Source organism: Corynebacterium sp. J010B-136 (assembly GCF_002967075.1).
In the GTDB taxonomy this organism is placed as follows: Bacteria; Actinomycetota; Actinomycetes; order Mycobacteriales; family Mycobacteriaceae; genus Corynebacterium.
Genome location: NZ_PUGE01000001.1, coordinates 1 through 115343, shown reverse-complemented (window position 1 = coordinate 115343; position 115343 = coordinate 1). Strand labels below are relative to the sequence as shown.

Genomic DNA, 115343 nt, shown 5'->3' with positions numbered 1-115343 from the left:
CATGCTGATCCTTAAAAGATCGATTACAAAACTATATAAATCAATGAGGGCTATTTATTATTCCCACAATCCCTGGACAGCACAATTTCTAGGCTCAAGTGTGGGGGACTGATCACCTTTAACCAGAGGCGATGGCCATCACTATTGCTTAGGAAAATTCCATGGTTGTAAGCTATATTGGTTCGTGGAACTTAAATTTATACCTCGAAGTGAAAGTGGGTTTAGCGCTCATGAATTCCCCTTCGGAAGGATCACACGCTGCACAGATGGCTTGTTTAGAAGAAGCCTTCGCAGTCTTTGAGTACTCGGAAGAGCACTTGCTCGACGGGTCGTTTTTATTGGATGTGCATTCAAGCTAGGTAACAGACAGCAGGTCCCGAGTGTAGCTGTGCTGGGGATTGTCCCAGATCTGCTCAATAGGGCCCTGCTCAACGATTTCCCCCTCATGCATCACGGCCACGTGCGTGCACAGCTGACGCACGACGGCTAAATCATGGGAGATAAATAACAAGGTCAGATCTAACTGCTCGACTAAGGAATTTAAAAGGTCGAGGATCTGCGAGCGCACGGAGACATCGAGCGCGGAGACTGCTTCATCGGCGAGCAAAATATCAGGATTGCCAATAATCGCGCGCGCAATGGAGATTCTTTGACGCTGCCCGCCGGAAAATTCATGCGGATAGCGCGCAGCGTGCTCAGGTAGCAGACCCACTGCTGCGAGCACTTTGTCGACTTGGGCGGTGACATCGCGCTTTTCCGGCAAGCCTTCGGCGATAATCGAGCGCACGGTCATACGCGGGTCGAGGGAGCCCTGGGGGTCTTGAAAAACCATCTGCAGCGAACCCGACACGGTGACATTTCCAGACGTTGGCGAAGTCAGCCCCGCGATCATTTTCAGCAGGGTGCTCTTTCCGGAGCCGGAACCACCGACAAGCCCCCAGCGGCTGCCGCGGGGGATTTCTAAACTCACCTGGTGTGCGGCGGTATTTATGCCGTAGATTTTGCTGACCTCATCAAGGCGCACAGCAATCTCCGCAGCAGGTGCCGGATGAGTTGTGGGGCTGCCGGGTTGGGAAGCCGCGATAAGTTCCTGGGTATAAGCATGCTGCGGGTTATTCAGTACATCGGTGGTGGCACCGGATTCGACAATCACACCAGATTGCAGCACGAGAGTTTCGGTGCACATGCGCTCCACGACGCTTAGGTCGTGAGTAATAAATAACAATGACAGGCCGCGGTCGTCCACGAGCTTTTCCACTAGGTTTAAGATTTCTGCTTGTGTGGTGGCATCAAGCGCAGTAGTGGGCTCATCACAAATGAGCAGTTCTGGGTCTTGTGCAAGCGCCATCGCAATCATGACGCGCTGGCGCTGCCCGCCCGAAAGCTGGTGGGGGTAGCGCGGACCAAAGGATGCATCAAGCCCGACTTCTTCTAACAACCGCGTGGTAGCCGAGGCAGAAGCAGGAATTTGCTTGGCGATTTTCATCAGCGGATCCAACGCACTCATGGGCTCTTGGAAGATCATGGCGATCTTCTTCCCGCGCAGCTTCGACATCTCGCGGTCAGATAGCCCGAGCAGCTCGCGGCCGTGGAAAGTAATCGAGCCGGAAGTGCGCAAAGCCTGAGGCAAAAGCCCGATGATGGACAGAGCCGTCAGCGACTTGCCGGAACCGGACTCGCCGATAAGACCAACGCGACCACCGCGGGGAATTTCTAAAGAAATTCCCCCTAAAAGTTTCGCGGAAGCACCGGAAGAATTAGTGCGGACCTGAAGGTTAGAGACCTTGAGAATAGGAGCATCCGTCATGATTAATTCCTCCGGGTGAGTTGACGCGGGTCTAAGATATCGCGAAGGCCATCGCCAAGCAGGTTAAAGCCCAAGACCGTCAATGCGATGGCAAGACCTGGCCACAATGTCAGCGTGGGGTTAACTGCCAGCAGCGATTGGGCATCTTGGAGCATGCGCCCCCAAGATGCGGCGGGTGGGGCGGTGCCCAAACCGAGGTAGCTCAGCGCGGCCTCTGCCAAGATGGCGAGCGCAAAATACACCGAGGATTGGACGATAACGAGGCCCGAAATATTCGGGAAGACGTGGCGGTAGGCAATCTGCAATTCGGAGACTTTAGAGACGCGCGCCGCTGCGATGAAGTCTTGAGACATTACCTGCAATGTGCCCGAGCGTGACACCCGGGCAAAAGAGGGAATGCCAGCGACACCGATGGCAATCATGGCGGTTAGCGTCGATGGCCCCCACACAGCACCCGCGATGATCGCAAGCAACAGCGCCGGGAAAGCCAACAGTAGGTCAGCGCTGCGCATAACTAGGGAGTCAAGGAACTTCCCCTGGCGCATACCGGCGGCGATACCCAGCGGTACGCCAATGACAGCGGAAATCGCCACGGCGATGATGCCAACAAACAGCGTAATCTGCGCGCCCACCAGCAAACGCGAGAGCACATCGCGGCCGAAGCGGTCAGTGCCCAAAAGATGTTCGGCGCTACCTCCCGCTAAACGCTCTGCCGGAATCGCCAGCAAAGGATCATAAGGAGTCCACACTACAGACACCAGGGCAGCAAGCACCGTGGCACCGACAATAATCAGGCCCATCCAGCCCGTGACAGATAGTCGTCGCAAAAGGCTCATGAGCGTGCTCCTTGGCGCAGGCGCGGGTCAATAAGGCGGTAGGCGGCATCAGTAAGCGCGTTAATCGTCAATGTAAAAGCCACGAGCACCATGATGAGGGATTGGACGGTGGTTAAATCGCGAACAGAGACGGCATCGAGAAGCATGGAGCCTAAACCTGGAATGACAAAGACTGCTTCGATGACCACGGCACCGACAATCAGCGTGGTAAATTGCACCCCGGCCACCGTCAGCACCGGCAGCGCAGCATTGCGCAGGCCATGGCGCCACAAGGCCTGAGTCGGGGATTGGCCCAATGCACGCGCGGTGCGGATGTAGTCCTGGTTTAAAACATCCAAAATGGCCGAGCGGACATAGCGGGTTAAAATCGCACCTTGCACCAACGCCAAAGCAATCACCGGCATGACCAGGTGAGAAAGGAAAGCGCCCATGCCCTGTTTCGGCGGGGACCAGCCATTAGCAGGCAACCAACCCAGCTGCACAGCGAAAATCGCCACCAGGATAATACCCACCAGGAAGCTTGGGACAGCGATGCCCAACTGCGTGAGAGCATTGCTTATCGATGCCTTCCGCTGCGCCGTCCACATCCCCAGAGGGACCGCGATCGCCAAAGCGAGTAGCAAGGCCAGCCCGACCAAGATGAGGGAGACCTGCGCGCGGTCAATAACTTGCGCGGTGATATTTTGCTGCGAGGCTAAAGAAACCCCGAAGTCCCCGGTGAGAAGACCACCGAGCCACTCGCCATACTGTGCAAGCAGCGGGCGGTCCAAGCCCATCGCCGTGGTCAATTCCGCCACGGATTCTTCGGTCGCGTTCACGCCCAAGGCCACGCGCGCCGGGTTGCCGGGGACCGCGCGCATGAGCAGGAAGATCAACACGGAAGCAGCAGCCAGGGTCAGCACGTAGCGCCCCAGCACCTTGAAAAGTGTCACTGGGCGTCCTCCTTGAGGTTACGCAAGACCATGGCATCAGTAATGGCATTGACCTGTAGTCCAGAAATACCCGGGTCAGAGATAACAATATTGGGCATATTCATCAGCGTCAGCGCCGCGGCATCATCCATGATGGTGGAAATCGCCTCAGACATAAGCGCGTGGTAGCGCTCCGGTGAATCCGCGGTATCGGCCGCGGCTAAAAGCTCCCGTGTGGCTTCGGAGTCATAGCCCAAGTAATAATCAGGGCTGCCGAAAAGTACTGGGACATCGTGTGGTTCGACGTGCGAAATCAGCGACATCTGATAATCCTGCGCGCCCATGACCTGGCCTAGCCACACCGCGGGAAACTCCGCGGATTCCAAGGTGACATCGAAACCAATTTCTGTTAGCTGCGAATACAGCAGTTCGGATGCAATTTGCGCATAGGGCACCGTGGGGATGGTCAAGGTTAACTTGGTGCCTTCGGCGCCAGCTTCACCCATCAATTCTTGGGCCCGGGCAGGGTCAAAGTCGTAGAAGTTCTTTTCACTAAACCACGGGTCAGTCGGCGGCACGGGTTGCCCGCCGGTATCTTCGGCTAGGCCTTCCCAGATCACTTCATTCAACGCCGCGCGGTCCACCCCGTAGGCAACAGCCTGGCGGATACGGGGGTCATCGAAAGGCGCTGCGTTGTTATTCATCGACAGCAAGATTTCGCCGTTGGTGGTGCCGACCTCCACAGTAAATTCCTCGGGCAGCGTGTTGAGCAGCTCTGGGGTTTGCATCGACCACACCACATCAACTTGGCCGGCCTGCAAAGCGTTCAGCGAGCTCAGCGCATCAGGATAGAAGGAAATTGTCACAGCAGAGGCCGCCGGGGTGCCCCAATAATTCGGGTTGGGCTTAAGCGCAATAAATTCTCCGGTGGAAAATTGCCGCAGCTGATAAGGGCCTGTGCCTACCGGTTCGGTTGCTAGCTTATCGATGCCCCCTGGGCTCATCATCGCGCCAATCGCCGTCGACATATTCCACAGCCAGGACTGCGAAGGCTGATTAAGCGTGACTTTTAAAGTGTTCTCATCCAGGGCTTCAGCGGATTTCACGGGCGCCATTTGCGAGGCGATGCCATTGGACCACTCGTTGAGTACGTAGTCGATGGAGAACTTCGCGGTCTCGGCGCTGAATTTATCGCCGTTGGAAAAATACACGTCATCGCGAAGATGGAAAGTATAGGCGGTGGCATCCTCGCTGACATCCCATGACGAGGCCAAATGGGGGATGATGTCACCGGATTCAGGATCGATGGCCACAAGGGTTTCGTAGACGTTGTCCATCAACGCGGCGGGAATGGCTGCGCCACCGGTGGTGGTGAAATCAAGCGAGGTCGCTGAAGACGTCGTGGCAATGGTGATCGCAGACGTGCTGGAGCTTCCGGAGTCTTCAGGATTGACAACAGCAGTATGCCCCGCGGCGCAGCCGGTCAACACCAGTGCGCTGGCGGTCAGTGTTAGAAACCGAAGGCGATTTCTAGTGGGCGAAGTCATACAGGAAGAGTAACCAATGCCCACTAAAAAGTGGAATTTACCTATTTGGCAAAAATTTCAGAATTGCGCATGGAAAAATTCAGCGGGGAAGGGGTGCCAGCTATGCAGTTATATGACAATGTTAGGCCTTCAAAAAGCTGCTGCATTTCCGTGTATTCAACCGGGGTGCCGCTATGATCCGAGAGCGAAATCTTAGAAATAACAGTGGGCGAACCCGGTTCAATCTCCAATAATTTGGCGTCTTCTTCACTAGCGATTGCGCCGTACATTTCGCGGCGTCCGTGATCGAGGCCGAGCCCGACATCGCGGAGCTTGGCATGCAGGGAACCTTCATCGGGATCCATGTAGAGGACGTGCTTGCCTACTGGCAGGCTAAAGTAGCTGCGTTCAACGGTGATAGGGCGACCATTGGCAAAGCGGACGCGGTGCACAAAGACTACGGGGTCTTCCTCTTTGATGGCGAGCATCTCGGCTACGTGAGCAGGAGCGGGGCAGCGCGCCATCCACAGAGTCTTGGAGCTTGCTTCCCACCCGTTGGATTCAATCCAGTCATGGGTAGAGATGAAAGTCTCAAAAGTTTCGGTCTTTTCGTGCTCAAGGACTACAGAACGGCGACCGCGGCCCGAAGAGATATAACCTTCTGTGCGCAATGTGGCTAGGGCTTGTCTTACTGGGCCGCGAGAGGTATAAAATTCTTCACAAAGCTCGGCTTCGGATGGCAAAAGACTACCCGTTGAGATCTCACCTGACAGGATTTTACCGCGTAGGTGTTCTGCAATCTTTATGTGCTGCTGAGGCGCACGGCGGGCAGACATCGTGAGTAGCTCCTCTTTGGGTACTTCGAGCTCCACAACTTATTTCAGGCAGTGGGGCAGGGTTGAAAATGGGTAGGATAGGCTCCTGAAAAGTCTTTACCTATCAATCAACCACTATTTGGTGCTTCTCCGGAAGTTTAACAAGGTCTTCCCCAGACGGCAGTTAGAGGGGGTGAAGCCAGAGGGGGCATCATCTCTAACTGTCTGAATCTCCGGAAGCGGTTATTTAGTACCCCATGCATCGGCCAGGATCTCTAAGCTTTGCAAGGTCGAGGCGCGTGATGTGCCCTGCAAAGAGATCATGAGCTCATCAGCGGCGGCGAGTTCCTGGAAGTGGGCGAGGTACTCGTGGATGTCGTCTTTGGTGCCGATGGCAGAGTAGCGCAGCATATCGAGTACCTGCTGGCCCTGTGGGGTTGCGACGATTTGTTCTACCTGCTCGTCAGTGAGGTAACGGCCACGGCCGACCATGGTGCGTACGCGGTTGAAACACACCTTTTCAAAAAGCTCATTGGCTTCGTCCTGGGTTTCAGCGGCAGTGACGTTGACACCGGCGATGACGTATGGAGCATCTAGGACCTCAGAAGGCTGGAAATGCTCGCGGTAGTAGCGGGTCGCCTGCTCTAGGTGCGTGGGCGCGAAGTGCGATGCGAAAGCATAAGGCAAGCCGTACTTGGCAGCCAGTGAGGCGCCAAACATGGAAGAGCCCAAGATATATAGCGGCACATTGGTGCCAGCGCCTGGAACAGCCTGCACGCCAGGGATGGGGGACTTATCGGCCAGGTAGGCCTGTAGCTCGCGGACGTCTTCAGGGAAGCGCTCAGCGGCATTGTAATCACGGCGCAGCGCACGACCGAGCGTCTGGGCATCTGTGCCGGGAGCGCGGCCGAGACCCAGATCGATGCGGTCGGGGTACATCTCCTCTAAGGTGCCGAATTGCTCGGCGATGACATAAGGGGAGTGATTCGGCAGCATGATGCCGCCGGCGCCTAAGCGGATGGAGTTGGTCTTAGCGCCGATGTGCGCGATGAGAACCGCGGGGCTAGAAGAGCTAATCGATGGCATGTTGTGGTGCTCTGTGTACCACATGCGCAAGTAACCGAGTTCCTCTGCGCGCTGCGCCAAATCGACGGAGTGCTGGATTGATGCTTGCGGGGTTTCACCTTCATAGATTGTGCAGAAATCCAGCACGGACAGCTGCGCGCGCGAGGTGTTTTTCGGTTCAGTCATTAAAATCTTCTCCAACAAGCCTTTTCGAGTGCATAAAAAATCCTGCCAACCAGGATGCGGGTGGCAGGAGGCTAATTTAGCTTAAAAATTAGCCAGGCGCTTAGGAAATAATTACTTGTTCATTATTTCCTAGGCGGCCTCACGTCGTGCATTCTTGGTGGCGATATCAATAACGACACCAATGATAATGACAATGAAAGTAGGCGTAATCCAGCCTAAGTCCAAATCCTGACCCGGCGATAGGTTCAACACCGGTTCCAAGATATTTGTTCCCCAGCCCTGTGCGGCGATGGTTGTCAGTGCCGACCAGATGACTGAGGTCCACAGCGCCAGGCGGTAAGTCCAGTAGAAACCAACGACCTTGCGTACCAGTGGCTGCACCAAAGTCAGCACGATCAAGGTGATTGCTGGTGGGTACAAGAAGACGATGAATGGAACCGCAACGGCCATAACAGCTTCGAGCCCACGGAAAGCAATGGCGATGGACAGCACAGTGAAGATGATTGCCCACACGTGGTAGCTGAGCTTAGGAACCAGAGTGTTGAAAAATGCTGAGGTTGCAGAAATCAGGCCGACCGCGGTGGTCAGGCACGCGAGGATAACAATCAGCGAGAAGATGGTTTGACCTGGAGTACCCATGGTCAGGTTCGCGGAATCGGCAAGCAAAGCTGCGCCAGATTCATAGGACTGACCATTTGGAACGGTCTGCGCCATGTAGCCCAGGCCCAGGTAGATGCCTGCGAGCAAAACGCCAGCGATGACACCGGTCAAAACGGTGGAGCGAACCAACGTGCCGCCGCTGCCAAAACCCTTGGCGCGAAGCGATCCAATGATCACGATGCCGAAGGCAAGACCCGCGATGGCGTCCATGGTGTTATATCCCTCGAAAAGGCCGGTGACCATAGGGGTAGAGGAGTAGTCCTCGGTTGGGGTGCCGGGCAGGCGCTCGTAATTGAAGATTGCCAGGGTGATCAAAGCAACCAGCAAGATGACCAGCGCTGGGGTCAAGAAGCGGCCCAGTACGTCAATGACGGAGTTCTTCTGCCACGACAAAGCCAACGCGATGGCGAAGAAAATGAAATTGAAGATGCCATTAGCGGCGGTGCCTTCCCAGCCGACCAGCGGGGTGATCGCGGTTTCCATGGCGACAGCACCGGTACGTGGCAGTGCGTAGAAAGCGCCGATGGACAGGTATGCCATCACGGAGAAGATGATGCCAAAGAACACACCGCCACGGGCTGCGAGGTCGCGGACGCTGTAGCCCGAAATTGCTACGGCGACAATTGCAGCTACAGGAAGGAGCACACCGGCGATGAGGAAGCCGATGATTGCTGGCCAGAAGTTGGTACCGGAACTAACGCCCACCATCGGTGGGAAGATGAGGTTGCCGGCACCAAAGAACATCGAAAACAGCGTTAACGACGCGATGACGATGGTAAGCAGCGGCGAAGGAACCTTTGACTTCGCAGGTGCAGACGCGACGGTGTCAGACATTAAAGTGCCGTCCTTTGGAATTGTGGGTGTGCAAAATGGTCGATTAAGCGCGAAAAATCCGCACTTACTTAGTGCGTGGGATATTACATTCCGCACCATGAGATCGCAATAACTTAGCTGTCGGACACCTTGGCAATAGCAGTGGCGATACGGTCGATGGCTTCCTCTAAAATCTCCGGCGAAGTTGCGAAGTTCATGCGTGCTTGGTGCGCGCCGCCCTCGCCAAAAGTTACGCCTTCGTTAAAGGCCACGCGCGCGTGCTGGATCAGCCAAGCGGCGGGATGTTCTTTATCGCCAATCGCGGTATTGCGGAAGTCCAACCACAACAGATAGGTCGAATCCGGCTTAGAAGTAATCAGCCCGGGGATGCGCTTTGGCAACTCTTCGACCAGCCAGTCGCGGGTGGTGCGAAGATATTCAATCTCTTCTTCGAGGTGCGGAATTCCATCGCGGTAGGCAGCTTCAGCAGCGATGATGCCTAAGGTGCCCACGCCGTCGATAGCAACGTGCGGTAGAGATTTCCAGGTCTTCACGTCTTCATCATTGGAGAAGATGATCTGCGCGCACTTAAGTCCTGCGAAATTCCAGGCCTTCGACGTTGCAGTAATGGTCATCGTTACCCGTGCTGCAGCATCGGAGAGACCAGCAACCGAGATGTGTTGGCCGTCGAGAACCAGCGGCGCATGGATCTCATCAGATAAGATGCGCGCGTCGTATTTATCGGCCAACTCCACCAGTTCATGGAGGTGTTCTTCGTCGAAGACGTAGCCCAGTGGGTTATAAGGATTCACCAGCAAGATGGAGCCGGCGCCGTCGGCAAAAGCCCGCTCAATCGATTCCAGGTCGAGGCGAGGCTTTTCGCCTTCTTTCAAATCACCGTTGGCAGGGCTAACACCGACATCGATGCGCTTGCGCCCGGCAGTTTCTGGCAATTCCAAAAAAGGTGGGTAAGCAGGCAGTGGAACCACGACGGGGGAGTCCGGGCGGGTGAAATACTGGATTCCCAGCAGCAGACCACGCACGACATCGCCGATCCAGAAAACCTTCTTCGGGTCTGGACGCCAGCCGTAGCGCTTGGCGTGGAACTCAGAGACCGCTCCGCCGAGATCTACAGTGCCCGGTGCTGGGCTGTAGCCAAAGCATTCGCGCTCGGTGTAATCGAGCAGCACCTCTTTGATAACCGGCGCGGTAGGAAAATCGCTTTCGGCAATAAAAAGTGGCAGGACATCGGGCTCAAACTGAGTCCACTTACGGGTAAAACGGGCGCGTAATTCATCTTGAGTAGGAAAGTTCATGTTTTCTACCCTAGTCCTCTACAACCTCATCTTCGTCTATGGATTCATCCGCAGATTCAGACTCGTGAGAAAACCCGTACTTCTTCAAGCGTGCGCGATCTGCAGCCGATGTCGAAGAGGTCAGTTTCAGCAACTGTGCATAGATACCACCGGTGGTCGATAGCTCAGCTGGCGAACCCATCTCATCCACGACTCCCTTGTCCAAGGTGATGATGGTGTCGACGTTGGCGATCGTCGACAAGCGATGCGCGATGATCAACGTGGTGCGGTCTTTCATCAGCTCTTCCAAACCTGCCTGCACGGCGCGCTCGGACTTGGTATCAAGCGCTGAGGTCGCCTCATCTAAGACCAGGATGGGAGCGTCTTTCAACATGGCGCGGGCAACCGCAACGCGCTGCTTCTGGCCGCCAGAAAGGCGCAAGCCGCGCTCACCGATGATGGTGTTGTAGCCATCAGGGAAAGCCTGGATGAATTCATGGGCATTGGCGCGCTTGGCCACCTCGATGATTTCTTCTTCGCTGGCATCAGGTTTGCCGTAGGCAATATTTTCACTAATCGTGCCGGAGAAGAGGAAAGCTTCCTGAAAGACCACACCGACCGAGGCGCGCAGGCGCGCGGTGGTGAGATCGTCGACGTCGTGGCCGAGCACTTCCAGGTTGCCTTTGGTGGGCTGGTAAAGGCCAAGCAGCAAATTGACCAGGGTAGATTTACCGCCGCCGGACTCACCAACCAGTGCTACCTTCTCACCCTTGCGGGCGCTAAAGCTCACGCCTTGGATAACTGGCTTGTCTTCCTCATACGCGAAGGTGACATCATCGAAGGTGAAAATCGGTTCTGCTGGATCAGCAGGTACCGCGAGTGGCTGCACCTGGGTGATGTCGAGTTCGGGTTCGTGGATGGCGCGGGTGGCATCGATAAGTGTCTTATCCACCGTGGGTTCTACTTCCTGCTCCATGACCTGGAAGTACTCCCGCGAACCGCCAATGGCGCGCTGGGCCGAATCCACCATCCAGCTCATCATGAAAACTGGCTGCTTGGCCATGGTGACCATCTGGATAAGCATGACCATGTCACCAATGGAGAAATGGCCTTCCAGCGTGCGCCAGAAAATGACGGCGTAGATACCAAAGAAGACCACGGCCATCGCCAGGCTGCGGAAAGTATCCATGGTGTGCCACCAGCGTGACTGCGGACGCGTGGTGGAGACATAGCCGCGGTAGTGCTTGGAAAAGACATCGAGCTCGCGGATTTCGGCGACGAAAGACTTTGCTACTTTCATCTGGCCGACAACTTCAGCAAAGCGGCCATTGGCGATATCGATGTGCTCGTTTTTGACCTTCTCAAACTTCAACCAGCGCTTGGACGTTAGCGCGGTCAGCCACATGTAGATGGGGAAAAGAATGGCCAGCAAAATTGCCAGCGGCCAGTAATAAAAGGCAGTGATCGCCAAAATTGCGATGACCTGAATGATCATCGTAAAGAAGTTATTGGAAAAAGACTGCAGGAACTGGGTGATGAACATGATTGAGCGATCCAGTCGCGCAATAATCGTGCCTGTGACCTGGTTGTCGTAATAGCCCTGCGGCAGACTCAGCAGCTTGGCGTAATAGCGGGTGGAGAGAATCTGGCGCAGCCGAGAAATCATCACATCGCCGATATAGCCGCCGATATTATTGACGACGCCGCCCAGTGCGTCCGCGACTAACAAGATAACGGCGAGACCTAAGACCGTGATAAGTGCGGTGCGAATAACTTCGTCGCCGTTTAAAGCGCGCACGATGGTGTCGGTTGCTTCACGGACGATGAAAGGCGAGGCGAGCGCTAGTGCGGCGCCGATAGCCGAAGTTATGATAACGCCAAGGTAAAAGGGCCATAATGCTTGGGCATTTTTAATAATTTTGGCCAGAGAATTCACGAACTAATGCTCCAGAGATTTTATTTAAGTTATGGGGATGTTCAGACCGGAAAGTATGCCACTTTTGCGCAATCGATGCCCTGTTTTGTGAGTGGGTAGACTAAAGTGCAGTTTGAGAAGTTTGTGTCATGCCAGAAGGGAAAAGATCCTCAAGTGCCATCATCCCGCGCCATTGTATCTGCCATCGCCAGCGTAAGTATTGCTGGCGTAGCCCTTGCAGGCTGCTCTTTTTTCAACCCTGAACCAAGCGGATTGGGCTCTGATGAAGACCTCGTGGTCAGCACCTCTGAGGTGCCGTCGTATCAGCCTGAAGAAACCGAAGAGCAACTCATCACCGGTGATATCACCGAGCCAGTCAAGGATGAAGGCTATGGCGTGACCTGGTGGAATCAAGGCGCGTATCAGGATAATATTTCTGGCTCCGTAGTCACCATCAAGGTGCGCAATGACACCGATTTGCCATTGCCTGCCGATGCCATCTCCGACCCCGTATTGGAAGTCGCCGACGGCAACGGTGGCTGGTCGGGCGTGGATCTTTTGCCCTATGACCCAGAGGTGAACACCAACGTGGTTGCGCCTGGTTTGGACAGGCCACTAGGTGCCGGTGCCACAACGAATTTGCAGTACCGCTTTGATGTTGCGCCCGGGAATTTGTGGAATGCGCGTTTGAAAATCGGCAATGTTGTTTGGGAAGGATCACTGACTCTTTAATGCACAATAATCTAAACCCGCAGGCAACTGATGAAGTTGTCATCTTGGCGGATGAGAACGGTAAGCCCGCAGGCACCGAAAATAAGGTCGTCGTGCACACTGCGGATACGCCGTTGCACTTTGCCTTCTCCGCGTGGTTGGTACGCGACGGGAAGCTGCTGCTCACGCGCCGGGCTTTGACGAAGCAGACTTGGCCGGGTGTGTGGACGAATTCCTTCTGCGGCCATCCAGCGCCAGAGGAGAGCAATGCCGAGGCAGTGTATCGCCGCGCGCGCGTGGAATTGGGCATTGATCCTGCAGATCTCTCAGCGCCGGAAGAAGTGCTGCCGGACTTTGCTTACCGCGCGGTAGATTCCTCAGGCATTGTAGAAAATGAGATCTGCCCGGTCTTTATTACGACTCTTGCCGCAGACGCGAGCTTTGAACCCAACCCAGAAGAAGTGGATTCTTTCCAATGGGTTGATATTGACAAGGTCATCGCAGCAATTGACGCGACCCCCGGGGTATTTTCCCCGTGGATGGTAGAAGAGCTCGCGCATGAAAAGCTGCGAGCAGCTCTTCATGCAGTCCTTTAAAAGCCCATCTCTTCTAGGTTCATTGGGTACGCCGGATATAGATAATCCAGCGTGCCCTTTTCTATTGTCTGCTCGCCGGTCTCTAAGTTGTACACCATCACCGTGCGGCGGTCTTCCTCGGATTGCGCGCGATATTGCGGTAGGCCTTCGGGTTTGCCGGTGTGGATGAAAGATTGCACCCAGTTATTGAGAATGCGGGCGGTCTCGGCCTTTTTCTCATCGCGGACATCGACGGTGTGCACGCCGAAGAGATAACGCAGCTCATCACAGTGCAGCGCGGGCTTGGTGGTTTTGGTAAATTCCAGCATCCAGGTATCACCCGGTGCGGCGTCACCTGCCCAGGCGACCCAGCGGCGAATCTGCGTATCACCGATGCTGCGGCCCATGGTGCGGGTCGGATCAATCTTATCGGCGGCAAATTTCCACAGGTCATAGGATTCTTTGCGTAAGCCCATCAAGATGGAGGTCTTCTTTATTATCCAGCGTTTGAAGAAGCTGTCTTTCAAATTATCGGCCCATTTGCCGCCGATATCGTGGTAGAACTCATCGCGCGTAGACGCCAAAAGGACGGGCACATCGGCTAATTCTTCCGGCTGAAAAGGTGCGGGGCCAAGCGCCATGTCCAAAATATAGCGCGTGCGAAACAGTTTAAAGGTACGCTTTAAGCGCTTTGGCGAAGCTTTTTCAAAAGACCGGCGGGTAATGGGCTTGCCAAAGAAAGCACGCAAGGTGCCTTTGCGCTGCGCGAAGGAGTGCCGTGGGTAGCACGGGGAAATCGCGATGACCCGGCGAAATCCGCCACGATAGTGGTCTTTGCGCATCAACCACAACGCGGTGGTAGCACCGGCGGATTGGCCAATGATGGTGACATTGGTTGGGTCGCCACCGAAGGCTTCAATGTTTTTCTGCACCCACTCAAGTCCCACTTGGCAATCATCGATGCCGCGGTAAGCATGTGGTTCATCGCCTGGAAATTGCACAAAACCTTCAAAGCCCACGCGGTAACCCAACTGCACCTGGACCACCCCGTGGCGCGCATTCGCCGTACCTTCCGCGCGCGGGTCTTCATGGGTGCCGGATTCAAAGCGTCCACCGTGGATATAGACAACTACTGGATGATCCGACCCTGGTTTAGCATCGTCCGGCGTAGAAATGCTCAGTGCGATTTCATGGGGGCGCTCAACGGTGGCATCGAAAAGCTGCTCTGGCACGAACTCTGCTGGCTGTGCTGGCGCGAAGCGCGTAGGTAAATCCAAAAAATCAATGGAATGGAAGAAATTTACACCATCGTGGGAAAGACCTTGATAGATTCCCGCAGGTGCTTTCACGAGCACGGTAGACACAGTAGACATGACACACCAGTTTAGCGGTTTCGCCTCAAACTCATCAGCTAGAATCTCTGGATAATGGAGTGGTTTAGAGAATTAAGCGACGGGCTCACGGAGCCTTTCGTCACAGCGCCGGTCTGGCAGCAAATGGGCACCATCATCTTGGTGGGCGTACCAGCGCTCATCGTGCTGGCCTGGGTGCTCATGGGGGTTATTGACCTCATTAGTGGTGCTATTGGCAAAGTGATTTCGTCGGATTCATAGGCCACGGGCTAAGATGGGCACCGTGTCAAGCCCTGAATCTAATCCGCAATCCTCCGATAACTCCGATCGCAAGGATAAAGAACGCGTAAGCAAAGAACGCGTGGGCTTTGATGATATTTTGCCGTTTAACCTCGACCCCAGCTACGACCCACGCGAAGGCCTGTGGGATCCGGAGCGGGCAGAGCGCGAAGAGGACGTCAAAGACGAAGCCGCAGTACCGGAACCAGCGCCGCCGGTTCCGGTAGTCAAGCGCAAACGCGCGCTGCCGAGGAGTTGGGTCAATATCACCTTGCGCGCAATGTTCGTGCTGGTGATCCTCGCCGCGCTGTGGGGCCTTTTCTTCTAGCTGCTAAACCGTGCGTTTGCTGGTCGCGGCAATAGTGCGAAATAGCGGATTGTCCGCCAGCTGCTCAATTAAAACCGGCTGACCTGAGCTATCGCACAGCGGAATGCACCAGTTCGGATACAGATCATTAGTGGTGCCCGGCTGGTTTTGCGCGCGAATATCACCGACCATATCTACCAAATTGGTGCAAGTTAATGCCGCGGGAGTGCCCGCGATAAAAGCGTGTAGCGCGCCCATAAGCTGGGTTGGATTGCCGCGTTCCTGCCGGGACAGATGTGCGAAATCGCGCTCGGGCAAAAGCCCACTGTCAGACATCAAGTGCAGCACCTGCGCCTGGAAGTCGAGATCCTCGGCAATTTCTTCTTCCACAGGGCGGGTAAACAGCCCTAGGTGCTCGCGCAGGGTGATGTGCTCGCCGCCGAGATAAGCCAGGGTCGGCGGAAGATCGTGAGTACCTACCGAGGCAAGAGCCAACGGTCGGTATCGAGCTTGCGGCAGGGGAGCACCCTGCTCATCGCGTTCAAACCACACGATGGACGTACCCAAAAAGCCTTTATCGCGCAGGGTGTCTTGAATCCACGGTTCCATGGTGCCCAGGTCTTCGCCGATAACGACGGCGCCGGTGCGCTCAGCCTCCAGTGCGAGCACTCCCAGCATGGCTTCAAAGTCATAGGCAACATAGGTTCCCGTCGTCGGCGGGGACATACGCGGAATCCAGAACAAGCGGAAAAGGCCCAAGATATGGTCCACGCGCACACCGCCCGCATTGCGCAGCACCGCTTCGAGCATGTCCCGCCACGGCCTATAGCCGGACTCCGCCAGGCGCACCGGGTGCCACGGCGGCTGCGACCAATCCTGACCCTGCTGGTTGTAATCATCGGGCGGTGCGCCCACGGAAGCCTGCGGGGCCAAAAACTCCGCCAAGACTTCCGCATCCGCGCCACCCGGGTGCACGCCCACGGCCAAGTCCGTGACAATGCCAATCTTCATCCCCGCTGCCAGCGCACGCTGCTGGGCTTCGCGGAATTGCTCATCGCATAAAAACTGCAGCCACGAGTAAAAGGCAATCGCGTAGTCTTGCTCTTCCTCGTCATCGATAGCGTGCCTACCGGAGACCGCTTCTTTTTGCGCGCACCACAGCGCAAACTGTGCCAGGCCCTTGCCCTCCCTGCGGGTAAATTCCAAAAATTCGGCGGTGCGCTCCGGGGTATGTTCCAGCGCGAATAACTCACGTAATACCGCCAGCTTGGCCTCAAAGATGGCATTGCGCTCAATCGGGTCAGCGCTGTGGTTGCGTTCGCGAAACTCGGCGGCGAGTTCCGCGACATCGTCTTGCAGGGAGGCATCGAGAAGCGAAAGCTCCGGAATGTCTTCAACGCGTAAATATATGGGATTGATAAACCGGCGGGTGGTGGGAAGATACGGGGAGTCTTCCACCGGTGGCTCCGGCTCGGCCGCGTGCAGCGGGTTGATGAGCAAGAATTCCGCTCCCGCTTCCTGCGCCGCGATTTCCGCCAACTGCGCCAAATCTCCAAAATCACCCATGCCCCAGGACTGTTCCGAGCGCACCGAATACAGCTGCGCCATCACACCATAGGCAGGAGACTCCACGTACTTATCCGCAGTGGTCAGCCGCGGTGGGTAGATAATCAGCGCGCACGTGACCGGGTGGTCAAAGCCATCAGATCGCAGCACCAACTCGTGGTAACCCAGCGGCAAATCACCGGGGATGTGAAAAGTTGCCGCACCCCAGGAAATCCCATCGACTTCCACAGCAGGTTGGTCATTGGGGTCTTGGTAGACCTCGCGCCTGCCGCCGGCTTCCAGCTCAATGTGCACATCGGCGGAAGCACCGGCATGGACATGGACGAGAAAAGACTTTTCAGCACCCGCAGGCGCCACTACAGCCGGGGGCAAAGGCCGGGAAGAGCGCGCCAGGTAGTCCAGGTACAAACGGTCAGTGAGTTCTTGTTCAGTAGGGTCGGCGGAGAGGGGAACGTCAAGGGCACGGAGAGTATATTCCAGCGTGGCATCAGAAATATCGATCCACGAACCACCTTGGGAATGGAAACCTGTGGTCACCCCGTGGTTGGCTGCGAGCTCTTCCAATAGTTGGCGGTATGTCACACCACGCTATTCTGCCACATTGCAAGCATTGATAAGCTGGGAAGAGTTATTTTCGCCTCGAAGCCATATGGAAGGGCTCAGCTGTGACTTTGCAAGAAACCCATACGCCGGCAGAATTTGAAATTTTAGACAATGAGACCTGCTTGACTGCGTTGATGGACACCGCGAAAGCTCGTCCGCATGGCGTGATGTTTACCAGGCCTGCTAATTATGAGTGGGTTAATGTCACGGCCAAGGAGTTTATCCGCGAAGTATTTGACGTGGCTAAGGGCATTATTGCCGCGGGCGTGGAGCAGGGTGACCGCATCATTATTATCTCGGAGACCCGCTATGAATGGTCGCTTTTAGACTTTGCCGTATGGGCGGCGGGTGCGGTTTCGGTGCCGGTTTATCCGTCTTCCTCGCTGTCGCAGGTGCGCTGGGTGGTAGAAGATTCGGGTGCGGTGTTGGCCGTTACCGAAAGCCAGGACCACACAGAGTTGGTGCAGCATTTGCTTGTCGATGACTCCGGTAACCCCTCACTTTCTGGCTCCACCTCGCAGTTGCGCCGCATTTTGGAGATTAATTCCTCGGCGATAGATACGTTGAAATTTGAAGGTCGCTCTTTGCCTGACGATGTCGTCGATGAGCGCATTGCCGCAACCTCTACCAATGATTTGGCGTCTTTGGTTTATACCTCTGGTACCACTGGCAAGCCTAAGGGCTGCATTTTGACGCACAAGAACTGGTTGGCGGAAGTTCGTGGACTGCTGACCAACCCGATTGGTGCGATTGCCGTTCCTGGTTCGCGAGTACTGACCTTTTTGCCCATGGCGCACGTGTTTTCCCGCGCGGTGTCTTTGGCGGTCGCCATTGGTGGTGCGACGCAAAATCACTGGTCGGACTTTTCTTCGCTTTCGGTGGAATTCCAGCGATCCCGCCCGAACCTGATTTTGGGCGTGCCGCGCGTCTTTGAAAAGGTGCGTAACTCGGCGGCACAAAAGGCTGCCGATGGCTCCGCTATCAAGCGCGGGACTTTTGAACAAGCTGAACAAGCTGCCATTGAATATTCCAAGGCTTTGGATACTGAGGAAGGTCCAACGCGGATTCAAAAGGCTAAGCACAAGGTCTTTGACCGCATGGTGTATTCCAAGATCCGCGAAGGCGTGGGCGGTTCGGTGCGCTACTGCATCACCGGCGGCTCGGCTATGGGCCAAGACCTCCTGCATTGGTTCCGCGGCATTGGCGTGCCAGTGTATGAAGGCTATGGTCTCACCGAAGTCGCTGCCGCTGTCACCGTTGACTTTGACGACCAGCAAATCGGTACCGTTGGCCCGCCCATTGGTGGCATGACCGTGCGCACTAATGGCGTCGGCGAGATTTTGGTCAAAGGCCCCACCGTCTTTGCCGGCTACTGGAATAATGAGGAAGCCACCAAGGAAGCCTTACACGGCGAGTGGTACAACACCGGCGACCTGGGCGAAATCCTCGATAACGGCAAGCTCATGATCACCGGCCGTAAGAAAGACCTCATCGTCACTGCGGGAGGTAAGAATGTCTCGCCTGGGCCGATGGAAGATATCTTGCGTGCACACCCGTTAGTTTCGCAGGCCATGGTCGTCGGCGATGGTAAACCTTTTGTCGGCGTGCTGATTACCTTGGACCCGGATATCTTGAAGCGCTGGAAACTGGACCGCAATATTCCGGAAAACCGCTCAACGAAAGAGCTGGCCACAGAACCGCAGCTGCGTGCGGAAATCCAAGACGCCATCAATGAGGTCAATGCCACGGTGTCGCATGCTGAAGCCATTAAGAAGTTTTATATTCTGGAGTCAGATCTGACCGAGGAAGAAAATGAACTCACCCCGACGTTAAAGGTCAAGCGCAATGTTGTGGCGCAGCGCTACAGCGACGCAATTGATCATCTTTACGCCCGCTAAACATCAATGGCTGTGAAATTACGGAGTGTCTAACAGATATTTCTCAAGATCTGCAATAGAGTCAGTCGCGTTAACCATTACTCTCAAGTTTAAGTTGAGGGTCAGGAATTTTGTAGGCACGGACCCACTGGGCTAGAGATTGCGGAAGGAGAGGCTAAGACAATGCGCAAGATTGCCGCCGAGCTTCGGCACCGCGAACTAACCCAGGAAATCTACAACATCGGGGATGAAGTCGCTCAGTACATTGAAAACCTCATCGAGGCCATCGAGGACTGGGACAATGACTTGGCCATGGACTGCCTAGCCGAGCTTGGTGACATCATCGAAGATGCCCGTGTGGATTCCGGCCGCTGCGTAGGCGAGCTTATCGGCCTGCGTCAGGCGCTGGTTTCGGGCTTGCGCTCTGGAACCATCTCGGCGGCCGCTTCCGGCCAGCATGATGTGGAGGCTCCGCATACATTCAATGCGCAGACTCTCGAAGCCGATTTCCCGATCGATGGCCCGCCTGTTGCGGTGCACCAGCTCGCTGCCGCGTTGCAGGACCGCACGGCTGCGACCGCGGACTATCTGCGTGATGTCGTCGAATACGTCCTTGACCAAACCGATGCCGTTGCGCGCAATCTGGACATGGTTTCCTTACCGCAGCTGTACAACCGCACCGGCCAGCAGGTCAACGCTGCGTGCCACGGCTGGTACCGCACCGTGGTGGAATCCCACTTTGCTTATGTTCGCACCATGCGCGGGCACAATCCGCCAGCGTTTTTGGAAGAGCGCGCGCGTATTGACCGCATCGTAGCCAAGGTAGCCGCCAAGCGGGCCGCTGCAAAACGTTCCGCGACGACGGCTTAGGCAGGAATATTTTCCTCACGGGAAAACAAAAGTGATAGGCTAGCGGCTGTGCCTTGCCTGATGGCGGGCTGTGTAAAAATTGAATCACCCTACTGCCGAAAGAGAAGAAATAGATGCGTTCTATTCGCAAGTCCCTGATCGCTGCATCTACCGCTGCCGTAGTTGCACTGTCCGCAACCCCTGCCTTCGCACAGAGCTCCAACGATGAGAACCAGAAGAAGGACACCTCGCTGTCTTCGAACTTCTCCCTGTCTTCCGAGATTGGTGACAAGCTTGAAGCTACTGACTCTCAGCGCGACGTTTGGGGCATTGAGAAGAACTCCAGCGAGGCAACCAAGTTCGACCAGCTCAACTACGCCTACGTCATCGCTTCTGCGGTAGCACTCATTGGTGGCGGCGCTGCTTTTGCTTCCCAGGTTCCTGAGGTGCGCGAGATTGCAGAGCAGTTCAACATTGAATTGCCACGCTTTTTCTAAGCACAATCTTTAAATAGCTAAAGCTTCGACCTTCGGGTCGGAGCTTTTTCTTATGCCCAGGAATTAGATGGATCGGAACTATTTCAGCTTTGATACGACTTATTATCTGTGAAAGATAACGTGTCAGTGAGGTCCGCTGTCCCATCCCGTCGAGGCAGGGGATCCTATGGCATTATCCACCGGCTGCATTCGGTGGCGGGAGTATTTTTCGCGCCGCTATTGGTTATCTCAGCATTGTCGGGTTTCGTGTACGCATTCGCGCCGACCCTGGAGAGTGTGGTTTACCACGATGCGATTACCGCGAGCTCTACGGAAGGCCCGCAACCCCTCGAAGAACAAGTAGAAGCCGCTCGGGCAGTGCACCCAGATTTGCAACTGTCCGCGGTGCAAAGCTTCGAAGACCCCACCCAGACCACGCGCGTGCTTTTCGATGACCCCGCCTTGGAAAACTCCAGCTACCGACAGGCGGTCTTTGTCGACCCTGGCTCTTTGGAAATCACAGGCGAGCTAGTCCAATACGGTTCTTCCCGAGCCCTGCCTCTGCGTACCTGGATCTCTGAAGGCCACCGCCAGCTGTGGCTCGGCGAGTACGGCCGTATCTACTCCGAGATGGCCGCCTCCTGGCTCGGGATTCTGGCGCTTGCCGGTGCGTGGGTGTGGTGGGTGCGCTGGCGCGTCGGTAAGGGTTCAACCACAGGTTCGCGAAAAGGTTCAACAGCGCATGCCAAGCGCAAGAAGGCTCGCAGCATTCACAGCGTCCTGGGCGTCTGGCTTTTGCCCGGCTTTCTGTTTCTCACGGTCACCGGTCTAACGTGGTCGTCCATGGCTGGCGGCAATATCGCCAATCTGCGCGCGCAATTGGATTGGGTGCAGCCCACCCCGGAAACCAGCATCTCTGCCACCACCATGACTGCAACGACTGGTACCCATGATGAACACGCGCACCATCACCAAGGCGGTCACGAGGAATCCTCAACGCTCGCGGGTCAAGACGACCTGGCACAGACTTACATCAGCCAGATCGATACCGTTGCCGACACTTCCCGCGAAGCTGGCATGAGCGGCATCATTGAGATTGCTCTGCCAGCAGAAGAGGGCGATGCCTGGACTGTTACCGAAATGCGCGAGTCGTGGAAGCTCGCCAACGATGCCATCTCCGTCAACGGCGAGACCGGCGAGATCGTTGACCGCGTCGACCACGCCGATTGGCCATTAGCCGCGAAGCTTTCCGCTTGGCTGATTCAGCTGCACATGGGCACGCTATTCGGCTGGATTAACCAGCTAGTGCTCGGTGTCATCGCGCTCGGGCTGCTGGTTATTATCGCGCTGGGCTACCGGATGTGGTGGCTACGCGGTCGCAATGGACGTCCGGGCCGACTGCAGGCAGCGGGGCAGTGGCGCCGCACCCGCCCAGTAGTACTCGCCGGCATCATCGCATTCTTGGTGGCTTACTCGGTCATGGCGCCGATGTTCGGCATCAGCCTCGTTGCTTTCCTTGCCATCGACGCGGTGACTCAAGCCCTCCGGCGCTAGGCGCAAGCCTTTTCTTAAAAAGGGATCGCCGAATTGGCTAACCAGCCTGTTTGACTGGCTAGCTTTCGCCAGCTGTGGGGATCGCCCCTGTTTTAAATCAGGTCCATCGCCCCCATGCTGCTCACGTGGTGGGTGTTGCCCACCAGCTTCCCACCAGGGGTGTGCAGGCGGACCTTGCCGCGGTGGCGTCGCATTCGGCCGCGCTTGGGTTTGCCCGGACTCGGCTTCCCGTTTCCTCGCTTATTTTTTCTTTTCTGTGACCCGGGATTACCCAGGTCACCATCATCATTCAAACCGTTGTGATACTTACAGAGCATCGTCAGGTTCGACGGCTTGGTATGGCCACCATTCTTATGAGCATCGATGTGGTGCACCTGGCATCTATCCGCGGGCACATTGCAGTCCGGCCACGGGCACACCAGGTTTTCTGCCATGGCTAAAGTTCGTAGCTTGTCGGATGCGAAGCGGGCCTCGTAGAGATTCACAGGCCCGGCGGTGGGGTGGAAAAGTCCGACGTAGAGCTTATCGCCGAGTGCACCTTCCATCGCAGCGTTGATGAATTCAGCGCCCGTCATGGTCGTGCCGTCGGATAAAGCAACAATGACGTCCTCGCCTTTGCCGCAGGAAACTTTCGCGAAATCCTCGAGACCAATAGCAATCACGGTGCGGTATTCCGGGCGGATAAGCCCGGTGCCGCCTCCTTCGACAAGGTCCCAAAAAGGATCCAGCAAAGCTTCGGAACGAGGAACGTCGTCAGAAGCTGCGGCGTCGAGGGTCTTTTCTAAGTCGGTAATACGGCGTTGGGTATCGGTGATGCTGATAGTTCGTAGGCCGTCTACAACGCGACCTAGGCGTACACCGCGCTGTTTGGGTGTGTCGCCGCCTTCTTCCGTGACACGTTTTTTGGCGTAGGCTTCGACTTCTTCGAAGGTGCCCTCAAACGCGATAAGTTCAGCACGCAAGCGCCAGGCGGCACCGCGCTTCTTCAACTTCTTGGCGTGCTTTTCCACCATCTCTAAATACTCAAGGCTTAACCCTCGCTCTTCGGCAAGAGCTACCGATTCGCGTTGCAGCCGCGGTGAGTCGGTGGGGCCGAAAAGGACATCGGCCAGCGAGGTAAAATTCTTCGCGGTCTTGCGAGCCATGCCATCGCTAGCCATGTCATACGGCGAGCGTTTAGACATGTCTCTTAAGATGCCTATCGCTTGGCTGGTGAGAGCCATAAATTCTTCGTATTTATCCATGCCTTCGAAACTAAAACGCCTTTGCAAGCTCGCGCTAGTGCAAGGCCAAAAACCTGTGGATAACTACGTTGACACGTCACACAACAGTCCTAGTTATCCACAGGCGGGCCAATCTGGCCGCGATATTAAATGGAAAAAGGGTCTGACTTCGAAAACAATGTCGAAGTCAGACCCTCGAATTACGAGAACGAAGTTTTACTAGTTCTCGTCACCCGGTTGCTGCGGGCGGCGGAAAGCCGCGCGCTCTTCGGGTGGGAGAGTAGGGACCTTGTCCAGCTCTTCGGTAATCTGTGGCCACAGCTGGCCCATGATGTTATTCCACGTCAGAATCCACACCGCCTGGGCGCCAGGTTTGTTGTTGACCTTGCCCACGATGATCATCTGCTCATTGCGCGCACGCATGTGATCCAAAGTGTGCTGCACCGTGGTGGAGCTAGCAACGTTCAGCGCAGGACGCGAGAACTGCAGGGCAGGGGCGTCCGGCTCGGCCATCAAGGTGTCACGCACGTGCACAACCTGGGGCAGGCGCGAATTCTTTGGGTAAATTAAAGCACGCATGATGTCTTTGGACAGGCACAGGGCTTGGAGCTCGGAGACGGTGGCATCGGCAGGCAAAGGCACAATCTCCGAACCGTGCAGGCGCGCAAACTCGCCGACGGTGGAGGTCTCCAGTTCAATCACACCGGTGATCTGAGACGCCGAGGACTCATCCAGGGTGCCGGTCTCACGGGAGTGCTCAACCAAGGTGCGCAGCGTATCCACGTCGTAGCCGGCAGCGCCAGCGCGGTCAACTGGGTTTTCACCAGCTCGGCGGACCATTGCGTTTGCCATGTTGTTGATCCACACCAGCAGTGGGCGGAACAACCAGATGAAGCCGCGGGCTGGAATAGCGATATAATGCAGCGCGGTCTCCGGGTGGGTGATTGCCCAAGACTTCGGAGCCATCTCACCGATGACCAGGTGCAAGAAGGTCACGATGAACAGGGCGACGATGAAGGAAACAACATCGGCGATGCCCAAAGGCAGACCCATGGCCTCCAGCGGGGCGACCAACAAGTGGTGCACCCACGGTTTGGTTACCGCACCCAAAATGAAGGTAGCGGCGGTAATACCCAATTGGGCACCGGCCAACATGATGGTCAACTCATTGAGAGAACGCAGACCAGCGCGGGATGCGCGAGAAGTCTCAGCGGTTTCTTCCAGGCGGTTGCGGCGAGCACTCAGCAAAGAGAACTCAATGATGACAAAGAAGGCGGAGAGAACAATCACCAAGATGGTGACAATCAAGTTAAAAATCCAGCCGTCCATTAGCGCACCTGCCCTTCATCGTTAGATTCAGAGACTGGGGCGTCATCAGCGTCCTTGTCGTCATCATCATTCGCGACTTCCTCAACCAACTCAATGGCCAAGACAGAAGGGACGTGGCGGTCAACTTCTTGCACATGGATATTCAAATGACGCTTCGGGGCATCTTCTTCCACCCAATCTTCCGGCTCAGCTTCCAAGTCAATGGTGTGGGTTTCACCTTCGACCACCAACGACCCGGTGTGCGCGATGAGCAGACCGGCGATGGTTTCGAAGTCACCTTCGGGCAGGTCGTGGCCGATGGCGCGTTCGATTTCATCGAGAGGTGTGTCGCCATCGACAAGCCAATGCGTCTCGTCTTGCTCGGTGATCTCTTCTGTTTCCTCGACGTCGTGTTCGTCGGCGATATCGCCCAAGATTTCCTCAGCGAGGTCCTCCAAAGTCACGATGCCAACGAAACCGCCATACTCATCGATAACACACGCCAGCTTTTCATCCGCCTGGCGCAGCTCTTCCACCAAGTTCGGCAAAGGCATCAGCTCAGGCACGACGACGGAATCTTTCATGACTTCCGTGACCGGCGCATCCGGGGCGCCTTCCCACGTCAACACATCAAAAAGATGCACCACGCCGACCGGGTTGTGGTCGTCATCAATGACCGGGTAGCGCGTGTGGTTCGAAGCCATCAGCTCCCGCACTTCGGCAATGGTGGTTGAAGGTTCGACAACATCGGTGCGCGAGCGCGGCACCATGGCGTGGTCGACGTCTTCATGCGGGAAATGCAGCAAGCGGTCGAGCACCAGGTAGGTGTCATCATCCAAATCACCAGATTCGCGGGAATTATCCATGATGGATTCCAGATCGTCAGAGGTGGCAGAAGAATCCACGTCTTCCAAAGGCTCAATCTTGAAAGCCCGCAAGATGGCGTTCGAAGACCATTCAAAGAAGTTGATCAAAAACCCGAAAATCTTCAGATAGATATTGGTTGGAGTTGCCAACCAGAGAGACGACTTCATAGGTGCGGCAATGGTGTAGTTCTTCGGGAACAATTCCGCGAACAACATGGTGGCAATCGTGGACACTACCAGTGCCAAGACAGTACCAACGCCAACTGAGACTGCGGTTGGAATGCCAACGCCGCCCAGCAAAATGCCCAGACCCTGGCCAACGAGCGGCTCAGCGACATAACCAATGAGCAGGCCTGTCACTGTAATGCCCAGCTGAGCGCCGGAGAGCATAAAGGAAGTTTTGTGAGTAATTTTAAGTGCTCGTTGCGCGCGAGTGTCGCCGCTTGCCGCCAGGGTTCTAAGCTGGGCGCGGTCAACTGACATGTAGGCAAATTCTTGCGCTACGAAGAAGGCGTTTGCAACGATGATCAGGCCAATAACTACGATGCCACCTAAAATCATCAAGATTGCGGTCATCATAGTGCTCCCCACCACCTAGGTATTTGGTAGCGGGGACATCGACTCGGAGGTTCCACCAGCGGGTGCCTTTCTTTGAGTTGGAAAATCAGGTTCATATCATTTTGGAAATGATGTGACAAGATTACACGGATTTCGCGTTAAGCGTTAGTGTAATGGCCATGACAGACTCGTTTGGGCTTTATATCCACGTGCCGTTTTGTGCAACGCGCTGCGGCTACTGCGATTTCAATACTTATACCCCGGGTGAGCTGGGAAGCCCACGGGATCTCACCGGCCCGTATTTGGATGCGTTAGAGCGCGAATTAGAAAAGGCCGCGGAGAAAATTAACCGCCCGGCCGATACCATTTTCGTTGGCGGCGGCACCCCCTCGCTGTTGGGTGGCACGGGCCTTACTCGCGTGCTCAATGCGGCGCGCAATAGTTTCGGGATTTCACCTGGTGCGGAAATCACTACGGAATCGAATCCGGAGTCGACTTCGCCGGAGTTCTTTGAGCAGATCAAAGAGGCAGGCTTTACCCGCGTAAGCCTCGGCATGCAGTCAGCATCCTCGCACGTGTTGCAGATTTTGGAGCGCGCACACACCCCAGGGCGGCCTTTTGCCGCGGCGAAGGAAGCCAAGGCCGCAGGCTTTGAGCATGTCAACTTGGATATGATTTACGCAACGCCGACGGAAACAGATGATGATGTCCGCCGCACGCTCGACCTCGCGCTGGACACGGGCGTGGACCACATCAGTGCCTATTCCCTCATCGTCGAAGATGGCACCCGCATGGCGCGCAAGGTGGCCAAAGGTGAGCTTCCCATGCCGGATGAAGATGTCATGGCCAGGCGCTACGAGATTATCGCGAGCAGGCTAGACGATGCCGGCTTTGGCTGGTACGAGGTCTCCAACTGGGCCAAGGAAGGCGGGGAGTGCCGCCACAACATGATCTACTGGCGTGATAAAGAATGGTGGGGCGCGGGCCCGGGCGCGCATTCGCACATCGGCAAGCAGCGTTTCTACAACGTGAAATTGCCGGCGCGCTATATCAAGATGTTGGGCGAGGGCGAGTTGCCTATCGCAGATTCGGAAACGCTGACGGCGGAAGAAAACCACATGGAGAAAATCATGTTGGGTTTGCGTTTGCGCGAAGGCATCGATCGCAGCTTGCTCTCGGCTGCAGCACAGCCCGCGGTGGAAGGCTTCATCGATCGCGGATTGCTTGTCGATGACGGCCGGTTGCGAGTCACTAACGCTGGCCGCTTGCTTGCCGATGGCATCATCACCGACCTGCTTCTAGCCGAGGAGTCTGAAACTTAACAATGACTTGGTAGTGGGGTAGTATTTAGCAACCGAAGGAGGCGAGTGCTAAATGTCGAGTATCACGGACGCCAGGCGTAAAGAGGTCCTGCGCGCAATTGTGGCAGGCTTTATCTCCTCGCAAGAACCAGTCGGTTCTAAAGCATTATTGGAGCGCTATCAATTAGGGGTATCTTCTGCCACGATCCGCAATGACATGGCGGTGTTGGAAACAGAGGGGTTAATTACCCAACCCCATGCATCGTCGGGGCGCGTGCCCACGGAAAAGGGCTACCGCGTCTTCGTCGATTCGCTACATGATCTCAAGCCCTTGTCGCGGCCGGAGCGCAAAGCGATGCTGACTTTCTTAGATGGTGGCGTGGATTTGCAAGACGTGTTGCATCGAGCAGCGCGTATGCTCGCGCAGATTACTGACTCTGCAGCCGTTGTGCAGATGCCGAACCTACGGGTATCCACAGTTAAGCACTGTGAAGTCGTAGCGTTATCGCCGGTGCGTTTGCTGGTGGTTGTTATTACCGACAATGGCCGGGTGGAACAGCGCAATGTGGAGCTGGATTCTGTCATGGAAGCAGAAGACGTGTTGCGTCTGCGCGATGTTTTGAACAATGCGCTGGCTGGCAAGACCTTGGCGGAAGCCACTGCGCACTTGGATATTTTAGAAGAGCAAGTGGCACTTGATATTCGCCCGCACCTTCGTAAAGCTGCGAACGTCTTAGTAGACACGCTCGTGGAATATCCAGCAGAGCGCTACTTGCTTGCTGGCACGCCGAATCTTACGCGCAATTCCATTACTTCTCGCGGGATTGATCTCTCGGGCATTTTGGAAGCGCTGGAGGAACAAGTGGTGGTGTTAAACTTGCTCACTCGGGTGCCAGAGGTTGGCAATATCTCTGTGGTTATCGGTGAAGAACATGATGATGACCAGCTGCGCCAAGCTTCGGTTGTGACCACTGCGTATGGCACCGATGGTGAAGTTCTTGGTGGTTTAGGCGTGGTTGGTCCCACATTCATGGACTATTCAGGAACAATGTCTCGGGTCTCAGCCGTTGCACACTATGTCAGCGATATTCTCGGACATGAATAAAAATTTTTAAGTTTTAAATAAAGATAGAAACGAAAAGGAACTAAATCTCCCCATGGCTCGTGACTACTACGGCATCTTAGGCGTGGAATCTAACGCAACCGATCAGGAAATTAAAAAGGCTTATCGCAAGCTCGCGCGTAAGTACCACCCAGATGTTAATCCCGGCGATGAAGAAGCAGCGGAGAAGTTCCGCGAAGCTTCCTTAGCGCAAGAGGTTCTGCTGGATCCGCAGAAGCGTCGGGTAGTGGATATGGGCTCTGACCCGATGGAGCAGCAAGCCGGCGGTGGCGGCTTTGGCGGTGGCGGCTTCGGAGGCGGCGGACTGGGCGATATCTTCGCTGAGTTCTTCGGTGGCGGCGGTGGCCAAGGCCGCGGCCCACGCTCGCGCGTACAGCCTGGCAATGACGCGCTGCTGCGCACCTCCATTACTTTGGAAGAAGCTTATGCTGGCATGCGCAAGACCGTCACGGTTGATACCGCGGTGCTCTGTGATCGCTGTTCTGGTTCCGGCTCTGCATCGAAAGCTAAGCCTGTGACCTGTACCGGCTGTGGTGGCGCGGGTGAAATTCAAGAAGTGCAGCGCTCCTTCCTGGGCAACGTGATGACTTCCCGTCCGTGTCCGCAGTGCCAGGGCTTTGGTGAGGTCATCACCGATCCTTGTAACCACTGTGGCGGTGATGGCCGCGTGAAGAAGCGCCGCGACATCACCGTCAATATCCCAGCCGGTATCGGCGATGGTATGCGCATCCGCATGGCTGACCAAGGTGAAGTCGGCCACGGCGGCGGCCCGGCTGGCGACCTGTATGTCGAAGTGCACACCCAAAAGCACCCTATCTTCGAGCGTGACGCCGATGACTTGCATGTCTCTGTGCGCGTGCCGATGGTCGACGCCGCCCTTGGTACCTCTTTCCCCGTCGAACACCTCGACGGTGAATCTTTGGAAATCGACATCGAACCTGGCACCCAGCCCGGCGAAGCGATCGTGCTCGACGGCAAGGGCATGCCACGCCTGCGTACCGATGGTCACGGCAAGCTGTATGCCCACGTCGACGTCCTGGTGCCTACGGACTTGGATAAGAAGACCAAGGAGCTACTCGAGCAAATCCGCGACAAGCGCGAGGAATCCTCGAAGGTGCACTCCGCCGATGACAACGACGGCGAAGGTTTCTTCGACCGTCTCCGCGACCGCTTCCGTCGTTAGGAGTTAACTTGTCTTTGCCGGCTTTTTTGCACCCGAATCTGGTCGGAGTTGCTGAAGGGAATGTTGTATCCCTTTCTGGCGCGGAAGGCCGCCACGCGGTAACCGTTAAGCGCTTGGAACCGGGCGAGAAAGTGCTGCTGGTCCACGCGCCATCTGAGATCGACCGTTCATCAGAGGGTATTTTCGCCGAAGCTACGGTGACAGAAACCCGCGGCAAAGACGAACTCCTTGCCACCGTCGAGAAAATCGGGAAGACTCCGGAGCCAAACCCACGGGTAACCGTGGTGCAAGCCATTCCAAAGTCTGAGCGTTCTGAATTGGCGATTGATCTGGCGACCCAAGCTGGCGCGGATGAGTTTATTGCGTGGCAGGCGGATAGGTGCATCGCTAAGTGGGACGGCAAGAAGGCACCCAAGGCCTTGGCGAAGTGGCAAAGCCAAGCCCACGCCGCGGCCAAGCAGTCCCGGCGCACGCGCGTGCCTTTTGCCCACGGCCCGTTGACCACACCGCAACTGGTACAGCATCTGGCCGGGCGTGACAACGCGCTGGTCTATGTCCTGCACGAAGACGCCACCGAGTCCATCAAAGATGTTCCGCTGACGGTGGATGCTGCGGAGACCACCGAGCTGATCCTGCTCATTGGCCCTGAAGGCGGAATCGGCGACGAGGAACTTCAAACGCTACAAGCCGCCGGCGCGCAAGCGATCAAGCTGGGCCCGGAGGTATTGCGCACGGCATCGGCAGCCATGGTGGCTTTAGCGGCAATCGGGGTACGCACGAGTCGATGGTAAGGACGCTGGTAGATTGATAAACGTGGCTATCATTACAAAAAAGTTTGACGTCGACTCCGCCTATACCAGCGCCGTGCTGGGCACTGCGGATGACAACCTGCGGGTGCTCAATAACCTGCTGGATGTAGACCTTTTTGCGCGCGGCAACGTGGTGACTGTAACGGGTCCCGACTATGAAGTAGCCCGCGCGAAGAAAGCCCTGGATGAGCTTGAAGCTATCGCGCGCCGGGGCCACGCTGTCACCCCGGATACGGTTAAGCACACTGTGGATATGATTTCCGTGGATGCGCCGGAGTCGGTCTCGCAGGCACTGGCTGCAGATATTGTTTCGCGGCGCGGCAAGCGCGTGCGCCCGAAGACTGTTGGTCAAAGTGAGTATGTGCAGGCAATTGATGAAAACACGATTGTCTTTGGCATCGGCCCCGCTGGTACCGGTAAGACCTATTTGGCTGTGGCCAAGGCCGTGCAGGCACTGCAGAATAAGCAAGTCAGCCGCATTATCTTGACCCGTCCTGCTGTGGAGGCAGGGGAGAAGCTGGGCTTTTTGCCGGGCACCTTAAATGACAAGATCGACCCGTACCTGCGTCCGCTCTATGACGCTTTGCGCGACATGATGGATGCGGAGATGATTCCAAAGCTTATGGAAGCAGGAATCATCGAGGTAGCGCCTTTGGCGTATATGCGCGGTCGCACGCTTAACGATGCCTTCGTTATCCTAGATGAAGCCCAAAACACCACTGCTGCGCAGATGAAGATGTTTTTGACACGTTTGGGCTTTGGTTCCAAGATCGTGGTCACCGGTGATATCTCTCAGGTGGACTTGCCTTCGGGGCAGGTCTCGGGCCTGCGGTTGGTGCGCAAAATCTTGAACAATATCGACGATGTGCACTTTTCGGAGCTCAAATCAGCCGACGTAGTGCGCCACCAACTAGTCGGGCGGATTGTCAGCGCTTATGACAAATATGATGAGGATAATAAGTAATGAGCATCGAATTTTTCAATGAGTCCGGCTTCGACGGTGTGAATGAGGAAATGCTCATTGATGTCGCCTCCTTCGCGCTGGGTGCCATGGATGTTAACCCCGATGTGGAGTTGACTATGACATGCGTGGATTTAGAAACCATCGAAGAGCTGCATGTGCGCTGGATGGACTTGGAAGGTCCTACCGATGTGATGAGCTTTCCCATGGATGAGCTCACTCCAGGGGCTATGACCCCGCGTCCTGATGCGCCGGAAATGGGCCCTGCAATGTTGGGCGATATCGTGTTGTGCCCAGCTTTTGCTGAGCGCCAAGCCGATGCCGCCGGCCACTCGCTATCGCATGAGCTAGCACTGTTGACTACCCATGGCTGCTTGCACCTTCTGGGCTATGACCACAGCACCCCTGCTGAAGAACAAGAAATGTTCGCGCTGCAAAATGAGCTTTTGGCCGATTGGTATGACTCTTTGTCCAAGCGCGGATTGAGTTTCCAGCCGAAGCCGTCGGGGGCGAAGGCGTTTCCATCGGCAGCCGATCGCGAAACTTTAGACGAGCAAATCGATACTGACTTTGAGTAGCGAATGTTAACCCGACGCTAGTTTCTATTGGTTCTGGTGGCGGGAGTAACATTGCGGGCATGAATATCCTGTCGATCCAGTCGCACGTAACGTTTGGCCATGTCGGTAACTCTGCAGCCGTATTCCCGCTGCAGCGTATCGGCCATGAGGTGTGGCCAGTGCACACTGTTAATTTCTCCAACCACACCGGTTATGGTGACTGGGGCGGACCATTAGTTTCTGCTGCTGATGTATCTAGCATTATCGACGGAATTGAGCGCCGCGGTGCTTTTGAAAAGCTCAACACCATTGTCTCTGGCTACCAGGGCGGCCCGGATATTGCCGGCGCAATTGTGGATGCCGTCACCCGCATCAAGGCAGTCAACCCCGACGCGCTTTATGCCTGCGACCCTGTGATGGGTAACGAGAAATCCGGCTGCTTCGTCTCCGATGAAATCCCGCCACTTTTGCGCGATAAGGTCGTGCCAGTTGCCGATATCATCACCCCCAACCAGTTTGAGCTGGGATTTTTGACCGGCAAGAAGGTCGGCAACTTGGAAGAAACCCTCGCTGCCATCAAGGCTGCCCAGGATATGGGCCCACGCGTCGTGCTGGTTACCTCCGTGCAGCGTCCTGAGACCGAAGAAGGCAGCATCGAAATGATTGCCGCCGACGGCGACGATGCCTACATTGTGAAGACCCCGCACCTTCCTTTCAAGCGCAACGGCTCCGGCGACGTGACCACCGCACTTTTTGCCGGTCATTACACCGAAACCAAGGACGCCTCCGTCGCCCTTGCACGCACCGCGTCTTCTGTCTTCGACCTGCTTCAGACCACCTTTGAGGCCGGCACCGAAGAGCTCCAACTCATCGAATCCCAGGAGTTCTTCGCACACCCACGCCTGCAGTTTGAGGTCACCAAGATCTAATCCCCAAGACACACAGTGGGTTTATCCCGCACCTGAGAAATCGGCAAGGAGCTTGAGCTTTCTTGCCGATTTTTTGATCCCTGCTGGTGTGCCTAGGAGTGGCGCTTGGTTAAAGGAATCCGTGTGCCTGCAGCATGCTTACTTGATCATCGGATTAAGCATTGCCGCTACGGTTTCTTCTGTCAGAAGATTTCTTTGCATAGGCCGAGTACACAGCTCTGGATTGTTCTACCCAGAATTCCTCTTTTTCCGTTGAGGAAGCATCAGGCGCTAACAGTCCTAAGTAGACAGCCAAGTTGTAGAATCCAGCTCCGGGTTTGTTCTCGTTGAGGTACATCACCAACGCTGAAAGCATGAGTTTTTGCCCAGGGCGCTCGTCATAGGTACGCAACACAACATCACCGAGTAGGTCTCCCATCGCATTTCTCCCTTCCGGTGACGAGAAGTCGAAACTAGGTTGGCTTGCCTTTGCTTCGAGCTCACGATTCAAGTCTGTATAGGTAGTTATCCTCTTAAGCCTTGCGACTTTTTTCAGGAAGTCACTAGCTACGGCTATAAGTTCTTCCCATTGCTCTGTGGTCCTTCCATGCGTGTTCAAGCTTGGACACTCCTTCTGTCACTTGGTGCGCTCAACGTAGTTTCGAGATTGGGTTCCACGCTACATTCTTTACTTTAGGAAATCTCTTGAATGGATGAGCGGATTTAACTGGAAACTATGTGTAAAGGTCGTCAAATTTTTTGATAATAGCCGAGAAGTAAACCTAGGGCATGTAATGAATTGGATGTTGAGGAACCTGCGCGAATTGTGTCGTGTACTGACCCTGTATTGAGATAAGAGCTAGCACTTACACATCGGTTGAACTCTCTGGGGATTATCGAAACTCGTGTGCGATGAGAGCGTTCCCGGCGAGGCTAGGAATCAAATGCCGACTTTGAAATCGTCCAATTAAGCTTTGCTGTGTACCAAGCTGTCTAGATTGCCTGATTAATATTCATCGGCAATGGTATTACCATTAAATTTTTGAAGAACTCATGGTCACGTGATTTTTCGGCGTTGTTGCTAGACAATGGGCGTGCGCGCGAAAATCACGGATGCGGTGAAAAACTGCGGAAAGTTTTGCTTGTCTCGTGAAGCAAAATCTGGCGATGGAATTTGAAGATTCTGTGTTTGAATATCGATGAGCATCTGAGCAGCAGGATTACCTGTTGCCCAGTGCCTTTCTTTATTCACACGCAGGCTAGTAATTGGAGAATCTCATGGCCGCTAATACTAAGGCGAAGGATCGTCGCGTTGCTTTTGCGACGATTGCCGGAACCACGATCGAGTACTACGACTTCTTTATCTACGCTCAGGCAGCAGGCATGGTCTTTTCCACGCTGATGTTTGAGCCACTCGGTTCGGAATTCGGCATGATGTTGTCCTTGGCCACGATTGGTATTAGCTTCCTGTTCCGCCCACTGGGTGCGTTCTTGGCAGGGCACTGGGGTGACCGTTTCGGTCGCCGCGCGGTTCTAGTAGCAACGCTTATTGGCATGGGCGTGTGCACTACGTTGATTGGTCTGCTGCCAACCTATGCACAAATTGGCATTGCAGCACCGATTGCGCTGCTGGTACTGCGCCTTATCCAGGGTCTGTGCGCTGGCGGTGAGTGGGGCGGTGCCGCGCTCATGGCTGTTGAGCACGCCGCACCACACAAGCGTGGCCTGGCGGGCACTTACCCGCAGATGGGCGTTTCGCTTGGCATGCTGCTGGCCACCGGTGTATTCGCGCTGATGACCGGTGTTATCTCACCAGGTGATGCTTTCTTGGAGTGGGGCTGGCGCGTTCCCTTTATCTTGAGCTTCGTGCTCGTGCTGCTTGGCCACTTCATTCGCCGTTCGGTGGATGAGACCCCGATCTACCAGGACATCGCCGAGCGCAAGCAGCAGACCAAGGCTCCAGTCGCGGTGCTGTTCAAGAAGCACTGGGCGCTCATCGTCGCCGCGGCAGTTCTTTTCGCAGGCACCAATGCCTCGGGCTACATCGCCACCGGCGGATTCGTTACCGCGTACACCACCAACCCGGATGGTCCTATCGCTTTCGACCGCACCACGGCGATGTTGTGCATCAGCTCCGCAGCAGGCGTTTGGTTCCTGACCACGCTAATTAGCGGCATTGTCTCTGACTACTTCGGCCGCCGCAACACCTACTTGTTCGGATACCTCTGGTTGATTGTCTTCGCGTTCCCAATGTTCGCCTTGGTCAACACCGCAGAGCCACTCAAGGTAGCGGCTGGTTTGAGCCTCTTCGCAGTCGGTCTGGGCTTCTCGTTCGGCCCACAGGCAGCCTGGTACACCGAGCTATTCCCGGCCAACATTCGCTTCTCTGGCGTGTCTATTTCTTATGGTATCGGCACGGTCATTGGTGGTGCTTTCGCACCGACCATTGGCCAAGGTCTGCTGGAGGCTACCGGTTCGACCAACGGCATTGCCGTGTACATCATCGTTATGTCGGCACTGTCTTGCTTCGCCGCGCTGCTGCTTCACGATGTCCCACGTCGCGCCCTCGGCATCGACCACCAGGAAGAGCAGGAGCACTATGCGCGCCTGCGCCTGGGTAAGACCGAGCCTTACACCGCTGCTCCGCAGCTTGTCGATGCCCACGCGGATGGCCAAGCAGCTCCCGCTAACCCAGATGACCTGGAGCGAGTAACAACTTAAAAACCGATGAGACTGATGAGAAAGTCTCTCCAGAGATAAATCCTCCGGATACTTGCCGCTAAACAGGCTGGTGTCCGGAGGATTCTTTTGTCTTAGTGGAACTTATCGCTGCTCACAACGGTCTAAGTAGTTCGTAGCTATTAGCTACCGAACAAATTAAGTTGTGCCATTTTGGCAGAAAATATAACCAAGATGATTGGGAGAGATACGTGAATACGCAGGAAACCAAGCCTTTTGACATTGAGACGGCCTATATAAAGGTCAACAACAATTATGCCGAGTACTCAGTTGCCATCAATGAGAACGTGATTGCGGAGCTAGACGATGAAGACATGTTAGTTGGCGTGAAACTACTTTCGGTGAAAGAGATCCCTTCGGTTGAGGAAATTGAGTCACACGTAGATATCAATTGGGGCGATGAGGAAACTCTGGAGCGTGGTCTATGGAGGGTTGGCTTTTGCATCAGACTGCAAAAAGCCGTGGCCTTGGCCAAAGAGATTAACAATTCTCCACCTCCCAATAATGCCGGGGAAGACTTTGTGAACATAATTCATGTTTAGCTAAAGACAAAGCTTTTTGGCTGGTCCCAGGCGAATTTCAACATCGCCTCTGATCTATACGTAGGCGTTAGGAACGGCGGAATGGACGTGAAAGCTTAGGGGGACCGCGATAGCGCGGGAATCCTGGAGCCGACCAGAATTCTTTGGAATCAGGTTACCGGCGTCGATACAGAGGAGAGGAAGCCAGCATGCGCTGGTCGGGGTCGAGTCGGGTAAGCAGCTTGGCGGAGATGTTTGCGAGCTGGTCAATTTCTTCAGGCTCGAGGGCATCGATTACAAGCCGGCGGACTTCGGTGACATGCCCAGGCGCGGAGGCGACAACTTTGTCCCAACCGGAATCAGTGAGAGTAACCTCGGTGGCACGGCGGTCGCTTTTGCAGGGAGCGCGGGTGATGAACTCGCGGCTTTCTAGCTTTGTGAGTACGCGGGAGAGCCGGGGGAGCGAGGCGTTGGTGCGTGCGGCGAGCTCGCTGGTGAGTAATTTTCGGCCCGAAGTTTCAGACAGCACTGACAAGCAGAAGTACTCAAAGTGGGTGAGGACGGTGTCTTTGTTGAGCTGAGTATCAAGCGCGGAGGGGAGCAATTCCAGCACAGCTGCGAAGCGCACCCATGCTTCTTGCTCGCGTTGTGAAAGCCAACGTGTCTCGTCCATAACGTCAGTTTAATGTAAGCGGTTGCACCTTTAAGCGAGATTCCTAGCAGTTAGTCCGGAGGGGCCTGTGCACGGGGCGTAAAACGGTCAGCGTGCGGGGCTTTTCGTCGACTACGGCGCGAAGAAGAATTAAATAGATGCTCAAAATGCGTGACAGGGGTTGCATGAAGCTCGTATCATCAAGGCTTAGAACAAGTTAGGGTCTACTTGGTACGGGCTTTGAGGTTGCTACATTCGCAGAAAGGTTAGCTCATGGCAAAGAATACGTTGCTGCACCGAATTGAAGCGAGGCTGCGGCTGATTACTGCCAGTGAGTTTCACGCCTGGATTCATGATGAAGCTTTCCGTGCGCGGTTTCTGGGCACGCACGAATGGAGTCCACATACCCCGGTTATTCCGGCGCTGTGGAATACCACGGTCGATGAGCTGTGCGAGCACATCGAATGGCATTGCACGGAAGATAATGACTTCCTGGCGGTCCCGGTGCTGCTAAAAGACCCGGTGAAGCTGGCATGCATCTTGGTCACAGATATCTTTGATGTCTTCGACCCAGAAATGACCATGGATGAGGTCTGTGACGCCCTGGGCAAGACCTCCGACTGGGCTTTTGCCAAAGAAATAGACGTGCCAGTGCAAAATGAGCTGGAAGTCAAGCGCCTGCTGCATTGTCTTTAGGACCGATCTTGGTTCCTTTAGGAGCTCTAACAAGTACTCGCTGGTGCCCCGTTGTTCTAGCTCACTGATAAAAGGCCTTTTCTGGAATGAAGTCCTGAGTGTCCAGTGGAGATTGTGGGGTCGGATTTAAAAGGATTTGTCAGAGTATTTCTAATTGCTTTCAGGCTTAGAGTGTTCCTCTGACAACCTGACGTGCCACTCAGCTCGAGCGAGAAGCTCGTCGAATGTTATGATTTCTGGCTCCTGGATGCTTCTCCGGAATATCTCGAAACTTTGATATTTGTTTTCTAGTACACCATTGTTTTCACCGGTTAATTCTGTAAGTGAACCTATAATTACAAAACACCGCGGTTTAAGCAGATACGTTCCTGTTGGCAGTTTCTCTCCTTCTGGAGTTTTGTCGGCTATGAATTTCCCCAAGGTTTGGACTGCAAGCTGACTTGTTTGCTGTGATTGCACGATTGCACCCGTGAGTTCTTCAGAGGGAAGCCATGCCCCAGAGCGGTATTCCCCCTTTATAAGAGATGTTTTGTGGTGTTTGATTTCTGCAAACACCATAGACTGAATCGCGCCGGATGTGCGCATGAGTGCGTCAACGCGTTTGCCAACACTGCCAATGTGACTACCTGTAGTCACTTGCTCGAGTTTGTCCTCATTCCAGGCCGTGTAAAGTTGCCCGCCCAACCCAATACCGAGGATCCAGGGGTTATCCTCAAGCAGCTTTTGCCAAGCAGCTTCAGGCCCTCCCGCTTTTTCTTTTGCGGCTTCGAATACAGTCTCATTCGTTAGCCATGATTCCATTATTCCCACAACTTCTTTGCGATGTTGAAGCGCTGCTACATCGCGTGCACTCGAGTCGGTTTGGATTAGAGATTTAAATTTCTGAGGATTCTTTGTATAAAGACGTTCGAGCTCAGCGGGGTTGGAGAATATGTCAGCAAATATGGCATCGTCAAGGCGTACTGACTGATCTCCTTCGATGGGGATGGAATCAATAGCTTTGATCATGTCAATCAGGTTTCTAGATTGTTCGCGGTCGAGTTCGAGGATCTTTTCAAGCTTGGTCTGATCTGGTCCAGTTGGGACCCTCTCAATCCTGATGCTGCGAACGGTGCCTCTTGAACGAGCTACGTTCAGCCTTATCTGTTTTCTTCCTCCGGGAGTCATGAAGATTACCTCATCCTTCCATTCCCAATCTTGCTCAACCTGAATAGAAACTTCGTCAAAAACTTTACGGATAAAACGAGCAGGTTCTCCCTTATCCGACCCGAAAGTCATTGGAAAAGAACGACTTATGTAAGTTCGATCCGGGTGTCTAGCTTGGGCGAAATAGACGTCGTTTTTCTGGTTCACTAGTGATTCGAAGTCGCTCGTCATAGAACCTCCATTGACATCTCTTCTCATTGACTCATTTAGCTGGAAATTGAATATTAAGAGTCTCGTAGCCGCGACTGGGCCGAGCTCAAAATCCACCCATTGGAAAATAGAAATGAAGCTTCTTCTGAGTCCTCTCAGCTTTTCCAGCCACATTGTATGAATAAGCACTGTAAGAGTGCTTGAGTCGTACCAATTGATTGAAAGACTTAAGAATTTCGGTTGTTGAACCTGGTAGTGATACTAGCAATGCTGAGAAATCCGAGCTATAACCTTAAGAGGTTTCGAATACCTCGGAATGCATTGCTCTTGGAGGAGCACGTGATCTCGGTCGTCTGAGTTTGACTCGGAATAGCCTATGCTTGCGGCTGCGTGTTGTCGGAGAATACTCACGGTTTTCTTGAGCGCTTACGTAAAAGGTGGAAGTATGCGTTACAAAAGAGATAGAAATTATCCGCTTGCTGGACTTGGTGTAGTTCCTGATGTGTCAAAAGTAGGGGATTGGGCGATTTCGGACTAAGATGCAGGTCAATGAATAACTCACCAGAAGACCCATTTGAGGCGGCCATCGCTGGCGCAGGCAATGCTGGCGCAGACAATGCTGACGCAGACGATGCCGCCGCTGAAGCAACGGCTGATTACAGCCACTACACCAATACCCCGGAAGGTTTCCGCTCCGGTTTCGTGAGCTTCGTCGGTAGGCCAAATACCGGCAAGTCCACGTTGACGAATGCACTAGTTGGTCAAAAAATTGCGATTACCGCTGACCAGCCAGAAACTACCCGTCACCCGATTCGCGGATTGGTGCACCGAGAAGATGCGCAGATCATCGTCGTTGATACGCCGGGTCTACACCGCCCGCGCACGCTGCTGGGTGAGCGCCTCAATGAAATCGTCAAGGAAACCTACCAAGACGTTGACGTGATTGGTTTGACCATTCCTGCTGATGAAAAGATCGGCCCTGGTGACCGCTGGATCTTGGAAAACGTGCGGGAAATTGCGCCGAAGACTCCGATTATTGGCATCGTGACCAAGCTGGATAGGGCATCGAAAGACGAAGTCGGCGCGCAGCTTCTTGCTTTGCACGAGCTTTTGTCCGAAAAGGACCCAGAGGCAGTGGTTATTCCTGTTTCTGCGACCGAAAACGTGCAGATTGATACGCTCATCGGGGTACTGACGGAAGCTTTGCCTGAAGGCCCGAAGTTCTACCCTGATGATCACATCACCGATGATGACAACAATAAGCGTATCGCTGAGCTCATCCGCGAAGCTGCACTCTCAGGGCTCAAAGACGAGCTCCCACACTCGGTTGCAGTTGAAGTCGATGAGATTTTGCCTTCACAAGAGCGCGAAGGTGTACTCGATGTGCACGCTATCGTCTACGTCGAACGCCCCGGACAGAAGAAGATCCTGGAGGGCAAAGATGGAAGGCGTCTGCGTCGCATCGTGAGCAATGCACGCAAGGAAATCATCCAGTTGCTGGGCCAAAACGTCTTCCTTGATTTGCGCATCAAGGTTTTAAAGAACTGGCAATCAGACCCGAAGTCATTGGGGCGCCTTGGCTTCTAGACCCTCTTTTCGCGACCGCGCGGTGGTTATCCGCAGCTATGACTTCGGTGAGGCTGACCGCGTCATCGTGCTGCTGACCAAACATCATGGCTTAGTCCGCGCGGTAGCAAAAGGTGTGCGTCGCGCGAAGTCGCGCTTTGGCTCGCGCCTGCAGCTTTTCGTCAATCTTGACATCCAGCTCTATTCTGGACGCAACCTGGCCACTATCACTCAGGCCGATACCATTGACTACTTCGGCGCACAGCTTATCGATGACTACGATAAATACACCGCCGCGTGCGTCATGCTAGAAGCCGCAGAACGCTTAAGCCTGGATAATGATCCGTTTCTGTATGAGTTAGTCATCGACACGCTTAAAGACCTGCAAGATACGAAGCGTCCCATGCTGGTGCTGGATACTTTCTTGCTGCTGGCGATGGGACATGCCGGCTGGGCACCAAGTCTTTTTAACTGTGCCCAATGCGGCGCGCCGGGCCCGCACCATGCTTTTCACCCGGCAATTGGTGGGGCATCCTGCGGTAATTGCCGCCCACCGGGTGCTGCTGAGGTCGACCCGGAGACCCTGCATGTCATGTGGCTGATTTCGCATGGGCATGAGTCCAATGCCACCGTGGCGCAGGCCGGCGAGGCGCATCAGCTTATCCGAGCGCACTTGCAGTGGCACTTAGAACGCAAAGTCAATGCCCTGTCCGTGATGGATCAGGAATTGCAGTAAGCTTATCAATCGTGATTACCCCAGATCCCAACCGCGTTTTACACCCGCCAGAAATTCCTACGGAGTTTCTCCCAACACATATCGCCATGGTCATGGATGGCAATGGCCGGTGGGCGCAAGAGCGCGGCATGAAGCGCACCGAAGGCCATAAGCGTGGGGAAGCAGTGCTTCTCGATGTCGTCGATGCCTGCCTCGCTCTGGGCGTTCCTTATCTTTCGGCCTATGCCTTTTCCACGGAGAATTGGCGCCGCTCACCAGATGAGGTGCGTTTTCTCATGGGCTTTAACCGCGACGTGCTGCGCCGCCAGCGCGAGTGGTTGCATGAGCGCGGCGTGCGCGTGGTCTGGGTGGGCCGTCGTCCGCGGCTGTGGCGCTCGGTTATTAGAGAACTCGAGGCAGCAGAAGAGCTGACCAAAGACAACACGCGCATGACGCTAGCGATGTGCGTGAATTACGGTGGGCGCGCAGAGCTTGCCGATGCCTTCAAAAAGATGGGTGAAGATGTCCAAGCAGGCACACTCAACCCGGCTACTGTGACAGAAAAAACCATCTCACAGTACATGTATGACCCGACCATGCCGGATGTAGATTTATTCCTGCGCCCCTCGGGGGAAAAGCGCACGTCAAACTTCCTTGTGTGGCAGTCAGCCTATGCAGAAATGGTTTATCAAGATAAGCTATTTCCTGATTTCACTCCAGAAGACCTTTTCGCAGCCGTGGAAGAATACGCGCGCCGCGATCGTCGCTTTGGAGGAGCCAAGTAGCTTAAGGCGAGCTACTAAATTTTCGCACTAGGTAGGTAGGGAAAGCGCGACAAGGATGGAAACCATGGAGCAGCCAACTCGCCAGCAGATTGCCCGCTGGCGGAAGTATTTGGCTAATGAGCGCGCTGAAGCCGCAGTCTATCGTGAACTTGCCCGTAAGAAGAAGGGCGAAGAGCGCGATATTTTGCTCAAGCTAGCCGATGCCGAATCCCGCCACGAACAGTACTGGCAGGAAAAGCTCGGCGAGTATATTGGCATGCCCCAAAAGCCCGATTTGAATACGCAGTTTATGGGCTGGATGGCCAAGAACTTCGGCTCCGTATTTACTTTGGCGCTCATGCAGTCGGCGGAAAGCCGCACACCGTATCTAGACGATGAAGATGCCAGTGAGCAATTAGCTGCCGATGAACGCGTGCACGCCGAAGTCGTTCGCGGTCTTGCTATTCAGGGCCGGGAGAAAATCTCCGGTAGCTTCCGCGCCGCCGTCTTCGGCGCGAACGATGGTCTGGTCTCAAACCTCGCGCTGGTTATCGGCGTGATGGGCTCCGGTGCTCCGACGTCGACCTTGCTGCTGACCGGTGTATCGGGTCTTTTGGCCGGTGCCTTGTCGATGGCCGCGGGTGAGTACGTGTCCGTGAAGTCCCAGGGTGAGCTGCTTGAAGCTTCACGTCCGGCGGCACCAGCAACGCAGTTGGCAGGGGAGTTGGATGTTGATGCCAATGAGCTTGCGCTGATCTACCGTGCCCGCGGCATGAACCACGAAGAAGCTGAAGCCAAGGCGCAAACGGTCTTCCACGCGCTGCAAGAACGCACCGCGGCTGCCGATGCATCTAACCATGCCCATGCTGAGCCCGCCGTTGAGGAAGATAAGTCCCACGGGGTAATCGGCGAAGCCTGGTCCGCAGCACTCTCCAGCTTCTGCTTCTTTGCCACCGGCGCGCTGATTCCGATCATTCCGTATATCTTCGGCATGGACGTTTTACCAGGTGCGATTGTTGCCATCGTGCTGGTGTCTATCGCGCTGATGACCACCGGCGGTATTACCGGTCTGATTTCCGGCAAGCCGCCACTATTCCGTGCGCTGCGTCAGCTGGCGATTGGCCTAGGCGCTGCGGGTATTACGTACTTGCTCGGCTTGCTCTTCGCGTAAAAAGTGAGCGTGGGCGAACTTTTTACTAGGAATTTCCCCTGCACTTGGCGCATACGCCGAAGACTTCGGCGTCGTGGCCGGTGAGCTGGAAACCGTAGGTGTCGGCGACATCTTTAGCCCACTTTTCAATCGGGCCGCCATCGATTTCCTCGGTGCGCCCGCATTTGGTGCACACCAGGTGATGGTGGTGCGCCTCGGATTCGCAGTGGCGGTATAAAACCTCGCCGGTCGGGGAGTGCAGGGCATCGACAGCGTTGATATCAACGAGTGATTGCAAGGTGCGGTACACGGTAGTGAGACCGACCTTGGCGTTACGGTCTTGGAGCGCAGTGTGAATTTCTTTGGCCGATTGGAAGCGGTCAATTTCCTGCATAACTTCAACAACTGCAGTGCGCTGTTTTGTGGTACGCATACCAAGCTTTGGGGTGTGTGAGCTTGAGGAATGAACGGTCATGAATCTGAGTTTAGCAACTTAGTTGCCGTGACATATAAGAACCAATTCAACCCCATCGGGCGCGGATTTCTTTCACAAGATAGAATGACGTGATTAGAACCATCGGCTGTCCCCTACCAGAGGAGTCTTAATTATTATGGCGTCAGTGATTGATTCTGTCGTAAATCTTTGTAAGCGTCGTGGCCTGGTGTACCAGGCTGGCGAGATCTACGGCGGATCGCGCTCGGCCTGGGACTACGGTCCCCTGGGTGTAGAACTCAAGGAAAACATCAAGCGCCAGTGGTGGCGTCACATGGTGCAATCCCGTGATGACGTCGTCGGTATTGATTCTTCCATCATCCAGCCCACCCAGACCTGGATTTCTTCCGGTCACGTAGAAGTCTTCACCGACCCATTGGTGGAGTCCTTGCACACCCACAAGCGCTACCGCGCTGACCACCTGTTGGAGGCCTACGAAGAAAAGCACGGCCACCCACCAGCAAACGGTCTGGCAGATATCAATGACCCAGAAACCGGTCAGCCAGGCAAGTGGTCGGAGCCTAAGGCATTCTCCGGTCTGCTCAAGACCTTCCTGGGGCCAGTTGATGATGAAGAGGGCTTGCACTACCTGCGTCCTGAAACCGCACAGGGTATCTTCGTCAACTTCAAAAACGTCATGACCTCGGCGCGTATGAAGCCACCGTTTGGTATCGCCAATATCGGTAAGTCTTTCCGTAATGAAATTACCCCAGGTAACTTCATCTTCCGTACGCGTGAGTTTGAGCAGATGGAGATGGAATTCTTCGTCAAGCCAGGCGAGGATGAGGACTGGCACCAGTACTGGATCGACAACCGCCTGCAGTGGTACGTCGACCTAGGTGTTAACCCAGAAAACCTGCGTCTGTACGAGCACCCACAGGAAAAGCTCTCGCACTACTCCAAGCGCACCGTCGACGTGGAGTACGCATTCGGTTTCCAGGGCTCCAAGTGGGGCGAGCTGGAAGGCGTTGCTAACCGTACTGACTACGACCTGCGCGTGCACTCTGAGCACTCCGGTGAAGACCTGTCTTACTTTGACCAGACCACCGAAGAACGTTGGATTCCATACGTTATCGAGCCAGCTGCCGGTCTGGGCCGCTCGATGATGGCATTCTTGGTTGACGCTTATACCGAGGAAGAAGTTCCAAACGCCAAGGGTGGCACTGACACCCGCGTCGTTTTGAAGCTGGACCGTCGTCTGTCGCCAGTCAAGGTTGCAGTTCTGCCACTGTCGAAGAAGGAAGAGCTGTCCACCCCAGCAAAGGCATTGGCCGATAAGCTGCGTGGCCTGTGGAACGTTGACTACGACGTCTCTGGTGCGATTGGTCGTCGCTACCGTCGCCAGGATGAAATCGGTACGCCATTCTGCGTAACCTACGACTTTGATTCACTCGAAGACAATGCAGTAACCGTGCGTGAGCGTGACTCCATGGAGCAAGAGCGCGTCAAGATTGACGAGCTCGAAACCTACCTAGCTGCGCGTCTCGCGGGTTGTTAAAGCCGTAGGGCTTAAACAACCCGAAATAGGCTTGGAAAAGGCTATGACTTAGCTCAACTTTGAGCACTTTTAATGCGGTGACTACCCGAAAGGGTGGTCACCGCATTAGACTCTGTAAGCATGAAATACACCAGTTGGGATAGAAGTGACCGTGACAACCCGAAACTATTAGTAGAAGAGGGTCCAGAAACGCTCGGTACATTTTCAGCTGGCTCCGCGGATATCAACGGTGATTTCTGGCGCTTGAGCGTGGATGAGAAGTTGGGGGCTTCTGCCACGACCTCAGATGACCGCGTCTTTCGCATCTCTGGTGATTTAAACAAAGACAAGAAACTGGACGTTTCTTTAGACGGGCGTACCTTTACTATCGTCAATGAGAATTCCAATGACTGGATCATCGATGACGTGAATGAGAACTTCGTCGCGCAATTTTCGGGCCGCAATAACGGCGTGCGCAAGGTCAATCTGGAATTTATGCACGATGACAAGATTGAGTTGTCGACGGAAGAAATCGCGGCTTTGTCCTGGTTCGCGCGTTTAATCTTGGAAAATCGCTTGAAGAAGTCCTCGGTTGCGATGATTGCTACCTTGCTTCTTGCCTCTGCGGTCGCGGTGGTGGCATTCCTGCTTTAAGCTATGCAATTGTGGCTAATAGAGCAGGGATTTTTAACACCCAGATTGATCTCAGCGGTGAGGTCTGGCGGTGGAAAGACAATGTCTTAACAGATTCAGGCGATCAGGTTTTAGCGCGCGTGCGCGCTGATGTGATCTCGGTGGGGCACCAGAATCTGCTCATCGAGCACAATATCGGTGCACCGCGCTTTCGCCTGCGGGCTACCTCATCAAAGGGCAACCTATACACGATGGGACAGTTGTCGTTTACGGTCAACGTGCTCAACGCGGATTGTGACCATGAGCGCTATAAACTACAGCGGGTAAACCCGTTTCGCCGCGAGCGCGTGATTTCCAATGACCGTGGCTCGGTGCTGCGTACCCGTCCGCGTGGTGATGGTTCGCTCACGGTGACTTCGGCCGCCGAAGGCGCCGAGGAAATCCCTTTCTTCGACGCCGTATTCTTATCTTATGGCTGCATGCTCATTGACGGTCCAGGCGTGCAAAAGCAGATGATGATTTAAGCAGGCACGTGTGCTTTCGGGGCAAGCGCTAGCGCGGGGACGATAATCAGTGCGAGGATGCCGCCGGCGATAGAGAGCATGCCGAACCCGGCAGCGCTCATCAACAGCCCGGAGAACACACCAGCACCGGCGCCGAAGATGTTAATCCACACATCGATGCTGCCTTGCTTGGCAGCGCGTGTTTCAGGCTCAGTTCCTTGCACGACCAGCGTGGTGCCGGAGATGATCCCAAGGTTCCAGCCCATACCAAGTAGCACTAGCGCGAGGATAAGTCCTCGGACATTGTCACTGGGTGCCCATGCGGCGATCAGTCCGGAAGCTAGTAAAATGACTCTTCCGGGACTAGGGTGCTTTGCTTTTGAGTGCGATGTGTCCAGAGTGGAGGAAACAGCGCAGGGTGTCGTGGGTGCGATTGCGAAATCTTAATTCCGTGTAGGTGATTGAGGCATCCGCTGATTGCGTCTACCTAGTCCTAGGAGGCCAAACATAAAAATGCGCCAGGATTTCAACAAGGTTTGTGCAGGCGGCGGCCTAGGTGGACAAGTTCTCGGATAGGTCCTTCGAGTAGTCGAAGCTGGGGGCATTTGGCAGTCAGGAGGAAGTGTCAATTATCTTCCTAATGACAACATTGAAGAGTTACAAGAGAAATCGGTGGTATGGTGCTGATAGTAGCAGTTGACGTGTCTCAGATGCTTGTCATAATTAAAATCGAGCCAGAAGAGTAAGCTCTCCATCAACTCGGCGCAAGTCAATGAAGCTTTTTCGGGCTTCAATGAAACTGTGCAAGAACTTGGAATTGATCGGGTCTACAGCAGATTTATACAAATGAAAATTGATTCAATCTATATCGACGGTTATCGTCGCTTCCACTCACAGACCATCAGGCTTGAAGAGCTCTCCACAGTGCTGGCAGGCGCAAACAATAGCGGCAAGACTTCATTGATTGACCTACTCAGAATTGTCATCGGAGGAGAAGGTCGCTTTCGAGCTGATGACTTAAGTACTGAGGCGCGCATGGAATGGTCGCGAGAGATTATCGAAGCAGCACTTGCGGGCGAGGATGCCTATTTTTCTTTTCTAGAGGATGAAGACACCGCACCCAAGCTCCCTTCGATAGAAGTTAGGTTCGTGGTGAGATATGACCCGTCGAACGACGATATTCGTGAGTTTGCCAGCTACTTGATGGATCTCGATAGTGACAAGAGTGCCTTCTATTTTCGGTACCGCTTTCATCAAAGGCCTGAGAAGTACGTAGCGGTCTATCAAGAACTTTACCCAGCGTTAAAGAAGGCGATTGATGATAATAACTGGACGGATCTCCCAAGCGTCCAATTTAAGTCGTTAGGTTTCCGCAAACTCCAATCACTAATAGATCATGCAACTACTGAGTGCGCTGACACGGATGTATTTTTTGCAGATGCAGAATTCTCTAATCTAATACAAATTGATTCACCTCAGAAATTTGCTCAGCTCTTTAACTTCCGATCCATCAAAGCAGCACGAACGCTTGACGACACTAAAGATGACAAAACAAAATCCCTGAATCGCAGGCTCATTGATGTTGCCCAAGAAGATGAAAAATGGGCGACTGAATTTGCAGAATTCCCAGACCTCATAATTGAGGCGATCGACTCCACCGAGATCCGAAAGATCACTGCAGAAGAAGCGATTAAAAGTCTTAATGATGTAGTCGAGTCAATCTCGAAAACCAATGGTACTGCTCAAAGTGATCTCTTAGTTGATTTCGACCTGACCGAAGAACAAGCAGTACAGCTGATATCTCAGTCGATGCAGACCAGATACGTAGGCGAAGGCATACCCCTAGGAGAAGCTTCGCAAGGGCTCGGCTACAGCAACCTTATCTTTCTTCACCTTGAAGCAGAGTCGTTCATACGCTCCGCTAGAACACCTGAGAACCAACTGCTGGTTAATCTTTTGGTGATTGAAGAGCCTGAATCTCACATGCATCCGCAGATGCAGAATGCATTCATCAACCATTTATTTGCGCAGGTTAGGAATGCCGGTGGGCTTCAGGGGGTAGTGACGACCCATTCAAATGAAATCGTTCGCTCTAGCGCGATAGAACAGCTGAGAGTGCTGAAGATAGAAGGAGGTAGATGCAGAGTTGTCGACCTCCGAGAGTTTCATGAACTCGAGGTCAAAGGCAAGACGACTGAAACACAGCGTCTGTTTAACCTGCTCTACTCAATCAACTTCTCCGACATCCTGTTTGCAGACAAGGTGATTATGTACGAGGGGGACACTGAACGAATGTACATACAGGCACTAATCAAAGAGCATGAGGATCTTTCCGGCCTGAGGACTCAGTACATCTCTTATGTCCAAGTAGGTGGCGCGTATGCCCACATTTATAAGCCGCTCATTGTCGATACTCTGCATCTTAAAACAGCGATAATTACAGACATCGACTACACGAAAGACGCTAAGCCAAAAAGTCTAGAAGACCTAGTTGCCTTGGAAACTTCGAATGCGACGTTAATCGACTTCTTTGGAGAGCCGAAAAATGAAGACCCACGGAAGAAGGTGGCTCCCACGGTCAAACAACTCGTTGACCTAATCTCCAAGAAAGAGGGTGTTGCTACGACAAAAGGAGACTATTCAGCCGCAGTAGCCTTTCAATCTGAAGCAGATGGCTATGGGCGGACGCTTGAGGAAGCAATTCTTGCAACCATAACCTCTTCATTCAGGTGGGAGGAGAAAAATTCCGAGGAGTGGAATGAATTGCGTGAAAAACTTGGGCTGAAGATTTCGATACCCAAGGATGCATCGTCGTCCATCCGTGAGGTAGTAGCTTCCACGGCTAATAATAAAACGGACTTTATGTACTCGCTGCTTATATCTCCTGATTTCAAAGATAAAGTGCCGCCGTATATTCTTTCTGTATTGAAATGGTTGAACTCATGACAGACCTCAAGATTGTCAACGCCCCGGCAGGGAGCGGTAAAAGTACGGAAATTAAAAAACGGGTCAATGCCTGGGCAATCGAGCACCCACTGGACAAGTTACTCTGCGTGACGTTTACCAACCGTGCGGCAGACGAGCTAACAGCGGGTATCTCCTCTCCAAATGTCGAGGTTTCAACCATTCACTCTTTTATGAATGATTTTTCAAAATCTCTCTTTGCTGCTCCGGAAATCGTTGCGCTCTACATTGAATTCTACGGTGAGAGAATTAAGACAAGAATCGAAAACTCGGAGAACAATAAGAACGTGGAGGAAAGTAACTCAAGGTACCGGGCGGAATTCGGAGAACCACTGAGTCTTCAGGCGATTTTAGATTCTATTTCGTCCCTTTATTACAACGAAAGGGCTTTCAACACGCTCTATCGAGGAGGTCTATCTCACGAAGACCTCTTGTCCTTCATTGCTAAATGCGCAAAAAGATATCCACTCATCTATAGGCGGGTCAATACCAAATATCAACAAATTATAATTGATGAGTACCAGGACACGGACGTGAACGTGCTCGAATTCTTCCTTGAAGCAGCCAAGCAGTCGGGGTTCGCTCTTCACCTGTACGGTGACCGGATGCAGCAGATTTACAAGTCTGATCCAGCTCGATTTCAATCTCTTATTCAACAATTTGAACCAGAGCAAAGGGAAGTTACGAACTTTCGCTCGACTCCCGAGATAGTCTCGCTACTAAACCGGATTTACAACGACGAAAGCCTGAATCAGGTAGCTCATAGTGAAGTCTCCGGAACAACCCCGAAGGTATTCATCGCAGATAAGTTTAGAGAGTTAGAAGAACAACTCCAAGACGACAGTACGCTCATCCTCAACATAGCCAATGCAACGATCTACGAATCCATCGGGGCACTTGAGCTACTGAGGTCGCTGCAGGCAATGCCGGAGCACGGGTTTAACTCGCGGCATTCAGCAGTTTCGGTTCTGGCAGAGGTTGAATGGGAGAAAGTTCAAAATCCCGTTATTAGGCTTTTGTATGGTCTCCTAGAATTGAAGGCAGCCTACGAAGCTGGCCGCATAGGGAGTGTAATTTCTACGCTGCGCAGGTATCCTAAGGAGTTTGGAATGGTTACACTGCATTCTCATTCTGACAAGGCTGTTCTCTCTCGAGAATTGGAATCTTTATTCACACTAATGGATTCTGAAAATACTACGATCAGGCAAGTTATCACGCATCTTGGATCCATGAAATTCGAAAAGGCGCCTAATGTATCAGACTACTTCTTGGTAGATGACTATGTAACAGTCCTTGATATCCCCTTTGAGCAGGTTGGGAATGCTTTCGCCTTTAATCAAGACCCTGAACGCTCCACGCAACACGGAGTTAAAGGAGAAAGCCACGAGAAGGTCATCTTTACTGCGGAGCACAGCAACACGTCTCCTGCGGTGCACATGAAAACCCTGTTCAACCTCTGGCCTGAGTATGATTTCAGCCTTCAGACTCTTGAGGATCTTCGGGCCCGCCTATCTGATGCGTTCCAGAAGGCGAGAGAAAATATTGGGCAAGACATCTCAAATCTAAAGGCTGCCGGATTTCAACCGATCAAGGCGGTCACCACCGCTGAAGCCGAGAGAGTGAAGCGGGAGTTCGCAGACTCCCCACTGTTTATTGAACTCTATTCAGAGGCATACAACAAATACCTTGAACGTCCTGGGATCACTTCGGCCAAGAAGCTATTCAATCTAACACGAATAGAAGGCTTACTTTCCGCATACAGGCTCTTTTACGTCGGTTGCTCAAGAGCAAAATCGGAGCTTAACGTTATCATCCCCACCAGCCTCCTAGAGAACATTGATGCCTCCGAAGCTAAACTAAGAGAACTCGGGTTTGATGTCTCGCGTAGCTAGGAATTTCCTAGGACATGGGTTTGCTAGTCACAGCTTTCAGCCTCATCGTCGTGCCTAGATATGCAGCGGTGAATGAACAAGGACCATCTGAGAATCATCACTTCCACGTAGCCGTTTAATACTCTTTTGACTATGTGGATCGAAGAGACGGTCGCTCAGGCCTATATCGCGTCAGGTCTTTGCGTTTACTGGCTTACAACGAGCAAATGGCGTTGTCGTGAAGTTACCTGAAGAAGCCAAATGACCCCACAGCTTCTGCCAGATAAGGCAAAGAAGCTGTGGGGCGCTAGTGGGATTTAGAAGGAGCCGCCGCGGAAACCTCCGCCGCCACCGCCACCGGAAAAACCTCCGCCTCCGCCACCGAAGCCTCCTCCGAAACCGCCACCAAATCCGCCGCCGCCACCGCGGCCGCCGCCGAGGACTTGGCCAATGACCATGCCGGTGATGATATTGCCGGCCATATTTCCGGCCTGCTGGCGCTGCTGGGCACGGCGGTGGTTGTTGTAATCATCACGTGCCCGGTCCGCCGCAATCTTCGCAGCATTCGTCGATTGACGCGCGTAGTCAATGGCTTGGCGAATATCGCGGTCGCGGGAGTGGAGGGCTTGGGCGTGGAGATGTTTGGCATCGGCAAGCGCGGTGCGTGCACCGGAACCCACAATCCGCCCGCGCGAGGAAATGACATCTTCTGCGGCCTGAACCTGTGTCGCGGCTGCCTGAATCTGCTTGGCAAATTGCTCTAGCTGGCGCGCGTGCGTGGAGGTTATCTCACGCACGGTATCCAGCTGCTCATCCAGCTCCGTATCAATGGTAATCAACGCCGTGTGCTGGCCCAGCGGGTCAGTGGAACCTTCCTGCTTGGCAGTATCCACGGCCTGCTGCGCGCGGGCAACCACGGCATCGAGGTCCTGCCAGTTAGCTTCGGTGCCCTGGGAGCGACCCTGCGCCTTAATCTGTCCGGCCTCAGCGATTTCGCCTTCGACCTCTTCAATCAGCGCCGGCAACGTCGCCTGCGCCTGGGAGATATTGCTGCGGGCATTCTCGACGCCCTGCAGGTTGCGGTCAGAGACCTCAATCGCGTGCTCAGCATCGCGGATAAAGCCAACCACCGCACCTTGCTCACCGGCCGGACGCGCCGCAATCTCACGCGCGGATTCCAAAGACTTCTCCGCCTCATCCAACGCGGCTGCGGCCATCTGCGTATTGTCATCAATCGACTGCAGCATCTCTTCGTTAAATTCAGCTTGCAGACCTTCCAAGGTCTGCTCGGCCTTGGGCAAACGCGCGCGGACATCAATCGTGCGCTGGGTCAGCTCATCCAACTTGGAATCAGCATTAATAAGCAGGTTGCGCATCTCCGCGAACTCTGCCGCCTGGGCATCAAGCGCATCATCGGCCTGGCCACAAGAAGAGATAATCTCCACCAGCATCTCCCGGCGCTGCTCCGGGGTCTCTGGAATCGAGTCATCCAGGCGCTGGCGAATACCAAACGCCTTTTGCAACGTGGTGGTGGAGTGGTTCATCGCGCGCGTAAATGACCTGGTGCGCTCAGGGCCAAACTCAGCGGTTGCGATGTCTAATTCTTCCTTGCCACGGCGAATCGATTCATCGGTGCTGACCAATTCCTCATGCGCCAACGCGTCCAAGGTCTCCAAATCCAAAGAATTCAACCGGCGAATATCCGTCGGTGCAATCTCACGGGCATCTTCTAAGACCGCTGCCGATTCCTTCTTGGTCCGCTTACGCGTATAAGCCCAGATACCGCCACCGGCCACCACGGCGACACCACCGGCGCCGGCTAACCATGCGCCACCATTGCCGCCGGCCCCACCGGTGCCTAGTGCCGCATCCATCAGCGCATTCGCGGAGCCTGCCCAGTCATCGGTAGCTAGGGGCCCATAGGCCGCTTCATACATCTCGTCTAATTTGCCCTGCGGCCACTGATCGCCAGTTTGTACACCCATCTTCCGGGTTTCTAAGTTCACGACATAGGCAGCGGAGTTCGGGCCTTTTTCATCGACAAGCGCGCCCGCGTAGCTTTCTGCATCCATATCGCCTAAGTCATTGCTAAAGACAATATGCACCATCAACTGCTGTTCCTGCTGCAGCTGCGTAATCTTGTCTGTCAGCTCCTGCTCTTCAGCAGCGCTGAGCACACCCGCAGTATCAGTGACGCGATCAGTAATTACAGTCGGTGCCTGCGCTATAACATCAACACTTGCCGCAAAAGCCGGGGCAGCAACCCCGCAGCCTAGGGCAGTGGCAAATAAACCGGTACACAGGAGATGGCCAATACGCACTCGCTTGTTCATATCCGCCAATCCTACCGTCGTGTGCCGCTGCCTGTGGGAAGTCCCTGAGAAAAGCATAAGACCTACTGCGATCTGAGCTAGCCTGAAATTAAATAACAACGTGCGCCTGAAATCTCAGGGAGGGAAGATAAATGCCAGCCTTTTTAATTAAATATCAGCGCCGCAGCGGCAGGGTGGAAGTCTCTAAGTTTGCTTCATTACTAGAAGCTACAAAGCAGCGCATTGTCCTTGATAGGAAAAACGCCGACCCCGACCTTGAGATTGTCGCAATAGCCAGCCACAGCGAGAAGAACCTTCGCCACTCTCACTCGCGCTATTTCTCAGCTGCTTAATAAGCATCAGCCTGTAGACCAATACGGCGACCAGCGCGGTGGCTCACCCTTTTCACACCCGGCAAGAAACCAGATTTTCCAATCTTTCTCCCCGTCACCCCGCGAATAGGTGACATGCCACGACGTCACCGGAAAATAGCCCGGATCCTCCTTCGCACGGCGAACCAATGAAGCTAATGACCTCATAAGAAGTAAGTAATCGCCAGACGCCGCGCCATCACAATCTTCCATCAGCTCACCATCGTGCGCCCTGACAGCCGCAGTCTCCGTGCCATCACCGTGAACCACAAGTTCCAGATAAGCACTATCGCCAAAGAACTCCGGGCGCTCGCAATGATGAAACCTTTCGCTGTCCCCAGGCTCCCCGGACATTATTTGCTCAGCGTTTACTTGCAGCCGCCACCAATCCTCACCGAATTGGGCAGTGGACCCGGAGCTAGTCGGGAAATGCAGAAAGTACGCCAGCAAATCTTCATAGGTGAACTCCGGGTCACCTGCAGCATCAGTGCGAAACGCGGAGATGAACATATTGAGATGGTATTCAATCTCCACCTGGTTTCTTACGTGATTGATATGTAGCTGCGGCACCCAGACTCCCTTCAATGCATCCCCTGCGAAAAATAACTTTCCTCCACAATAAGCCGAATCCCGCGGTATTTCGCTAAAGATTCATATAAACCTCCCACAGCACCCATGCCCGCCAGGCAGCACCTAGAGACTCATTCGCCATTTCCACCTACTACGTCCAACCACACCACGTAGTCTGGGGTGCTATGGATATGGCAATAGTTATCTTGGGTGCCTCGCAATATGATGGCCGGGCATCAAAGGTGCTTGCCGCGCGCTTGGAGGAGGCTTTGGCCATAGCGGGGGAGCACGCGGACAAAGACGTGCATTTTTATACCCTTGGCGCCAATATGCCGGGCGATAGGTTCACCGAAGCCCAGGTGGCTAAGACATACCTGCTAAACCGCAACGTGGATGAGACTCGGGTGCATGCCATCCCCAAGGGCAATGACACAGTCGGTTCTTTGGAAGCAGTGTTAAAAGAGCACGCTTTGCTTTTCGATGCCCCCTCTTACCTCATCACCGACCCCCTCCACACCGTGCGCGCGAAGCTCATTGCTCGGCAGCTAGGCTGGACCCCAAAGGTTAAAGGTGCGCGCACGTGTCCTTATTCCTTCCCACAAAAAGAATGGTGGGGCGGACTCGCCCATGAGGCCGGCGGACTCATAGTCGCTATCCTTACCGGGCTGTTGGGCAAGACAGCAGGGGAGAAGATCCGCGGGCTGCTCTATAACGTGGAAGCACTTATTCGCCCGCGGTTTAAAACCCGCCACGGTTTGATTCGCAAGAACTCGTCGAACAATACAGACGCTAGCAGCGATAACAACATAGAATGAAAGGCAATGTATTTCTACAACGCCGCTGATACCGCCCGGATTTTTGATGAATCGCCCAAGGGTTCTACTTTTGCGTCTTCAGAAGCCGATCAGCGCGGTGCCTTTTCCCGTGATCGCGCCCGCGTGCTGCACTCGGCGGCACTACGCCGGTTGGCCGATAAGACTCAGGTCGTCGGCCCCCACGACGGCGATACCCCACGCACCCGCCTTACTCACTCTTTAGAAGTCGCCCAAATCGCCCGCGGCATTGGGGAGGGGCTAGGTCTTAACGCCGACCTGTGTGAGATGGCTGGGCTTACCCACGATATTGGTCATCCACCCTATGGCCACAATGGCGAAAATGCGCTCAATGAAGTCGCCACCGAATGCGGCGGCTTTGAAGGCAATGCCCAGACCCTGCGTATCCTCACCCGCCTGGAGCCAAAGATCATCGACGATGAAGGCAACTCCGTAGGCCTTAACCTCACCCGTGCAGCACTTGATGCCGCCTGTAAATACCCCAAGGCGAAGACGAACGCGGATGGCAGCATCAACCGCAAATACGGGGCCTACGATGAAGACGCGCATATCCTTGACTGGCTGCGCGAAGGGCATGTCGATGACCAGCCCTCGATGGAAGCACAAACCATGGACTGGTCCGACGACATTGCCTATTCCGTCCACGATGTCGAAGACGGCATTGTCTCCGGACGCATCTCGCTTAACGTGCTGTGGGACTTAGTTGAGCTTGCCAACCTCGCCGATAAAGGCGCCAAAGCTTTCGGTGGCACGGCAGAAGAGCTTCTCGATGCCGCCGATTCCCTCCGCCAACTTCCCATCGTCTCTCACCACACCTTTGACTACACGTTAAAAAGCTACGTGGAGTTAAAGAAGATGACCTCGGAATTAGTCGGCCGCTACGTGGGCGCAACTATCTCCGCGACCAAAGAATCAGGGGAAACGCTTGGCCGCCAACACGGCCAACTCATTATCCCACCAGCAGCGGAGGCCGAAGTGCGCCTTCTTAAAACCATCGCCGTGCTTTACGTGATGGATACTCCTGTGCACCTGCGCCGCCAGGACCGCCAACGTGAGCGCGTCTACCGCGTCTTTGACTACCTCACCGCGGGCGCGCCGGGCACACTTGACCCAATGTTTCGCATGTGGTGGGAACAAGCCAACACCCCAGCCGAGCAACAACGCGTCATCATTGACCAGATTGCGTCTATGACCGAATCCCGCCTCGAGCGCATCGCGCGCGCTTCGGCGGAATTTTCCGGCTATCTAGGGTAGTGCCTGCGGTAAAATACCCGAGCGTGCGAGGGATTTTATCGGTATAATTTCACGCCAAGGTCACCTAGCACCCGCATAATCGCCGCGGCATCAGCGTCATTCAAATCCCAGTTTGCACACGTAATGCGGTCAATTTTTGCATCGACTAGGAAATCCGCCAGCGCGTCTAAGGTCTTTGGTGCAGGAGCATCATGTTCACAGCGCACGGATTCTAGCGCGTGGTAGAAGTCGTCACGGCTGTGTAGACAGTCGGTGATAAGTACGCGGCGCTTATTCGGCATCGGGGATCTCGCAGAATGATTCATAATGGTCATCGGTGTAGTACCACACTTCAGGGGCTTCTTCGGAGCCACCGCCGGTAATGATGCGGCGCTGCCCACGGTGGTCTAAGCCGGGGGTTTCAACAGTGTATTCGCGGTAAAAGTTCGAATTTTGCTCAGGCAAGATGCCTTCATAATTGCCAAAATGACGATTGTCATTGTCGGGGTAGTCATAAGGACCACCGGCCAGGATGTCATCGCGGGTCTCGCTAGCCTCGTCTGGCAGGGAAGCAATCGCGCACGTTTCACCGTCGGTCGTACCAGCATCGGATCCTGCTACAGCTGAATCATCAGAGTTTCCAGTGTTACCGGAAGCACCGGAGTTTCCTGAATTATCAGAAGAGAGGTCAATGCCGAAGTATCCGGCGACTAAAACCACTACCGCGCCGCCGATAATAACGGGCAAAGACTTTTTGCGTCGGGCTGGATTTTCAGATGAAAAATCCTCTGATGCTTGTGCCATGCGCACCATTGTTGCAGCCATGGGGTGCGGAAACGAAATTAGGTGGCCTTAAGTATTCAGGCAACGATGACGATTTGGTGTAACACGGTAGTCTTTGAGGTATGGCACGAGGCAGAATTCCGGAGAGCGACATCCAAGCGATCCGCGAACGCGCCCCCATTGAGGAAATAGTGGGCGAGTATGTCCAGCTCAAGCCAGCTGGATATGACAGTTTGAAAGGACTGTCTCCTTTTAAGGAAGAAAAGACTCCGTCTTTTCACGTGCGCCCCCAACGTGGTTATTATCACTGCTTTTCCACTGGCAATGGCGGCGACGTTTTCAAATTCCTCATGGAGATGGAACAAGTATCTTTCCCTGAGGCAGTAGAGACAGTAGCGCAGAAAATTGGCTACCACATCAATTATCAAGGTGGTACGACTGGCGCGCGGGATGAAAAACCTGGCACCCGTCAGCGGCTGGTGGCGGCTAATAAAGCCGCGCACGAATTTTACCGGCAGCAACTGGAAACTGCTGAGGCGGCCACAGCCCGTAACTTCCTGTTAGACCGTGGGTTCAGCCAGGACATTATCTACACCTTCGAATGCGGTTATGCACCGGGCGGCTGGGATACCACCACTAAGCATTTGCTGCGCAAGGGCTTTAGCTTCGAAGAGCTCGAAGCAGCCGGTATTACCAAGATGGGTAAACGTGGACCCATTGACCGTTTCCATCGCCGCCTGTTGTGGCCAATTAAAGATTTAGCCGGCAACGTCATTGGCTTTGGTGCTCGCAAGCTTTTTGATGACGACAAAATGGGCAAGTACATGAATACGCCGGAGACGATGTTGTACAACAAGTCCAAGGTGTTATTCGGTCTCGATCTTGCCAAGCGCGAAATCGCGGCACAGCGCCAAGCAGTAGTGGTCGAAGGCTATACCGATGTCATGGCGATGTACGCCGCGGGAGTCACCACCGCAGTCGCATCCTGTGGCACGGCCTTTGGCGGTCCGCACCTACAGGTGCTGCGCCGGTTGATGCTCGATGACTCCTATTTCAACGGTGAGCTCATCTACACCTTCGATGGCGACGAGGCCGGCCAAAAAGCCGCCATGCGCGCCTTTGAAGGCGAACAGAAGTTCACCGGCCAATCCTTCGTTGCCGTTGCTCCAGAAGGCATGGATCCCTGCGATCTGCGCTTGGAACGCGGCGATGCCGCCGTGCGCGAGCTAGTAGCTGACCGCATTCCGATGTTTGAGTTCGTTATCGAATCGGTCATCTCTGAGTACCGCGTAGATACCGCTGAAGGTCGCCTGCAGGCACTGCGCCGTGCCGTACCAGTGGTCGCACAAATTCGCGACGAGCCACTCCAGCGCGAATACGCCCGCCGCTTAGCCGGATGGGTGGGTTGGCCTGATCCCGATGAAGTCTTGCAACAAGTGCGCGCGGAGATGAAGAAGCCGAAAAAGCCGGAGCAGCGCCGCAGTATCTTGTCGGAATCGAAGGACAATCAGGTTCCATCAACTGCTGCACCAATGATTCGCCCGCCATCGCCGCGGGAGACACACCTGTGGCCGCAGCGCGAGGCGCTCAAGGTGGCGCTGCAATATCCTCAAGTGGCCGGTGCCTATTTTGATGGCGTTGATGAGGAAGCCTTTACCAATGAGGCCTACCGCATTGTTCGCAATGCGATTATTTCTGCAGGTGGTGCAACACAGGGCGCGCAACAACCCACGGTGGAATGGATCGCGAATGTAGCCGGCGAAATGTTAGATCTCACCGGCCGCAATTTCGTCTCTGAATTAGCCGTCGAAGAAATCTTGCCCACCGGGCTATCCATGGAAGAATACGCCGACATGGTCTTATCCCGCCTGCAGGAATCTCAGGTAGGTAACCACATCGCGGAACTCAAAGCTCGATTAGGCCGCATGCGACCATCTGAAGACGAGGCAGCTTATAACTCGTTATTCGCTGACCTTGTCGCTTTGGAGCAAGCCCGCCGCGAACTCAACAACCGTGCCTTCCGTGGACCTAGCGGTCCTAGTGGACCTTAATCCTCATCGACTTCATAAATTCGATCAGGGGATTGCTCCTGGTCGTATTTCTTTTTCTTGCCGCGATTCAGATCTTTAATCTCGCGCATACGTGGATCTGGATCTAAACGGTTAGCGATAGTCTTGCGCGTTGCATTAACGGCATTTTTGGCCATAGGAGAGTTGATGGTCTTTTCGTAGGCATTCTTAATCTGGTGGAAACGCTTGCGGCCGGCCTTGGTACCAAGTACATAACCTGCAGCGGCACCGACTACGAATTGAAACATTATTTTGCTCTACTCCCTGTACTTTTTGCGCACATGCGGTCAATTTCTTGCTCTATCCTACCGGGTTCTTCCATGCGGTGAAGATACGCCTCTTAGTCCATTGCGGACCTGCACTCTCCATTTCTGAGCAAAAAAGGGGGCTCTAAAAGGGGTACTGGGGAATTAAAACCTCGCGAGCACTTCCCAGGCTGGTAGATCCTCCGATAGTTTTAACCATGTGGAGTTTGAATCCCTGTTGCCTCAGGCAACTTCCGCCGCGATTGCTACAGCCGCACTGGGCGTAGCTAGTCATGCAGTGGACCCAGCCCACCGAACTCCGAATCAGACGGAGAGTATAGAGAAGATTCCAGATCAAAGTCCTCAGTAGAACTGCGGTTCGCTTAGCGCTATCTAAAATAAATATTTCTCTTTAAAATGCCGGAAACACACTCATCTGTTTGATGGCGGCGCATTTAGCCTGTTTATTTTGTCGACCCTACTAGGGAGTTACACGGACGTGAACGCTACAAATCCTTCGATATCGATATTAGAGTTTAGTTTGTGCCTAATACCGGCGTTGACATGGTGATTTGCCAGCAAACGACGAATAGCTATATAGTTACTAACCGTTGCAGGGAACGAGTTCTTCGCTTCTTATGCTTCATAATCCTCCATAGCTCAGTTGGCAGAGCATTCGACTGTTAATCGAAGGGTCACTGGTTCGAGCCCAGTTGGAGGAGCAAGCAGCACTCCGCTACCAGAAATTTTGGTTGTGGGGTGCTTTTTTATTTTCATCTGGTGGCAGAATGTAGCAGTCGCGGGTAAGTGGGGCTTAAACAGGTTGAGTAAAGAAAAGGTGTGCCTCGCTGTTTCTGTCGAAATTCTGGCTACCTTTTCTAACTTCTGAAGTATTGCCTGGTAGGCAACGGTAGTCTTGAATCTTCGATGAGGTTCGAAGGTTTAGTCAATAGTTTTTCTGGGGGTATTCTCTCCCCAGGGTCAGGTCCGTTATTGAGAAGCCTATCCCAGCGGACCTTACTGAGCCCTACCGACAACATAACCCATTCTCGTGACTCTACCGGCTTTAAAGTGATTCTGTTATTAGATACCGAGGTACCACCGGTAAAGTCGAGCGCGTCGAAATTGCTGAGTTTGCTGAATACATGAAGCTACGTCATAAATTGGTATGCGAGAACACTGATCGTGACGTTGAAATAGTTTCTCTGACCTCAAAATCGTTCCAATTGCTAATGAATTAAGGATAGTTCGGGAATGTTGCTTCTAATACCTTTCATCTTATTGAAATGATTTGACGTAAGTGTTAATCTGAAATCCCGTAGGTCGTTAAGAAAGCGCCTGCGGTTTTTCTGATCGTGGGTGCTTTTGGCGAAGAGACTAGTAGCCAGAAAGGTGCATCATGCCACCTCGTTCCATCCATCAGACCAAGTATATTTTCGTCACCGGAGGCGTTGTGTCCTCCCTCGGGAAGGGATTGACAGCGGCATCGCTAGGCCAGCTGCTGAAGTCCAGGGGGTTGTCGGTGACCATGCAAAAGCTCGACCCGTACCTCAATGTTGACCCAGGGACTATGAATCCTTTTGAACATGGAGAAGTGTTCGTCACCGAAGATGGTGCGGAGACCGACCTAGATTTGGGGCACTATGAGCGCTTCTTGGACCGTAACCTGACCAAGAATGCGAATGTGACAACCGGTAAGGTGTATTCCTCGGTTATCGCCAAAGAGCGGCGCGGGGAGTATTTGGGCAAAACTGTGCAGGTTATTCCGCATATCACGGATGAGATTAAAGACCGTGTGTTGGCGATGGCGCAGCCGGATGCTGACGGTAATGCGCCGGATGTGGTTATCTCAGAAATCGGTGGCACAGTTGGTGATATTGAATCCCAGCCGTTTTTGGAAGCAGCGCGACAGGTACGTCACGCGGTGGGGCGGGAGAACATCTTCTTTATTCACTGCTCACTGGTGCCGTATTTGGGAACCTCAGGTGAGTTGAAGACGAAGCCGACGCAGCATTCGGTGGCGGAGTTGCGCTCCATTGGTATTGTGCCCGATGCGGTTGTGCTGCGATGCGACCGTGAGGTGCCGCAGGGATTAAAGCACAAGATCGCGCTGATGGCGGATGTGGAAGAAGAAGGCGTGGTCTCATGCCCGGATTCACCATCCATCTATGACATTCCAGAGGTTTTGTACAAAGAACATTTGGATACCTTCGTTATTCGCAAGCTGGGTCTTCCGTACCGGGACGTGGACTGGAAGCAGTGGGGTGATTTGCTAGAGCGTGTACGCAATCCACAACGGGAAGTCACCGTGGGCATCGTGGGTAAGTACATTGACCTGCAAGATGCTTACTTATCTGTTGCAGAGGCTATTCGGCATGCGGCGTTTGCGCACCGCGCGAAGGCCAACATCAAGTGGATTACCTCAGATGACTGTGAGAATGATGCAGCAGGCACGTTGCGTGGGCTAGATGCTGTTTTGATTCCTGGTGGTTTTGGTGGTCGCGGCATTGAAGGAAAGATTGCTGCGATTACTCATGCACGTGAGAATAAGCTGCCGCTATTGGGTTTGTGCTTGGGTCTGCAGTGCACGGTGTTGGAAGCAGCGCGTAATGCGGGTATTGAGGGCGCGACCTCTACGGAGTTTGATCCGGAGACGTCCGCGCCGGTGATTGCGACGATGGCAGAACAACAGGCTGCGGTATCGGGTAAGGCGGATTTGGGTGGCACTATGCGCCTTGGTGCGTATCCGGCGACGTTGCGGGAAGGCTCTGTCGTCGCTGGGGCTTATGGCGCGATGGAGGTTTCAGAGCGGCACCGGCATCGGTATGAAGTCAATAATGCGTACCGGGAGCAGATTGCTGAAGGTTCTGGGCTGGTGTTCTCGGGCACCTCACCAGATGGGCAGTTGGTGGAATTCGTGGAGTACCCAAAGGAGATTCACCCATACTTGGTGGCAACGCAGGCGCACCCCGAGTACAAGTCGCGTCCAACCTGCCCGCATCCACTATTTGATGGTTTAGTTGCGGCGGCGCTTGGAGAGTAGTTATCGGGCTCTGTGCCCCTCGAGTTGAGTGATCCGCGGACTGAGTAGTAATCGCGTGGGTGGGCTCTCGGGCGAGATGATCAGATAAAAGGAGCGCGCGGTGATACCGCGCGCTCCTTTTATCGTGTGTTTTTGTTGAGTGAGGGTGACTGGGTTCGGGGTGGTTAGACACTCAGTGGGGCAGAGCGTGGGGTGACTGGGACTGGGAGTGCGGATTCGCCCATGAGGTCGCGGTCGCAGGCAGCGGCCGCGGCGCGGCCCTCGGCGATGGCCCAGACGATAAGGGATTGGCCGCGGCCGTTATCGCCGGCGATGTAGACCGGTGGTTTGAAGCCAGGGAAGAGCGGCTTTGTTTCGGCGCGGTATTCACTGTCGCGCACCATGCGGCCGCGTTGGTCGAAGGAGACTCCGAGTTCGTGGATAAGCCCGCCGCGTTCAGCGCCTTGGAAGCCTAAGGCGATGAGTACTAGGTCGGCGTCGAGTTCGAAGTCGGTGTCTTTCATCGGTTGGCGCCGTCCGTTGACCACTTCCACCTCGTTGCCGCGAAGGGAGGTGACGTGGCCGTTCTCGCCGTGGAAGGAGACGGTGTTGACGGAGTAGGTGCGATTTCCCAAAGTGGTGCCTTTTTCGCGGGTAGCAAGGCCAAGCGCTGCGATTTCATCGGCGGATTCGTCGCCGGTGATGGTGTATTCGCCCTCCTCGTGCGCGGTGGCGGTGCGATACAGCAGTGGGTACATCGGCCACGGGGTAGAGGCAGCGCGGTTCTTCGGGGCGCGAGGGCGGATATCGAATTGGGTGACACTGGCTGCACCTTGACGCAGGGCGGTGCCGAAGCAGTCGGTGCCGGTATCGCCGCCGCCGATAATGACAACTTTCTTGCCTTTGGCGGAAATAGCGGAGTCGGGGTAGTCGCCCTCATTGACGCGGTTTTGCCAGGTCAGATATTCCATCGCGGGGTAGATGCCGTTAAGCTCACGGCCATCCACGGCAAGCTCACGTGTGACGGGCGTGCCGGTGGCTAAGATGACGGCGTCAAAGGCGTTGAGGTCGGCCGCGGTGGGAGAGATGCCGGTGCGGAATTCCGTTCCCTCAGCGCGCATTTGTTCTAGGCGGCGGTCGATCCATTGCTTTTCCATTTTGTATTCAGGCACGCCGTAGCGCATAAGCCCGCCGAGGCGGTCATCGCGTTCATAGACGGTAACAGCGTGACCGGCGCGGGTGAGCTGTTGTGCGGCGGCAAGACCGGCGGGGCCAGAGCCGACGACGGCCACGCGCATCCCGGTATCCAGGCTGGGTTTAATGGGTGTGGTCCAGCCTTCTTCAAAGGCGCGTTCTACGATGGCAAGTTCCACGTCTTTAATGGCTACAGCGTCATCGTTGATGCCCAGTACGCAGGCGCCTTCGCACGGGGCGGGGCACAGGCGGCCGGTAAATTCGGGGAAGTTGTTCGTGGCGTGCAGGCGGTCATAGGCTTCGCGCCAGCGGTTCTGGCGCACCAGGTCGTTCCACTCGGGGATGATATTGCCCAAGGGGCAGCCCTCGTGGCAGAAGGGGACTCCGCAGTCCATGCAGCGGGTAGCTTGCTGTTCAATCTGGCCAGCGGGGGCCTTCTCGTAGACCTCACGGTAATCCATTAAGCGCAGGGGGACCGGACGGTGCGCAAGGGTTGCGCGGTTAAACTTTTGAAATCCGTGTGGATCAGCCATTACTTCACAGCCTCCATAATTGCGTTGTTAATATCGCGGCCTTCGCGCTCAGCTGTGGCCATGATGTTTAAAACCTTGCGGTACGGGGTCGGTACTACCTTCAAGAAATCCTGCGGGGTCGCAGAAATCGTCGATCCGGTATAGGTGATGTGTTTAGCCAGGGTCTCTGCCAGGAAAGCTTCATCAGCTGGTGTGAGTTCTTCCACTGCGTTGGCGACATCTTTGTTGAGACGTGCAAGTACTTCCGGGGCGCGCAGGATAAAGGCGGTGCCGCCGGTAAAGCCGGCGCCGAAGTTCTCTCCAATCTCCCCGGCGATAATCACGGTGCCGCCGGTCATGTACTCGCAGCCATGGTTGCCGATGCCTTCGACGACCGCGGTGGCGCCGGAGTTGCGGACGCAGAAACGCTCGCCCACTGCACCCCGGATATAGAGCTCACCGCTGGTAGCACCGTAAGCGGTGACATTGCCGGCGATGATATCCGGGTTGTGCTTTAACTGTCGTGGGCTCGATTCAGCCGGGCGGACAATGATCCGCCCACCGGAGAGGCCCTTGCCCACAAAGTCATTGGCGTCGCCTTCTAGGTTTAGCGTCAAACCCGTGGGGATGAACGCGCCAAAGGAGTTACCGGCAGAACCTTTCAGGTGCACGTTGATGGTGTCAGCAGGAAGTCCCTTCGCACCGGCAGCGCGGGTGATGCGCGAGCCCACCATGGTGCCCACCGAGCGGTCGCGGTTGGAGACTGCATAGTGCAGATCGACAGTGGGCTTTTTGCCCGCTGCCATCCAGTCGGGGGCGTTGGCAGAGGACTTGGCAGCGGCGGCATCGATAGTCAACTGTGCATCGGCGATGATCTGATTATCTAGTGCCTGGTCCAGGAAGTGGTTCTGCTCCTTAGTTTGGCGCAGATTCTGGTTGCGGAAATATGGTGATTCCACGCGGTGGAAAATCGGCGAGAGATCGAGTTTGTCCGCGCGCTCTGTTGCTCCTGGCGTGCTGCTTGCGGCAGCACGCTGGCGAAGGACGTGGGCTTGGCCGACGGCCTCGTCGATGGAGCGGAAGCCGAGCTGGGCTAAGTATTCGCGGACTTCTTCGGCGATGAAGGTAAAGAAGTTGACCACGTGTTCGGCACGTCCCGTAAACTTCTTGCGCAGGTCTGGGTTTTGGGTGGCAATGCCCACGGGGCAGGTATCGAGGTGGCATACGCGCATCATGATGCAGCCTTCCACCACCAAGGGAGCAGTGGCAAAGCCGAATTCCTCAGCGCCTAAGAGTGCGGCGATGATGACGTCGCGGCCGGTCTTTAACTGGCCATCGCATTGCACGCGGATGCGATCGCGCAGGCCGTTGAGCAGCAGTGTTTGTTGGGTTTCAGCAAGTCCCAGTTCCCAGGGGCCGCCGGCGTGTTTGAGTGAGGTCAAAGGTGATGCGCCGGTGCCGCCGTCGTGGCCGGAGACCAGCACGACATCGGCATGCGCTTTGGAGACACCGGCTGCAACAGCCCCGATTCCTTGTTCAGCAACGAGTTTGACGTGGATGCGGGCATCCGGGTTCGCGCACTTGAGATCGTGGATGAGCTGCGCGAGGTCCTCAATGGAGTAGATGTCATGGTGCGGTGGTGGGGAAATTAGCCCCACACCCGGGGTGGTAATACGCACTTTGGCAATCCACGGATAGACCTTATTGGGTGGCAGCTGGCCGCCCTCACCGGGCTTGGCGCCCTGGGCCATCTTGATTTGAATATCGGTGCAGTTATTAAGGTAGTGGCTGGTCACACCAAAGCGCCCGGAGGCCACCTGCTTGATAGCAGAGCGGCGGGAATCGCCGTTGGGTTCAACCTCAAAGCGCTTGGGGTCCTCACCGCCCTCGCCGGAATTGGACATGCCGTGCAGGCGGTTCATGGCAATAGCCAGGGTTTCATGCGCCTCGGCAGAAATAGAACCGTAGCTCATAGCACCGGTGCTAAAGCGCTTGACGATGTCTGCGACCGGCTCCACCTCATCCACCGCAATCGGCGCGCGGTCCGGGGCAAATTCAAATAAGCCGCGGATGGTCGCGAGACGCTGAGATTGGTCATTGACCGCGCGGGTGTAGTCTTTGAAAATTTCATACTGTCCCGTGCGCGTTGCGTGCTGGAGCTTGAAGATGGTCTCTGGGTTAAACAGGTGGAATTCGCCTTCGCGGCGCCACTTGTATTCCCCGCCTAATTCCAGGTCGCGGTGCGCGTTTTCTTCTGGCCGTGGCAAAAACGCGCTGCGGTGACGGGCCTCGACATCGGCGGCGAGGTCTTCTAAGTCCGCGCCGGAAATAGGGGAGTTGATGCCGCCAAAGTAGTTATCCAGCAGATCCTGGTTGAGACCGGTGACATCGGCAAATTGCGCGCCGCGGTAGGACGATACAGCAGCGATACCCATCTTGGACATCACTTTGAGCACGCCCGTGGTCGCCGCGGTGACGTAATTAGAACACGCCTCATCTAGGCTGAGCTCGCCGAGCTGACCAGCCAGGCGTAGTTCATCGATAGTCTCAAATGCCATATATGGATTAATCGCATCGGCGCCGAAGGAAATCAGCATGGCCAGGTGGTGGACTTCGCGGGCATCGCCGGATTCAATAATCAGCGAAGCCCGAGTACGCGTGCGCTCAGCCACCATGTGTTGGTGTACAGCGGAAGTCAGCAGCAGGGAAGGAATCGGTGCAAAGCGCTCATCGGAATCGCGGTCTGAGAGCACAATGAGACTCTTGCCTTCGGCGATGGCCTCATCGACCTCGCGCAAAACCTTATCGATGGCCTCGCGCAAACCCTTGCCGTGGTGCGCCACAGGATAGAGTCCATGAATCTTCGCACAACCAAAAGGCTCGGCTTCACCGTTGTCGTTGGCGTGGACCAAGGTGGTGAATTCATGGTTATCAATTACCGGGCCATCCAAGTGAATACGGCGTGCGGCCTGCGCATCCGGGTTGAGCACATCCGATTGCGCGCCCAGCAGGGTGAACATGGAGGTAATATTCTTTTCCCGAATCGAATCCAGCGGCGGATTGGTTACCTGCGCAAAGCGCTGGGAGAAGAAATCAAAAAGCATGCGCGGACGCGAAGAGAGCGCGGCAATCGGAGTATCCGATCCCATGGAGCCCAGTCCCTCCGCAGCGGTCAGCGCCATGGGTTTGATGATTAGTTCCACGTCTTCTTCGGTGATGCCAAAGACGCGCTGGCGCAAGACCACGCGGTCATGCGGCATGTACTCATAGCGAGTTTGCGGCAGCTTTTCCACCGGCACGAAGTTCTCACGGATCCACTCCCCGTAGGGCTCGGCGGTGGCAAGCGCGTGCTTGATTTCGGCATCATCAATAATGCGCCCGGCATGAGTATCCACCAAGAACATCCGGCCCGGCTGCACGCGGGTGCGTTTGACCACATGCTTTGGGTCAATATCTAACACGCCGGCTTCCGATGCCATGACCACCAGGCCATCATCCGTAATCCAAATGCGTCCCGGGCGCAGGCCATTGCGGTCCAAAGTCGCGCCCACCAGGGTGCCATCGGTAAATGCAATCGCCGCCGGGCCATCCCACGGTTCCATCAAACAAGAATGGTATTCGTAAAAGTCACGCAGTTGCTTATCGATGTTTTCCGCATGCTCCCACGCCTGCGGCACCATCATCATCATTGCATGGGGCAGCGTGCGGCCACTTAAGTGGAGAAGCTCTAGGGCTTCATCGAAAAGCGCTGTGTCAGAACCTGAAGGCGCACAGATCGGCAATACCCGATCGAGTGAACCAAGCTCCTTAGAGCGCATGAGCGCCTCGCGCGCCCGCATCCAATTCTCATTGCCCTTGACCGTGTTGATCTCACCGTTGTGCGCGACCATACGAAACGGGTGCGCTAGTGGCCACGACGGGAAAGTGTTAGTGGAAAAGCGCGAGTGCACCAGCACAATAGCTGACTCCATACGCGGATCGCGCAGGTCTTGGTAGAACCCGGCCAACTGCGGGGTGGTGAGCATGCCTTTGTAGACGATGGTGCGTGCCGACAGCGACGGGAAGTAGATAGTATCTTCACCGTTTTTAGTACCCAGCTCACGCGCACACCGCTTGCGGATGAAAAACATGACCCGGTCCAGCGCGATTCCTTGGAGCAATTGGCCGTCGCGCTCGGAGGTGATGAAAATCTGCTCAAAGTGCGGCATGGCCTCATAAGCCATGGTGCCCAGCTCCGAGGGATCTGTCGGCACCGTGCGCCACCCTAAGACCTTCGCACCTTCTTCGTGAGCGATGGCTTCAATCTCGCGCTTGGCATCCAACATCGCCATGCGCCCGCGCGGCAAGAAGGCAATGCCTGTGGCATAAGCCTGCGCGCCGGGCAATGTGATGCCTTCTTCGGCCGCTACCGCCTGGCAAAAAGCGTGCGGGATCTGCATGAGGATGCCGGCGCCATCGCCCGTATTAGCCTCTGCACCTGCCGCGCCGCGGTGCTCTAGATTGACCAGAGCCTGGATGCCTTTGTCCACGATGTCGCGGGTAGCGCGTCCATGCATATCCGCGATGAATGCGACACCACAGGAATCCTTTTCAAATTCCGGGTTGTAGAGCCCTTGCGGGCCTGGAATAAAGGTCATGGGGTTAACCTCCTCCTTAGCAATCGAAGTAGAGTTCAAATTCCTGCGGGGTTGGGCGCAGACGTACCGGCGCGATCTCGTTATCGTGCTTGTACTGGATGAAGGTGTTGATGAGGTCTTCGGTAAACACATCGCCCTCGGTGAGGAAGTCGTGGTCCGCCTCCAGTGCCTTCAGCGCTGACTCCAGTGAGGTCGGTGCCTGTGGAATCGATGCCTGCTCTGCCGGTGGCAGCTCATACAGATCCTTATCGACCGGCGCATGCGGCTCGATGCGGTTTTTGATTCCGTCCAAGCCCGCCATCATCATCGCGGCGAATCCGAAGTAGGGGTTACCTGATGGATCCGGTGCGCGGAATTCGATGCGCTTTGCCTTCGGATTCGAGCCCGTAATCGGAATACGAATCGCCGCCGAGCGGTTGCGCTGCGAGTACACCAAGTTAATCGGCGCCTCAAAGCCTGGGACCAGGCGGTGGTAGGAGTTCAGCGTCGGGTTCGTAAACGCGAGTACCGATGGCGCGTGGTGCAAGATGCCGCCGATGTAATAGCGCGCGATATCAGACAGGCCGCCGTAGCCGGCCTCGTCATAGAACAGCGGGGAGCCGTCTTTCCACAGCGACTGGTGCGCGTGCATGCCCGATCCGTTATCGCCTGCCAGCGGCTTTGGCATGAACGTCGCCGTCTTGCCATTTTTCACCGCGGTGTTCTTGACGATGTACTTGAAAGACTGAATATCATCCGCCGCATGCAACAACGTATTGAAGCGGTAGTTGATCTCCTGCTGGCCGCCGCTGCCGACTTCGTGGTGGTAGCGCTCAATCGCAAAACCTGCATCCTGCAAGTTAGTGACCATCTCATCGCGGACATCCACTGTCTGGTCATAGGGTGCGGTGGGGAAGTAGCCACCCTTCACGCGCACCTTCGATCCTAGGTTCGGCGTGCCATCCAGGTTCGTCGCCTTGCCGCGGTTCCACCAGCCCTCATTTGAGTCCACCTCGTAGAAACCCGTATTGGTCTCAGTGGCATAGCGCACCGAATCAAACAGGTAGAACTCTGCCTCCGCGCCGAAGTTACAGGTATCTGCAATACCGGTAGATGCCAAGTACTCTTCCGCCTTGCGCGCCACATTGCGCGGATCACGCGCATACGGCTCCAAAGTCAGCGGATCATGCACGAAGAACTTCATGTTCAGCGTCTTTTCAATACGGAACGGATCCAACGTGGCCGTCGCCGGATCTGGCAGCAGCGTCATATCTGACTCATCGATAGACGTGAAACCGCGCACTGAGGATCCATCGAAAGCCAAACCCTGCTCAGCAGCATCCTCATCGAATTCCTCTGCCGGGATGGTGAAGTGGTGTTCCGTGCCAGGCACGTCAGTAAAGCGCACATCCAAGAAACGGATGCCCTCTTCCTTGATGTACTCGACTACGTCGGAAACAGTTGCGAAGGCCATGGGATGCTCCTCTATTTATCAATCGGTTAGGCACAGCGTCCTGCCCCGGGAACAACTGCCCGAAGCGGAATACCTATAAGCTAACAGATAACTTTCTATATACCTATAGGCTAATAGGTAGAAATGTGCCCGCGCACGTCATTGCGGTTATTTCCGAATTTTCCGGACATTAGTTCGCGTGATTCTCGCCGTGGCCCTGACGTGCAAAAACTGCCTATAGGGTTATAGGTATTAGGGCGCCCGAAGGCCTCCATTGAACCCATTTGTTGTGTTTGTCACAGCTGTATTTTTCCGGCGATGGGGCTATCTTCTTGGCCATAAACACTTCCACATGCGAAAGCAGGTGCTGATTGACCCGTGATACGATGGCGGCCGAAATCCCTGGTGTTCGATAGCTGCGACACGGTTGGCACTGACTCTGGGGCAGCCAAGCACGCGGGAGGATACCGGTTCGAATGCCAGAAGTAGATACTGTCAAGAAAGAGCACCGAGCTACAGCACCCATGGTGGTTACCGCAATTATCGTGGTGGGGATGTTCCTCTTGTTGCTGCTGTACTTGGGGCTGAGCCGCTATTACAACGCGCAGGAGGTTGAGTCTCTTGTGGAGGGGGCGAATTCTAACGGCCAGAGCTATTCCGTGGTGATTCACAACGGCCTGACCGGAAGCTATTCGTTCAGTTTGAACTAACAGGCGGTGTCGCGAAATAGGACGATGCGCCCGCAAAACCCGAGAACTCGTACTGGACCAATTTAGCGGTCAGTACGAGTTCTTAGTGCACGATTAGTCTCGGGAGAAAAGCAAACTAGACGTTGTAGTACAGCTCGAATTCCTTCGGTGACGGTCCCTGGCGTAATGGTTGGATTTCGCGGTCGAACTTCAGGCGCGCGTAGGCCTCGAGGAAGTCTTCGCTCATGACGTTGCCGGCGGTAAGGAAGTCGTGGTCATTTTCGAGCGCCTCGAGCGATGCTTCCAGCGAGTGCGGTACACGCGGGATACCTTTGAGCTCTTCTGCTTCAAGTTCGTAGAGGTCCTTGTCCACTGGCTCGCCAGGCTCGATGCGGTTTAAGATGCCGTCGATGCCTGCCATCAACTGCGCGGTAAATGCCAAGTACGGGTTGGCGGATGGATCCGGTGCGCGGAATTCGATGCGCTTGGCCGCTGGGTTATCTCCGGTCAGTGGGATGCGGATGGCCGCGGAGCGGTTGGACTGGGAGTAAGCGAGGTTCACTGGGGCCTCGAAACCCGAGTAGAGACGACGGTAGGAATTGACCGTAGGGTTGGTCAAAGCTAGCACCGCCGGTGCGTGTTTGAGTAGGCCGCCGATGTAGTAGCGGGCGACATCGGAAAGCCCGGCGTAACCGGTCTCGTCATAAAACAGTGGCTTGCCGTCTTTCCATAGCGACTGGTGGGCGTGCATACCGGAGCCGCCATCGCCAGCCAATGGCTTGGGCATAAAGGTTGCGGTCTGCCCGTGAGCCTCAGCGGTGTTGCGAACGATGTACTTGAACGCCTGCATATCGTCGCCGGCATGCAGCAAGTCAGAGTACTTGTAGTTGACCTCCTGGATACCACCGGTGGCTACTTCGTGGTGGAAGCGTTCAATCTCAAAACCGATTTTCTCCAAGTTGTACACGATGTCATCGCGCACCGGAATGGTCTTGTCATAAGGAGCGACAGGGAAATAACCATCATTAATACGAATCTGGTTGCCGCGGTTCGGGCTGCCATCCATCATGGTTTCCTCGCCCGAACGCCACCATCCCTCATCAGAATCTACGTGGTGGAAAGAATGGTTGACGCCGGAGGAATAGCGCACCGAATCGAAGACATAGAACTCCGCCTCGGCGCCGATGGAACAGGTATCCGCGATGCCGGTTTCTTTCAGATATTCCTCGGCCTTTTGCGCAATGGAGCGCGGGTCGCGACTGTAGGAGGTTTGGGAGAGTGGATCGCGAACAAAGAACTGCATGTTCAAAGTCTTGTGATCACGGAAAGGATCGACATACGCAGTTTCTGGATCCGGGACCAAAATCATGTCCGATTTATCCACCGTGGCGAATCCAGGGATGGAGGAGCCATCGAAAGCAAAGCCTTCGCTGGCAGTTTCTTCCGAGAGAAGGCGGGCAGGCACAGTCAACGCGTGCTCAGCGCCGAAAATATCGCTGAAGCGGATATCTAAGTAGCGCACCTCCTCAGCCTGAATAAAGTCGATTACGTCTTGAACTGAGGAAGCTTTAAAGCTCACTGTGAAAACACGCCTTCGTGTATCTGATTGGTTGTTGGTACGGACTAGATATGGCTAGTTATGACAGAGCTGGGATATCCCACAAGTTCAAGGGAGTGCCCAGCTTCTTTTCCAGTGCCTGGTGGTAGACATCTGTTGCCCATGCTACGTCTTCTACAGGCATGCCACCGATGGAATAGAAGAAAATTTCTTCATCATTGTTACGGGCAGGGGCATCGCTGTTAGCAATCGCGCCGATATTGGCGATGTCTGATTCCTTTAAGGTTCCTTCTTGCACCATGTCCCACCAGCGGTTTCCAGGGATGCCCAGCAGGCGCTCGTAGGTAACATCGGGTCCGTTCTCGTTGAACCACTCGGCGTAAAGGCCTTTGTAGTCCATAACCAGGCGGGCACCGCCGGCGGTGATGAAGTCATCATCGAAACGCGCTGCTGCGGGCGCTAAGACCAGCGCGCCGGGCTTAAGCCATTCCTTCTTGAAGTAAGGGAAACCCTGCGGTCCATCCGGGGAGGTGGACGTACCAGCGATAAGAATATCGGAGTTCTCAATCGCTTCTTGCTCGGTTTCGACGACGGAGAATTCGATGTCAGGGTGCTTCTCGCGCAGGTAGTCCGCAGTGCGGCTTGTCGATGCAGGCGTACGGCCCTTAATCTTCACGCGCTTAATCGATGGACGCTGCGTGATTGACGATGCCAAGATAGTACGCGACATTACGCCTGGGCCGATGATGCCGACTTCTTCGGCGTTTTCTACTGCTAGGTGCTTGACGCCTACGGCAGGTACTGCGCCGGTGCGGTAAGCAGAGAGCAAGTTAGCTGACATGATGGCCTTCGGTGCGCCCGTGACCGTGTCGTTGAGGACGAACACGTGAATCGAACGAGGCAGATCATTCTTGCGGTTTTCGGCATTCGAGCCGTACCACTTCACGCCTGTGTTGTTGAAGCGCCCGCCGATATACGCCGGCATCGCCATGAAACGACGGTCCGGGCCATTCGCTGGCATGCCCTCGTGTTCCGGCTCGTCGGGGAAGTTAATTTGTGCGCCGTGCGAGTTCGCAGATGCCCCTGCCATCCGGTAGTCACCTTTATCAAGGAGGATGAGCGTTTCTTCCATGGTTTCCACGCACTTGGCGGTATCGGTTACGCCGGCGTCGATCATGTCCTGCTCGGACAACCAGATCAGATTAATTTGAGTATCAGCGTGCTCACTTGCGGTCATAGTCTCACTTCCGTCTGTCAGGCACATTCGGCGAGCAAAAACCTCATACTCTGCAACTTTGTTTTGCAAAGACCCGCCGATGTGCGATTGCGTATCTAGGGCCTACGTAGTGCAGCCTATAGAACAACCGAAAAGAATGTTTCGAAATTCTAATAGATCGCGTGCTGCGAATCGCGCGGATCCGGTGGATACACTCTGTCTTTGTCAGGCCAACCGATGAAAAATCTGTGCGCTGCGGAAATGCCCCATACCGGGGGTGAAAACTCTTATCCCTGGTCGGGCGGCGTTCAGTAGAAGCTGGGGAAATCTAGCTACCAAGCTTGAATTCCGGCCAGCAATTTTAAGTGCTCCAATCCACCTGTCAAAAGTATGTGTATTAACTGTGGTGGCTATATATTGCTATCCATGCATAAAAGAATAATTCCTGCCATCGTCGCAGCGTCGCTCGCTTTTTCTGTAGTTCCATCAGCACTTGCTGAAGAGCCTGCGAATGTAGAAAATCAGGAACTAAATCAAAATCAAGAGGGCCAAGTTGCTGCCCTTGAAAAGGTCGAGGAAGGCTCTTCGGACCTCGAGATCATCGCCGGCGTTGCGGTCATCGCAGGCGTTGTCGCTGCTATTGCCGGTGGCGTGCACTGGGCAGTTCAGCAGCGCATGATTCCTAATCCTCTGCCCGGAATCATCCCTAACCCACCTGCACCAAAGAAGGCTGCGGTCAAGAAGGCAGCAGCGAAGCCGGCTCCCAAACCGGCCCCTAAGCCTGCTGCTAAGCCAGCACCGGCTAAGCAAGCTGTAGAAAAGCCAGCTCCAGCCCCTCGTCCGGCTCGGGCTGCAACTTACAAAAATTGTACCGATGTGTGGAACAAGCTTGGTCGCTCCATTTATGCACGTGATGCTGGTTTCCAGTCCAAGTTCGACCGCGATGGCGACGGCGTAGGCTGCGAACGAGATCCTCGCTAAACCTGATCAAAACCATTAATCAAAGGGCTAGTCCCCAGCAAGCGCTGGGGACTAGCCCTTTTAGATGAACGGATAGAGAATTACTCGCAGGCTACGCCGTCGCCGTCTCGGTCTAGTTTTGGAGCATATCCCGGTGAACCGATGTAAAGAGGTGCTGCACCGGCAGCACGAACCGCATCACAGTTTTGGTAATAGACAGATGGCGAATCTTGAACAACGGGTGCGGCAGGCTGCTGGTAGAACTGCTGAGGGGTAGGTGTAGGTTCCGGCGCAGGGGTATAAACCGGCCGCTGCTCTACGTGGACCTCTTCGACGTAGGGTTCTTCAGTAACTTCTTGCGTTGTCGGCTCAGGTTCTGGTTCTTGCGTTGTAGTGGAAGAAGTTGAGGTCGGCTCAGTAGTGGTCGTAGTGCTCGACGAACTCGATGAAGTAGTCGTGCTCGTGGTTGTCTCTGACGTAGTGGTGGCCACGGATGTGGTTTCTTCAGGCTCTTCTGTCTCTGATGCAGCCGGAGTCTCAGGAGAAAGAGCCATCGCAATTGCGAGTGCTACGAAAGCTGCGAAAAATGCCCAACCCCAGCGGCGGCGGAAAGGCTGTGGAGCGTCGAATGATGGTCCAAGGCCTGCCAAGATAGCGTGGTCTTTAACAGGATCAAGATGCTCATTCCAATGAGCTTGTGCCTGGGCACGTTGCTGATGTGCTGCTCTGGCCTTTTTGTCTTTGGACTCACAGTAGAACCACCAAGCGCCCGGAATGAAGAATCCGAGAGCTGCGAAAAGGCTAGAGATACTAAATGGTGGAGCAAACGATACGAGCGCGATGAGAGCAGCAAGGGCGATGGTTGCAATCGCCAGGACACGCTTTATAAGTGACCCAGAAGCAGGCATTGTTGAGTTTTCCTTTCAAGACGCGCTCAACCAGGAATAGGGAGGGGGAGTTGAGTCGCGAAACGAGATAATCATAGCCGATTTGTGCTGGTTGCGGCCAGAAAGTCTGAGGAAAACTCAGGTGATGCTGGTGACAGTTTTGCTTTAGAAACTGGACGAGCCACCGGCGCCAGAGAAGCCGGAGCTGAAGCTGGTGTTCGCGCCGCCGCTGGAGGACGTGGACTGCGCGGTGGCGTTGGAGGCGTGCCAGGAGCTTAAGGCCCAGAACGGCACAAAGTTGTTATAGCCATAGCCGACGCGGTAATCGGGGGAAGTAATCGACGGTGCGGCGAGTTCGGTGTTCTCGGACTCGTCGAGGTCGTCGAACTTCTGCTTGCGCAGCTGTTCAAGGGCAGTGCGGTAGTCACCGAGCAAAATGACGTATTGATCCAAGAAATCGGGGGACTGGGTGGTGTTCATCAACGAGTCCGCACGCTCACGCAAATTTTGTAGTTCGCGGTAGAGGCCGGAGGAGGCATCGTCAAGCGCTACTTGCGCCTCGACCACATCGTCGCGCAGCGCCTGCAACTCGGTGCGGCGAACGACGTCATCGCCGTGCTCTAAGCGATAAAGCTTGTCGATGTTCTCCTCCGCATAACTTACCTTCCTCGTCGTTAAGGCAGCCTCGTGGATCTTGTCGGCGTTCTCGTAGAACTCTTTATCAGAATCTTGCGAGGTCAGATTGCCCAGGGAATCGACCTGATTGTGGATGTCAAAGAAACGACGGCGCACCGATTCCCACTGCGAGCGCATGGTGTTATTAGCAAAAGGCGAGGTCAACGAGTGCGCGCGGATATCAATCTCATCCAGGCGTGCTGCCAGCTGACCGTATTCCTTGCCCACTAGGGACATCTCGGCGCGAGCCTGGGCAATCTTCTTTGCTTTGCTCCGGCGATACGCGCCGACACCCAACCCGGTAGCGAAGATAGCTCCGCCGCCACCGATTCCAGAGCCGACCATCGCAGCGATGCGATCGCCGACGGCATCGTTATAGCGATCTTCCGCGAGGGCCGAAATATCCGTTGCCGCATTCGCGCCAGCAAAAAGCCCCGCCGGGATGTTGTTATCCTTAACGCCGGGCTTGATGGCATCGAGTGCATCATCCAAGTGGGAACTATCGCGCAAGTCCAAGGCCTCGGCTACATCTTCGCCAGCAAAAATGAAGGCCTGACGGGGGTCGAGGCCGACACCGACAATAAGAACACCATCCGCGAAGTAATCATCACCAATCAAATCCGTACGGTTATCGCGCAGGTATTCCTCCACGGTGTCATTGACGTTGTCATCATTTTCTTCAAAGACCATGTAGTGCAGCTGCTCTACTACGGCGGGGGCGTCAATGCGCTCGGCGTCACGCTCCAAACGCGCTTCATCATCTGCGCTCAGCACACCTTCTGGATTGTGAACCTCAGTGCTAAATGTGCTGGTGATCTCCATCTCTGCAGTATTAGCAACCTCAAAATCCGCGCGCTGCGGAGCATCTATAGCTGCCCCGACACCCCCGGCTAATGCGCCACCGCCGAGGGCTCCCATAAGGAGGGAAACGCCCATCATTTTTCCGACACCCGGACGGACCTTCTGGTGAGCTTCTTTGAGCTCAGATTCAGTCAAAGCTTGTTGCTCATCAGTGTGAGTCGTCCTGGCTACGTCCGTGGTGGGCTTTTTCTTGGCGCTCATAAACACAACGTTAGTTCACATCAAGATAATTCGGCTATAGCGGACTAACAGTGACACAAAAAAGGGGAGAGCGCGAAGCAGTTCTTCTAAAAGTTCTTTCATCAACCTAACGTTTGTGAGATGTTGTTTTGTAGTTTGTTTTGGCTTAACCCTGCCTCGATATCGTGCTTGCGGCATGTCCTCGAAGAGGGCGTGTCTTAGGCGAAATAGCTATTTCGCGTGAGATTTTGTTCAACCACTACGAGAAGAGACAACCAAATGACAATTAAATCGACTCGGCTGTCAACAGCACTAGTCGTCGCCGGCACGGTGACCGTAAGCCACGTTGCCATGGTAGGGGCGGCCCATGGACAACAAAACGCACAAGCAGATCTGCTTGATATTGAGATTTCGGAATCCGGGGCCATCGACACCGCGCGGGATGTTCCGGCCAAAATCAGCGGGGATCCGGATTTTGGCATCGACCCGGCGTTGGAGCAGCCGGTTGCTACCTTTGACGGCCAAGATGATGCCGTGCAGTTTGATATCGGGGACCAGGACGCAGCGCTTGCCGATGGCTTCGCAGTCGAGTGCACTTTCAAACTCAACGGCGAATTTGCCAGCGAAAAGAGCCTGTGTGCCAACAAAGAAGCCGGCGGGTTCGCACTGGCGCTGTATGAAAATGAACTGTCTTTCATCATCCACGTCGGCTCCGGCTACCAGCAGGCCCGCGTGGAGGTTGACCCAGACCGCTGGTACCACGCGGTTGGCGTATGGGACGGCCAAGAAGCCCAGCTTTATCTCAACGGTGAGCTGGCAGCGAGCAAGAAAACTACCGGCGAATACAACCTACCCACCGGCAATGCTGATTCCTTCACCGTAGGCGGTGACACCAATGGCTCTGACAACCCGCAACTGCTTGCCGATGCCTCCTTCCGCACCGCCCGCCTTTACTCCGAGCCCATCGGTGAGTCGGATGTGGCGGCCCTGTACGGCGAATCTGGCGTTAACAGTGAGAAGCAGCTGGAACTGGCATCTACCACACCGGCTGCAGGTGACCACGTCAAAGAAGGCGTAAAGCTTGAGGTCGAATACTCAGATGACGCTTTGCTTAGCGGTGAACCCACTTATGAGCTTGATGGTGAAAAAGTGGAGGCAGGCCAGCTTATCGGACCTGGTCTTTTGGAAGGAGAGCACGAGCTTCACATTCAAGCCCGTGACGTTTTTGGCGGAGAGATTTCTGAGCGAGTTTCCTTCACCAGCGGCAACATCCCTCAAGGCGGTGGCACTGATACGGACCAAGGAAAGGGGAACGTGACCCTGTCTGCTATCGCCGATAATCCTTCCGGTGGGGATGTGGAGACCACGTTTACCAAGGGAACTACCTCTACTCCGGAGGGTGGGTTCCAGGGAGTTGTCGGCGGAATGCCGGATTCGCTGGATTTTGAATACGAGGACGCTTCCGAGATTTCTGCCTCGCTTAAGCCTGGCGATGACGACACCGCGCAGACAGCTTCCACCACGCAGATGCCTTTTCAGCGTTTCGATGTTGCTCTTCCTGCTGACGGCACGGAAGAAAACCAACTGGTGTGGAAAGGCCAAGTGGACCCTAATCGCAGCGCGCGCTTGTTTGCATGGAACACGGCAACCTCTACCTGGGATGAGCTGGCAAGCACCCGCGGAACTAGCAACAGCGAGGTTAGCCTCAACGGCGACATCAGTGCAGAACATATCGATGGCAGCGATGTACACGCCATGGTCTTAGGCTATGACCCATTCGCAGATGACATCCCGAACACCGTCGAAGATAGCTTCGCAGACCCGGATGACTATGACTTTGCCATTTCTCACCACACTGACACCCAGTACATTGTGGAAGGCGCGGTAGAAAACGAGTCCGAAGAAGAACGCGAAGTTTGGAAGCAGTCTTACCTAGATGCCACCCAATGGGTTGCGGACAATGCTGATGCACGCAAGATTGCCTACCACGCGCACACCGGCGACATCATTGAAAACTGGATTCGCGAAACCAATGATGAGGACAACGCTCGCAAAGAATTTGAGGTAGCGTCTGAAGCTCAAAAGATTCTCGACGAAGCCGAGGTTGTCAATGGTGTTCTGCCCGGTAACCACGATAACTGGACCGGCCGCGATATCGGTCCGGACAACCTGTACAACCAGTACTTCGGCCCGGAGCGCTACGAAGCCCTAGAACAGACCGCCGGCTGGCAAGCCCGCGATGCTTCGCACCACCCGTGGAAAGAAGGCGACAATGACAACCACTATGATTTGTTCAGCGCCGAAGGACTAGAATTCGTCGTGGTCAGTCTCGGTTACGATGTCACCGAAGAAGAAGCCGCCTGGGCCGATAGCGTGCTCAAGCAGTACCCAGACCGCAACGCTATTGTGCTCACACACGCCTACAACAAACCCAGCAATTCGCCCGACGGCAGAGGCGCGAATGCCTCTCACGACGGCAGCATCGTTTTAGAAAAAGTTGTGGAACCTAACCCGAATGTAGCCCTAGTGCTCTCGGGTCATGAGCACGGCGTGTCCATCGTCACGCGCAAAGACGTTGGCACGGAAGGCAACCATGTCACCGAACTGCTAGCTGACTACCAGTTCTACAAAGTCGGATCCGATGAGCTTGGACTTACCGAAGTCGGCGGATACGGCACCGACACACCACTGCAATTTGGTGCCGCGTTCCTACGCCTTTTGCAATTCGACCTCGATGCCGGCGAAATGATCGTGGATACTTACTCGCCGTTTCTCGATAACTTTGGTGCCACCGAATACGATGACCGCGCCCGTTACGACGGCACCGAAGATGACACCCGCCTGCCGGTTCAGTTTGAAACCCGCAAGACCAGCTTTACTACCGATGCCGTAACGCTTGTATCCGACACCGGCGAAGAAATTGGCAAAGACACCGCGCGCTCCGGCTGGCCAGCCGAAGTCAACTGGACCGGACTCAAATCCGACGAGGTCTACGCTTGGTATGCCACCAGCCGCGACACCGCCACCGGTGAGAAGGTCGAACCTGGTCAGACTCGTCAGTTCGCAGTATTTACCGCCCGCGATGCTGGCACCGACTCCACCGCGCCTGAGCTGACCGTGCCTAGCGATGACCTCATTGTTGAAGCTGGTTCCGCCGCCGACCTGCTCGCCGGAGTCACTGCTACCGATGACGTTGATGGCGATGTCACCGACAATATTGAAGTCGTTGGTAACCTCGACATCAACCAACCTGGCCGTTATATTATCCGCTACGTAGTCAGCGATGCCAACGGCAACCAAGCCACTACCGATCGCATCGTGGTTGTCACCGAAAAAGACGACGCCTCTAGCTCTGAAGGCAGCTCCGAAGGCAGCTCGGGCTCATCAGGATCTTCCGAGAACCCCGGTTCTTCGGTATCTTCTAGCTCCAGCCGTGGCGGAATCTTTGGACTCTTCGATGCCCTCGGCGGTGCCTTCCGGAACCTACTTGGGGTAATTAGCGGAGCTTTTCGTTCCTAATACACGCTTTTCTTGGTCTTGTGCCAGTAGCTGAACTTTCACGCTAAACACCGCGATATCTACCAAACAACGGCGCACATGCAGCTGGGGTTTATACAATGAAGCGCATGCACGAGGTTGATCCGCTGATTGAGTCGTTATACCGCTGGTCTGATGTCAGCGGTGTTTTACTGATGGGCATCATCGGCGGAACCATTGCCAGACAGCGTGGCTATGACATCATTGGGTTCTTTTTCATCGCGCTGTTCTCCTCGCTGGGCGGCGGCATGATTCGCGATGTGCTCATCAACCGCGGGACCGTTGCCGCCATGGCACAACCGGAATATCTGATCCTGGCTTTTACCGGCGCTTTGATTGCGCGGTTTGTGTACTTCAAGGGGCGTACTTGGGATATCTTGCAGGCGCATGGCGATGCCATCGTCTCCGGGTTGTGGGCCGGCACCGGCACTGTTAAAGCGTTGACCTTTGGTTTGCCGGTGGTGCCCTGCATCATGATGGGCGTCTTTACCGCGACCGGCGGGTCGATGATACGCGATGTTGTCACAGGGCGTGTGCCCGGCGTGTTTGGCGATAATCAACCCACCGTGATTCCCGCTATCGCCGCCTCCATCATCGTGCTTGTCTCCGATGCCTTCGGCTTCCTTGCCGTCGGCATGATCCTCGGTCCACTGGTCAGTATCTTATTATCGCTGTTGGGGTACTGGGGTGGATGGCGCCTAAATTCCAATCCCGAGTGGGCACCGGTGAATGAATCCGCAGTGCAGGTCGCGGAATTGGCTAAGAAGGCAGAGCATAAAAGCCGCGCGGTCGGCCGCAAATATGAACCCACCCGCATTCGTTCCTGGCGTCATAAGCAGATGGAAAAGGCGCTGCAGCGCCGCATCGAGTTAGAGGTCAAACGCGGCAAGCGCCGCTCCACAGCAGAATCGGATGCCGAGAACTTCCTGGAAACCTTCACCTTAGAATTCGCGCAGGACGAAACACCCGTGGCGTCCGACTCGCGCCATCCAGAGCCGATGCTGAAACAACCCGCGCACAAACCACCAAAGCCTTCTGCCGAATTAGCCGACCGCGTGCATCCCACTACCGACGAGCCTGCCTCCGCCAGCGATAAAGAACCAAGCACGGGCTTCTTCGCGGACATGGGCATGGACTTTTCCGGCGAAGCCTACGAGCACTACGACGAAGATTCAGCGAGCGATAGCGATGAATCACCGTCCGAAAAGTCTGACGAAGCCCGGCAAGAGATGCTCGACATGATCTTGTCCGACGACAAGCTTACCGATGAACTCGTCAACCGCCTGATCAAAAAATACAAAGAGCGCGAGGACTAAGAACCAATTAATCTCCTCGCAGCGTTTGAACTGCGCGTCCTGCCGGGACAAGATTATGTTCGATTCTGTAGCCATACTTCTGACTCAAGGCGAACGGCGTATTGAGTGCATCGAAGTTAGCGAGATTGCGCTGCAAGTTCGAGAACAAGCGGTATTCTGATATCTGTGGGACATAAAATATCGGTGTGCTCGGGCGGGGGCCAGGTTCATTATTTTTGGCGGTTTTGTTCGACTTCAAAGCATATTGAAGAAACCGCAGAATTCGCGACAGAAAAATTGATAAAAAGTGGATACCGCATAGCGGGCATTCTCCAAGCTGACTTGGAAGGTCAGATAGAAGAATTGCTCGAATGCGCGGAAAGGGGGGACCTAGAACCGCTCAAACATATTAAACGAATTCATCGAGCCAAGCCCCTAGACATTTATGAAATTCGATGGACTGATATCAAGGTTCTGAAAGCGGAGAAAGCGTCGGGCTTATACCGCCAAGCTAATGTTCATCTGCGCCTTTATACGGTAGAGGAGGGGGATAGCTGGGTGGTTGGGTTGTATCTCCATGAAAAGAAGATAGTTAACGGGGATAAGGCTGAAACCAATAGGTTACAATATATAGAAATCGATGCAGCGATCGAGCTATGTGAAAAGTGCTCCGAGGATAATTGGAAAGTCAGTGAACTTGATTCCCTTCGTAAACGCAACAAGAAGCCACCAGCGGTATAAGATAAAGCTTATGAGCGGTCGTCAGCAAGCGGAAATGAAAGAGCACGCCAAGGAGATTCTTCGTGAGCAGCGGGAGTTTCGTAATAGCCTCGTGAAAATTCGCGAGCAGCGAAACCTTTCCCAACAGCAGGTCGGAGAAGCTCTGGGGTTATCTCAAAGTGCCATTGCGCAGTTTGAGCGTTATGATTCCAACCCGACTTTGGGAACTATTAGGAGATACGCGTTAGCAGTGGGGGCGTCGATCGTAATGTCAGCGACCCCGCGAGATAAGGCGTTTGTGTTGCCCACCCGTCAACCTGATGTATCAGCTTCATTAGTCAAGAAGAGTCGTTTGACCTCAGTTGACGCCGCCCGTAAAAACAGTTCATGGCAGCCGACTATCGGGAAGGTGGAATATGCTTGACCATGAAGCCTTAGCCGCTCAATATTTGAAGATCCTCGACGAGCAACTTGAACTTCGAGATATTTCCTACAACAAGATGAGTGCAGAAGTTCAGCTGACTGACGTCGCGGAAGAGGGGCTTCAGCCGGTGTTTGGATTGCGCGTATCAACTGATGATTCTTCAGAGGGAGATGAGGAAGGATGGTTGACCGCAGCTATCGCACTTGCTGTAGAGATTAGGGTGGACCGCGGAATCGTTAGTAGTGAAGTCGTAGGTAGTTACCGTTTCCCCGAAAGTTTCATTAACGACGTCAACCCGATCGGCTTAGTTGCATTTGCTAATGATCAAGCAATTGCAACTCTTTTGCCCTATTTGCGTGAGACTGTTCAGACGCTCGCTTCGCGTGTTTTGAGAGCGCAATTGATCATGCCGCACTTCACTAAAGGCGAGCTGATATTCCCGTTGCCCCCTGAAGAGGAAATGGCAAAAATGGGTTACATTCAATCCGAGGGCGGATACGTAAAATCCACGTAAGCAGGCAGAATGACTGTAGCCGTGATTGAAGAAAGCAAATGGCGCTGGCTCCTAATTGGAGACAGAGCCATGAACTTTTAATGGATCTTAGAACTGATGTAGCCTGGCAGGACTCGGATTGGCCCGTGTGCTACTTCAGCGCCTGGCTGATGAGATCCTCGAGCGCTCCCAGCGAAGAGCCGGAAGAACCACCGAGGGCTGGAATCTGAGGCTGGGACTTTCCAGATTCGTCAGGTTCACCTGGCTGGTTTGGCTCGTTTGGCTGACTTGGAGCAGGATTTACAGGCGATTCTTTGCCATCTTGATCGCCGGCGTCGTTGGCGTCATTGTTGCCAGCGGGGTTGGAGGCGAAGAAGGCATCGAAAAGCGCAAAGCGATCGTTTTTGGTCTCAGCGCCCATCGCACCACCGGTGGCGTCGGGGGAGGCGACCAGGCTCAAGTGTGGGTGATCGCCGACCTTGTGGCGGCCATCGATGATGCCGAGAATGCCCTCATCCGTCCAGACGGTGGTGCCATTGAGCAGGCCCGAATTGGCTTCCTGGGTGCCGGTGTTCGCGCCGAAATCGACAAAGTGGGTGCCGTTAATCTGACCAGCGTAGGTGCCTTGGCCGTCAAGCGCAGCAAGTCCGTCGTAGGCAGGCTGGTGGAAATATACCGTGTCGCCAACCTGTGGGGCAGGAGCAAAGCCGTCGGTGGAGATGTTATTAGGAAGTACTTCGACCTCATCGTTCCACTGGATAAACGCTAGCTGGGTGCCGGCCTCGTTGAATCCAGAGGCATGGAAAGTGCCCAGGCCGTCAATCGGGGCGTTGTTCTCACCGTACAGGCGGGTAGGAGTAACCGACTCGGCGCAGAAATCCGCAACATAAGAACGGTTCGTGCTGGGATCGTTGAAGCTAACCGCGCACTGGCCAACCAAGTCACCTTGGGCAACGGTGGCGGCCTTATCATCGGCGCCAGCGTTTGAAATAAGTAGAGCTGCGGCAGTCGCGCTCACCGCCGCGGTGGCCAATGCCTTCTTGAAAACCATGGAAGAACTCCTGAAAGTGATAGGGATTTTTAAGGATGCGAGTCCACTAAAAAGCTATCAAAGAATTCAGATTTTCACACGGCAATAATGTTACGGGAGTGGCTAAAGTGATTGGTGTGGCGCCTAATGCATGGTTTGTCGTACATTAAACGCCGGTTGGCTAGTTCTCCTCGGTGGGTTCGGGGACGTGGAAGTTGTCGGTGCCGGAGGTGGCGTCGGCATCGTTAGGCGAGCTTTCCGCTGTGCCCTGCGTGCTCTGGGTGCCTTGGCTGTCCTGCGGGGCGACCGATTGTGGGGCCTGGTTTGGGGCGGGGGATTGCTCCGTGGAAGCACCGGTGTCTAGCTGTTCTTGGTTCTGCGAGAAGCCCTCGGGGTTTTGCTCAGCCGTCGGCTCAGGCTGCACCGAAGGCTCCGGTTGCGGCTGGTAGGAAGGCTCTGTGGCCGGGGTTTCGACAGGTTCTTCCGGCGTGGTTTCCACTTCGCTGGACTCGGCCGCGGAGCGTTGCTGCCAATACGCAGGGGAGAGAATGCCTGCGTTGCCGTCTTCGGGGTTGGAGGAGGCCAGCGCCAGGCCGCCGGTGAAGAACAACGCGACAATCAAGCCGGTCGTCGAGGGCCGGATGCGCCCGCCAAAGCTTAAGACCTTCTTCCACCGCTGGTCGTAGGCATCAGTGCGCCAGAAATCGCGGCGCTTGGAGTTCGGCTTTTCAAAGACCTCAGTCTCGGCGTCGGTATCGGTATCGGCTTCTGATGCAGCGGTCGTCGAAGGCCGGCCCGGGCCGTCGTCTTTGGCGGCAGGTGCGATGTCCTCGTCCGCTTTTTCATCGCGCGCGGCCGCTTCCGCCGCATCCTGGGTATCTTCAACTGAAGGTGCGGCTTCACCCGCCGAGGGGTCAACGGGGATGGTCTCGGTGGGAGCATCGCTTAGCGATGCAACCCCCATCTCCCGTGTGAATTCCTCATTGGGGGATTCGAAAGGCGTGCGGAAGTGATCCCAAAATACACTGAGCAACGCGGCGCGAATACCGCGCTCGACCGCCCACTGGCGCGCGGGGTTTACGACTACGAGCACACGGAAATTTACCCGCCATGGCTGGCCAGCGGCGGTAGGGGAGGTCAGCGCAGTAGCGGGGAGGATTTCGACTTCGCCTGCAACGTCTTCGGAAATCGAGGGGTCTTTGATTGCTTGCTTGGCCGTTTCTTCAATGGTGCGATGGATATCATCAAGGTTTTCCCCTGAACGCACAGGCACATCGAAGTTGACCACCGCGCGCGACCATTCCTGCGAATAGTTGGTGACAACCCCTGCAGAACCATTAGGAATCATCACCACCTCACCCGACGGCGTGCGCACCTTGGTCGCGCGCAAAGTCAGCGCGACGACAGTGCCTTCTGTCGCGGTGCTGGTGCCATCGAAGCTGACGTAGTCGCCCACGCCGAACTGGCGCTCCGACAAAATGAAAAAGCCCGAGAGGAAATCCCCGATGATGCTCTGCGCGCCGAAACCAACCGCAGCCGAGACAATCGTTGCAGGCACTGCGGCGCCAAGCGGCGGCACGCCCAAATTAGACAGCGCCACCAAAACAATGAGGAAGTAAGCGGCAATTTGAATGACATAAACCAACGCACCCAAAAGCGCTAAGCGTGACTTGGTGGATTCCTCTTCCTCATCGAGGCGCCCTTCAATAATCTTGACCGTCAACCTTCCTAGGCGCGGAAGCAAGATGGCTAAAAGGAGAAGGGCTACCAGCGGGATGGCGTGGTCAACGACCAGCTCCCACAGTCGAAACAGGTAAAACTCAAGGTTCATAAAACCGACTTTAGGCCGATTTTCTGAAAGGTGGCCTAAAGTTAACTGCCAAATGCTGCGAAGGCCGCGACGACTACAAAGACCGTGACCAGGCCATCAATCATGCCGACATGCTTCGGCGGGATGCGCTTGCCGCGACGCTGGGCGATGCGTGGTACGGCATAGCTGCGTGCGGCAAGCAGCGCGCCGACGACCGCGACCGGCCAGGTGTGTGGCTGTGCGAACGCCAAGCCGAGCGCGGCGACATAGACTATCGCGTGAAATATTACGGATTGGATAAAGCGCGAACGGTTGCCGAAGTCGCGAATCAGCGTTTTGACGTAATAGATAGAGCCGCCAAAATACAGTGCGAACCAGGCGGTTGCCCACCAGAGATCTGCGCTCACGGCAGCTGGTGTGCCGCTAGTGCTTATCGATGCCACCGTCGGCAACATCATCGCCGCCGCCAACACTGTCGACCAGCCAGAAACCAGTGAACGCTCACGGCGCTTGATGGTTTCATACACGGCGACCGCGATAATGGGCGCGAAGATTGGCAGCCAGGCAATCAGCTGCCACTGTGTAATCAGCGCCGCGATACCCGCCAGCGCGGTAATCGCACCGTAGGTTAGAACCGGCGGCAGGTGCTTTTTACGCAAACGGCTTTTGACCCAGATGGTGATGGCGAAGTAGGTGAAGTATCCGAACCACCACGTAATAAACAGTGGCACGGCTGCCCACGAGGGCTGCAAAATCATGCCCATTAGCGGTGGGATAAAGAGCATGAACCACGCGCCGTGCTGATTGGGCATCCAGCCCTGCGAGCGGCGCGACTTCTGCTTCTGGCGTGTCGACGCTGCTTTCGCTTGGCTCTGATTGGTGGAAACTACCGCGCCCGACATGCCCAATGCTCCTGTATGTGAATGCTTATAAGAAGGTTATCTCCAACTATCGTATGATATTTGCGCCTGCTTCTTCAAGCTCAATGAGAGCACTCTCACCTCGAGTTTTATCCACCGGCGCGCACAGATCGGCAATCACCGCAACCGCGAAGCCCTCCTTGAGTGCATCCTTGGATGTAGCCAGCACACAATGGTCGGTTGCGATGCCTACGACGTCGATTTTGGTGACGGCGGCATCGTTAAGCCACTGCGCCAACAACGTCGATCCGTCCGACGCCGCGTGCCCCTCAAACCCCGAATACGCCGCGGTGTATTCACCCTTCCGGAAGTACTCCCGAATCTGCGACACATCCACCTCTGGGTGCATGCGCGCGCCCTCGGAATCCGCCACGCAATGCGCGGGCCAGGTATCAACAAAGTCAGGCTGCTCGGAAAAGTGCGTTCCCGGATCAATATGCCAATCCTGCGTCGCGACAATCACGTCATAGTCGTGCTCAGACTGAAGCAGATCATTAATCCCGCGCGCCACCTCATCGCCGCGTTCGGTGCCCAAGGAACCACCAGGGCAGAAATCATTTTGGACATCAACAATAATCAGTGCTTTGGACATACTTTTAGGGTAGCCACGTGGCGCACTTTGTGCCGCCTGTGGATAACTTTGGCAGTTGCGTGACGCGTCAACGTAGTTATCCACAGATTTTCAAGCTTGCACTAGCGCTGGCTTGCGTTCGCCTTTTAGTGCCGAAGTTATGAAAGGACAACAGATTTTAGAACTCTTCACTACCAGCGGAGTAACCATCCTCCGCGATGTGTATGAGTGTTCCCCGCATGACTTAGCCGGTGCCGTAATGTCGCTTAGCACCGCACGAAAATACGTCAAACTTGCCGATGTACTTTTCGGCCCTGGGGATTCTCCCAAGGTGCAGCGCGATGCTGTCGCACTCGCCGAAGCAAGGCAATTAAGCGTCGAGTATTTAGAAATGGTCAACAAACACGCCAAGAAACTCACAACCCGTGGTGCTGCCTGGAAACTGCGCGCCGAACTCATCGCACATGAAGGGACCTTGGATGAAGTTAATGAATTCGGCAAGCAACGCGTCACCGAAGAAGGCGGCGACACACCCAAACAACGCGGCGTACGCGTCGGCCGGGCTATAGACGGTCTACGCACCATTAGCATTACCGACACCCAACGCCGCATTACCGACCTCGAGAAAACGCTTGATGCTGGCATCAAGCACGATGAGGACCAGCCACGCTCCGAAGCTTTACTCGAGCCTTTCTGGGATTTAGTCGAAGGAGGCGGCACTGGGATAATCAAACCTGAATACCGCACGGTTATCGCCATCGGTCTGGATGACTTCGCCAAAGTCTCCTGTGGCAAAGGCGAAGAAGTAATCGTCGCGCTTTCTGATGGCACGACCATGACTGGTGCTGAGTTCATCAATGCCGCGATGGAAGGCGCGCTTGGCGACAAGCTCTATGTCGGGCTCTTCCATCCCACCGCTGGGCCAGTCAATCTCTACGAAGCACGGTTCGCTTCCGACAAACTACGAACTTTAGCCATGGCAGAAAACCTCGTCTGTCCGTGGCCGGACTGCAACGTGCCCGCGGATCGGTGCCAAGTCCACCACATCGACGCCCACAAGACCGGCGGACACACCAAACCCTCGAATCTAACGATGCTGTGTAAGTACCACAACGGTGTGAATGATGATGACGGCCCAGCAAAGCCCGGCCGCAAGAAACCAGGGAGGCGAAAGCCGAGTCGCGGCAGGATGCGACGACACCGCGGCAGAGTTCGGCACTTCACCCCACGAGGAAAACCGGTCGATAATACGCACCGTTTGAGCAGCATGGGAGCAATGGACCTCATCTAACTGCCGCCGCGCTGAAAAGCGGCATTCACGCACGCCCCCGACGAGATAGCCGGTCTGGTCGGGCAATTCGGTGATCGCTTTTTAAGAATACGAACCAGGACAGGTCTACTGACGTTCTGGAGGAGCGGCTAAAGCGGGGCATTTAGTGCCTGAGAAACTCGTCCATATATAATGATTCCAGCGTGCACGCCGACGGGTGTTTTAGCCCAGTTGCGCTGCTACGTGCTGGGGGCTATAGCTCAGTCGGTTAGAGCCGCGGACTCATAATCCGCTGGTCGCGGGTTCGAGCCCCGCTGGCCCCACAAAATTCCCCCTTTCCGCACGTCAGGGGGTTTAGTTTTGGAGCGAGGAACTCAGCGGGAACTCGGGTGGACTATGAGATTGCTTTCCGCGCGTTAGTGGTTCTTGACTTTTTAGAATAGGAAGCAAGTAATTGAAATTCTAACCTGTTCAGGTGCACGTCGGTGGAAACTTTTTGGAGACTGGGCACCGGTAGTTATCGTTTGGCATATATTTAAACGGGTAAATTCCTTATGTCAGTAGACGCGACATGTTGGTGCTGAACAGAGTGTCGAGTGAGGCATCCGGAGAGACAGTAATTTGGTGAAGGCTTGAGCAACCCTAGTCCCTTATCGCCACCCCAGTATTCGTCGTATTCGTCATTCGTTCAAAAACGACCTGCAAACAATTGAGGGTTTGGTTGAAGGACCCTATTTTTAAAGTACTACGGATAAACTTTGCTTAGATAACGCATACTTAGAAATTTTGAGATGGCTAAGAACGGAAACAAATCAAATTTTGGACGTGAACACGAACCGCCAAGTTGTCTTCCTATACCTAGTGCATCCCTTCTTTACTGCATATCGACTTAGCGAATATTGAGGAGGTTCAAAAATGGCAACTAAACAGAACCCATATACCCGAAGAAATCGTCCATTGTGTTGGATCTGCGAGGAGAATCCTGCGGATTCCCAAGAACACTCCATTAAGGCTTCGCGAATCAAACAGATGGAGGAAACTTTGCAGGCAGGTGAAAACTTGCTTACGCCTGGCAAAGACGGTCGAGTATATCCAATTAGAGGGAGAAACTCGCAAGTCGTCAAATTCGGTAAGACAATGTGCCAAAAATGCAACAATGAGCGAACTAAGGAGTTCGATAAGGCATATGACCGTTTCGTTGAATTCCTAACTGAAAACTATGATTATTTTCGTGATAAGCGACAGTTTTCTTGGGGTGATATCTATTCGGGGTATAGCTTCGACCAGAGGCATTTGCAGCGCTATTACCTCAAGAATGCTGGGTGTAGGATGATCGATGCTGGGGCTGAAGGTGTGCCCCAAGAACTCCGTTCCTACCTTTTTGATTTTGATGCAATTCCTGACTTTAGTCTGGTTTTGTACAAGGATTTCGAAACCGCTGACCTGTTCAATAAAATGGGTGATCTCAATTCGATTCTTGGGGAGAATTTAGAGACTCGCGAGCCCGAACCTTTTTTGAATCCGTTTGCAAATTATGCCACAGCAAATCAAAATGGCGATGCTTTCAAACCGGGAGATGATCTATTTTTCTTTTGCTCAGTGCTGCAAGACGGGCCTATCGGAGGGATGTTTCAGTGGCATGATCCGCATATAAGGCAATATCCACTCATAAGCTTTAATCTTAACGACATCGCATTTATTCGTGATCGATCCGAATTTGATGAACAAACAAAGGCCTTTTTAGGAAGCTGGGATATCTATACCGATGTGGTACGTGCGGGACTAAACCTGGTTTGGATGCGTAGAGAAATGGCAGACCATACTAAACAAATCGAAGGTATCGGGAATGATGACCTAGTTGGTATGGCGGCATGGTATCTCAAGTTAAAACAACTTCAGGATAGCGCGGAACGGAGGATTCGAGAAGCTAGCCACGCTGTGAACAAATTTAGGGATTTTGAAGATTAAGCGCGGTTAGCGTCTTTTGAATTGCGGAAAACAACATTTTGCAGCGCCAACAGAATTTTGCTGATTTTATACTTTTACACTGCAGGATGAAGATGATTAAAACGCAGTTATCTTCTTTCAAAAGTCTGAGAAGGATGTGTCCGCAGAGTTTCGCTCACGCAATTGATATCGCATTTTTGAAGCACTAAAGTGAGAGATGAGGTCATTACCCATGGTCCTGAACCTATCTAGGCTCGACGCGGTGCCAGCTTTGTAAATCCGCGTTTTCTAAACCTTATTTCAAGTCGTGCGCTGCTAGTCGTTACCTTGCGCATAGAAAATCGCCGTTGACCGCGTGTAGGGGAAGCGGTTCAACGACGATTAGAAAAGCCTAGGCGCACTGTCTGGATAGTGTCATGGTGTGCGCCTAGGCAAGTTTCAATAGGCTTAGCTAAAGGGCCTAGTTAATCAGCCAATCATTAGGGCTGAAGAGTTCGAACTTCACTGACGCTGGCTGCGCGTCAGGCTCGAGGCTGTCGATATTGCTGCGGATTGCCTGGAGGAAGTTGGTGCCGCCGCAGATGTAGACGTCGGCGCCGCCAAGGTTGTGGGCGGAGACATCGAGAAGCTCGCCGTTGCTGCGTGCGGCCGAAACTAGCTCGCAGTTATCCAGCTGACCAGCAAGCGCGCGGATGTGGCCTTCTTGTGCCCAGGACTCGGCGGAGTCATCGGCGTGCAGGTAGAGCACCTCACGGTCGATCTTGTTCTGCGCCAGGTGCGCAAGCATACCCACCATCGGCGTCGAACCAATGCCGGAAGAAATCAGCACGGCGGGGCGGTCAGAATCCTGCAGCACCAGCTCACCGGCCGCAAGGGTCGCCTGGATGGTATCGCCAACTTCGACCTTCGCGCGCAGGTGGTTGGACACCTCACCGTCAGTTTCAACGGCGATACGATACTGGGACGCGTCTCCGCCGATAATTGAGTACTGGCGGAGCTGGCGGGCACCATCGTCAAGCTTGACGCCAATCGAGGTGTACTGGCCGGGCTGCGGTTCGGTGAAATCGCCCTCGAGAACATACTCGGTTACACGGTCGGTGAGCACATGCTTTTCGATGACCTTCGCGTCCCTAAACACATCACCCGGCTCCACATTGTCCGATGCGTAGAGAACCTTTTCATGCGCAATCAAGATATCGGCCATGATCCAGTAGACCGCGGACCAGGCTTCGGCGACCTCAGGGGTGACGGCATCGCCAAGCACTTCTGCCACGGCAGCGAGCAGATTGTCGTGCACAATGGTGTACTGGTCCTCGGTGATGCCAAGGGATACGTGCTTGTGTGCGATGCGGTTGAGGAGATCCACTGGATCCGGTGCGTTAGGGTCTACCAACATGGTTGCGAAGGTAGCCACGGACGCAGCCAGGGCCTTTTGCTGTTCGCCAGACTTTTGGTTGCCGCGGTTGAAAGTATCGCGCAGCAGCTCGGGGTGAGCCGCGAACATCTTGCCGTAGAAGGTGTGGGCGATGAGCTCAATCTTTTCGCCGACTGCAGGGAGTGTAGCTTTGACGATTTCTTCGTGCGCAGGGGAAAGTCGCTGGGCCTTGGTGTCGGGCTTTGACGTGACGAACATGGAACTCCTTGACTAGTGGGGACTTGCAATAAACACGACTTTATTAGTTTTTAATCAGGATTCAATGTGGGGCACGCCATAGTGGTTTCGGGTGGGAAGCTTTTGCAGGGGTCGCGGGGGTGAGGATCGGGCGTTGAAAATTGTGGCGACTGTGTGTGGTGGAGCCTGTGGAGTGCGGCGCTTAAATGGCAGTTGAGTGCCGATTTTTGAGACTTGGTGTTTAACTGGTGGGACGATCGATGTAATTAGAATTTATTTTTGCAACACAGGGGTATCGCGCGAGTTTTCGACCGCTGCAGAATGTGACGTGTTTCAAAGGAAATTCTTTGGGGCGCGCCGAATAAACCCTGGATAAACGGGGGTAATTGTAGTGCTTACTGTCACCCCGGTGTGGAAAACGCCAAGCGGCTCCCCGGAGCATCGAAAAGCGATGCAAGGGGAGCCGCAGTAGTTGCCGAATGCCGCGAATTATTCTTTCTTATTCCTTCGGAGCCTCGGGTTCGGTGCCGGAGACGTCCTCGGCGGGGGCATCGATAGGCGAAGTGTGCGCAATCGGCGGGGTGATGACGGTATTGCTGAGCGCTTCGGCGGAGTAGCTCAAGAAACCTAGGTGAGCTTCGAAGCGGTCGAGGACGTCATCGATGACCTGCTGCTTATTAATGCCGTACAGGTCGTAGCCTTCGGAACCGGTGTGGGTGAAGACTTCCATGCGGTAGTACTTCTTCATCTGCGGTGCCGGGCGGGCGCCGAAGATGGGGACCGGGGTTTCTACGGGCGCGACTTCGTACAAGAAGCTGCGGTGGCCAGGGATTTCGACCTGGAAGGAAGCTTCCGTGAGGTTGGTGTCATCCTGGTGGCGGGTATCGACGGTAACGTCATACCCTTCCTTGCGGAATTCCTCCGCGGCGGTGTTGAGCGCAGGAACCACGGTGCTGGTGCTGAAACGCTCGGCGGCATCAGCAGCCGGGTAGGACCGCAGGCTGGCCAGTCGCTGACGGATATTGCGGTCAGGGGTATGCCCGCCTGTCGATGCCTCACTGCGGCGTCGACGCGTATGTCCCTCTCTATCCGCGCGTTCCATGCGCAGAGCGCGGGTAAAGGAAAACATCACGAGATAAGCAACGATGGTCACCGGCAACGCGAAGATCAGGGTTGCGTATTCCATGGTGACCACGCCACCGGCCATGAGCATGGCGATGGTGAGAACCGCGGTGACAATCGCCCAGAAGATGCGCAGCCACTTGGGTCCGTCCTCGCCAGGATCTGGAATAGAGGAGGAGAAGTTAGACATGACCATCGCACCGGAGTTAGCGGAGGTCAGGTAGAACAGCAGACCGGACAAGGTTGCAAGACCTACCAGCAACATGGCGCCAGGGAACATCTCCAGCAGGGCGTACCAGCCTTGCTCGGGGCTTTCGAGGGCGATTTCGGTGAACTCGGTGTTGTTTTGGAAGACGGCCTCGAAGATTGCAGAGTTGCCGAAGAGTGAGACCATGACCAGGTCGCACAAAACAGGAATGGTAATAGCGGCAATCACGAATTCGCGCAGCGTGCGACCGCGCGAGATGCGCGCGAGGAACAAGCCCACGAATGGACCCCATGCCAGCCAGAAGGCCCAGAAGAATAGCGTGTTGCCGGCCATCCACTCAGCGCCATCGAGCTGGTAGCCCATGGTTTCGGTCAAACGCTCAGGCAAAGTCCAGAAGAAACGGCCGACATTTTCCACCAGGGTATTGAGCAAGAATGCGGTCTGGCCAGTGACCAGGATGTAGAGCATCATGGCGCCAGCAACCCACAGGTTGAGCTCGGAAATTAGACGAATGCCCTTGTCCATGCCGGAGGTACACGCGGCGATGGTAACAATGACGGCAACAATCACCAGCGCGATTTGCAGCCCTAGGCCTTGTGGCAGACCAAAGAGGATGGAGAAACCGACATTGAGCAGGACAACGCCAATACCCATCGAGGTTGCCACACCCATCACGGTGCCAACCAGCACGATAATGTCCAGCACATCACCGGTGCGTCCGCGTACACGCTTGCCCAGCAGCGGGTAGAGGGCGGCGCGGATGGACAGTGGCATGCCCCATCGATAAGCGAAATAGCCCATCGCCATACCAAGAAGTGAGTACATGGCCCAGCCGCCCATGCCGTAGTGGAACATCGTCCAAATGACGGAATCCTGCAGGGCTTCAGGGCTGCGGGGCTCCGCGTTCGGCGGATCAACATAGTGGCTGATCGGCCCGCCTACGGAGTAAAAGAGCATGTCGATGCCCACGCCGGCCGCAAAGAGCATTGCTGCCCAGGTTAAAAGATTGTATTGAGGTCGGGAGTGGTCTGGTCCCATGCGCACTTTGCCTTCGGGGGACAGCGCCACCCAAATAACAAAACCAATGACAACTGCGACGGTGACAACATAGACCCAACCGATATTGACGCCCATCCAGCCGACGATGGTCTTCATCGTGCCGGCGGCGTTATCAGGGGCAAAAATTGCCCAAATTGAGAAGGCGAGAATAATCAGCGAGGAAATAACCAGCACTGGCCAGTTAACTTTGGAGCCGTTGCGGTCAGCTAGCGTGGGGCCATCTTTGAGCATGTCCGCACTAGTTTTGGGAGGACGCTTATCTTCGCGTTCTACATCCACATTGCTGCGCTGGCTTCCGCCGAGTTTTTCCCTGTCCACTTTTGGTTTGGAACGTTCGTGCTCAGGGAGGCTTGGGTCATAAGACTCAGCCATGCATACACACTCTCTTTCCATTATTAAATATTTAGGTTTTATCGCCCGCGCCAAAAATCCAACTCCCCCGTCGATTGACGGGGGAGCGGGTACAAAGGCTTGCGAACTACGACATGTTAACGCCATTGGTGATTAATCGCCAAAGATTAATAAGCTCTTCGTTAAAGTTAATTGATTCTATTCTTCGACCCTTATGTCCTGTATGCGGGGCATAACGGCGTGCTTTGTGGGCTCTCAAGTTGGCATTTTGAACGTGAGAAAACTCACCTATTAGCGATTCGTTGTTATTCACTTTTGACGTGTACGGGCTTTGCTTTTCGATGCCTACCATGCCGCCCCAGGTAGGGTTGAGGGCATGTCTGCATTAGAAAAGATTGTGCAATGGCCAGCTGACAATGTTGCTGGGGCTTTAATTACATCTGCGGGGATTGAGACGGTAGGAGATACTGCCCGCGAATATGACATTAAGTCTGTGACCAAACCTGTTGTGGCGATGGGCGTCATGCTTGCTGTGGAAGAAGGCGCGGTGGAGCTGGACCAGCCTGCCGGCCCGGAGGGCTCAACCCTGCGGCATCTGCTCTCGCATGCCTCCGGCGTGGATTTTGATTCGCGCAATGCTAAGCGTCCGGTCGAAGACCGCCGGATTTATTCTTCTGCTGGCTATGAATGGGCAGCCGAAATTGTCGCCGAAGCGGCCGGCATGCCCTTTGAGGAATACTTGCAGGAAGGTTTGCTGAAGCCGCTGGGGATGAACTCCACCCGCTTGGAAGGCAGTGCCGGGCACGGGCTTATCTCTAGCGTGGATGACCTGGTGAAGTTTGCCTCCGAGGTGCTCAACCCGCAGATTATCCACCCAGATACGCTAGCCGAGATGCGTACCGTGCAATTTCCCGAGCTGCGCGGCATCGTGCCCGGCTACGGCATGCACCGTCCATGCCCCTGGGGATTAGGCTTTGAAATTCACGGCGAAAAGAACCCGCACTGGATGGGCGCAAACATGCCTGCCGATGCCGCCGGTCACTTCGGTATGAGCGGCACCTACCTGTGGGTTGCCGGCGATACGGCCATGGTCGCGCTCGCGGACCGCGATTTCGGCGAATGGGCCAAGCCGCTGTGGCAAGAAACCAACGAAGCAATCTGGGCAGAGCTTTAAAGCTGAGATTTTCGCCCAGCAATTAATGCCCAGTTATTAATGCCTAGCAGCAACCGCAACGGCCATCGCTACGGTCATTGCGGTGGCAATCCTTAACCTGAACTTTAACTTTAATAAGTGGGGGTTAAACCGGTTGTTGAGGGTTGCCGGTGTGACGCAAGTGGGGCGACAATGCGTTAGAGCACGAAGTAATTCTAAGTGACTGATAGTAACTGATGTTGAGCACAAACAAGCTCAGCCGCGGCTGGTGTCGGGTTGTTTAAATTTCTTCTTCGCTGTGAACGTATATGAGCTCGTAGGGGAAGACGAAGCTCGTCTTGCGTCGCATTAACGCCGTGGTTTCCAAGGTGTCTGTTTTTAACGATCCGCAGACACAGTAGGGCTATGGCGGTGGCGCCCTATTGCCGTAAGGAGATTCGGCACGTGTCAACAGCAACAGACTTTGCTCAGGCCAATTACATAACCCAGCATGACATGCATGCTGAAAACGCTTGGGCCTTCGCGGCACAATCGGCGCAGACCTCTGGTGCTTCCAGCTCTGCGCTAGACACTTTGATCGCGGAGGGGAAGCGCGATCAAAGCTTGGACGTGCAAACCGCGGTGTTGCGCGTCAGTGGCATGCCCACGCGCCTGCGCCCGGCAATTGAGCGCGCCATGGTGCAGTGCATTTCCACGCCAAGTGAGTACGTCGTGCCAGGCGATGATCCTTTGACCGCGCAGTGGTGCACGCGCTGGTACCGCGATACTGGTTTTGATGATGACCTAGCGACCCTGGCCGCGTTTCCAGGCGTGGAGCTGCCACAACCGCGCGCCGAAAAGTGCGTGGGCTGCCGCCAGGTAATCACTGGCACGGCGCATGAGCTGCGCGCGCTTAACAGCGTGGTGGCTACCTTGGCCGAAGAATTCGGCTTTAGCGCGCGCGTGGATGCGGCCTAAGCGAAAGGATCGAAAATGCGGTCCGGCAAATCAGCTACCGAATCCAGCACGCGCGTCGGGCGGAAAGGGTAGCGGGAGATAGCCGCGTCAGTCATGATGCCGGTGCGTACCAAAATCGTGCGCATGCCAGCCTCAAGCCCAGCTTTGACGTCGGTGTCCATGCGGTCACCAATCATGACGGTGTTTTCTGAATGCACGCCGATATTATTTAATGCCGAGCGCATCATCACTGGGTTGGGTTTGCCCACGTAATAAGGCTCGCGGTTGGTCGCCGCGGTAATTAGCGCTGCAACAGAACCGGTAGCGGGCAAAACGCCTTGCGGGGCGGGGCCGGTGACGTCGGGGTTTGTTGCAATAAAGCGCGCGCCACCCCGAATCAGGTTGATCGCGGTGGTTATGGCCTCAAAAGAGTAGGTTCGCGTTTCGCCTAAGACTACAAATTCAGGATCGTTATCCGTAAGAATCCAGCCTTCCTCGTGCAGCGCAGTCGTCAGTCCGGACTCGCCGATGACAAAAGCAGTGCGGCCGGTGGATTGCTGGGATAGGAACTTCGCCGTCGCCAGCGCAGAGGTCCAGATTTTCTCCGGTGCAATATCTAAGCCCTGCGACTTCAACCGCGCGGAGAGGTCCCGCGGGGTCGCCATGGAGTTATTGGTCAGCACCATGAACTTAATGTCATTGTCTTTTAAGGTCTGCAGGAATCTATCTGCACCGGGAACCATCTCACCTTCTTTGATGAGCACGCCGTCCATGTCAGAAAGGTAAGAAATCATTGGTGTGCCTCCACAAATTTGGCTACATCGTCAAGCGTTTCAAGCGCTTGTGCATCGGATTCTTCAAATTGAACGCCCAAACGATCTTCGGCCCGCACGGCAAATTCGATCATATTCAATGAGGTTAAACCCACATCCGCCAAGCGGCGGTCGGGTACAAGCTCTGCCGTGTCTTCCCCGGTAATCTCAGAAATGAGCGCCAAATATTCTGGCACCCCGGATTTGGCGGTGGATTGTTGCGGCTGGCCTTGCAGGTGAGCGCGTAATTGAGCACTGAGGTCATTGGACATGGCTTCAAGTCTAGCTTCTACAATGGATGTCCATATGTATAAACGAAACAGGATTGCGGCTGGGTTGCGCGGGCAGCGCCGGAAAAGCCGTTCCGCGCAGCGCCTTGTGCACCAGCGTTTGCATGATCATGAAACTTCACCTGGCCTGCGAAATCTGGACGCCGAGGGGAAAGTAGATAATGACGGGGTGGACATCGCATGGTTTGAGGTGGGCAATGCCAATGCTGATGTCACGGTGGTATTTATCCACGGTTATTGCCTGTCTTCGGAGGCGTGGTGCGATCAGGTAGAGCATCTGCGTTCGCGCACTGACGTTCGCAGTTTGCTTGTCGATGTCCGCGGCCACGGCCTATCTTCCCGCGTCCCCGCGAGATCCTGCACGATTGATGGTGCGGCCGATGATGTGCTCGCCGTGATTTCGGAGCGTTTGCCCAAAGACGGCGGGCGCATTGTTGTGGTCGGGCACTCTTTGGGCGGGATGATTGCGCTGAATCTGATTCGCCGCGCACCGCAAGAAATCTTCGAGCGCATCTCCGGGGCTTTGCTGATTTCGACATCGATGCGTCGTTTCTCCGATAAAGGCATCACGCGCATCCTGCAATCTAAGCTCGCGAAGGCGTTATATTCAGCCATCGATCGCGTGCCAGATAAGTTTAACCGCATTCGCTTTGCCGTAGCCCAGGTATTAGCGCCCACGATTGCCGCTCTGGTCGCAGGTTTTCCGCAAATGGAGCGCCTGCAATTCCACACCGCCATGCTGCTGGATACGCCTTTGGCAAGCTTCGTCGGCTACTTCGATGACCTGACTGAGCATGAAGAATTCGCTGCTCAAGAGCGGTTGCAAAAGCTGCACGGCCAAGCGGTCATTGGTTCGATGGACATTGTCACGCCGATGAGCCAATCGGAGCTTATCTGCACGAAGTGGGGCAAAGGTGATCTGAAAGTCATCGATGGCTCTGGCCACATGGTGATTTTGGAAGAACCGGAGCAAATCTCTCAGGCTTTAGATGAAGTGATTGCTGAAGTCTCACCACGTCTTTCTTAATTCTTGTTGACAAAACTAGTTTCGCGCGCTTGACTGGTTTCCACTACCTCAACGGGTGCCCAAAGCATTGGGCTGAGATGAACACTAACGCTGTGTTGGACCGTTTGAACCTGTTGGTTAATACCGTCGAAGGAAGCGAGGACATCGGTGACCTATCCTGCCCACCTTGATTTATGCTGCTATGTCGTTACAGGCTCAGGCACTGACGATGACATTGTGGCTACTGCTGCTAGCGCCGCCGCGGGTGGTGCTGGAGTCATCCAAGTCCGGTCCAAACCGATAGTTGCCTCACGGCTTCTGGGATTGGCGGAAAAAGTAGCGCTTGCCGTGGCCAAGGCGAACCCAGATGCAAAGACGCTTATCGATGACCGCGTCGACATCGCCGCCATCTTAATGCGCCGCGGTATTCCCATTCACGGCGTGCACGTTGGCCAAGAAGATATCCCTGTTGCCGCGGTACGCGAGCTGCTTGGACCGGATGCGATTATTGGGCTGACCACGGGAACAACTGAGCTTATCCAGCAGGCCAATGCCTATGCCGGCATCATTGATTACGTCGGCGCTGGGCCTTTCCGTCCCACGCCGACCAAAGACTCCGGGCGCAAACCTATTGGGCTTTCCGGCTACCCGGAATTGGTGGAACTTTCGCAGCTGCCGATCGTTGCCATTGGCGACGTCCAGCCGGCAGATGTGCGTGACCTTGCTGCAACCGGCATCGCGGGTGTGGCCATGGTGCGTGCTTTTAGCGAAGCACATAAAGCCGGCTCAGCCACGCAAGTTGCCGAGCAAGTAATTGCCGATTTCAAGATTGGAGCGCAAGCATTAGGGGTGCGAGCATGACCCGGCATGCAGTAATTATCGGCGGCGGCATCATTGGGCTTGCGACCTGCTTTGAATTCCAAGAAGCAGGCTTTGAGGTCACGCTCATTGACCCCGATCCGATTTCCGGAGCCACGCATCACGCCGGAGGCATGCTTGCACCCACAGCGGAGGTGCAGTATCAGCAGCATGAGCTCGTGCCACTCATGCGCGAATCTGCCCAGCTCTATCCCGACCTCGTTCAGCGCGTCACGCAGCACACGGATTTGCCCACCGGTTATCGCACCGAAGGCACGCTACTTATCGGTGCAGATAGGGCAGACGGGCAGCACCTCACTGAGCTCATCGAGTACGTGAAAGCAGCGGACCTGGACATTGAGCCGCTGACGACTCGGCACGCACGGCAGCTAGAACCTGGGTTGTCACCGCGTATCGCTAAAGTTGCAGCAATCGATGGCGACCACCAACTTGACCCGCGTCTGTTTGCCCGCGCTCTTTTTGATGCAGTGCTTTCTCGCGGTGCCCGGCATATTCGCGAGAAGGTCGTAGCCATTTCGCCGCAGGCAGTGGAACTGGCATCAGGTGAGTGCGTCGAAGTTGAGCCAACTGGAGTAGTAGTTCTGTCTGCGGGTTTGGGCGCCGCGAAAGTCACGGGCTGGTTCGACGGCGAGCATCCTTTGCAGCTGCGCCCTGTCTACGGCGATATTCTGCGCGTGCGGGTGCCGGAAGCGCTGCAGCCGCTGACCAACCGCGTTATCCGCGGGTTCGTGGAAGATAGGCCCATCTATGTCATCCCGCGTGATGATGGCACCGTCACCATCGGCGCCACCAGCCGCGAAGATTCGCCGCACCCACGCACCTCGGCCATTCATGACCTTCTGCGTGATGCCATTCGCGTGGTACCGGGAGTAGAAGAAACCGAATTTCTAGAAGCCACTTGCGGCGCACGCCCGGGCACCCCAGACGATTTGCCGTACTTGGGCTTGGTACGCGAGGGCCTGATTATCTCGACTGGGTATTTCCGCCACGGCATTTTGCTGGCAGCTTTAGGTGCGAAATCCGCGGTGGAGCTCGCTACCGGTCAGGAGGCATCGACAAGCGTTGCGGCATGTAACCCCTTTCGGCACGCAGCAAGCACAATCACCGTCTAATTTTTTCAAGGAGATTTTTTAGTGATTACCTTTAATTTCAATGGCGAGATGGTTGAAACCCAGCCGCAGAGTATCGAGCAGTTTATAAAGGAGCGCATCGGTAGCGATGAAGGCGTAGCGGTTGCTGTGGGCGGGGCAGTGGTTCCACGCTCACAGTGGAACCGGGATATCCAGTCCGGCGATGTCGTTGACGTGCTTACCGCAGTCCAAGGCGGCTAAGACATGCTCACAATTGCAGATAAATCCTTCGACTCGCATATGGTGATGGGAACCGGCGGGGCCACCTCACAAGCTCTACTGGAAGAATCTTTGGTGGCGAGCCACACCGAGCTCACCACTGTAGCGATGCGCCGCCACCGCGCCAATACCGGCGCAGGCGAATCCATTTTTGAAATGCTGCGCAGGTTAAACATCGACTTGCTGCCGAATACCGCGGGCTGCCGGACTGCACGCGATGCTGTACTGACGGCACAGCTCGCGCGCGAAGCCTTGGGCACTTCGTGGGTGAAGGTAGAAGTCATTGCCGATGAGCACACGCTTTTACCCGACACCACTGAGCTTCTCGAAGCCTGCGAGCTGCTGATCAATGATGGCTTCACGGTTCTGGCCTATACCTCGGACGATCCCGTGGTGGCATCACGTTTGGAAGATGTCGGGGTCGCGGCAGTGATGCCTTTGGGCTCGCCGATTGGCACCGGCTTAGGGATTTTGAACCCGCACAATATTGAGTTGATCTGCTCGCGTGCCACGGTGCCGATTCTGCTCGATGCCGGCGTCGGCACTGCTTCCGATGCCGCGCTTGCGATGGAACTGGGATGCGACGGCGTGCTGCTTGCATCTGCGATTAACCGCGCGCAAGACCCCGTCGCGATGGCAACCGCGATGTACCATGCGGTTGAAGCAGGCCGCTGGGCTGCCACGGCGGGAAGGATTCCGAAGCGGGAACACGCGGTGGCATCGTCAAGCTTTGATGGCTTTGCAACCTGGTCAGAGCAGGTGCTGTGATGGCCCTGCCTGATTATGAACTACGCCGCATCGCCAGGCACTTGGCCCTTCCCGGATTTGGGTTGGAACAACAAGAACGCCTTCATAATGCGCATGTTTTAGTCATTGGTGCAGGCGGGTTGGGATGTCCGCTGATGCAATCTTTGGCATCGGCAGGCGTTGGCACCATAACGGTGATTGATGATGACACCGTGGATATCACCAATATCCACCGCCAGATTCTTTTCAGCGCGGATGATGTGGGCAAGCTGAAAGTCGAGGTTGCTGCGCAGCGCCTAGAAGAACTTCAACCTGGTATTACCGTTAATGCTACGGCCCAGCGGCTGACTACGGATAACGCTGTGGAGCTGGTCGGTTCTGTTGACCTGGTACTCGATGGCTCTGATTCTTTTAGCACCAAATACCTGGTGGCTGATGCAGCGGAGATAACCGGCACGCCATTGATTTGGGCAACGGTGCTGCGCTTTCATGGTGACCTGGCGCTATTTCACTCCGGGCCCAACTTCCGCGGAGTCGGTCTGCGGGACCTCTTTCCGGAACAACCTGATGCCAACTCCGTGCCCGATTGCGCGACCGCCGGCGTGCTTGGCGCGACCACAGCGACGATGGGTGCGCTGATGGCAACCCATGCCATTGGATACTTAAGCGGGATTGGCGCAACGAAACCGGGGGAAATGCTTAGCTATGATGCTTTTCCACCGACGACGCGAACCTTTAAAGTAGCTGCTGACCCGAAGCGGCCTTTGGCCACTGAGCTACTGAGTACCTACGGTGCAGAGGAGAGCCAAACCTGCGCGGTGACAACGCGTGCTACGGAATTGCTTAGCCAGGCGCGACGGGGGGAATTCGCGGTTGTTGATATCCGCGAGCCGCATGAAGTGATGCTGGCTGATTTGCCGGCAGATATCACGACGCAGAAGCTGCCATTGAGCGCGATTAACGCAGATGACGATGTCGCTAATTTCTTCTCCACGCTGGGAAACAACCAGGTATTGGTCTATTGCGCGGCCGGACAACGCAGCAAAAACTTCGTGGAACGCTACGAAGCGGTTGCTCAGCGCGCCGGGATTGTTCTAGAAAGCCTGCCTGGTGGTGTCAACGGGCTATAGCGCCGGTTCTATAAGGCGTTGTCATCGAAGCTCCAGTGCGTTGCTGGTTGGCCTTCGAGCACGGTGAGGCGGCCCCGGTTCTTAGTTTTCAATTATTTTCACAACTATAGAGCAAGCTTTCTGGGCGGAAAAGCTATTCGATTGCAGTGTTAGTTTGCGTGAGCATATCCGGCCGACGGAACCTCCGGTAGACAAAGCCTTGGCGTTGATATTTAAAATTCCGTCGTACAGCGAAAAGCAAAGTGCCTGTGCTTCTAAAGGAGAAGCACAGGCACTTTTTCACTATTCGACGACTGTGCAGCAGCCACGAGGGACTATCGTGTCGAATATGAGAGCCTTAGTCGATGCCAGGAGCCTCGGTGGTATCGACCGTTGCGGTTGGGTCATCGATCTTGAGGTCCTTAGCAGCCTTTTCAACTACTGAACGCTCTACCTTGCCATCGCGAGCCAGGCCTTCCAGCACAGCAACAACCACAGACTCAGCATCCGAATTGAAGAAACGACGAGCCGCAGCGCGGGTATCGGCGAAGCCGAAGCCGTCGGTACCCAAAGCAACATAGGTGCCAGGGACATACGGACGAATCTGCTCGTGCAGGTCGGAGACGAAGTCGGAAACGCCGACGAACGGGCCTTCGACATTTTCCAGCTGCTTGGTGACAAATGGCTTTGCTGGCTCAGTGCCGTGCTGCAAAGCTTCCTTGTTCAAGCGCTTGCCTTCACGCGCCAGCTCCACCCAAGAAGTGACAGAGAAGAGGTTAGTCTTCACACCGTATTCCTCATCCAGAATCTTCTGCGCGCGCAGGGACTCGTGGACGCCAACGCCGGAGGCCAAGATGTTGGCTTCCAAGTCGCCATTGCCGACGGTGTTGAACTGGTAGATGCCGCGGTGCAGACCTTCAACATCCAAGTTCTCTGGTTCGGCTGGCTGGTGCACAGGCTCGTTGTAGACGGTGATGTAGTACATGACGCTCTCGCCATTTTCACCGTACATACGGTCAATACCGCGGGTAACCAGGTGCGCAATCTCGTAGCCGAAGGCTGGGTCGTATTGCAGAACCGAAGGGTTAGTCGACGCCAAGACAGGGGAGTGGCCATCCATGTGCTGCAGGCCCTCACCGGTCAGGGTGGTGCGGCCGGCGGTTGCACCAATGATGAAGCCACGTGCCATCTGGTCAGCAGCTGCCCAGAATGCGTCGCCGGTGCGCTGGAAACCGAACATCGAGTAGAAAATGTACAGCGGAATCATTGGCTCACCGTGGGTGGCATATGAGGTTGCTGCCGCGGTGAACGATGCAACAGCTCCAGCTTCCGAAATGCCTTCGTGCATGATCTGGCCATCGGTTGCCTCGCGGTAGCTGAGCATCAAGTCGTGGTCTACTGGCACGTAGTTTTGGCCACGTGGGTTCCAAATCTTCAGGGTTGGGAACCAGGAGTCCATACCGAAGGTACGAGCCTCATCCGGGATGATTGGAACTACGCGCTTGCCCAGTTCCTTATCGCGCATGACTTCCTTGAAGGTACGAACCAAAGCCATGGTGGTAGCAACTTCTTGCTTACCGGAGCCCTTGCGAACGCTCTTGAGCTTATCGATGCTTGGCGCCTTCAACGGAGTGAAGTTAACACGACGCTCCGGCAGGAAGCCGCCGAGCTCTTTACGACGTTCCAGCATGTACTTAATTTCTGGTGCATCATTGCCAGGGTGGTAGTACGGAGGAACCGCTGGGTCCTTCTCCAAATCCTCATCGGAGATTGGAATGCCCTGCTTATCGCGGAAGCTCTTGAGGTCTTCCAGGGTCAGCTTCTTCATCTGGTGGGTCGCGTTGCGGCCCTCGAAGTTGTGGCCCAGACCGTAGCCCTTAATGGTAAAGGCCAAGATGACGGTTGGCTTGCCGGTGCCCTTGTTTTCCATGACGTGGTTGTAGGCAGCGTAAATCTTGCGGTAGTCGTGACCACCACGGCGCAGCGCCCAAATCTCGTCATCGGTCATGTCTTCAACCAGCTTCAAGGTGCGCTCATCGCGGCCGAAGAACTCCTTGCGCACATAAGCGCCGTCGTTGGCCTTGAAGGTCTGGTAGTCACCATCAGAAGTGGTGTTCATGATGTGGACAAGTGCGCCATCCTTGTCTGCTTCGAGAAGCTTGTCCCATGCGCGACCCCAAACGATCTTGGTGACGTCCCAGCCAGCGCCGCGGAAGAAGGACTCCAGCTCCTGGATGATCTGGGTGTTACCACGGACAGGGCCGTCAAGACGCTGCAAGTTACAGTTAATGACAAAGGTCAGGTTGTCCAGCTCATAGAGCGTTGCCTGGTGAATAGCGCCACGAGATTCTGGCTCATCCATCTCACCGTCACCCAAGAATGCCCAGACGTGCTGGTCGGAGGTGTCCTTGATGCCACGCATCTCCAGGTACTTGTTAAAGCGTGCCTGGTAGATAGCGTTGATTGGGCCCAAGCCCATGGATACGGTTGGGAATTCCCAGAACCATTCCATGCCATGTGGGTGAGGGTAGGAAGGCAGACCGTTGCCTGGACCGCGGGAGACTTCCTGACGGAAGCCGTCGAGGTCGTTTTCGTCCAAGCGGCCTTCCATGAAAGCACGTGCATACACACCTGGGGAAGCGTGGCCCTGGAAGAAGACCTGGTCGCCGCCTGATGGATCGTCTTTGCCGCGGAAGAAGTGGTTGAAGCCAACTTCATACAGCGGTGCCGCACCCGCGTAGGTGGAAATGTGTCCACCGACGCCAATGCCTGGACGCTGTCCACGGTGCACCATGACCGCAGCGTTCCAGCGGATCCAACGACGGTAACGCTTTTCCAGTTCCTCATCACCAGGGAACTCTGGTTCCATGGTGGTAGGGATGGTGTTAACAAAGTCGGTGGACGTGAGTGAAGGAAGGGGCACGCGCTTTGCGGTTGCGCGCTCCAAGAGGCGCAGCATCAGAAAGCGTGCCCGCTCGGTGGATGTTTCATCCAGCAAGCCGTCGAGCGATTCCAACCACTCATTAGTTTCTTCTGGGTCGCTGTCGTGCAGGTACGAGGCAACGCCGTCGCGAATGAGTGGGAAATTGGAATCGCCCTGTAGGGCATCCTTTTCAGCCATTCCATGAACCTCCTGGTTAGGTAAAAATGTTTTGTTCTCCACAATACTCGCAAGTTGGTTACATCGTCGAAAAGTGGTGCGCTTAATCACTAAATATGTCGCGCATTTCATTGTAACTGCGCACGGGTTTGCCGTCAGCCTCTAGCTAAAATCGCAGCAATCGATTAACTTTTGGTTGTGTAAGTGAGAAATCTTGCATCTTTAAAGGTAAGGTGCAATGCAATTGCGAAATCATTTCGTAACTTGTTTTCAATACTAGAGGAGGAATACCACGGTGGCTGACGCTACTGGCGTAACCAAAAACTATGCATCCACGCTCGGCATTACTGAGGGCATGATTGCGCTCGAGTCTGGCTGGGACGAAGACTGCGATCCTGCAATCTCTGAAGCTGTTGAGGCTGTTCTGGGAGAAGATTTCCTGGAAGAAGAGACTGATGAGCTCGTTGACGTGGTTGTGATGTGGTGGCGCGAAGAAGACGGCGATCTCGTGGACGGCCTGGTTGATGCCCTCCGCCCCTTGGGCGATGGTGGCAGCATCTGGCTGTTGACTCCTGGTGCAGGAAAGCCTGGCACCATTGCTCCAGGTGAAATTTCTGAATCCGCACAACTGGCAGGTCTCGTCCAGACCACCGCAGAGCGTCTCGGCGATTGGCAGGGCAGCTGCTTGGTCGCGCGCGGTGCAATGAAGAAGTAAGAATTAGCCGAAAACACCTTCCAACCAGGCGATTTGTTTAAGCTAGAAGGTGTGGCTAGTATTCTAAGAGTGCTCATGAGGAAGCGAAAAGCTTTTAAGAGAGCATGATGCGGCTTTAGCTCAGCTGGAAGAGCAACTGGTTTACACCCAGTAGGTCGGGGGTTCGATCCCCTCAGGCCGCACCAAATTAAAGCAGGTCATGAAGGTTATTTTAACCCGAGTGGCCTGCTTTCTTTTCTTGACTCAGTTCCGTCGGCGCAACCATGCGAGGGTCATGACAACAGCAGCGAGTACCTGCATGATTCCGAGGACAACCCAGGTGCTGCTGCCCATCGAAAAGGGAAATAGCATTGATAGCACCGTCAAGATTATATGGAAGCCACCGTGGGTACCTGCGGCCCACCACGTGTTTTCTGTCCACAACACTACGGCGCCGGCAATGGCTCCCATACCTAATGGCATAACGAGATAAAGAATAAAATCCTTGGTGCTTTGCTGCCCACCACTAGAGGTTAAGTGAATGACCGTGAAAGCAAGTGCGGTCCAGACCAAACTAAAAAGGGGTTTGGATTTGGTTGTGGAAAATAACCAGCCGCGGAACAGAAATTCCTCGGGAATTCCTTGTAGCAAGAATGAACGGACCAAAAAATAGACCACGTAGGCTCCAATGAGTGTCCCTCCGATGTCAGAGTTTTGGGCAGGAGAGTTATCTAGTGGTTCGGCGAGCGCCATCGCTAATGGCCATGCAATTGCTACTGGGACCGCAACGGTGACGGTTCCGCCTACAATCCCGGGAAGGATGCCCCGCCAGTGCGGGAAACTGATGGTCTTGAGTCCGCGGCGCTCCACCAGCGGCATCCAAAGGGCTAGGAATGCGAATACAACTACTGGGGTGAGTAAGAAGATGAGTGACGAGAGTAGAACTTGGTCTGGGGTATCTCCTGTTTGCGCGTTTTGAGGATTGATAAGCCACGATGAAATCGGAATGCGAATTGAGTTTGCAGTTAACAACACAACGACCGCGATGACGGCGCGTATGACCAGGCCCCAAGCTGTGGTTGGGATTCGCGGTTGAAGGTCGAAATTAGATGAATATTTACTCATGAATGAAGATTAAGTTTGAGCGGACTGTTGTCACTAGTGTCGGCAGTCATGACTTCGCTGAAGAAAGTCATGACCACAGTCATGGGTAAGGGGCTCTACCCTGGAATCAGTAAACCCGAATATAAAGGGAGCCATGGCTGTTCTAAAGACCGGATTGAAGAAAATTTATGGGCGCTATTTGGCGCCGATACCCGTTGATATTTCTGCGACCGATGTCGCAATAGAAATGCTAGGCCTACTCAAATTCTTTGTTATTGGTGGGTTGATAGTCCTGGCCACGACATTAAAACAAGGTGCGCCAGTACTTGATATCGGATTTCTGCTCGCAATTATGGCCGGTTTTATCGTGTCGTGGATGTGGTGGGCTAAGAATGTCAGATTAGGGAAGAACCTGGTTGCGGCAGCATTATCATTTGCTTTTATTAGCCTTGCAGCTTTTATTGTGGCGAATAATCCTATGGGGTTAATGCTAATTTGGTCGGCGACAGCCGTAATTTATCTTTCCTTCTCACCGAAGCTAGCGTTTCTCTATTGCATGGTGCCTGTTTTGCTGACGATGGCCATCCACTTAATCGGTGGGTCATCTATAAACCGCGTCATCATGGAAACTACCGTTGCAATGCTCTTGGTGTTTGCAGGCTTTCAAATCTGTGTGTCGGTGCGGGAAACCAGCGCAGCTTCCGTGGAAAGTGTGCAAGCGAATGCAAATCTACGACGGGTCAACGCCGAGCTTTCGACAGCATTGCGGCAGTCGAGGGACCTCACATTGGAAAAAGAACGTAGCCGAATTGCTGCGAGCCTGCACGACAACTTAGGCCACAGGCTCATCACAGTCATGATGGGGCTTGAATACGCGCTCCGTATGAAACACCGTGAACCTGATAAAGCGTGGTCAGAAGTCGGGGAATCGCGAGACAATGTTAGTGAAGCGTTAGAAGAAATGCGGGTTGTAGTGAGAGCGCTTCACCCCGTTAGACTCAACGGCGAAAGTCTCAGTGAACATTTAAACGCGCTTGCCGGTAGCTTCAGATCTACGCGTCTTGCTGTGAAAACCAACATTGCCGAAGTGCAGCTTGATTCCCAGGCTGAAGAGTTAGTCGTAGCAGTTACCCAGGAAGCATTGACCAATGTTGTTCGGCATTCATCGGCTACCCAAATTGAGCTGGAACTGGCGTCACACCTAGATGAAATAGAGTTGAAAATAGCCGATGACGGTACAGGTACTAGCGAACCTTTTGGTTTTGGGCTTCGGTCACTGGCTGAGCGAGTAGAACAGTCCGGAGGTTTAATGCGGACTGAGGCTCACGGAGGTATAGACGAGGGCTTTGCTTTGGCTGTCCACTTGCCACGAAAGAATGTAGATGGATACACGAATTATTCTTATCGATGATCACGATATGCTGCTTAGAGGGCTTAGCCTGCTCTTTGACACCGTTGAAGGCTGCGAAGTGGTGGCTACTACGACTGATGGTCGCGAAGTCGCAGAGCTTATCGATGCTCACGCGCCCGACGTAGTCGTTACAGATGCAGTTATGCCACGTTTTGATGGCCTTGAGGTGGTTAAGCAGTGTAAGGATATACATCCGGACGTCCCAGTCTTGGTCTTGACCACGTTCGATGATTCGCAGCTGGTTTCGCAGCTCATTGAAGCTGGGGCTTCCGGCTATATTCTCAAAGATGTCTCTGCGGAATACCTGGCTAATGCAGCTAAAGCCGCGGCAGCCGGAGGGATGGTTTTGGACCCGAGGATTGCTGGATTCGCTTATGGGAAAAATCCGGCTTCGAGTTCTTCTGCTAAGGACAATCGTAAGGTAACAACGCTAACTCCTACGGAAACACAGGTGGCGAAATTGGTGGCACGAGGTCTGAATAATCAAGCTATCGCTGCCAAGCTGTTCCTAGCAGAGGGGACGGTCAAGAACCATGTATCAATGCTATTGCGGAAAATGGAAGCAGATAATCGTACTTCTTTGGCACTTTCCCTGGCTAGCGCCTTCGGACTATTTGAAAACAACTCTCGCTGACGCGAGGGCGCTAGGTCGTGCCCTAGCCCTCGACAAGCTTTAAGAACTTCTCCCACACAATTGATTGGGCGGGGGAGAGTCGTTGTTGACGAAGTTCTTCAACGAGATCGAGTAGCGCATTATCAGCTACGGGAGAGACTTCGTGTACTTGCCCGACGAGCAGTGAATAAAAGTTCGCGGCCTTCTGCGCTATGGCATCTGCTGCGTCGTTAGAGATAGTCTCCTGGTGCTCCAGTGATTCGAAGGCCTGCATAAGATCCGCACTGTGTTGCTGAATCGCCGGGTTATTGAGGGCCGCATTAATTTCTTGTTTTGTCTGGGCAGGAAGTTCGTTGGTGCCGGTAATCATAAGCCCAACATCGGCATCGAATTGTGCTGTCTTGCTGAGCCGAGAGTCTGCCAGGTGCGAGTCTTTCAAGGCCTTCAATGCGCGACGTTGTGCACGCAGCTGTTCTTCTTTGCGGGCAAGCTCCTTATCGATGGCATCGATATCTGAGGCGGTGAGAATCCCCTCGGCAGCGAAGATGGAGGAGATGTGTTTTAGCGATGCGCCGGATTCTGCCAGCATCTTAATTCGCAAGACTTGGACCACATGCGCTGCGTTGAATCGCCGGTAGCCGTTGGAATCGCGCGGCGGTTCTTCCAGCAAGCCAAGCTGCAGATAATGCCGGATGGCGCGGATAGTAGTGCCGGTGATTTCTGCGAGGTCTTTACTGCGCAGAACCCCGTGTTCGAAATCGTCCCAGTTCGACAAAATCGCCCTCCTTTTAAGCAGCTATTGCTGCGTGGCCGTTTCTAAGGATCGTACAAAATCTTGCGGGTTCGCCACATAGATATCTGCTTCGGTAGCAGCGAAATCCTGCGGTAACTTCTTCTTGGATACTGGTGGATGCGCCGGCACGGGCCCATCGAGGGTGATGCGGACATTCGTGCTTGTAAAAGAAGTAAGAACCATGAGGGATCCATCGACAGCCGGTTCTGTGTACTGGTGGTTGCTAAGCTGTTGAACCTTTACGATATTGCTTCGCGGGGTCTTAAGCACGGTACGGTGGCCCCATTTCAATGTCAGCGATTGTGGACTGACGAGGTGGGGGTTAACGGCGCGGGCGCCGAAAATACCGCTGATCAGAATCAGTGCGTATATGGATGCGATAAGCAATAAGATGCGCAGCCACGCCCAGGGGATAAGCACGTGGATAGCGGCAGCTTCAATGACAGTGACAACTCCGAGCGCGATGGGGATAGCAAGAGTGCCTTTGGCGTAACTAAAGCCTAAGGTGCTGGAATCCATGCCGTGTCTGCGCCCGAGTAGGACTTCAATGAGGGCAAATAGGGTGCGTGCTTCTAAAATCGCAAAGCGCAGCAGTGGCTGTTCCTCTTCAATAGCTGCGAGGAATTCTTGGCCATGTAGACCACGCGTCCTTTTCAGCTGATATAACTCAATGCCGGTGAGTGTGAGAACAACAAGCAGCGTGGGAAGTTCTACGGCCAAAAATGCGATGAGGACCGCACTATTAGAAACCAGACCCAGCGCGCGCAGGATTAGCATCGTGGACACGGTCAAGAGCAGCAGGGCGAGAAAGATTCGCTTAATCAACTTAATTCGGAGCGTCATAATAGCAAGTATCAACTATGACGCTACGGCAGGGTCAAGGCGGCAACCCTAGTGCACCGGCCGTGCAAAGCGCGAGGAGCTAGAGCTTTGAAATGGCCTCTGCCAGATCGTCCTGATTGCGTTGGCGAAGCAGCGAGACCGTGCGTCGGCGTGGCGCGTCGGGGCTTAGGCCCAAAGCCTCGTTGATAGGCGCTAAGAGGTCTGCGCGGCTGGTATCGGCATCATTTACTTCTTGTTGGAGAAGACTGCGCAGCTCCGGTTCGGTGATATCCAAACCGATGTGGTTATACAGGCCCGCAAAGCCAGTTAGCTCCGGTTGGAGCTTTGGCGCAAGAGAAACCGCGAAGCTGCGGTCATCGCCAAAGGTCAACCAGACGCGGTCGCCGATGCCTGCGCCAAGGCCTTGGATGAATCGACGGATAGACGACAACCTGAGGGCGCGCAGTTTATCCGTACCCATCCGGACAGAGCCCAGCGGACTGGTCAGGTCGATTCCATCACCAAAATTAATCCCATAGTAATTGCCGATACCGCGCGGGATGTGGAAACCACTTCCGCGCACATGGACTTTGGTCAACGTAAGCAGCAGGTGCCACTGGCCTTGGCGGAAATACACATTCTGCGAATTAGCAATTGAACCGCCAATTGGGGTGTCGAGGTCGGGTTCGCAGCGGCGAACTTGGCCATCGACAAGCTCTAGCCCATCAGATGTTGCATAGGTGCGGATGGAATTTACAGTGACGCGCAGGCGTCCAGCCTGGGAGAGGAGATAGTCCAAGCTGACACCTTGGGGCTCGCCGCCATGTTGCGCGGCCATCGCGGCCTCTTCATCAACCTGTTCCGAAATCCACTCGGCGATGGAAGAAAACGCCGGAATACCCCAGCTGCGCAATGCCCACTGGTCACCCGAGACCCTAATCAGCCGCTGATCCGCCGCGTACTGGCCGCGCGCACTCCGGAGATTCATCGTGCCCAGCTGCGCCTGAATCTCTTCCAGTGTCATCGGTTCACCATGAATGGACAACAGCGCCACCGCACGAGAGTTGTGGGAGCCGGCATCAATGATCAAATAATCCTTGATGGAAATGACCTTCTGGCCCAGCTCACGCGTTAAATACTCATTGAGCAAACGCTCGCTAATACCGGACTTGGCTAACACATTGTGCTTGAGCGCAACTCCGTACTCATTCTTTTCTTCCTCTAACAGCTGCGCGATATCCTCTTCAAAAGTCGGTGAGAATACCCAGCCATTGCGCACAACCCAGCCACCATCAATAGCGGTAAACAGCTTGCCATAAGTAGTATCAAAGGGCTTTGCGCGGTCCATCAACTGCGGAAAGCGTTCCTCTAAGGCATAGAGCCTGATGGCACGGCCGATGAAGCGTTCAATCTTGGCCAATACAGCATCGTAAAAGTTTCTTGAACGGTTAAAATCCTCACCCAATTCGACTTCGAACTGGCGCACGCGCTCACGCGTTATCCCGAAGTGATTACCAAGGTCATCGAGGGTGGCGTCGCCGATCCATCGCTTAGCGATGATAGCGAGCTTTCTTTCATCGCCCTTGGCCGCATTAACCAGTTCTTGGGTGGCTTCTTCAAAAACCATGAGCAACGGTGGGTAGTTTTCAAAAAGCTGCGCGACCTCATTGAACTTGGCACTGACCTCGGGCGGCAGCGAAATGGTGCCCGGGGTAGGAATGAGGTCATTTTTCAGATCGATCCAGCCCATGCCAAGGCTCAGCTGCCGGTATTTCTCATGCAGAACACTTGCTGCAAAAGCATCCAATTCCTCCTGTGAGCTGGCGGCAAATTCTCCCTGTGCAGATGATTCTGTCGCAGCGTCAGCGCGGGCGCTTTCGCTGGCATCCAGAGCCGCGAAAACTGCAGAAACGACAATCGAGTTGAGATTGAGCTTGCCCACATCTGGGCATTGGGCGATCTCTTTGACCGAAAGGTGCAGCAGCTGTGCGGAGCGGTTTTCAATTTTGCGCATTACGCGTACGCCTTCACGGTCGACATCGACCGTGGAAGCGGCATCCAAAAACGGCGAGATATCTTGCAGTGCTTCCTCGGGGTGGTTATCCACCCACGCTTGTGCCACACACGTCGGGGTGTGGAGCTTACCCGCGGGGCCATCAAACCAGGGAAACACGCGCTGCAGCTGGAAGTGATCGATATCGTTGGTTGCAAAATTCGCGTTGAAGTCCAAGCTCGAATCAATATCGATGTGCGCGCCCAAGATTGTCGCGAACTCAGATTCGGTGACCATCGGAATATCTAAACGCCGCGCGGTCTGCGCTTTGGTTCTATCAGAATCCAAGTTGGACGCGACCAAGACCGTGGTCTTGTCTGAGACTTGTTCGACAACCAGACCCGCCAAGGTAGCGCGGTGTACCCATTCTTCGCGGGGAATTTCCAAGGTGCCGGAGAAAGCGATGCGGTCGCCGGTATTGAGTTGGATACCGTGCTGTACGGAATCCGGTTTAATTAATTCGTCGATAACTTGGTCATCGACGTTGAGCTGCGCAGCGACCTTTTTCAGCTTGGGCAGATCATCTGCCAAGTTCACGCTGTGCAGTAAGGTTTCCAGAGCTAATTGTCGAATAACTTCGCGGTGCAGGGAGCTAATGTCTACGTCCTGGATATCTCCATCTCGCGCGGCAGTTTGCAAGCGCGAAAATTCAGCGTCATCAATCTCGCGATCTGCAATGGCTTCGCACAAGATATCGCGGTAATTCTGCAAGGGCGCATTATTAAATCGCGGCAAGGTCTTAACCAAGCGCAAAAGCCAGCGCTGTTCATCAGCATCAATCCCGGAGCGGCGCGAGAGCGCCGCATGCGGATTGGGCAGGCCAGAAGGATAGATAAATAACTGGCCCGTATTAAACGTAATGTCAGAATCCTGCTGTGCTAGCCACTGCAGTAATTTTACGGTCGACATGGCGGACCTGACCCCTGTTTGGTAGACATCTAGATTCTCGGCCGTTAGGGCTGGGAGGAAAGGTATTCTACCTACTATGC

98 protein-coding genes, 3 tRNA genes and 1 riboswitch (1 of these 102 running past the window's edge) are annotated in these 115343 nt (G+C 54.7%); of the genes, 56 read left to right on the top strand and 45 right to left on the bottom strand.

The genetic code is table 11. The annotated features are described in order from the left end of the window. Positions 1-3 carry the 5' end (the start) of a BCCT family transporter gene (locus tag C5Y44_RS00505; RefSeq protein WP_199185951.1) on the bottom strand. The gene continues 1869 nt to the left of window position 1, outside the view, so only the first 3 of its 1872 coding nucleotides appear in the window; it begins with the start codon at positions 1-3; its stop codon lies beyond the left edge, outside the window. A 227-nt stretch (positions 4-230) separates the two neighbouring features. On the opposite strand from C5Y44_RS00505, the gene C5Y44_RS13545 reads away from it, so the two are divergent. After that, positions 231-359 carry a hypothetical protein gene (locus C5Y44_RS13545; protein ID WP_255411971.1) on the top strand — a complete coding sequence of 43 codons (129 nt, stop codon included), beginning with the start codon at positions 231-233 and terminating at the stop codon, positions 357-359. Here the strand turns inward: C5Y44_RS13545 and C5Y44_RS00495 are convergent. The 9 genes from C5Y44_RS00495 to C5Y44_RS00455 all read right to left on the bottom strand — a co-directional run bounded on the left by C5Y44_RS00495 (position 356) and on the right by C5Y44_RS00455 (position 11850). Beyond that, positions 356-1807 (bottom strand): ABC transporter ATP-binding protein, encoded by a 1452-nt coding sequence (locus C5Y44_RS00495; RefSeq protein ID WP_105323194.1) that lies wholly within the window; start codon positions 1805-1807, stop codon positions 356-358. The two genes, C5Y44_RS13545 and C5Y44_RS00495, sit on opposite strands and share 4 nt — an antisense overlap. A 2-nt stretch (positions 1808-1809) precedes the next feature. Further along, positions 1810-2643, bottom strand: coding sequence for an ABC transporter permease (locus C5Y44_RS00490; RefSeq protein WP_105323193.1), 834 nt, complete (start codon positions 2641-2643; stop codon positions 1810-1812). Continuing rightward, complete coding sequence (locus C5Y44_RS00485; RefSeq protein ID WP_199185950.1) at positions 2640-3575, bottom strand: ABC transporter permease; 936 nt, start codon at positions 3573-3575, stop codon at positions 2640-2642. The genes C5Y44_RS00490 and C5Y44_RS00485 overlap by 4 nt, the downstream gene beginning before the upstream one ends. Further along, positions 3572-5101, bottom strand: coding sequence for an ABC transporter substrate-binding protein (locus C5Y44_RS00480; RefSeq protein WP_105323637.1), 1530 nt, complete (start codon positions 5099-5101; stop codon positions 3572-3574). The genes C5Y44_RS00485 and C5Y44_RS00480 overlap by 4 nt, the downstream gene beginning before the upstream one ends. Before the next feature lie 41 nt (positions 5102-5142). After that, positions 5143-5916: a GntR family transcriptional regulator gene (locus tag C5Y44_RS00475; protein ID WP_105323192.1), complete on the bottom strand. Its 774-nt coding sequence runs from the start codon at positions 5914-5916 to the stop codon at positions 5143-5145. Positions 5917-6138: 222 nt separating this feature from the next. Further along, complete coding sequence (locus C5Y44_RS00470; RefSeq protein ID WP_105323191.1) at positions 6139-7146, bottom strand: LLM class flavin-dependent oxidoreductase; 1008 nt, start codon at positions 7144-7146, stop codon at positions 6139-6141. 129 nt (positions 7147-7275) lie between these two features. After that, positions 7276-8640: a branched-chain amino acid transport system II carrier protein gene (gene brnQ, locus C5Y44_RS00465; RefSeq protein WP_105323190.1), complete on the bottom strand. Its 1365-nt coding sequence runs from the start codon at positions 8638-8640 to the stop codon at positions 7276-7278. Between the two features lie 113 nt (positions 8641-8753). After that, the gene (locus C5Y44_RS00460; protein WP_105323189.1) at positions 8754-9935 is read right to left on the bottom strand and encodes a MalY/PatB family protein; all 1182 of its coding nucleotides are present in this window, start codon (positions 9933-9935) and stop codon (positions 8754-8756) included. A gap of 10 nt (positions 9936-9945) precedes the next feature. Beyond that, positions 9946-11850, bottom strand: coding sequence for an ABC transporter ATP-binding protein (locus C5Y44_RS00455; protein WP_105323188.1), 1905 nt, complete (start codon positions 11848-11850; stop codon positions 9946-9948). Positions 11851-12003: 153 nt separating this feature from the next. Here C5Y44_RS00455 and C5Y44_RS00450 point away from each other — a divergent pair, with 153 nt between their 5' ends. Together C5Y44_RS00450 and idi are read left to right on the top strand one after the other, a co-directional pair. Next, the gene (locus tag C5Y44_RS00450) at positions 12004-12561 is read left to right on the top strand and encodes a hypothetical protein (RefSeq protein ID WP_233189768.1); all 558 of its coding nucleotides are present in this window, start codon (positions 12004-12006) and stop codon (positions 12559-12561) included. Next, the gene (idi, locus tag C5Y44_RS00445; protein WP_105323187.1) at positions 12561-13136 is read left to right on the top strand and encodes an isopentenyl-diphosphate Delta-isomerase; all 576 of its coding nucleotides are present in this window, start codon (positions 12561-12563) and stop codon (positions 13134-13136) included. The genes C5Y44_RS00450 and idi overlap by 1 nt, the downstream gene beginning before the upstream one ends. On the opposite strand, the gene C5Y44_RS00440 is transcribed toward idi, so the two are convergent. Beyond that, positions 13133-14488 carry a carboxylesterase family protein gene (locus C5Y44_RS00440; protein ID WP_233189767.1) on the bottom strand — a complete coding sequence of 452 codons (1356 nt, stop codon included), beginning with the start codon at positions 14486-14488 and terminating at the stop codon, positions 13133-13135. The genes idi and C5Y44_RS00440 overlap by 4 nt on opposite strands. A 54-nt stretch (positions 14489-14542) precedes the next feature. Between C5Y44_RS00440 and C5Y44_RS00435 the strand changes: the two genes are divergently transcribed. Both C5Y44_RS00435 and C5Y44_RS00430 read left to right on the top strand, forming a co-directional pair. Beyond that, on the top strand, positions 14543-14728 hold the full coding sequence (locus C5Y44_RS00435) for a hypothetical protein (protein WP_105323186.1): 186 nt from the start codon (positions 14543-14545) through the stop codon (positions 14726-14728). A 22-nt stretch (positions 14729-14750) separates the two neighbouring features. Continuing rightward, positions 14751-15074 carry a hypothetical protein gene (locus C5Y44_RS00430; protein WP_369831056.1) on the top strand — a complete coding sequence of 108 codons (324 nt, stop codon included), beginning with the start codon at positions 14751-14753 and terminating at the stop codon, positions 15072-15074. A gap of 3 nt (positions 15075-15077) precedes the next feature. On the opposite strand, the gene malQ is transcribed toward C5Y44_RS00430, so the two are convergent. Next, the gene (malQ, locus tag C5Y44_RS00425; protein WP_105323184.1) at positions 15078-17201 is read right to left on the bottom strand and encodes a 4-alpha-glucanotransferase; all 2124 of its coding nucleotides are present in this window, start codon (positions 17199-17201) and stop codon (positions 15078-15080) included. A gap of 83 nt (positions 17202-17284) precedes the next feature. On the opposite strand from malQ, the gene C5Y44_RS00420 reads away from it, so the two are divergent. The 4 genes from C5Y44_RS00420 (at position 17285) to C5Y44_RS00405 (ending at position 21978) form a co-directional block, all read left to right on the top strand. Continuing rightward, positions 17285-19120: a long-chain fatty acid--CoA ligase gene (locus tag C5Y44_RS00420; RefSeq protein ID WP_105323183.1), complete on the top strand. Its 1836-nt coding sequence runs from the start codon at positions 17285-17287 to the stop codon at positions 19118-19120. A gap of 162 nt (positions 19121-19282) precedes the next feature. Continuing rightward, positions 19283-19969 carry a hypothetical protein gene (locus C5Y44_RS00415; protein WP_105323182.1) on the top strand — a complete coding sequence of 229 codons (687 nt, stop codon included), beginning with the start codon at positions 19283-19285 and terminating at the stop codon, positions 19967-19969. A gap of 113 nt (positions 19970-20082) precedes the next feature. After that, positions 20083-20445 carry a hypothetical protein gene (locus C5Y44_RS00410; protein WP_105323181.1) on the top strand — a complete coding sequence of 121 codons (363 nt, stop codon included), beginning with the start codon at positions 20083-20085 and terminating at the stop codon, positions 20443-20445. Positions 20446-20565: 120 nt separating this feature from the next. After that, entirely contained in the window at positions 20566-21978 is a 1413-nt protein-coding gene (locus C5Y44_RS00405) for a PepSY domain-containing protein (protein ID WP_158255465.1), read from the top strand. A gap of 92 nt (positions 21979-22070) precedes the next feature. Here the strand turns inward: C5Y44_RS00405 and C5Y44_RS00400 are convergent, their stop codons facing one another. The 3 genes from C5Y44_RS00400 to C5Y44_RS00390 all read right to left on the bottom strand — a co-directional run bounded on the left by C5Y44_RS00400 (position 22071) and on the right by C5Y44_RS00390 (position 25954). Next, positions 22071-23222 (bottom strand): HNH endonuclease signature motif containing protein, encoded by a 1152-nt coding sequence (locus C5Y44_RS00400; RefSeq protein WP_105323179.1) that lies wholly within the window; start codon positions 23220-23222, stop codon positions 22071-22073. Between the two features lie 198 nt (positions 23223-23420). Continuing rightward, on the bottom strand, positions 23421-24530 hold the full coding sequence (locus C5Y44_RS00395; protein WP_105323178.1) for a CNNM domain-containing protein: 1110 nt from the start codon (positions 24528-24530) through the stop codon (positions 23421-23423). Beyond that, positions 24530-25954, bottom strand: coding sequence for a hemolysin family protein (locus C5Y44_RS00390; protein ID WP_105323177.1), 1425 nt, complete (start codon positions 25952-25954; stop codon positions 24530-24532). The genes C5Y44_RS00395 and C5Y44_RS00390 overlap by 1 nt, the downstream gene beginning before the upstream one ends. Before the next feature lie 158 nt (positions 25955-26112). On the opposite strand from C5Y44_RS00390, the gene hemW reads away from it, so the two are divergent. Genes hemW through pdxY form a run of 7 tightly spaced genes read left to right on the top strand, consistent with a single transcriptional unit; the run spans position 26113 to position 32796 of the window. Continuing rightward, positions 26113-27255, top strand: coding sequence for a radical SAM family heme chaperone HemW (gene hemW / locus C5Y44_RS00385; protein ID WP_105323634.1), 1143 nt, complete (start codon positions 26113-26115; stop codon positions 27253-27255). A gap of 52 nt (positions 27256-27307) precedes the next feature. Continuing rightward, complete coding sequence (gene hrcA / locus C5Y44_RS00380; protein ID WP_105323176.1) at positions 27308-28339, top strand: heat-inducible transcriptional repressor HrcA; 1032 nt, start codon at positions 27308-27310, stop codon at positions 28337-28339. Positions 28340-28391: 52 nt separating this feature from the next. Continuing rightward, positions 28392-29540, top strand: coding sequence for a molecular chaperone DnaJ (gene dnaJ / locus C5Y44_RS00375; protein ID WP_105323175.1), 1149 nt, complete (start codon positions 28392-28394; stop codon positions 29538-29540). A gap of 8 nt (positions 29541-29548) precedes the next feature. Next, positions 29549-30331 carry a 16S rRNA (uracil(1498)-N(3))-methyltransferase gene (locus C5Y44_RS00370; protein WP_105323174.1) on the top strand — a complete coding sequence of 261 codons (783 nt, stop codon included), beginning with the start codon at positions 29549-29551 and terminating at the stop codon, positions 30329-30331. A gap of 22 nt (positions 30332-30353) precedes the next feature. Next, positions 30354-31313 carry a PhoH family protein gene (locus C5Y44_RS00365; RefSeq protein ID WP_105323173.1) on the top strand — a complete coding sequence of 320 codons (960 nt, stop codon included), beginning with the start codon at positions 30354-30356 and terminating at the stop codon, positions 31311-31313. Continuing rightward, complete coding sequence (ybeY, locus tag C5Y44_RS00360; protein WP_105323172.1) at positions 31313-31888, top strand: rRNA maturation RNase YbeY; 576 nt, start codon at positions 31313-31315, stop codon at positions 31886-31888. Before C5Y44_RS00365 ends, ybeY begins: the two co-directional genes overlap by 1 nt. A 59-nt stretch (positions 31889-31947) precedes the next feature. Continuing rightward, the gene (gene pdxY, locus C5Y44_RS00355) at positions 31948-32796 is read left to right on the top strand and encodes a pyridoxal kinase PdxY (RefSeq protein ID WP_105323171.1); all 849 of its coding nucleotides are present in this window, start codon (positions 31948-31950) and stop codon (positions 32794-32796) included. Positions 32797-32950: 154 nt separating this feature from the next. On the opposite strand, the gene C5Y44_RS13285 is transcribed toward pdxY, so the two are convergent. Beyond that, complete coding sequence (locus tag C5Y44_RS13285; protein ID WP_158255464.1) at positions 32951-33214, bottom strand: hypothetical protein; 264 nt, start codon at positions 33212-33214, stop codon at positions 32951-32953. An 839-nt stretch (positions 33215-34053) separates the two neighbouring features. On the opposite strand from C5Y44_RS13285, the gene C5Y44_RS00345 reads away from it, so the two are divergent. Together C5Y44_RS00345 and C5Y44_RS00340 are read left to right on the top strand one after the other, a co-directional pair. Further along, positions 34054-35496 carry an MFS transporter gene (locus tag C5Y44_RS00345; RefSeq protein ID WP_105323169.1) on the top strand — a complete coding sequence of 481 codons (1443 nt, stop codon included), beginning with the start codon at positions 34054-34056 and terminating at the stop codon, positions 35494-35496. Between the two features lie 209 nt (positions 35497-35705). After that, positions 35706-36056, top strand: a complete 351-nt coding sequence (locus C5Y44_RS00340; protein ID WP_105323168.1) for a DUF2283 domain-containing protein — start codon at positions 35706-35708, stop codon at positions 36054-36056. Between the two features lie 154 nt (positions 36057-36210). Here the strand turns inward: C5Y44_RS00340 and C5Y44_RS00335 are convergent, their stop codons facing one another. Continuing rightward, positions 36211-36708, bottom strand: coding sequence for a MarR family winged helix-turn-helix transcriptional regulator (locus tag C5Y44_RS00335; RefSeq protein WP_105323167.1), 498 nt, complete (start codon positions 36706-36708; stop codon positions 36211-36213). A 252-nt stretch (positions 36709-36960) separates the two neighbouring features. Here C5Y44_RS00335 and C5Y44_RS00330 point away from each other — a divergent pair, with 252 nt between their 5' ends. After that, the gene (locus tag C5Y44_RS00330; RefSeq protein ID WP_105323166.1) at positions 36961-37383 is read left to right on the top strand and encodes a hypothetical protein; all 423 of its coding nucleotides are present in this window, start codon (positions 36961-36963) and stop codon (positions 37381-37383) included. Between the two features lie 150 nt (positions 37384-37533). Here C5Y44_RS00330 and C5Y44_RS00325 read toward each other — a convergent pair whose 3' ends face one another. Beyond that, a complete protein-coding gene (locus C5Y44_RS00325) occupies positions 37534-38760 on the bottom strand; it encodes a Shedu immune nuclease family protein (RefSeq protein ID WP_105323633.1) in 1227 nt (408 codons plus the stop codon). A gap of 528 nt (positions 38761-39288) precedes the next feature. Here C5Y44_RS00325 and era point away from each other — a divergent pair. From era to C5Y44_RS00305, 4 genes are all read left to right on the top strand, one after another. Then, positions 39289-40326 carry a GTPase Era gene (gene era, locus C5Y44_RS00320; RefSeq protein WP_105323165.1) on the top strand — a complete coding sequence of 346 codons (1038 nt, stop codon included), beginning with the start codon at positions 39289-39291 and terminating at the stop codon, positions 40324-40326. Continuing rightward, positions 40316-41041, top strand: a complete 726-nt coding sequence (gene recO / locus C5Y44_RS00315; RefSeq protein ID WP_105323164.1) for a DNA repair protein RecO — start codon at positions 40316-40318, stop codon at positions 41039-41041. The genes era and recO overlap by 11 nt, the downstream gene beginning before the upstream one ends. 11 nt (positions 41042-41052) lie before the next feature. Next, positions 41053-41805 carry an isoprenyl transferase gene (locus tag C5Y44_RS00310; protein ID WP_105323163.1) on the top strand — a complete coding sequence of 251 codons (753 nt, stop codon included), beginning with the start codon at positions 41053-41055 and terminating at the stop codon, positions 41803-41805. 64 nt (positions 41806-41869) lie between these two features. Next, positions 41870-42955, top strand: a complete 1086-nt coding sequence (locus tag C5Y44_RS00305) for a VIT1/CCC1 transporter family protein (RefSeq protein WP_369831055.1) — start codon at positions 41870-41872, stop codon at positions 42953-42955. Positions 42956-42980: 25 nt separating this feature from the next. Here the strand turns inward: C5Y44_RS00305 and C5Y44_RS00300 are convergent, their stop codons facing one another. Further along, the gene (locus C5Y44_RS00300) at positions 42981-43409 is read right to left on the bottom strand and encodes a Fur family transcriptional regulator (RefSeq protein WP_105323161.1); all 429 of its coding nucleotides are present in this window, start codon (positions 43407-43409) and stop codon (positions 42981-42983) included. 136 nt (positions 43410-43545) lie between these two features. Between C5Y44_RS00300 and C5Y44_RS00295 the strand changes: the two genes are divergently transcribed. The 3 genes from C5Y44_RS00295 (at position 43546) to C5Y44_RS00285 (ending at position 46061) form a co-directional block, all read left to right on the top strand. Next, complete coding sequence (locus C5Y44_RS00295) at positions 43546-44925, top strand: glycine--tRNA ligase (protein WP_066792875.1); 1380 nt, start codon at positions 43546-43548, stop codon at positions 44923-44925. Positions 44926-45045: 120 nt separating this feature from the next. Continuing rightward, on the top strand, positions 45046-45558 hold the full coding sequence (locus tag C5Y44_RS00290; protein WP_105323160.1) for a hypothetical protein: 513 nt from the start codon (positions 45046-45048) through the stop codon (positions 45556-45558). A gap of 11 nt (positions 45559-45569) precedes the next feature. Continuing rightward, positions 45570-46061 carry a hypothetical protein gene (locus C5Y44_RS00285; protein WP_105323159.1) on the top strand — a complete coding sequence of 164 codons (492 nt, stop codon included), beginning with the start codon at positions 45570-45572 and terminating at the stop codon, positions 46059-46061. On the opposite strand, the gene C5Y44_RS00280 is transcribed toward C5Y44_RS00285, so the two are convergent. Beyond that, positions 46058-46306 (bottom strand): hypothetical protein, encoded by a 249-nt coding sequence (locus C5Y44_RS00280; RefSeq protein ID WP_105323158.1) that lies wholly within the window; start codon positions 46304-46306, stop codon positions 46058-46060. The genes C5Y44_RS00285 and C5Y44_RS00280 overlap by 4 nt on opposite strands. A 580-nt stretch (positions 46307-46886) precedes the next feature. Between C5Y44_RS00280 and C5Y44_RS00275 the strand changes: the two genes are divergently transcribed. Together C5Y44_RS00275 and C5Y44_RS00270 are read left to right on the top strand one after the other, a co-directional pair. Further along, on the top strand, positions 46887-48986 hold the full coding sequence (locus C5Y44_RS00275; RefSeq protein WP_105323157.1) for an ATP-dependent endonuclease: 2100 nt from the start codon (positions 46887-46889) through the stop codon (positions 48984-48986). Beyond that, on the top strand, positions 48983-50896 hold the full coding sequence (locus C5Y44_RS00270) for a UvrD-helicase domain-containing protein (protein WP_105323632.1): 1914 nt from the start codon (positions 48983-48985) through the stop codon (positions 50894-50896). The genes C5Y44_RS00275 and C5Y44_RS00270 overlap by 4 nt, the downstream gene beginning before the upstream one ends. Before the next feature lie 296 nt (positions 50897-51192). Here C5Y44_RS00270 and C5Y44_RS00265 read toward each other — a convergent pair whose 3' ends face one another. Further along, positions 51193-53208 (bottom strand): YgcG family protein, encoded by a 2016-nt coding sequence (locus tag C5Y44_RS00265; RefSeq protein WP_105323156.1) that lies wholly within the window; start codon positions 53206-53208, stop codon positions 51193-51195. 131 nt (positions 53209-53339) lie between these two features. Between C5Y44_RS00265 and C5Y44_RS00260 the strand changes: the two genes are divergently transcribed. Beyond that, positions 53340-53540, top strand: a complete 201-nt coding sequence (locus C5Y44_RS00260) for a hypothetical protein (RefSeq protein WP_105323155.1) — start codon at positions 53340-53342, stop codon at positions 53538-53540. A 6-nt stretch (positions 53541-53546) separates the two neighbouring features. Here the strand turns inward: C5Y44_RS00260 and C5Y44_RS00255 are convergent, their stop codons facing one another. Next, positions 53547-54092 (bottom strand): hypothetical protein, encoded by a 546-nt coding sequence (locus tag C5Y44_RS00255; protein ID WP_146108460.1) that lies wholly within the window; start codon positions 54090-54092, stop codon positions 53547-53549. 221 nt (positions 54093-54313) lie between these two features. Between C5Y44_RS00255 and C5Y44_RS00250 the strand changes: the two genes are divergently transcribed. Then, a complete protein-coding gene (locus C5Y44_RS00250; RefSeq protein WP_105323153.1) occupies positions 54314-54943 on the top strand; it encodes a YdcF family protein in 630 nt (209 codons plus the stop codon). Positions 54944-54949: 6 nt separating this feature from the next. Further along, complete coding sequence (locus tag C5Y44_RS00245) at positions 54950-56215, top strand: deoxyguanosinetriphosphate triphosphohydrolase (RefSeq protein ID WP_105323152.1); 1266 nt, start codon at positions 54950-54952, stop codon at positions 56213-56215. Between the two features lie 35 nt (positions 56216-56250). Here the strand turns inward: C5Y44_RS00245 and C5Y44_RS00240 are convergent, their stop codons facing one another. Continuing rightward, positions 56251-56496 carry a hypothetical protein gene (locus C5Y44_RS00240; RefSeq protein ID WP_105323151.1) on the bottom strand — a complete coding sequence of 82 codons (246 nt, stop codon included), beginning with the start codon at positions 56494-56496 and terminating at the stop codon, positions 56251-56253. After that, on the bottom strand, positions 56486-57007 hold the full coding sequence (locus C5Y44_RS00235) for a ribonuclease domain-containing protein (protein ID WP_105323150.1): 522 nt from the start codon (positions 57005-57007) through the stop codon (positions 56486-56488). The genes C5Y44_RS00240 and C5Y44_RS00235 overlap by 11 nt, the downstream gene beginning before the upstream one ends. Before the next feature lie 92 nt (positions 57008-57099). Between C5Y44_RS00235 and dnaG the strand changes: the two genes are divergently transcribed. Then, on the top strand, positions 57100-59028 hold the full coding sequence (dnaG, locus tag C5Y44_RS00230; RefSeq protein ID WP_105323149.1) for a DNA primase: 1929 nt from the start codon (positions 57100-57102) through the stop codon (positions 59026-59028). Here dnaG and C5Y44_RS00225 read toward each other — a convergent pair. Beyond that, positions 59025-59294 (bottom strand): hypothetical protein, encoded by a 270-nt coding sequence (locus C5Y44_RS00225; RefSeq protein ID WP_066839999.1) that lies wholly within the window; start codon positions 59292-59294, stop codon positions 59025-59027. The two genes, dnaG and C5Y44_RS00225, sit on opposite strands and share 4 nt — an antisense overlap. A gap of 646 nt (positions 59295-59940) precedes the next feature. Here C5Y44_RS00225 and C5Y44_RS00220 point away from each other — a divergent pair. Together C5Y44_RS00220 and C5Y44_RS00215 are read left to right on the top strand one after the other, a co-directional pair. Then, positions 59941-60013: transfer RNA gene (locus C5Y44_RS00220), tRNA-Asn, on the top strand. Positions 60014-60690: 677 nt separating this feature from the next. Next, positions 60691-62334, top strand: coding sequence for a CTP synthase (locus C5Y44_RS00215; RefSeq protein ID WP_105323148.1), 1644 nt, complete (start codon positions 60691-60693; stop codon positions 62332-62334). A gap of 164 nt (positions 62335-62498) precedes the next feature. Here C5Y44_RS00215 and C5Y44_RS00210 read toward each other — a convergent pair whose 3' ends face one another. Genes C5Y44_RS00210 through glnA (C5Y44_RS00200) form a run of 3 tightly spaced genes read right to left on the bottom strand, consistent with a single transcriptional unit; the run spans position 62499 to position 70109 of the window. Next, the gene (locus C5Y44_RS00210) at positions 62499-64040 is read right to left on the bottom strand and encodes a glutamate synthase subunit beta (protein WP_105323147.1); all 1542 of its coding nucleotides are present in this window, start codon (positions 64038-64040) and stop codon (positions 62499-62501) included. Continuing rightward, on the bottom strand, positions 64040-68656 hold the full coding sequence (gene gltB, locus C5Y44_RS00205) for a glutamate synthase large subunit (protein ID WP_105323146.1): 4617 nt from the start codon (positions 68654-68656) through the stop codon (positions 64040-64042). The genes C5Y44_RS00210 and gltB overlap by 1 nt, the downstream gene beginning before the upstream one ends. Positions 68657-68672: 16 nt before the next feature. Beyond that, entirely contained in the window at positions 68673-70109 is a 1437-nt protein-coding gene (gene glnA / locus C5Y44_RS00200; protein ID WP_105323145.1) for a type I glutamate--ammonia ligase, read from the bottom strand. A gap of 455 nt (positions 70110-70564) precedes the next feature. Between glnA (C5Y44_RS00200) and C5Y44_RS00195 the strand changes: the two genes are divergently transcribed. Further along, the gene (locus tag C5Y44_RS00195) at positions 70565-70798 is read left to right on the top strand and encodes a hypothetical protein (protein ID WP_105323144.1); all 234 of its coding nucleotides are present in this window, start codon (positions 70565-70567) and stop codon (positions 70796-70798) included. Between the two features lie 115 nt (positions 70799-70913). Here C5Y44_RS00195 and glnA (C5Y44_RS00190) read toward each other — a convergent pair whose 3' ends face one another. Together glnA (C5Y44_RS00190) and C5Y44_RS00185 are read right to left on the bottom strand one after the other, a co-directional pair. Next, the gene (glnA, locus tag C5Y44_RS00190) at positions 70914-72356 is read right to left on the bottom strand and encodes a type I glutamate--ammonia ligase (protein WP_105323143.1); all 1443 of its coding nucleotides are present in this window, start codon (positions 72354-72356) and stop codon (positions 70914-70916) included. A gap of 58 nt (positions 72357-72414) precedes the next feature. Next, complete coding sequence (locus C5Y44_RS00185) at positions 72415-73572, bottom strand: tyramine oxidase subunit B (protein WP_105323142.1); 1158 nt, start codon at positions 73570-73572, stop codon at positions 72415-72417. Between the two features lie 405 nt (positions 73573-73977). On the opposite strand from C5Y44_RS00185, the gene C5Y44_RS00180 reads away from it, so the two are divergent. Then, on the top strand, positions 73978-74532 hold the full coding sequence (locus tag C5Y44_RS00180) for an excalibur calcium-binding domain-containing protein (RefSeq protein WP_105323141.1): 555 nt from the start codon (positions 73978-73980) through the stop codon (positions 74530-74532). A gap of 80 nt (positions 74533-74612) precedes the next feature. On the opposite strand, the gene C5Y44_RS00175 is transcribed toward C5Y44_RS00180, so the two are convergent. Next, entirely contained in the window at positions 74613-75419 is an 807-nt protein-coding gene (locus tag C5Y44_RS00175; RefSeq protein ID WP_105323140.1) for an excalibur calcium-binding domain-containing protein, read from the bottom strand. 144 nt (positions 75420-75563) lie between these two features. After that, positions 75564-77009 carry a DUF5129 domain-containing protein gene (locus C5Y44_RS00170; RefSeq protein ID WP_369831063.1) on the bottom strand — a complete coding sequence of 482 codons (1446 nt, stop codon included), beginning with the start codon at positions 77007-77009 and terminating at the stop codon, positions 75564-75566. Between the two features lie 384 nt (positions 77010-77393). On the opposite strand from C5Y44_RS00170, the gene C5Y44_RS00165 reads away from it, so the two are divergent. The 5 genes from C5Y44_RS00165 to C5Y44_RS00145 all read left to right on the top strand — a co-directional run bounded on the left by C5Y44_RS00165 (position 77394) and on the right by C5Y44_RS00145 (position 83604). After that, positions 77394-80633, top strand: coding sequence for a LamG-like jellyroll fold domain-containing protein (locus C5Y44_RS00165; protein WP_105323139.1), 3240 nt, complete (start codon positions 77394-77396; stop codon positions 80631-80633). A gap of 107 nt (positions 80634-80740) precedes the next feature. Then, positions 80741-81967, top strand: coding sequence for a trimeric intracellular cation channel family protein (locus C5Y44_RS00160; protein ID WP_105323630.1), 1227 nt, complete (start codon positions 80741-80743; stop codon positions 81965-81967). A 165-nt stretch (positions 81968-82132) separates the two neighbouring features. Further along, on the top strand, positions 82133-82687 hold the full coding sequence (locus C5Y44_RS00155) for a hypothetical protein (RefSeq protein ID WP_146108459.1): 555 nt from the start codon (positions 82133-82135) through the stop codon (positions 82685-82687). A gap of 10 nt (positions 82688-82697) precedes the next feature. Continuing rightward, positions 82698-83090 (top strand): helix-turn-helix transcriptional regulator, encoded by a 393-nt coding sequence (locus C5Y44_RS00150; RefSeq protein ID WP_105323137.1) that lies wholly within the window; start codon positions 82698-82700, stop codon positions 83088-83090. Continuing rightward, a complete protein-coding gene (locus tag C5Y44_RS00145) occupies positions 83083-83604 on the top strand; it encodes a hypothetical protein (RefSeq protein ID WP_105323136.1) in 522 nt (173 codons plus the stop codon). Before C5Y44_RS00150 ends, C5Y44_RS00145 begins: the two co-directional genes overlap by 8 nt. Positions 83605-83734: 130 nt before the next feature. Here the strand turns inward: C5Y44_RS00145 and C5Y44_RS00140 are convergent, their stop codons facing one another. The 4 genes from C5Y44_RS00140 to C5Y44_RS00125 all read right to left on the bottom strand — a co-directional run bounded on the left by C5Y44_RS00140 (position 83735) and on the right by C5Y44_RS00125 (position 87935). Continuing rightward, positions 83735-84634, bottom strand: a complete 900-nt coding sequence (locus C5Y44_RS00140; RefSeq protein ID WP_105323135.1) for a histone deacetylase — start codon at positions 84632-84634, stop codon at positions 83735-83737. Between the two features lie 160 nt (positions 84635-84794). Further along, on the bottom strand, positions 84795-86444 hold the full coding sequence (locus C5Y44_RS00135; protein WP_105323134.1) for a mechanosensitive ion channel family protein: 1650 nt from the start codon (positions 86442-86444) through the stop codon (positions 84795-84797). A gap of 41 nt (positions 86445-86485) precedes the next feature. Further along, the gene (locus C5Y44_RS00130) at positions 86486-87325 is read right to left on the bottom strand and encodes a YwiC-like family protein (protein ID WP_105323133.1); all 840 of its coding nucleotides are present in this window, start codon (positions 87323-87325) and stop codon (positions 86486-86488) included. A 46-nt stretch (positions 87326-87371) separates the two neighbouring features. Beyond that, on the bottom strand, positions 87372-87935 hold the full coding sequence (locus C5Y44_RS00125) for an isochorismatase family protein (protein ID WP_105323132.1): 564 nt from the start codon (positions 87933-87935) through the stop codon (positions 87372-87374). Positions 87936-88074: 139 nt separating this feature from the next. On the opposite strand from C5Y44_RS00125, the gene C5Y44_RS00120 reads away from it, so the two are divergent. From C5Y44_RS00120 to C5Y44_RS00110, 3 genes are all read left to right on the top strand, one after another. After that, a complete protein-coding gene (locus C5Y44_RS00120) occupies positions 88075-89205 on the top strand; it encodes an HNH endonuclease signature motif containing protein (protein WP_105323131.1) in 1131 nt (376 codons plus the stop codon). Between the two features lie 228 nt (positions 89206-89433). Then, a tRNA-Ile gene (locus tag C5Y44_RS00115) sits at positions 89434-89507 on the top strand. A 592-nt stretch (positions 89508-90099) separates the two neighbouring features. Beyond that, positions 90100-91152 carry a hypothetical protein gene (locus C5Y44_RS00110; protein WP_105323130.1) on the top strand — a complete coding sequence of 351 codons (1053 nt, stop codon included), beginning with the start codon at positions 90100-90102 and terminating at the stop codon, positions 91150-91152. A gap of 439 nt (positions 91153-91591) precedes the next feature. Here the strand turns inward: C5Y44_RS00110 and C5Y44_RS00105 are convergent, their stop codons facing one another. Together C5Y44_RS00105 and betT are read right to left on the bottom strand one after the other, a co-directional pair. Then, positions 91592-92764, bottom strand: a complete 1173-nt coding sequence (locus C5Y44_RS00105; RefSeq protein WP_105323129.1) for a globin domain-containing protein — start codon at positions 92762-92764, stop codon at positions 91592-91594. A 478-nt stretch (positions 92765-93242) separates the two neighbouring features. Beyond that, positions 93243-95504 carry a choline BCCT transporter BetT gene (gene betT / locus C5Y44_RS00100; protein WP_105323128.1) on the bottom strand — a complete coding sequence of 754 codons (2262 nt, stop codon included), beginning with the start codon at positions 95502-95504 and terminating at the stop codon, positions 93243-93245. Positions 95505-95859: 355 nt separating this feature from the next. On the opposite strand from betT, the gene C5Y44_RS00095 reads away from it, so the two are divergent. Continuing rightward, a complete protein-coding gene (locus C5Y44_RS00095; RefSeq protein WP_105323127.1) occupies positions 95860-96657 on the top strand; it encodes a serine hydrolase in 798 nt (265 codons plus the stop codon). Between the two features lie 423 nt (positions 96658-97080). After that, the gene (locus tag C5Y44_RS00090) at positions 97081-97593 is read left to right on the top strand and encodes a hypothetical protein (RefSeq protein ID WP_233189765.1); all 513 of its coding nucleotides are present in this window, start codon (positions 97081-97083) and stop codon (positions 97591-97593) included. On the opposite strand, the gene C5Y44_RS00085 is transcribed toward C5Y44_RS00090, so the two are convergent. After that, positions 97590-98366 (bottom strand): HAD-IIA family hydrolase, encoded by a 777-nt coding sequence (locus C5Y44_RS00085; protein WP_105323126.1) that lies wholly within the window; start codon positions 98364-98366, stop codon positions 97590-97592. The genes C5Y44_RS00090 and C5Y44_RS00085 overlap by 4 nt on opposite strands. Continuing rightward, positions 98363-98656 (bottom strand): acyl carrier protein, encoded by a 294-nt coding sequence (locus C5Y44_RS00080; RefSeq protein ID WP_105323125.1) that lies wholly within the window; start codon positions 98654-98656, stop codon positions 98363-98365. The genes C5Y44_RS00085 and C5Y44_RS00080 overlap by 4 nt, the downstream gene beginning before the upstream one ends. A 34-nt stretch (positions 98657-98690) precedes the next feature. On the opposite strand from C5Y44_RS00080, the gene C5Y44_RS00075 reads away from it, so the two are divergent. From C5Y44_RS00075 to C5Y44_RS00050, 6 genes are all read left to right on the top strand, one after another. Further along, positions 98691-99701 carry an alpha/beta fold hydrolase gene (locus C5Y44_RS00075; protein WP_105323124.1) on the top strand — a complete coding sequence of 337 codons (1011 nt, stop codon included), beginning with the start codon at positions 98691-98693 and terminating at the stop codon, positions 99699-99701. 41 nt (positions 99702-99742) lie between these two features. Then, a riboswitch (TPP riboswitch) is annotated at positions 99743-99854 on the top strand. Continuing rightward, positions 99849-100541 carry a thiamine phosphate synthase gene (locus C5Y44_RS00070; RefSeq protein WP_105323123.1) on the top strand — a complete coding sequence of 231 codons (693 nt, stop codon included), beginning with the start codon at positions 99849-99851 and terminating at the stop codon, positions 100539-100541. (Overlaps the previous riboswitch by 6 nt.) Further along, positions 100538-101671 (top strand): glycine oxidase ThiO, encoded by a 1134-nt coding sequence (gene thiO, locus C5Y44_RS00065; protein WP_105323122.1) that lies wholly within the window; start codon positions 100538-100540, stop codon positions 101669-101671. Before C5Y44_RS00070 ends, thiO begins: the two co-directional genes overlap by 4 nt. A 21-nt stretch (positions 101672-101692) precedes the next feature. Beyond that, a complete protein-coding gene (thiS, locus tag C5Y44_RS00060; protein WP_105323121.1) occupies positions 101693-101890 on the top strand; it encodes a sulfur carrier protein ThiS in 198 nt (65 codons plus the stop codon). A gap of 3 nt (positions 101891-101893) precedes the next feature. Continuing rightward, positions 101894-102676 (top strand): thiazole synthase, encoded by a 783-nt coding sequence (locus C5Y44_RS00055; RefSeq protein WP_105323120.1) that lies wholly within the window; start codon positions 101894-101896, stop codon positions 102674-102676. After that, positions 102676-103785 carry a ThiF family adenylyltransferase gene (locus C5Y44_RS00050; RefSeq protein ID WP_105323119.1) on the top strand — a complete coding sequence of 370 codons (1110 nt, stop codon included), beginning with the start codon at positions 102676-102678 and terminating at the stop codon, positions 103783-103785. The genes C5Y44_RS00055 and C5Y44_RS00050 overlap by 1 nt, the downstream gene beginning before the upstream one ends. 337 nt (positions 103786-104122) lie before the next feature. Here C5Y44_RS00050 and aceE read toward each other — a convergent pair whose 3' ends face one another. Then, the gene (gene aceE, locus C5Y44_RS00045) at positions 104123-106885 is read right to left on the bottom strand and encodes a pyruvate dehydrogenase (acetyl-transferring), homodimeric type (RefSeq protein WP_105323118.1); all 2763 of its coding nucleotides are present in this window, start codon (positions 106883-106885) and stop codon (positions 104123-104125) included. Between the two features lie 274 nt (positions 106886-107159). Here aceE and C5Y44_RS00040 point away from each other — a divergent pair, with 274 nt between their 5' ends. After that, a complete protein-coding gene (locus C5Y44_RS00040) occupies positions 107160-107579 on the top strand; it encodes a DUF3052 domain-containing protein (protein ID WP_105323117.1) in 420 nt (139 codons plus the stop codon). A gap of 109 nt (positions 107580-107688) precedes the next feature. Further along, positions 107689-107764: transfer RNA gene (locus tag C5Y44_RS00035), tRNA-Val, on the top strand. Between the two features lie 58 nt (positions 107765-107822). Here the strand turns inward: C5Y44_RS00035 and C5Y44_RS00030 are convergent. Then, positions 107823-108683 carry a CPBP family intramembrane glutamic endopeptidase gene (locus C5Y44_RS00030; protein WP_105323116.1) on the bottom strand — a complete coding sequence of 287 codons (861 nt, stop codon included), beginning with the start codon at positions 108681-108683 and terminating at the stop codon, positions 107823-107825. A 133-nt stretch (positions 108684-108816) separates the two neighbouring features. Here C5Y44_RS00030 and C5Y44_RS00025 point away from each other — a divergent pair, with 133 nt between their 5' ends. After that, a complete protein-coding gene (locus C5Y44_RS00025) occupies positions 108817-110073 on the top strand; it encodes a sensor histidine kinase (RefSeq protein ID WP_105323115.1) in 1257 nt (418 codons plus the stop codon). Continuing rightward, positions 110045-110707 (top strand): response regulator transcription factor, encoded by a 663-nt coding sequence (locus C5Y44_RS00020; protein ID WP_105323114.1) that lies wholly within the window; start codon positions 110045-110047, stop codon positions 110705-110707. Before C5Y44_RS00025 ends, C5Y44_RS00020 begins: the two co-directional genes overlap by 29 nt. A gap of 22 nt (positions 110708-110729) precedes the next feature. Here C5Y44_RS00020 and C5Y44_RS00015 read toward each other — a convergent pair whose 3' ends face one another. The 3 genes from C5Y44_RS00015 to C5Y44_RS00005 form a co-directional block, all read right to left on the bottom strand. Beyond that, complete coding sequence (locus tag C5Y44_RS00015) at positions 110730-111461, bottom strand: MerR family transcriptional regulator (RefSeq protein WP_158255463.1); 732 nt, start codon at positions 111459-111461, stop codon at positions 110730-110732. A gap of 21 nt (positions 111462-111482) precedes the next feature. After that, a complete protein-coding gene (locus C5Y44_RS00010) occupies positions 111483-112322 on the bottom strand; it encodes a hypothetical protein (RefSeq protein ID WP_105323112.1) in 840 nt (279 codons plus the stop codon). A gap of 79 nt (positions 112323-112401) precedes the next feature. Next, positions 112402-115263, bottom strand: a complete 2862-nt coding sequence (locus C5Y44_RS00005) for a sigma factor-like helix-turn-helix DNA-binding protein (protein ID WP_233189764.1) — start codon at positions 115261-115263, stop codon at positions 112402-112404. Positions 115264-115343 lie beyond the last annotated feature (80 nt).

Bases quoted from the DNA above. Each gene is read 5' to 3' on its own strand.
- C5Y44_RS13545 (WP_255411971.1), top strand. From the start codon at position 231: ATGAATTCCCCTTCGGAAGGATCACACGCTGCACAGATGGCTTGTTTA.
- C5Y44_RS00495 (WP_105323194.1), bottom strand. From the start codon at position 1,807: ATGACGGATGCTCCTATTCTCAAGGTCTCTAACCTTCAGGTCCGCACT.
- C5Y44_RS00490 (WP_105323193.1), bottom strand. From the start codon at position 2,643: ATGAGCCTTTTGCGACGACTATCTGTCACGGGCTGGATGGGCCTGATT.
- C5Y44_RS00480 (WP_105323637.1), bottom strand. From the start codon at position 5,101: ATGACTTCGCCCACTAGAAATCGCCTTCGGTTTCTAACACTGACCGCC.
- C5Y44_RS00475 (WP_105323192.1), bottom strand. From the start codon at position 5,916: ATGTCTGCCCGCCGTGCGCCTCAGCAGCACATAAAGATTGCAGAACAC.
- C5Y44_RS00470 (WP_105323191.1), bottom strand. From the start codon at position 7,146: ATGACTGAACCGAAAAACACCTCGCGCGCGCAGCTGTCCGTGCTGGAT.
- brnQ (WP_105323190.1), bottom strand. From the start codon at position 8,640: ATGTCTGACACCGTCGCGTCTGCACCTGCGAAGTCAAAGGTTCCTTCG.
- C5Y44_RS00460 (WP_105323189.1), bottom strand. From the start codon at position 9,935: ATGAACTTTCCTACTCAAGATGAATTACGCGCCCGTTTTACCCGTAAG.
- idi (WP_105323187.1), top strand. From the start codon at position 12,561: ATGCACAATAATCTAAACCCGCAGGCAACTGATGAAGTTGTCATCTTG.
- C5Y44_RS00440 (WP_233189767.1), bottom strand. From the start codon at position 14,488: ATGTCTACTGTGTCTACCGTGCTCGTGAAAGCACCTGCGGGAATCTAT.
- C5Y44_RS00435 (WP_105323186.1), top strand. From the start codon at position 14,543: ATGGAGTGGTTTAGAGAATTAAGCGACGGGCTCACGGAGCCTTTCGTC.
- C5Y44_RS00415 (WP_105323182.1), top strand. From the start codon at position 19,283: ATGCGCAAGATTGCCGCCGAGCTTCGGCACCGCGAACTAACCCAGGAA.
- C5Y44_RS00410 (WP_105323181.1), top strand. From the start codon at position 20,083: ATGCGTTCTATTCGCAAGTCCCTGATCGCTGCATCTACCGCTGCCGTA.
- C5Y44_RS00400 (WP_105323179.1), bottom strand. From the start codon at position 23,222: ATGGATAAATACGAAGAATTTATGGCTCTCACCAGCCAAGCGATAGGC.
- C5Y44_RS00395 (WP_105323178.1), bottom strand. From the start codon at position 24,530: ATGGACGGCTGGATTTTTAACTTGATTGTCACCATCTTGGTGATTGTT.
- C5Y44_RS00390 (WP_105323177.1), bottom strand. From the start codon at position 25,954: ATGATGACCGCAATCTTGATGATTTTAGGTGGCATCGTAGTTATTGGC.
- hemW (WP_105323634.1), top strand. From the start codon at position 26,113: ATGACAGACTCGTTTGGGCTTTATATCCACGTGCCGTTTTGTGCAACG.
- hrcA (WP_105323176.1), top strand. From the start codon at position 27,308: ATGTCGAGTATCACGGACGCCAGGCGTAAAGAGGTCCTGCGCGCAATT.
- dnaJ (WP_105323175.1), top strand. From the start codon at position 28,392: ATGGCTCGTGACTACTACGGCATCTTAGGCGTGGAATCTAACGCAACC.
- ybeY (WP_105323172.1), top strand. From the start codon at position 31,313: ATGAGCATCGAATTTTTCAATGAGTCCGGCTTCGACGGTGTGAATGAG.
- pdxY (WP_105323171.1), top strand. From the start codon at position 31,948: ATGAATATCCTGTCGATCCAGTCGCACGTAACGTTTGGCCATGTCGGT.
- C5Y44_RS13285 (WP_158255464.1), bottom strand. From the start codon at position 33,214: ATGGGAGACCTACTCGGTGATGTTGTGTTGCGTACCTATGACGAGCGC.
- C5Y44_RS00345 (WP_105323169.1), top strand. From the start codon at position 34,054: ATGGCCGCTAATACTAAGGCGAAGGATCGTCGCGTTGCTTTTGCGACG.
- C5Y44_RS00335 (WP_105323167.1), bottom strand. From the start codon at position 36,708: ATGGACGAGACACGTTGGCTTTCACAACGCGAGCAAGAAGCATGGGTG.
- C5Y44_RS00330 (WP_105323166.1), top strand. From the start codon at position 36,961: ATGGCAAAGAATACGTTGCTGCACCGAATTGAAGCGAGGCTGCGGCTG.
- C5Y44_RS00325 (WP_105323633.1), bottom strand. From the start codon at position 38,760: ATGACGAGCGACTTCGAATCACTAGTGAACCAGAAAAACGACGTCTAT.
- era (WP_105323165.1), top strand. From the start codon at position 39,289: ATGAATAACTCACCAGAAGACCCATTTGAGGCGGCCATCGCTGGCGCA.
- C5Y44_RS00305 (WP_369831055.1), top strand. From the start codon at position 41,870: ATGGAGCAGCCAACTCGCCAGCAGATTGCCCGCTGGCGGAAGTATTTG.
- C5Y44_RS00300 (WP_105323161.1), bottom strand. From the start codon at position 43,409: ATGACCGTTCATTCCTCAAGCTCACACACCCCAAAGCTTGGTATGCGT.
- C5Y44_RS00295 (WP_066792875.1), top strand. From the start codon at position 43,546: ATGGCGTCAGTGATTGATTCTGTCGTAAATCTTTGTAAGCGTCGTGGC.
- C5Y44_RS00290 (WP_105323160.1), top strand. From the start codon at position 45,046: ATGAAATACACCAGTTGGGATAGAAGTGACCGTGACAACCCGAAACTA.
- C5Y44_RS00280 (WP_105323158.1), bottom strand. From the start codon at position 46,306: ATGGGCTGGAACCTTGGGATCATCTCCGGCACCACGCTGGTCGTGCAA.
- C5Y44_RS00275 (WP_105323157.1), top strand. From the start codon at position 46,887: ATGAAAATTGATTCAATCTATATCGACGGTTATCGTCGCTTCCACTCA.
- C5Y44_RS00270 (WP_105323632.1), top strand. From the start codon at position 48,983: ATGACAGACCTCAAGATTGTCAACGCCCCGGCAGGGAGCGGTAAAAGT.
- C5Y44_RS00265 (WP_105323156.1), bottom strand. From the start codon at position 53,208: ATGAACAAGCGAGTGCGTATTGGCCATCTCCTGTGTACCGGTTTATTT.
- C5Y44_RS00260 (WP_105323155.1), top strand. From the start codon at position 53,340: ATGCCAGCCTTTTTAATTAAATATCAGCGCCGCAGCGGCAGGGTGGAA.
- C5Y44_RS00250 (WP_105323153.1), top strand. From the start codon at position 54,314: ATGGATATGGCAATAGTTATCTTGGGTGCCTCGCAATATGATGGCCGG.
- C5Y44_RS00245 (WP_105323152.1), top strand. From the start codon at position 54,950: ATGTATTTCTACAACGCCGCTGATACCGCCCGGATTTTTGATGAATCG.
- C5Y44_RS00240 (WP_105323151.1), bottom strand. From the start codon at position 56,496: ATGCCGAATAAGCGCCGCGTACTTATCACCGACTGTCTACACAGCCGT.
- C5Y44_RS00235 (WP_105323150.1), bottom strand. From the start codon at position 57,007: ATGGTGCGCATGGCACAAGCATCAGAGGATTTTTCATCTGAAAATCCA.
- dnaG (WP_105323149.1), top strand. From the start codon at position 57,100: ATGGCACGAGGCAGAATTCCGGAGAGCGACATCCAAGCGATCCGCGAA.
- C5Y44_RS00225 (WP_066839999.1), bottom strand. From the start codon at position 59,294: ATGTTTCAATTCGTAGTCGGTGCCGCTGCAGGTTATGTACTTGGTACC.
- C5Y44_RS00215 (WP_105323148.1), top strand. From the start codon at position 60,691: ATGCCACCTCGTTCCATCCATCAGACCAAGTATATTTTCGTCACCGGA.
- C5Y44_RS00210 (WP_105323147.1), bottom strand. From the start codon at position 64,040: ATGGCTGATCCACACGGATTTCAAAAGTTTAACCGCGCAACCCTTGCG.
- gltB (WP_105323146.1), bottom strand. From the start codon at position 68,656: ATGACCTTTATTCCAGGCCCGCAAGGGCTCTACAACCCGGAATTTGAA.
- glnA (WP_105323145.1), bottom strand. From the start codon at position 70,109: ATGGCCTTCGCAACTGTTTCCGACGTAGTCGAGTACATCAAGGAAGAG.
- C5Y44_RS00195 (WP_105323144.1), top strand. From the start codon at position 70,565: ATGCCAGAAGTAGATACTGTCAAGAAAGAGCACCGAGCTACAGCACCC.
- C5Y44_RS00185 (WP_105323142.1), bottom strand. From the start codon at position 73,572: ATGACCGCAAGTGAGCACGCTGATACTCAAATTAATCTGATCTGGTTG.
- C5Y44_RS00180 (WP_105323141.1), top strand. From the start codon at position 73,978: ATGCATAAAAGAATAATTCCTGCCATCGTCGCAGCGTCGCTCGCTTTT.
- C5Y44_RS00175 (WP_105323140.1), bottom strand. From the start codon at position 75,419: ATGCCTGCTTCTGGGTCACTTATAAAGCGTGTCCTGGCGATTGCAACC.
- C5Y44_RS00170 (WP_369831063.1), bottom strand. From the start codon at position 77,009: ATGGGCGTTTCCCTCCTTATGGGAGCCCTCGGCGGTGGCGCATTAGCC.
- C5Y44_RS00165 (WP_105323139.1), top strand. From the start codon at position 77,394: ATGACAATTAAATCGACTCGGCTGTCAACAGCACTAGTCGTCGCCGGC.
- C5Y44_RS00160 (WP_105323630.1), top strand. From the start codon at position 80,741: ATGCACGAGGTTGATCCGCTGATTGAGTCGTTATACCGCTGGTCTGAT.
- C5Y44_RS00150 (WP_105323137.1), top strand. From the start codon at position 82,698: ATGAGCGGTCGTCAGCAAGCGGAAATGAAAGAGCACGCCAAGGAGATT.
- C5Y44_RS00145 (WP_105323136.1), top strand. From the start codon at position 83,083: ATGCTTGACCATGAAGCCTTAGCCGCTCAATATTTGAAGATCCTCGAC.
- C5Y44_RS00140 (WP_105323135.1), bottom strand. From the start codon at position 84,634: ATGGTTTTCAAGAAGGCATTGGCCACCGCGGCGGTGAGCGCGACTGCC.
- C5Y44_RS00135 (WP_105323134.1), bottom strand. From the start codon at position 86,444: ATGAACCTTGAGTTTTACCTGTTTCGACTGTGGGAGCTGGTCGTTGAC.
- C5Y44_RS00130 (WP_105323133.1), bottom strand. From the start codon at position 87,325: ATGTCGGGCGCGGTAGTTTCCACCAATCAGAGCCAAGCGAAAGCAGCG.
- C5Y44_RS00125 (WP_105323132.1), bottom strand. From the start codon at position 87,935: ATGTCCAAAGCACTGATTATTGTTGATGTCCAAAATGATTTCTGCCCT.
- C5Y44_RS00120 (WP_105323131.1), top strand. From the start codon at position 88,075: ATGAAAGGACAACAGATTTTAGAACTCTTCACTACCAGCGGAGTAACC.
- C5Y44_RS00110 (WP_105323130.1), top strand. From the start codon at position 90,100: ATGGCAACTAAACAGAACCCATATACCCGAAGAAATCGTCCATTGTGT.
- C5Y44_RS00105 (WP_105323129.1), bottom strand. From the start codon at position 92,764: ATGTTCGTCACGTCAAAGCCCGACACCAAGGCCCAGCGACTTTCCCCT.
- betT (WP_105323128.1), bottom strand. From the start codon at position 95,504: ATGGCTGAGTCTTATGACCCAAGCCTCCCTGAGCACGAACGTTCCAAA.
- C5Y44_RS00095 (WP_105323127.1), top strand. From the start codon at position 95,860: ATGTCTGCATTAGAAAAGATTGTGCAATGGCCAGCTGACAATGTTGCT.
- C5Y44_RS00085 (WP_105323126.1), bottom strand. From the start codon at position 98,366: ATGATTTCTTACCTTTCTGACATGGACGGCGTGCTCATCAAAGAAGGT.
- C5Y44_RS00080 (WP_105323125.1), bottom strand. From the start codon at position 98,656: ATGTCCAATGACCTCAGTGCTCAATTACGCGCTCACCTGCAAGGCCAG.
- C5Y44_RS00075 (WP_105323124.1), top strand. From the start codon at position 98,691: ATGTATAAACGAAACAGGATTGCGGCTGGGTTGCGCGGGCAGCGCCGG.
- thiO (WP_105323122.1), top strand. From the start codon at position 100,538: ATGACCCGGCATGCAGTAATTATCGGCGGCGGCATCATTGGGCTTGCG.
- C5Y44_RS00055 (WP_105323120.1), top strand. From the start codon at position 101,894: ATGCTCACAATTGCAGATAAATCCTTCGACTCGCATATGGTGATGGGA.
- C5Y44_RS00050 (WP_105323119.1), top strand. From the start codon at position 102,676: ATGGCCCTGCCTGATTATGAACTACGCCGCATCGCCAGGCACTTGGCC.
- aceE (WP_105323118.1), bottom strand. From the start codon at position 106,885: ATGGCTGAAAAGGATGCCCTACAGGGCGATTCCAATTTCCCACTCATT.
- C5Y44_RS00030 (WP_105323116.1), bottom strand. From the start codon at position 108,683: ATGAGTAAATATTCATCTAATTTCGACCTTCAACCGCGAATCCCAACC.
- C5Y44_RS00025 (WP_105323115.1), top strand. From the start codon at position 108,817: ATGGCTGTTCTAAAGACCGGATTGAAGAAAATTTATGGGCGCTATTTG.
- C5Y44_RS00020 (WP_105323114.1), top strand. From the start codon at position 110,045: ATGGATACACGAATTATTCTTATCGATGATCACGATATGCTGCTTAGA.
- C5Y44_RS00010 (WP_105323112.1), bottom strand. From the start codon at position 112,322: ATGACGCTCCGAATTAAGTTGATTAAGCGAATCTTTCTCGCCCTGCTG.
- C5Y44_RS00005 (WP_233189764.1), bottom strand. From the start codon at position 115,263: ATGTCGACCGTAAAATTACTGCAGTGGCTAGCACAGCAGGATTCTGAC.